This is a genomic window from Mesorhizobium sp. M0159 (assembly GCF_040322295.1).
Classification (GTDB): domain Bacteria; phylum Pseudomonadota; class Alphaproteobacteria; order Rhizobiales; family Rhizobiaceae; genus Mesorhizobium.
The window spans coordinates 1-111,628 of sequence record NZ_JAMYTF010000019.1 but is presented as its reverse complement, the minus strand read 5'-3'; the positions used below and the strand labels follow the sequence as shown (position 1 = coordinate 111,628).

107 protein-coding genes and 5 pseudogenes are annotated in these 111,628 nt (G+C 63.2%); 72 read left to right on the top strand and 40 right to left on the bottom strand.

Annotated elements, in window-relative coordinates; all coding sequences use genetic code 11:
• Both NKJ32_RS19375 and groES read right to left on the bottom strand, forming a co-directional pair.
• Window positions 1-365: TCP-1/cpn60 chaperonin family protein (locus NKJ32_RS19375; RefSeq protein ID WP_352828519.1), on the bottom strand; the 365-nt coding region annotated here is incomplete at its 3' end.
• Between the two features lie 62 nt (window positions 366-427).
• The gene (gene groES / locus NKJ32_RS19370) at window positions 428-724 is read right to left on the bottom strand and encodes a co-chaperone GroES (RefSeq protein WP_006203049.1); all 297 of its coding nucleotides are present in this window, start codon (window positions 722-724) and stop codon (window positions 428-430) included.
• A gap of 217 nt (window positions 725-941) precedes the next feature.
• Between groES and NKJ32_RS19365 the strand changes: the two genes are divergently transcribed.
• Entirely contained in the window at window positions 942-1,877 is a 936-nt protein-coding gene (locus tag NKJ32_RS19365) for a bifunctional helix-turn-helix transcriptional regulator/GNAT family N-acetyltransferase (RefSeq protein WP_352569757.1), read from the top strand.
• Between the two features lie 40 nt (window positions 1,878-1,917).
• Here NKJ32_RS19365 and NKJ32_RS19360 read toward each other — a convergent pair whose 3' ends face one another.
• Complete coding sequence (locus tag NKJ32_RS19360; protein ID WP_352643062.1) at window positions 1,918-3,333, bottom strand: FAD-binding oxidoreductase; 1,416 nt, start codon at window positions 3,331-3,333, stop codon at window positions 1,918-1,920.
• 113 nt (window positions 3,334-3,446) lie between these two features.
• Between NKJ32_RS19360 and NKJ32_RS19355 the strand changes: the two genes are divergently transcribed.
• The 5 genes from NKJ32_RS19355 (at window position 3,447) to NKJ32_RS19335 (ending at window position 10,867) form a co-directional block, all read left to right on the top strand.
• The gene (locus NKJ32_RS19355) at window positions 3,447-4,355 is read left to right on the top strand and encodes a LysR substrate-binding domain-containing protein (protein ID WP_352517858.1); all 909 of its coding nucleotides are present in this window, start codon (window positions 3,447-3,449) and stop codon (window positions 4,353-4,355) included.
• Window positions 4,356-4,511: 156 nt separating this feature from the next.
• Window positions 4,512-4,991 carry a MarR family winged helix-turn-helix transcriptional regulator gene (locus NKJ32_RS19350; RefSeq protein ID WP_352517870.1) on the top strand — a complete coding sequence of 160 codons (480 nt, stop codon included), beginning with the start codon at window positions 4,512-4,514 and terminating at the stop codon, window positions 4,989-4,991.
• The gene (locus NKJ32_RS19345; RefSeq protein WP_352517859.1) at window positions 4,988-6,166 is read left to right on the top strand and encodes an HlyD family secretion protein; all 1,179 of its coding nucleotides are present in this window, start codon (window positions 4,988-4,990) and stop codon (window positions 6,164-6,166) included. The genes NKJ32_RS19350 and NKJ32_RS19345 overlap by 4 nt, the downstream gene beginning before the upstream one ends.
• A 304-nt stretch (window positions 6,167-6,470) precedes the next feature.
• On the top strand, window positions 6,471-8,006 hold the full coding sequence (locus tag NKJ32_RS19340; protein WP_352636556.1) for a DHA2 family efflux MFS transporter permease subunit: 1,536 nt from the start codon (window positions 6,471-6,473) through the stop codon (window positions 8,004-8,006).
• 173 nt (window positions 8,007-8,179) lie between these two features.
• Window positions 8,180-10,867 carry an EAL domain-containing protein gene (locus NKJ32_RS19335; protein ID WP_352755941.1) on the top strand — a complete coding sequence of 896 codons (2,688 nt, stop codon included), beginning with the start codon at window positions 8,180-8,182 and terminating at the stop codon, window positions 10,865-10,867.
• A 43-nt stretch (window positions 10,868-10,910) separates the two neighbouring features.
• Here NKJ32_RS19335 and NKJ32_RS19330 read toward each other — a convergent pair whose 3' ends face one another.
• Both NKJ32_RS19330 and NKJ32_RS19325 read right to left on the bottom strand, forming a co-directional pair.
• Window positions 10,911-11,429 (bottom strand): CAP domain-containing protein, encoded by a 519-nt coding sequence (locus tag NKJ32_RS19330; protein ID WP_352636558.1) that lies wholly within the window; start codon window positions 11,427-11,429, stop codon window positions 10,911-10,913.
• 235 nt (window positions 11,430-11,664) lie between these two features.
• Complete coding sequence (locus NKJ32_RS19325; protein ID WP_352592996.1) at window positions 11,665-12,120, bottom strand: MarR family winged helix-turn-helix transcriptional regulator; 456 nt, start codon at window positions 12,118-12,120, stop codon at window positions 11,665-11,667.
• Between the two features lie 62 nt (window positions 12,121-12,182).
• Between NKJ32_RS19325 and NKJ32_RS19320 the strand changes: the two genes are divergently transcribed.
• On the top strand, window positions 12,183-12,632 hold the full coding sequence (locus NKJ32_RS19320) for an SgcJ/EcaC family oxidoreductase (protein ID WP_352636559.1): 450 nt from the start codon (window positions 12,183-12,185) through the stop codon (window positions 12,630-12,632).
• A 276-nt stretch (window positions 12,633-12,908) separates the two neighbouring features.
• Here NKJ32_RS19320 and NKJ32_RS19315 read toward each other — a convergent pair whose 3' ends face one another.
• Entirely contained in the window at window positions 12,909-13,274 is a 366-nt protein-coding gene (locus NKJ32_RS19315; RefSeq protein WP_023674333.1) for a winged helix-turn-helix transcriptional regulator, read from the bottom strand.
• A gap of 107 nt (window positions 13,275-13,381) precedes the next feature.
• Here NKJ32_RS19315 and NKJ32_RS19310 point away from each other — a divergent pair, with 107 nt between their 5' ends.
• Both NKJ32_RS19310 and NKJ32_RS19305 read left to right on the top strand, forming a co-directional pair.
• Window positions 13,382-14,086 (top strand): glutathione S-transferase family protein, encoded by a 705-nt coding sequence (locus tag NKJ32_RS19310; RefSeq protein ID WP_352755942.1) that lies wholly within the window; start codon window positions 13,382-13,384, stop codon window positions 14,084-14,086.
• Between the two features lie 143 nt (window positions 14,087-14,229).
• Window positions 14,230-15,054, top strand: a complete 825-nt coding sequence (locus NKJ32_RS19305; protein ID WP_023674335.1) for a DUF2189 domain-containing protein — start codon at window positions 14,230-14,232, stop codon at window positions 15,052-15,054.
• Between the two features lie 6 nt (window positions 15,055-15,060).
• Here NKJ32_RS19305 and NKJ32_RS19300 read toward each other — a convergent pair whose 3' ends face one another.
• On the bottom strand, window positions 15,061-15,693 hold the full coding sequence (locus NKJ32_RS19300) for a LysE family translocator (RefSeq protein ID WP_023674336.1): 633 nt from the start codon (window positions 15,691-15,693) through the stop codon (window positions 15,061-15,063).
• A gap of 119 nt (window positions 15,694-15,812) precedes the next feature.
• Window positions 15,813-17,768 carry a pilus assembly protein TadG-related protein gene (locus NKJ32_RS19295; protein ID WP_352828528.1) on the bottom strand — a complete coding sequence of 652 codons (1,956 nt, stop codon included), beginning with the start codon at window positions 17,766-17,768 and terminating at the stop codon, window positions 15,813-15,815.
• Window positions 17,769-18,099: 331 nt separating this feature from the next.
• Between NKJ32_RS19295 and NKJ32_RS19290 the strand changes: the two genes are divergently transcribed.
• Both NKJ32_RS19290 and NKJ32_RS19285 read left to right on the top strand, forming a co-directional pair.
• Complete coding sequence (locus tag NKJ32_RS19290; RefSeq protein ID WP_023674338.1) at window positions 18,100-18,960, top strand: TIGR01459 family HAD-type hydrolase; 861 nt, start codon at window positions 18,100-18,102, stop codon at window positions 18,958-18,960.
• A gap of 9 nt (window positions 18,961-18,969) precedes the next feature.
• Entirely contained in the window at window positions 18,970-19,953 is a 984-nt protein-coding gene (locus NKJ32_RS19285) for a bifunctional riboflavin kinase/FAD synthetase (protein ID WP_023674339.1), read from the top strand.
• Window positions 19,954-20,031: 78 nt separating this feature from the next.
• Here the strand turns inward: NKJ32_RS19285 and NKJ32_RS19280 are convergent, their stop codons facing one another.
• The gene (locus NKJ32_RS19280; RefSeq protein WP_023674340.1) at window positions 20,032-20,586 is read right to left on the bottom strand and encodes an HdeD family acid-resistance protein; all 555 of its coding nucleotides are present in this window, start codon (window positions 20,584-20,586) and stop codon (window positions 20,032-20,034) included.
• Between the two features lie 343 nt (window positions 20,587-20,929).
• Here NKJ32_RS19280 and NKJ32_RS19275 point away from each other — a divergent pair, with 343 nt between their 5' ends.
• Both NKJ32_RS19275 and NKJ32_RS19270 read left to right on the top strand, forming a co-directional pair.
• The gene (locus NKJ32_RS19275; RefSeq protein ID WP_352569771.1) at window positions 20,930-21,835 is read left to right on the top strand and encodes an alpha/beta hydrolase; all 906 of its coding nucleotides are present in this window, start codon (window positions 20,930-20,932) and stop codon (window positions 21,833-21,835) included.
• 74 nt (window positions 21,836-21,909) lie between these two features.
• Window positions 21,910-22,846 (top strand): annotated as a pseudogene (locus tag NKJ32_RS19270) (MipA/OmpV family protein).
• 35 nt (window positions 22,847-22,881) lie between these two features.
• Here NKJ32_RS19270 and NKJ32_RS19265 read toward each other — a convergent pair.
• Window positions 22,882-23,097, bottom strand: a complete 216-nt coding sequence (locus NKJ32_RS19265; protein ID WP_352569773.1) for an antitoxin Xre/MbcA/ParS toxin-binding domain-containing protein — start codon at window positions 23,095-23,097, stop codon at window positions 22,882-22,884.
• Window positions 23,098-23,395: 298 nt separating this feature from the next.
• On the opposite strand from NKJ32_RS19265, the gene ileS reads away from it, so the two are divergent.
• Together ileS and NKJ32_RS19255 are read left to right on the top strand one after the other, a co-directional pair.
• Window positions 23,396-26,386: an isoleucine--tRNA ligase gene (gene ileS / locus NKJ32_RS19260; RefSeq protein WP_352828514.1), complete on the top strand. Its 2,991-nt coding sequence runs from the start codon at window positions 23,396-23,398 to the stop codon at window positions 26,384-26,386.
• A 195-nt stretch (window positions 26,387-26,581) separates the two neighbouring features.
• Window positions 26,582-27,262 carry a hypothetical protein gene (locus tag NKJ32_RS19255; protein WP_352458053.1) on the top strand — a complete coding sequence of 227 codons (681 nt, stop codon included), beginning with the start codon at window positions 26,582-26,584 and terminating at the stop codon, window positions 27,260-27,262.
• A gap of 85 nt (window positions 27,263-27,347) precedes the next feature.
• Here the strand turns inward: NKJ32_RS19255 and NKJ32_RS19250 are convergent, their stop codons facing one another.
• On the bottom strand, window positions 27,348-27,800 hold the full coding sequence (locus NKJ32_RS19250; protein ID WP_352479909.1) for a nucleoside deaminase: 453 nt from the start codon (window positions 27,798-27,800) through the stop codon (window positions 27,348-27,350).
• A 76-nt stretch (window positions 27,801-27,876) separates the two neighbouring features.
• Between NKJ32_RS19250 and NKJ32_RS19245 the strand changes: the two genes are divergently transcribed.
• From NKJ32_RS19245 to NKJ32_RS19225, 5 genes are all read left to right on the top strand, one after another.
• Window positions 27,877-29,781: a pseudouridine synthase gene (locus NKJ32_RS19245; RefSeq protein ID WP_352569775.1), complete on the top strand. Its 1,905-nt coding sequence runs from the start codon at window positions 27,877-27,879 to the stop codon at window positions 29,779-29,781.
• The gene (gene rsmD, locus NKJ32_RS19240) at window positions 29,762-30,316 is read left to right on the top strand and encodes a 16S rRNA (guanine(966)-N(2))-methyltransferase RsmD (protein WP_352569776.1); all 555 of its coding nucleotides are present in this window, start codon (window positions 29,762-29,764) and stop codon (window positions 30,314-30,316) included. Before NKJ32_RS19245 ends, rsmD begins: the two co-directional genes overlap by 20 nt.
• A gap of 97 nt (window positions 30,317-30,413) precedes the next feature.
• Window positions 30,414-31,778, top strand: coding sequence for a M16 family metallopeptidase (locus tag NKJ32_RS19235; protein ID WP_352569777.1), 1,365 nt, complete (start codon window positions 30,414-30,416; stop codon window positions 31,776-31,778).
• Window positions 31,779-31,944: 166 nt separating this feature from the next.
• The gene (locus NKJ32_RS19230; protein WP_502896677.1) at window positions 31,945-33,195 is read left to right on the top strand and encodes a M16 family metallopeptidase; all 1,251 of its coding nucleotides are present in this window, start codon (window positions 31,945-31,947) and stop codon (window positions 33,193-33,195) included.
• On the top strand, window positions 33,192-34,061 hold the full coding sequence (locus tag NKJ32_RS19225) for a patatin-like phospholipase family protein (protein ID WP_352569779.1): 870 nt from the start codon (window positions 33,192-33,194) through the stop codon (window positions 34,059-34,061). Before NKJ32_RS19230 ends, NKJ32_RS19225 begins: the two co-directional genes overlap by 4 nt.
• An 89-nt stretch (window positions 34,062-34,150) precedes the next feature.
• On the opposite strand, the gene NKJ32_RS19220 is transcribed toward NKJ32_RS19225, so the two are convergent.
• Entirely contained in the window at window positions 34,151-35,047 is an 897-nt protein-coding gene (locus NKJ32_RS19220) for an MBL fold metallo-hydrolase (RefSeq protein WP_352828510.1), read from the bottom strand.
• Here NKJ32_RS19220 and NKJ32_RS19215 point away from each other — a divergent pair.
• Window positions 35,025-35,156 carry a hypothetical protein gene (locus NKJ32_RS19215; protein WP_023674354.1) on the top strand — a complete coding sequence of 44 codons (132 nt, stop codon included), beginning with the start codon at window positions 35,025-35,027 and terminating at the stop codon, window positions 35,154-35,156. The two genes, NKJ32_RS19220 and NKJ32_RS19215, sit on opposite strands and share 23 nt — an antisense overlap.
• 30 nt (window positions 35,157-35,186) lie before the next feature.
• Window positions 35,187-36,092, top strand: coding sequence for a LysR family transcriptional regulator (locus NKJ32_RS19210; protein WP_352828507.1), 906 nt, complete (start codon window positions 35,187-35,189; stop codon window positions 36,090-36,092).
• Between the two features lie 169 nt (window positions 36,093-36,261).
• Here NKJ32_RS19210 and NKJ32_RS19205 read toward each other — a convergent pair whose 3' ends face one another.
• Entirely contained in the window at window positions 36,262-36,798 is a 537-nt protein-coding gene (locus NKJ32_RS19205; protein WP_352828504.1) for a dihydrofolate reductase family protein, read from the bottom strand.
• Between the two features lie 37 nt (window positions 36,799-36,835).
• On the opposite strand from NKJ32_RS19205, the pseudogene NKJ32_RS19200 reads away from it, so the two are divergent.
• Window positions 36,836-37,081: pseudogene (locus tag NKJ32_RS19200) on the top strand (hypothetical protein); the annotation flags it as partial.
• A 1-nt stretch (window position 37,082) separates the two neighbouring features.
• On the opposite strand, the gene NKJ32_RS19195 reads toward NKJ32_RS19200, so the two are convergent.
• Both NKJ32_RS19195 and NKJ32_RS19190 read right to left on the bottom strand, forming a co-directional pair.
• On the bottom strand, window positions 37,083-38,825 hold the full coding sequence (locus NKJ32_RS19195; RefSeq protein WP_352828501.1) for an adenylate/guanylate cyclase domain-containing protein: 1,743 nt from the start codon (window positions 38,823-38,825) through the stop codon (window positions 37,083-37,085).
• A gap of 95 nt (window positions 38,826-38,920) precedes the next feature.
• On the bottom strand, window positions 38,921-39,241 hold the full coding sequence (locus tag NKJ32_RS19190) for a dihydrofolate reductase family protein (RefSeq protein ID WP_352828499.1): 321 nt from the start codon (window positions 39,239-39,241) through the stop codon (window positions 38,921-38,923).
• A gap of 405 nt (window positions 39,242-39,646) precedes the next feature.
• On the opposite strand from NKJ32_RS19190, the pseudogene NKJ32_RS19185 reads away from it, so the two are divergent.
• From NKJ32_RS19185 to NKJ32_RS19155, 7 genes and pseudogenes are all read left to right on the top strand, one after another.
• Window positions 39,647-39,872: pseudogene (locus tag NKJ32_RS19185) on the top strand (LacI family DNA-binding transcriptional regulator); the annotation flags it as partial.
• Between the two features lie 171 nt (window positions 39,873-40,043).
• Entirely contained in the window at window positions 40,044-41,486 is a 1,443-nt protein-coding gene (locus tag NKJ32_RS19180) for a DUF6600 domain-containing protein (protein WP_352828496.1), read from the top strand.
• 249 nt (window positions 41,487-41,735) lie between these two features.
• Complete coding sequence (locus NKJ32_RS19175; RefSeq protein WP_352828494.1) at window positions 41,736-42,791, top strand: LacI family DNA-binding transcriptional regulator; 1,056 nt, start codon at window positions 41,736-41,738, stop codon at window positions 42,789-42,791.
• Window positions 42,792-42,874: 83 nt separating this feature from the next.
• A complete protein-coding gene (locus tag NKJ32_RS19170) occupies window positions 42,875-44,128 on the top strand; it encodes an ABC transporter substrate-binding protein (protein WP_352685507.1) in 1,254 nt (417 codons plus the stop codon).
• 292 nt (window positions 44,129-44,420) lie between these two features.
• Window positions 44,421-45,350 (top strand): carbohydrate ABC transporter permease, encoded by a 930-nt coding sequence (locus NKJ32_RS19165; RefSeq protein WP_352828490.1) that lies wholly within the window; start codon window positions 44,421-44,423, stop codon window positions 45,348-45,350.
• Window positions 45,350-46,207: a carbohydrate ABC transporter permease gene (locus NKJ32_RS19160; RefSeq protein ID WP_352828488.1), complete on the top strand. Its 858-nt coding sequence runs from the start codon at window positions 45,350-45,352 to the stop codon at window positions 46,205-46,207. Before NKJ32_RS19165 ends, NKJ32_RS19160 begins: the two co-directional genes overlap by 1 nt.
• 27 nt (window positions 46,208-46,234) lie before the next feature.
• Window positions 46,235-48,220: a glycoside hydrolase family 127 protein gene (locus NKJ32_RS19155; protein ID WP_352828485.1), complete on the top strand. Its 1,986-nt coding sequence runs from the start codon at window positions 46,235-46,237 to the stop codon at window positions 48,218-48,220.
• An 18-nt stretch (window positions 48,221-48,238) separates the two neighbouring features.
• Here the strand turns inward: NKJ32_RS19155 and NKJ32_RS19150 are convergent, their stop codons facing one another.
• Entirely contained in the window at window positions 48,239-49,018 is a 780-nt protein-coding gene (locus NKJ32_RS19150; protein ID WP_352828482.1) for a response regulator, read from the bottom strand.
• Between the two features lie 233 nt (window positions 49,019-49,251).
• Between NKJ32_RS19150 and NKJ32_RS19145 the strand changes: the two genes are divergently transcribed.
• From NKJ32_RS19145 to NKJ32_RS19120, 6 genes and pseudogenes are all read left to right on the top strand, one after another.
• Window positions 49,252-50,166: a cytochrome-c peroxidase gene (locus tag NKJ32_RS19145; RefSeq protein WP_352828479.1), complete on the top strand. Its 915-nt coding sequence runs from the start codon at window positions 49,252-49,254 to the stop codon at window positions 50,164-50,166.
• Window positions 50,163-51,218: a DAHL domain-containing protein gene (locus NKJ32_RS19140; RefSeq protein WP_352828476.1), complete on the top strand. Its 1,056-nt coding sequence runs from the start codon at window positions 50,163-50,165 to the stop codon at window positions 51,216-51,218. The genes NKJ32_RS19145 and NKJ32_RS19140 overlap by 4 nt, the downstream gene beginning before the upstream one ends.
• Before the next feature lie 16 nt (window positions 51,219-51,234).
• Window positions 51,235-52,677 carry an ATP-binding protein gene (locus NKJ32_RS19135; protein WP_352828526.1) on the top strand — a complete coding sequence of 481 codons (1,443 nt, stop codon included), beginning with the start codon at window positions 51,235-51,237 and terminating at the stop codon, window positions 52,675-52,677.
• Window positions 52,678-52,830: 153 nt separating this feature from the next.
• Window positions 52,831-53,880 (top strand): annotated as a pseudogene (locus NKJ32_RS19130) (methyltransferase).
• A 14-nt stretch (window positions 53,881-53,894) separates the two neighbouring features.
• Window positions 53,895-54,401: a hypothetical protein gene (locus NKJ32_RS19125; RefSeq protein WP_352828473.1), complete on the top strand. Its 507-nt coding sequence runs from the start codon at window positions 53,895-53,897 to the stop codon at window positions 54,399-54,401.
• Window positions 54,402-54,589: 188 nt separating this feature from the next.
• Complete coding sequence (locus tag NKJ32_RS19120; protein ID WP_352828470.1) at window positions 54,590-55,474, top strand: class I SAM-dependent methyltransferase; 885 nt, start codon at window positions 54,590-54,592, stop codon at window positions 55,472-55,474.
• A 122-nt stretch (window positions 55,475-55,596) separates the two neighbouring features.
• Here the strand turns inward: NKJ32_RS19120 and NKJ32_RS19115 are convergent, their stop codons facing one another.
• Window positions 55,597-56,337: a gamma-glutamylcyclotransferase gene (locus tag NKJ32_RS19115; RefSeq protein ID WP_352828467.1), complete on the bottom strand. Its 741-nt coding sequence runs from the start codon at window positions 56,335-56,337 to the stop codon at window positions 55,597-55,599.
• Between the two features lie 308 nt (window positions 56,338-56,645).
• Between NKJ32_RS19115 and NKJ32_RS19110 the strand changes: the two genes are divergently transcribed.
• The gene (locus NKJ32_RS19110) at window positions 56,646-57,803 is read left to right on the top strand and encodes a putative hexosyltransferase (protein WP_352739180.1); all 1,158 of its coding nucleotides are present in this window, start codon (window positions 56,646-56,648) and stop codon (window positions 57,801-57,803) included.
• Complete coding sequence (locus tag NKJ32_RS19105) at window positions 57,790-58,422, top strand: hypothetical protein (protein WP_352786268.1); 633 nt, start codon at window positions 57,790-57,792, stop codon at window positions 58,420-58,422. The genes NKJ32_RS19110 and NKJ32_RS19105 overlap by 14 nt, the downstream gene beginning before the upstream one ends.
• Here the strand turns inward: NKJ32_RS19105 and NKJ32_RS19100 are convergent.
• From NKJ32_RS19100 to NKJ32_RS19085, 4 genes are all read right to left on the bottom strand, one after another.
• Window positions 58,419-58,874 (bottom strand): GtrA family protein, encoded by a 456-nt coding sequence (locus NKJ32_RS19100; RefSeq protein WP_352828465.1) that lies wholly within the window; start codon window positions 58,872-58,874, stop codon window positions 58,419-58,421. The genes NKJ32_RS19105 and NKJ32_RS19100 overlap by 4 nt on opposite strands.
• Window positions 58,852-59,544, bottom strand: coding sequence for a class I SAM-dependent methyltransferase (locus NKJ32_RS19095; RefSeq protein ID WP_352828462.1), 693 nt, complete (start codon window positions 59,542-59,544; stop codon window positions 58,852-58,854). Before NKJ32_RS19095 ends, NKJ32_RS19100 begins: the two co-directional genes overlap by 23 nt.
• A complete protein-coding gene (locus NKJ32_RS19090; RefSeq protein ID WP_352828523.1) occupies window positions 59,519-60,559 on the bottom strand; it encodes a glycosyltransferase family 2 protein in 1,041 nt (346 codons plus the stop codon). Before NKJ32_RS19090 ends, NKJ32_RS19095 begins: the two co-directional genes overlap by 26 nt.
• A gap of 464 nt (window positions 60,560-61,023) precedes the next feature.
• Complete coding sequence (locus NKJ32_RS19085) at window positions 61,024-62,406, bottom strand: FAD-binding oxidoreductase (protein ID WP_352828459.1); 1,383 nt, start codon at window positions 62,404-62,406, stop codon at window positions 61,024-61,026.
• 226 nt (window positions 62,407-62,632) lie between these two features.
• Between NKJ32_RS19085 and NKJ32_RS19080 the strand changes: the two genes are divergently transcribed.
• On the top strand, window positions 62,633-63,640 hold the full coding sequence (locus tag NKJ32_RS19080; RefSeq protein ID WP_023674373.1) for an AraC family transcriptional regulator: 1,008 nt from the start codon (window positions 62,633-62,635) through the stop codon (window positions 63,638-63,640).
• A gap of 131 nt (window positions 63,641-63,771) precedes the next feature.
• Here NKJ32_RS19080 and efp read toward each other — a convergent pair whose 3' ends face one another.
• Window positions 63,772-64,338: an elongation factor P gene (gene efp / locus NKJ32_RS19075; RefSeq protein WP_352786277.1), complete on the bottom strand. Its 567-nt coding sequence runs from the start codon at window positions 64,336-64,338 to the stop codon at window positions 63,772-63,774.
• Window positions 64,339-64,452: 114 nt separating this feature from the next.
• Here efp and epmA point away from each other — a divergent pair, with 114 nt between their 5' ends.
• The 7 genes from epmA to lpxK all read left to right on the top strand — a co-directional run bounded on the left by epmA (window position 64,453) and on the right by lpxK (window position 71,251).
• Window positions 64,453-65,499 carry an EF-P lysine aminoacylase EpmA gene (gene epmA / locus NKJ32_RS19070; protein ID WP_352786279.1) on the top strand — a complete coding sequence of 349 codons (1,047 nt, stop codon included), beginning with the start codon at window positions 64,453-64,455 and terminating at the stop codon, window positions 65,497-65,499.
• Between the two features lie 167 nt (window positions 65,500-65,666).
• Window positions 65,667-67,010, top strand: coding sequence for a TldD/PmbA family protein (locus tag NKJ32_RS19065; RefSeq protein ID WP_352828456.1), 1,344 nt, complete (start codon window positions 65,667-65,669; stop codon window positions 67,008-67,010).
• Window positions 66,997-67,803 carry a 3'(2'),5'-bisphosphate nucleotidase CysQ gene (locus tag NKJ32_RS19060; protein WP_352636583.1) on the top strand — a complete coding sequence of 269 codons (807 nt, stop codon included), beginning with the start codon at window positions 66,997-66,999 and terminating at the stop codon, window positions 67,801-67,803. The genes NKJ32_RS19065 and NKJ32_RS19060 overlap by 14 nt, the downstream gene beginning before the upstream one ends.
• Window positions 67,804-67,877: 74 nt before the next feature.
• The gene (locus NKJ32_RS19055; protein WP_023674378.1) at window positions 67,878-68,123 is read left to right on the top strand and encodes a DUF4170 domain-containing protein; all 246 of its coding nucleotides are present in this window, start codon (window positions 67,878-67,880) and stop codon (window positions 68,121-68,123) included.
• Between the two features lie 5 nt (window positions 68,124-68,128).
• A complete protein-coding gene (locus NKJ32_RS19050; RefSeq protein ID WP_023717166.1) occupies window positions 68,129-68,908 on the top strand; it encodes a lysophospholipid acyltransferase family protein in 780 nt (259 codons plus the stop codon).
• Window positions 68,905-70,221, top strand: coding sequence for a lipid IV(A) 3-deoxy-D-manno-octulosonic acid transferase (gene waaA, locus NKJ32_RS19045; RefSeq protein WP_352474386.1), 1,317 nt, complete (start codon window positions 68,905-68,907; stop codon window positions 70,219-70,221). Before NKJ32_RS19050 ends, waaA begins: the two co-directional genes overlap by 4 nt.
• Window position 70,222: 1 nt before the next feature.
• A complete protein-coding gene (gene lpxK / locus NKJ32_RS19040; protein ID WP_352474385.1) occupies window positions 70,223-71,251 on the top strand; it encodes a tetraacyldisaccharide 4'-kinase in 1,029 nt (342 codons plus the stop codon).
• 248 nt (window positions 71,252-71,499) lie between these two features.
• On the opposite strand, the gene NKJ32_RS19035 is transcribed toward lpxK, so the two are convergent.
• Together NKJ32_RS19035 and NKJ32_RS19030 are read right to left on the bottom strand one after the other, a co-directional pair.
• The gene (locus NKJ32_RS19035) at window positions 71,500-71,733 is read right to left on the bottom strand and encodes a DUF2093 domain-containing protein (RefSeq protein WP_031211156.1); all 234 of its coding nucleotides are present in this window, start codon (window positions 71,731-71,733) and stop codon (window positions 71,500-71,502) included.
• A gap of 223 nt (window positions 71,734-71,956) precedes the next feature.
• Window positions 71,957-72,883: a LysR substrate-binding domain-containing protein gene (locus NKJ32_RS19030; protein WP_352699095.1), complete on the bottom strand. Its 927-nt coding sequence runs from the start codon at window positions 72,881-72,883 to the stop codon at window positions 71,957-71,959.
• 90 nt (window positions 72,884-72,973) lie between these two features.
• Here NKJ32_RS19030 and NKJ32_RS19025 point away from each other — a divergent pair, with 90 nt between their 5' ends.
• Window positions 72,974-73,867 carry a DMT family transporter gene (locus NKJ32_RS19025; protein WP_352474383.1) on the top strand — a complete coding sequence of 298 codons (894 nt, stop codon included), beginning with the start codon at window positions 72,974-72,976 and terminating at the stop codon, window positions 73,865-73,867.
• Window positions 73,868-74,074: 207 nt separating this feature from the next.
• On the opposite strand, the gene mutL is transcribed toward NKJ32_RS19025, so the two are convergent.
• Both mutL and NKJ32_RS19015 read right to left on the bottom strand, forming a co-directional pair.
• Window positions 74,075-75,925, bottom strand: a complete 1,851-nt coding sequence (gene mutL / locus NKJ32_RS19020; protein ID WP_352569794.1) for a DNA mismatch repair endonuclease MutL — start codon at window positions 75,923-75,925, stop codon at window positions 74,075-74,077.
• Window positions 75,926-76,013: 88 nt separating this feature from the next.
• Window positions 76,014-76,916, bottom strand: coding sequence for a LysR family transcriptional regulator (locus NKJ32_RS19015; RefSeq protein WP_352569795.1), 903 nt, complete (start codon window positions 76,914-76,916; stop codon window positions 76,014-76,016).
• A gap of 103 nt (window positions 76,917-77,019) precedes the next feature.
• On the opposite strand from NKJ32_RS19015, the gene NKJ32_RS19010 reads away from it, so the two are divergent.
• Window positions 77,020-78,009, top strand: a complete 990-nt coding sequence (locus NKJ32_RS19010) for a zinc-dependent alcohol dehydrogenase family protein (protein ID WP_352569796.1) — start codon at window positions 77,020-77,022, stop codon at window positions 78,007-78,009.
• 17 nt (window positions 78,010-78,026) lie between these two features.
• Here NKJ32_RS19010 and NKJ32_RS19005 read toward each other — a convergent pair whose 3' ends face one another.
• The gene (locus NKJ32_RS19005; RefSeq protein WP_352569797.1) at window positions 78,027-78,929 is read right to left on the bottom strand and encodes a LysR substrate-binding domain-containing protein; all 903 of its coding nucleotides are present in this window, start codon (window positions 78,927-78,929) and stop codon (window positions 78,027-78,029) included.
• A gap of 92 nt (window positions 78,930-79,021) precedes the next feature.
• On the opposite strand from NKJ32_RS19005, the gene NKJ32_RS19000 reads away from it, so the two are divergent.
• The 6 genes from NKJ32_RS19000 to NKJ32_RS18975 all read left to right on the top strand — a co-directional run bounded on the left by NKJ32_RS19000 (window position 79,022) and on the right by NKJ32_RS18975 (window position 85,503).
• Window positions 79,022-80,572 (top strand): trimethylamine methyltransferase family protein, encoded by a 1,551-nt coding sequence (locus NKJ32_RS19000; RefSeq protein WP_352828450.1) that lies wholly within the window; start codon window positions 79,022-79,024, stop codon window positions 80,570-80,572.
• 42 nt (window positions 80,573-80,614) lie between these two features.
• Window positions 80,615-82,264, top strand: coding sequence for an ABC transporter substrate-binding protein (locus NKJ32_RS18995; RefSeq protein ID WP_352569800.1), 1,650 nt, complete (start codon window positions 80,615-80,617; stop codon window positions 82,262-82,264).
• A gap of 105 nt (window positions 82,265-82,369) precedes the next feature.
• A complete protein-coding gene (locus tag NKJ32_RS18990) occupies window positions 82,370-82,849 on the top strand; it encodes a DUF3828 domain-containing protein (protein WP_352569801.1) in 480 nt (159 codons plus the stop codon).
• 4 nt (window positions 82,850-82,853) lie between these two features.
• The gene (locus NKJ32_RS18985; RefSeq protein WP_051406072.1) at window positions 82,854-83,411 is read left to right on the top strand and encodes a hypothetical protein; all 558 of its coding nucleotides are present in this window, start codon (window positions 82,854-82,856) and stop codon (window positions 83,409-83,411) included.
• An 11-nt stretch (window positions 83,412-83,422) separates the two neighbouring features.
• Window positions 83,423-84,607 carry a mandelate racemase/muconate lactonizing enzyme family protein gene (locus tag NKJ32_RS18980; protein WP_023674392.1) on the top strand — a complete coding sequence of 395 codons (1,185 nt, stop codon included), beginning with the start codon at window positions 83,423-83,425 and terminating at the stop codon, window positions 84,605-84,607.
• Window positions 84,607-85,503 carry an alpha/beta hydrolase gene (locus NKJ32_RS18975; RefSeq protein ID WP_352645899.1) on the top strand — a complete coding sequence of 299 codons (897 nt, stop codon included), beginning with the start codon at window positions 84,607-84,609 and terminating at the stop codon, window positions 85,501-85,503. Before NKJ32_RS18980 ends, NKJ32_RS18975 begins: the two co-directional genes overlap by 1 nt.
• A gap of 14 nt (window positions 85,504-85,517) precedes the next feature.
• Here NKJ32_RS18975 and queF read toward each other — a convergent pair whose 3' ends face one another.
• The gene (gene queF / locus NKJ32_RS18970) at window positions 85,518-85,979 is read right to left on the bottom strand and encodes a preQ(1) synthase (protein ID WP_023674394.1); all 462 of its coding nucleotides are present in this window, start codon (window positions 85,977-85,979) and stop codon (window positions 85,518-85,520) included.
• A 113-nt stretch (window positions 85,980-86,092) separates the two neighbouring features.
• On the opposite strand from queF, the gene NKJ32_RS18965 reads away from it, so the two are divergent.
• Window positions 86,093-88,138, top strand: a complete 2,046-nt coding sequence (locus tag NKJ32_RS18965; RefSeq protein WP_352645897.1) for an oxidoreductase — start codon at window positions 86,093-86,095, stop codon at window positions 88,136-88,138.
• 132 nt (window positions 88,139-88,270) lie between these two features.
• Here NKJ32_RS18965 and NKJ32_RS18960 read toward each other — a convergent pair whose 3' ends face one another.
• Window positions 88,271-88,678, bottom strand: a complete 408-nt coding sequence (locus NKJ32_RS18960; protein ID WP_023674396.1) for a hypothetical protein — start codon at window positions 88,676-88,678, stop codon at window positions 88,271-88,273.
• Between the two features lie 117 nt (window positions 88,679-88,795).
• On the opposite strand from NKJ32_RS18960, the gene NKJ32_RS18955 reads away from it, so the two are divergent.
• On the top strand, window positions 88,796-89,224 hold the full coding sequence (locus NKJ32_RS18955) for a MarR family winged helix-turn-helix transcriptional regulator (protein WP_023674397.1): 429 nt from the start codon (window positions 88,796-88,798) through the stop codon (window positions 89,222-89,224).
• Between the two features lie 20 nt (window positions 89,225-89,244).
• Window positions 89,245-89,487: a type II toxin-antitoxin system Phd/YefM family antitoxin gene (locus NKJ32_RS18950; protein WP_352593119.1), complete on the top strand. Its 243-nt coding sequence runs from the start codon at window positions 89,245-89,247 to the stop codon at window positions 89,485-89,487.
• 5 nt (window positions 89,488-89,492) lie between these two features.
• Here the strand turns inward: NKJ32_RS18950 and NKJ32_RS18945 are convergent, their stop codons facing one another.
• Complete coding sequence (locus tag NKJ32_RS18945; RefSeq protein ID WP_352828445.1) at window positions 89,493-91,289, bottom strand: putative bifunctional diguanylate cyclase/phosphodiesterase; 1,797 nt, start codon at window positions 91,287-91,289, stop codon at window positions 89,493-89,495.
• A gap of 19 nt (window positions 91,290-91,308) precedes the next feature.
• Window positions 91,309-91,563 carry a hypothetical protein gene (locus NKJ32_RS18940; protein ID WP_352755973.1) on the bottom strand — a complete coding sequence of 85 codons (255 nt, stop codon included), beginning with the start codon at window positions 91,561-91,563 and terminating at the stop codon, window positions 91,309-91,311.
• A 265-nt stretch (window positions 91,564-91,828) separates the two neighbouring features.
• On the opposite strand from NKJ32_RS18940, the gene NKJ32_RS18935 reads away from it, so the two are divergent.
• The 3 genes from NKJ32_RS18935 to NKJ32_RS18925 all read left to right on the top strand — a co-directional run bounded on the left by NKJ32_RS18935 (window position 91,829) and on the right by NKJ32_RS18925 (window position 94,785).
• Window positions 91,829-93,016 carry a glycine C-acetyltransferase gene (locus tag NKJ32_RS18935; RefSeq protein ID WP_352569808.1) on the top strand — a complete coding sequence of 396 codons (1,188 nt, stop codon included), beginning with the start codon at window positions 91,829-91,831 and terminating at the stop codon, window positions 93,014-93,016.
• Window positions 93,017-93,094: 78 nt separating this feature from the next.
• Entirely contained in the window at window positions 93,095-94,129 is a 1,035-nt protein-coding gene (gene tdh, locus NKJ32_RS18930; protein WP_352593130.1) for an L-threonine 3-dehydrogenase, read from the top strand.
• A 32-nt stretch (window positions 94,130-94,161) separates the two neighbouring features.
• A complete protein-coding gene (locus NKJ32_RS18925; RefSeq protein WP_352755975.1) occupies window positions 94,162-94,785 on the top strand; it encodes a DUF4304 domain-containing protein in 624 nt (207 codons plus the stop codon).
• A gap of 30 nt (window positions 94,786-94,815) precedes the next feature.
• Here the strand turns inward: NKJ32_RS18925 and NKJ32_RS18920 are convergent, their stop codons facing one another.
• The gene (locus NKJ32_RS18920) at window positions 94,816-95,253 is read right to left on the bottom strand and encodes a MarR family winged helix-turn-helix transcriptional regulator (RefSeq protein WP_352755983.1); all 438 of its coding nucleotides are present in this window, start codon (window positions 95,251-95,253) and stop codon (window positions 94,816-94,818) included.
• Between the two features lie 154 nt (window positions 95,254-95,407).
• On the opposite strand from NKJ32_RS18920, the gene hmgA reads away from it, so the two are divergent.
• From hmgA to NKJ32_RS18885, 7 genes and pseudogenes are all read left to right on the top strand, one after another.
• Entirely contained in the window at window positions 95,408-96,721 is a 1,314-nt protein-coding gene (hmgA, locus tag NKJ32_RS18915; RefSeq protein ID WP_352755977.1) for a homogentisate 1,2-dioxygenase, read from the top strand.
• Between the two features lie 10 nt (window positions 96,722-96,731).
• Window positions 96,732-97,682: an MBL fold metallo-hydrolase gene (locus tag NKJ32_RS18910; RefSeq protein WP_352624205.1), complete on the top strand. Its 951-nt coding sequence runs from the start codon at window positions 96,732-96,734 to the stop codon at window positions 97,680-97,682.
• A complete protein-coding gene (locus tag NKJ32_RS18905) occupies window positions 97,679-98,692 on the top strand; it encodes a fumarylacetoacetate hydrolase family protein (RefSeq protein ID WP_352593142.1) in 1,014 nt (337 codons plus the stop codon). Before NKJ32_RS18910 ends, NKJ32_RS18905 begins: the two co-directional genes overlap by 4 nt.
• A 4-nt stretch (window positions 98,693-98,696) precedes the next feature.
• Window positions 98,697-98,990 carry a hypothetical protein gene (locus NKJ32_RS18900; protein WP_352593145.1) on the top strand — a complete coding sequence of 98 codons (294 nt, stop codon included), beginning with the start codon at window positions 98,697-98,699 and terminating at the stop codon, window positions 98,988-98,990.
• 4 nt (window positions 98,991-98,994) lie between these two features.
• Window positions 98,995-99,543, top strand: coding sequence for a DinB family protein (locus tag NKJ32_RS18895; RefSeq protein WP_352724504.1), 549 nt, complete (start codon window positions 98,995-98,997; stop codon window positions 99,541-99,543).
• 50 nt (window positions 99,544-99,593) lie between these two features.
• Window positions 99,594-99,852: pseudogene (locus NKJ32_RS18890) on the top strand (BrnT family toxin).
• Entirely contained in the window at window positions 99,839-100,150 is a 312-nt protein-coding gene (locus NKJ32_RS18885) for a BrnA antitoxin family protein (protein WP_352457131.1), read from the top strand. Before NKJ32_RS18890 ends, NKJ32_RS18885 begins: the two are co-directional and overlap by 14 nt.
• A 19-nt stretch (window positions 100,151-100,169) precedes the next feature.
• On the opposite strand, the gene NKJ32_RS18880 is transcribed toward NKJ32_RS18885, so the two are convergent.
• Complete coding sequence (locus NKJ32_RS18880) at window positions 100,170-100,394, bottom strand: type II toxin-antitoxin system Phd/YefM family antitoxin (protein WP_352724505.1); 225 nt, start codon at window positions 100,392-100,394, stop codon at window positions 100,170-100,172.
• A gap of 51 nt (window positions 100,395-100,445) precedes the next feature.
• A complete protein-coding gene (gene hppD / locus NKJ32_RS18875) occupies window positions 100,446-101,558 on the bottom strand; it encodes a 4-hydroxyphenylpyruvate dioxygenase (RefSeq protein WP_352569813.1) in 1,113 nt (370 codons plus the stop codon).
• Between the two features lie 139 nt (window positions 101,559-101,697).
• Between hppD and NKJ32_RS18870 the strand changes: the two genes are divergently transcribed.
• Complete coding sequence (locus tag NKJ32_RS18870; RefSeq protein WP_023674409.1) at window positions 101,698-102,165, top strand: Lrp/AsnC family transcriptional regulator; 468 nt, start codon at window positions 101,698-101,700, stop codon at window positions 102,163-102,165.
• A 9-nt stretch (window positions 102,166-102,174) separates the two neighbouring features.
• Complete coding sequence (locus NKJ32_RS18865) at window positions 102,175-102,501, top strand: hypothetical protein (protein ID WP_352724506.1); 327 nt, start codon at window positions 102,175-102,177, stop codon at window positions 102,499-102,501.
• A gap of 16 nt (window positions 102,502-102,517) precedes the next feature.
• On the opposite strand, the gene NKJ32_RS18860 is transcribed toward NKJ32_RS18865, so the two are convergent.
• The 4 genes from NKJ32_RS18860 to aztA form a co-directional block, all read right to left on the bottom strand.
• Window positions 102,518-102,856, bottom strand: coding sequence for a protein tyrosine phosphatase family protein (locus NKJ32_RS18860; RefSeq protein ID WP_023674411.1), 339 nt, complete (start codon window positions 102,854-102,856; stop codon window positions 102,518-102,520).
• Between the two features lie 122 nt (window positions 102,857-102,978).
• Window positions 102,979-103,920 (bottom strand): zinc ABC transporter substrate-binding protein AztC, encoded by a 942-nt coding sequence (gene aztC / locus NKJ32_RS18855; protein WP_352724507.1) that lies wholly within the window; start codon window positions 103,918-103,920, stop codon window positions 102,979-102,981.
• Between the two features lie 22 nt (window positions 103,921-103,942).
• Window positions 103,943-104,818: a zinc ABC transporter permease AztB gene (gene aztB, locus NKJ32_RS18850; RefSeq protein ID WP_023674413.1), complete on the bottom strand. Its 876-nt coding sequence runs from the start codon at window positions 104,816-104,818 to the stop codon at window positions 103,943-103,945.
• Entirely contained in the window at window positions 104,818-105,630 is an 813-nt protein-coding gene (gene aztA / locus NKJ32_RS18845) for a zinc ABC transporter ATP-binding protein AztA (protein WP_352724508.1), read from the bottom strand. The genes aztB and aztA overlap by 1 nt, the downstream gene beginning before the upstream one ends.
• Window positions 105,631-105,842: 212 nt before the next feature.
• On the opposite strand from aztA, the gene NKJ32_RS18840 reads away from it, so the two are divergent.
• Window positions 105,843-106,187 carry a RidA family protein gene (locus NKJ32_RS18840; RefSeq protein ID WP_352724509.1) on the top strand — a complete coding sequence of 115 codons (345 nt, stop codon included), beginning with the start codon at window positions 105,843-105,845 and terminating at the stop codon, window positions 106,185-106,187.
• A 377-nt stretch (window positions 106,188-106,564) separates the two neighbouring features.
• Here the strand turns inward: NKJ32_RS18840 and hutC are convergent, their stop codons facing one another.
• Entirely contained in the window at window positions 106,565-107,326 is a 762-nt protein-coding gene (hutC, locus tag NKJ32_RS18835; RefSeq protein ID WP_352724510.1) for a histidine utilization transcriptional repressor HutC, read from the bottom strand.
• Window positions 107,323-108,675, bottom strand: coding sequence for a formimidoylglutamate deiminase (locus NKJ32_RS18830; RefSeq protein WP_352724511.1), 1,353 nt, complete (start codon window positions 108,673-108,675; stop codon window positions 107,323-107,325). Before NKJ32_RS18830 ends, hutC begins: the two co-directional genes overlap by 4 nt.
• 98 nt (window positions 108,676-108,773) lie before the next feature.
• Here NKJ32_RS18830 and hutI point away from each other — a divergent pair, with 98 nt between their 5' ends.
• On the top strand, window positions 108,774-110,009 hold the full coding sequence (gene hutI / locus NKJ32_RS18825; RefSeq protein WP_352724512.1) for an imidazolonepropionase: 1,236 nt from the start codon (window positions 108,774-108,776) through the stop codon (window positions 110,007-110,009).
• A complete protein-coding gene (gene hutH / locus NKJ32_RS18820) occupies window positions 110,006-111,541 on the top strand; it encodes a histidine ammonia-lyase (RefSeq protein WP_352571517.1) in 1,536 nt (511 codons plus the stop codon). The genes hutI and hutH overlap by 4 nt, the downstream gene beginning before the upstream one ends.
• Window positions 111,542-111,628 lie beyond the last annotated feature (87 nt).

Here is a 111,628-nt window from a genome sequence, read left to right as displayed (position 1 = left end):
AGGTCGATGCCGCGCTTGAGGTCCATCGGGTTCATGCCGGCGGCAACCGACTTGTGGCCTTCCTGGACGATCGACTGTGCCAGAACGGTCGCGGTGGTGGTGCCGTCGCCGGCGATGTCGTTGGTCTTCGAAGCAACTTCGCGGACCATCTGCGCGCCCATGTTTTCGAACTTGTCCTCAAGCTCGATTTCCTTGGCGACGGTGACGCCGTCCTTGGTGATGCGCGGTGCGCCGAACGACTTGTCGATGACGACGTTGCGGCCCTTGGGGCCGAGCGTGACCTTCACCGCGTCGGCGAGGATGTTGACGCCGCGCAGCATGCGCTCACGAGCGTCGCGGGAGAATTTTACGTCTTTGGCAGCCATTTTTAGCTCCTGGCAGGGGCTTGGATTGAGCCCGAAGATTTAAACGAGGGTGAGGCCGATATTCAGCCGATGATGCCCATAATGTCGGATTCCTTCATGATCAGAAGGTCTTCGCCATTGAGCTTGACTTCGGTGCCCGACCACTTGCCGAACAGGATGCGGTCACCGGCCTTGACGTCCAGCGGGACGAGCTTGCCGGCTTCGTCGCGGGCGCCGGAACCGACGGCGATGATCTCGCCTTCCTGCGGCTTTTCCTTAGCCGTATCGGGGATGATGATCCCGCCCGCGGTCTTGGATTCGGATTCGACCCGACGAACGACCACGCGGTCATGAAGCGGGCGGAACTTCGACTTTGCCATTTTTTATTCCTCGATGAGAATGGTGAGAACAGTTCCTCCGTCCGGCGGCGCCGGACATGTGGTTAGCACTCATCTTGGGGGAGTGCTAACGTGGCGCTGAAATAGGCTGGCAGCTCGTGCGAGTCAAGGCGCCCGCTGGGCATAATCAGGACAATTGCTTCAAACGGATACTTGACCAAGTCAACTAAATCGCTGATCTTGCCGGGAGGAGGATGCCATGACCATTCATCATCACCCAGGCAAGGAGCGGATCGACGCGGTGCGGGCCTTCAACCGCTTCTACACCCGCCAGATCGGGCTGCTCGACGAAGGGCTGCTGAAAAGCACCTTCTCGCTGACCGAGGCGCGGGTGCTCTATGAGCTGGCGCATCGCGATGGCCTGACCGCCACCGACCTTGCGCGCGATCTCGGCCTCGATGCCGGTTATCTCAGCCGGCTGCTGAAGAAGTTCGAGGAGCGTGATCTGGTCGAGCGCGCCACGATCGAGGCGGATGCGCGGCGCTCATCGATCGCGCTGACCAAGGCCGGGCGGCAGGCCTTCGCGCCGCTGAACCAGGGTTCGCACGACCAGGTCGCGGCTTTGCTCGAACGGCTTCCAGTTCCCGAACAGGACAGGCTGGTCAAGGCCATGCAGACGGTGCAGCGTTTGCTGGGCGGAAGCGCCGAACCCAAAATTCCCTATATGCTGCGGCCCCTGCAGGTCGGCGACATCGGCTGGATCATTCATCGCCAGGGCCTGCTCTACGCGCAGGAATATGGCTGGGACGAAACCTATGAAGCGCTGGTCGCCGAAATCCTCGGTGCCTTCGTCAAATCCTTCGATCCGAAATGGGAACGCAGCTGGATCGCCGAGCGGGAAGGGGAGGTCGTCGGCTCGGTCTTCGTCGTGCGCCAGTCGGACGCGGTGGCGAAGTTGCGCCTGCTCTATGTCGAGCCGTCGGCGCGCGGCCTCGGCATCGGCAAGCGGCTGGTCGAGGAATGTGTCGGCTTTTGCCGCGCCAGGGGCTACAGGACACTGACGCTGTGGACCAACGACGTGCTCGCCGCCGCTCGCCACATCTATGAGGCTGCGGGCTTTAAATTGACCAACGAGGAGCGCCACCATTCCTTCGGCAAGGATCTGGTCGGCCAGAACTGGAATTTGGAGCTGTAGCAGCGCCGCAGAATTTCGAGCATCGGCCTGGGGCGGTCGCTCAGGTCGCAGGCTTAATGTTTTGGTTCAAGCGAAAGAAATTGGTGGGATCATACTTGTTCTTTAGTGCGGCCAACCTCGGATAATTCTCGCCGTAAGCCGCCAGAACCCGATCAGTGCCCTCTTCGCCGAGATTATTGGCGTAGACGCCGCCGGTCGAGAACGGTCTCATTGCATCCCACAGGTCGCGCGCCCATCGGATGTGCGTTTCGTCGTCAGACGGATTGTCCCAGATCGATATCGGGAAGCAATCGTAAAGTGCATCTCTGTTGGCGTAGGGCGTTCCGTCCATCGGTACTCGCGAGATGGCGCCGCCAACCTGCTGCAGGACTAGAAGCGATTCGCTGGGTGCAGTCATGTAAGCCGCAAGCATGGTATCGATCGCCTGATCTGTGATTTCGCGCATGAACTGCGCCTTCCAGTAGTAGCGCCGCCCGCGCGGAAAGAGGCTGTCCCCGGCCGATTGGATTTGAAGATAGGGGACAGGAGCAATCCGGCGCTCAACTGGCGTGCCATACTCTCTCAGAGGTTGAATGATTTGCTGGCCTTCGTCGAGTGGGCCGATGTAGCACGCCGATATGCTGAAGAAGCGTTCGCCCGAGGGCGCCGTCACAAGTGCTGCATCCAGGCTCAGCTCATCCGGGGCGCCGCTCGAGAACGCACGATAGAACCGCATCGCTTCGCGTGCCTCTTCGTAGCGGTATAGCATCGATCCCGCGATGAGGAGCGGACCCACGGGATGGAGCTTGTATTCGAAGGTGGTGACTATTCCGAAATTGCCGCCGCCGCCCCGAATGCCCCAGAACAAATCTGCATTTTCGGCCGCGTTTGCCGTGACCAACCGGCCGTCCGCCGTCACGATTTCGACAGCGACAAGGTTGTCGCAGCTCAGTCCATGTTTGCGGCCAAGCTTGCCGAACCCGCCGCCGAGTGTCAGTCCGGCTATGCCGGTATCCGCATTGACACCCATGGTCGTCGCAAGACCATGGGCCTGTGTGGCTGCGTCGAACTCGCCCAGGTTTAGGCCGGCTTCTGCGCGCGCAACACGGCGGATCGGGTCGACTTCGATCCGCTTCATGCGTGACACATCGATCACCAAGCCGCCGTCGCATACCGAACTGCCGGCGACGTTATGACCACCGCCGCGGACGGCGACGAGGAAGCCTTGCGATCGGGCGAAGTTGACGGCCGTGACGACATCGCTGGATTCGGCGCAATAGAAGACAGCCGCCGGCCTCTTATCGACCATGCCATTCCAAACTCTGCGCGCCTGGTCATAGCCAGGGTCGTCCGGAAGGATCAGATCGCCGCGAATCGCCTGCCTGAGCCGGGCGATATCTGGCGCCTGCAACGTCGGCTCGGAACCGTCTATAAGCTTGAACATGCTCATCGAGGGATACCCTTCGTGATCCAGCACGGTTGGACAGGACGCTGTCGTTCACCGGATCATAATGATCTCATGCGGCGCCATTCGCTGCAAAATCGAATATCTCAGTCGCTGGATGAGCTAAATTCATCTAAACTGCCTGGATGAGAAAACTTCCGCCGCTCGGGTCGCTTCGCGCCTTCGAAGCCGCTGCCAGGCTGATGAGCTTCAGGAAGGCCGCGACGGAACTCGGAGTGACGCCAACGGCCATCAGCCACCAGATTCGATTGCTGGAGGAGGTCTGTGGGCAACTGCTGTTCCGGCGGCGCCCACGACCGCTCGTGCTCACAGGCGTGGGCGAACGGCTATTCCCGGTAATTTGCAGCGGCTTCGACGCTTTCGCTGCGGCAATAGCATCAGCCTCGGCCGGAGTTGGCCAACGCCCGTTGCGCGTGACGAGCCCAAATGCATTTGCCAGCCGATGGCTGGTTCCGCGCCTGTCGAAGTGGCGCGAACAGCATCCGAACATTCCACTGGAGATCATCGGGACAGACGCCGTTCTGGACCTGCGAGCCGGTGACGCCGACGTCGCGATCCGCTATGCGCGCAGGATGCCGCGGGATGTTCCCGCGCAGGAAATTTTTCGGGACGCATTCTTTCCGGTATGCAGCCCGGAGCTGTTCGCAGGAGGCGACCGACAGATCGAGCGCGCCGCCGATCTGCTGCAATACCCACTCATCCATTTCAATTGGACGAACCGCGACCCGGAAGCGCCGACTTGGCAACGATGGCTGGCGATCGCACGCTCGATCGATCCCAGCATCCCCAATGCCAACCAGGCATGGGACCTAAGCTTCCGTGAAGAGCTGCACGCGATTGACGCGGTAGCGGCAGGCCAAGGTATCGCTATCTGCAGCGATGTGGTCGTCAGTGGCGAACTCGAGGCTGGCAGGCTAGTCAAGGCACATGATCTCTGTCTGCCAGGCTATGGCTTTTACCTTGCCTGCGTAGCCAATCACCCCCGACAAGCGCATATCGAAGCGTTTTCCGCCTGGATGAGATCGATAGTCTGAGCATCTGAACGCCGATCTTCTGCATGCTCGTCACAAGCGCCCGGCGTAATAAATTGCTAACCACGATCGCCCTGCACCGACTGCCATGCACACATGCCGGCTTCTGGCACAATCCGGCTCCTTGAATTATGAGCACGCTTATTATATATGTCGCTCATGGTTTCCGACGGCATCGACAGATTGGGCTTTTTGATCCACGACGTGCAGCGCCTGATGCGCAAGCGCTTCGAGGCGCGCGCCAGTGGTTTCGGCCTTTCTTCGGCGCAATGGCGGCTTCTGGTACGTGTCGCCAAGGAGGCGGGTGTCGCGCAGGCGCGGCTTGCCGAGCTTCTCGAAATCGAGCCGATCAGCGTCTCGCGTCTTGTCGATCGCATGGAGGAGGGCGGCTGGATCGAGCGCCGTCCCGACGCAACCGACAGGCGAGTGCGCATGATTTTCCCGACCGCCAAGGCCAACGCGGCCTACACCCACGTCAAGAGCCTTGCCGGCGAGGTTTATGAGGAATCGCTCGTTGGCGTTTCGCCGGAAGATCGCCACGTCCTGGTCAGGGCGCTGGAGACAATGGTGCAGAATCTTGCAGATGGTGAGACGCCGCCCTCGGAAAAAGTGAAGAATACGGAAGGCGCAGCAGCATGAACGCGGTAGCCAAACTAGATGAGAATGCGGCCAAGCTGGAGATGGAAGCTCCCGCGAAGCCGGCGGCAGCTCCGGTAACGGTCGCTCCGCAGATAGCTCCGGCGCCGGTGGCGCCGAAGAAGAAGCGCCGTGCCGGCCGCTTCCTTTTGATGTTTGTGCTGCCCGCTGCGTTGATCGCCGGCGGCAGCTATGTCTGGGTGACCGGCGGCCGCTATCAGGAGACCGAGAACGCCAATCTGCAGCAGGCCAAGGTGTCGATAGCCGCCGATACGGCGGGCCGCATCGTTCAGGTCGACATTTTCGACAACCAGTCTGTCAAGCAGGGCGACGTGTTGTTCGCTATCGATCCCGAGCCCTACCGGATCGCATTGGCCCAGGCCGACGCGGCGGTGGCTGGCGCACGGCTCAATGTCGAGCAGCTGCGTGCGGCCTACAGCCAGGCGCTGGCGCAGGAGAAGTCCGACGAAAGCCAGGTCCAGTACGCGCAGTCGCAATATGACCGCGCCGCCGACCTTGCCCGCAAGGGCATCAACGCCAAGTCGTCTCTGGACGAAGCCAAGAACGACCTCGACAAGGCGAAGCAGCAGCTGGCCGTGGCCCAGCAAGGGATCGCCAGCGCCAAGGCGGCACTTGGCGGCAATCCCGACATCGAGACCGACAAGCATCCAACGGTAATGGCGGCGCTCGCCGCACGCGACAAGGCGGCCTACGATCTGGTCCAGACCACGGTCAAGGCACCTGCCGACGGCATCATCAGCCAGGCCGCTTCGTTCAAGGTCGGCCAGTATGTCGGTTCGGGCACGCCGCTGTTTTCGCTGGTCGAGACCGGCGACACCTGGGTCGACGCCAATTTCAAGGAAACCCAGCTCACCAACATGAAGCCGGGCCAGAAGGCCGAAATCGTGGTCGATACCTATCCGGGCAAGACGTTCGAAGCCACCGTCAAGGCGATCGGCGCCGGCACCGGGGCCGAGTTCTCGCTGCTGCCCGCGCAGAACGCCACCGGCAACTGGGTCAAGGTCACGCAGCGCATTCCGGTCCGCCTGGAATTGGCCGATGCCGACGCCAAGACGGCGCTGCGCACCGGCATGAGCGCGACGGTCACGGTGGACACCGGCGTTTCCCGCGGGCTGCCGAGCATTTTCGGCCGCGCCACGGCAGGCGAGGCCAGGTAAAGAGGCCTGGTAGCGGCCGCATAGCAAACAGCGAGATGGATGCAGGATTGGTCCGAGGGAGGCGCAGGAAAAGTTGAATGCGTGGACGGGCTGCGCTGTAGCCTGCCTGAGCAGACAACGCCGCGCAGGATCTTCGGTCCTCAGGTTTCCGGGCGGCAGGCGCCCGCTTGTCGAGACGCTCAGTCGATGTAACCCCCACATCGATGCTCGCGTCCCACCGCGATGAGGGTCTCTCTACAGCGAGGGCCTCGCCGTCCGGAAACCTAATGTACACGTTTTTGTTACCTGCTGGAAGTTTTAGCTCATGAGCAGCCCAGAACCCTTTCGCGAAGTACCGCACCGCGGCCTGATCACAGTTGCGCTCATGCTTGCGACGATCATGCAGGCGCTCGACACGACGATCGCCAACGTTGCGCTGCCGACCATGACCGGCGATCTCGGCGCCTCGCCCGACAACATCAACTGGGTGCTGACCTCCTACATCGTTGCCGCGGCGATCATGACGCCGGTGACCGGCTGGCTTGCCGACCGCTTCGGCCGCAAGGAGCTGTTCCTGACGGCCGTGGTCGGTTTCACCGTCTTCTCAATGCTGTGCGGCATCGCCTGGAGCCTTGAGACCATCGTTTTGTTCCGGCTCATGCAAGGCGTGTTCGGCGCGGCCATCGTGCCGCTGTCGCAGACCTTCCTGCTCGACATCAACCCCAGGGAACGCCACGGCCAGGCCATGGCCATCTGGGGCGCCGGCATCATGCTGGGACCAATCCTTGGCCCGACGCTGGGTGGCTGGCTGACCGAGAATTTCAACTGGCGCTGGGTGTTCTTCATCAACCTGCCGGTCGGCATCATCGCCTTCCTTGGCATGGCCGCATATCTTCCCAGCGTCGCCCGTCGCGTGCGCAGCTTCGATTTCTTCGGCTTCACCATGCTCTCGCTCGGTGTCGGCGCGCTGCAGCTGATGCTCGATCGCGGCGGCGAGGTCGACTGGTTTTCCTCGATCGAGATATGGATCGAGCTTGGTCTTTCCATCACCGGTTTCTGGGTATTCACCATCCACACGTTGACGGCGGAGCACCCCTTTATCGACCCGAAGATCTTCCTCGATCGCAATTTCGTCACCGGGCTCGCGTTCATCTTTGTCATGGGCGTGCTCATCCTGGCGAGCATGTCGCTGCTGCCGCCAATGCTGTCGACCATCTTCGGTTATCCGACCCTCACCATAGGCATCGTCTTGGGCCCGCGCGGTGTCGGCACGATGATCGCGATGCTGTTCGTCGGGCGGATCATGCACAGGATCGATGCCAGGATCCTCGTCGTCATCGGCTTCCTGCTGACCGCGCAATCGCTCTACACGATGTCGAGCTTTTCGCCGCAGATGGACAACTGGCTTATCCTCAGCTCCGGCGTCATCCAGGGCCTTGGAATGGGAATGGTGTTCGTGCCGCTGTCCACCGTGGCTTTCGCCACGCTCGACGCACGCTTCCGCACCGATGCAACGGCGCTGTTCAGCCTGGTGCGCAATCTTGGCTCGTCGATCGGCGTATCGGTGGTGACGGTTCTGCTGGTACGCAACACGCAGATCAATCACGCCGAGCTCTCGGCCTATATCAATCCGTTCAATCCCAACCTCTGGGCGGCATCGCCGGCAGCGGCGGGCGGCGATCCGACGGCGCTGTCGCTGATGGATAGCATGGTCAATATCCAGGCGATGATGATCTCCTACGTCAATGACTTCAAGCTGCTGATGATGATGACACTGCTTGCTGTCCCCTTTGTTTTCCTGCTGCGCAAGCCAAAGGCTGCGCCGCCCGCCGGTGGGGCGCCTGCCGCGCATATGGACTAAGTCTCACGGCTCCGGCACCGCGACCGGCTCACGGCTTCCGTTGCCTGTGCCGGTAGCGTCGGCGTTGAGCCAGGTTCACCTGCCATTAGTATATCCGGACCAATATGCAGTCGCTTTTGGGTTGAAGGCGAGCCTCCTTAGCTTGCCTCAAGCATCAGCGGGAGGAATTGTGTTTGGCCACGAAGTCATCCAGGCAAACCGCCGACGCGCCCGAATCCGCAAATTTGACGACGCTGGCACAACTGGCGACTGCCTCATATGAGGCCCTCGAGCGCGAGCTGCGCGCCACGATTGCGGCACTTCAGGACCAGGCACTGCGGTTCCAGACCGCGATAGAGAACATCTCGCAAGGCATCTGTTTCTTTGATGCCGATGAACGGCTGATCCTGTGCAATCGACGCTATGCGGAAATCTATCGCCTTGCACCGGAGCAATTGCAGCCGGGTGCGGCGCTGCGCGAAATCGTCGAGCGGCGCGTCGCTGTCGGAACCTCGGCAATGAATGCGGACGCTTATCTGGCGTTGGCCCGGGCAGTCAATTCGGGCACGGCTTCGGGGAACTGGACAGCCGAGCTCGCCGATGGCCGGACAATTCAGGTCTGCCATCAGCCGATGCCTGACGGCGGCTGGGTGGCCACGCATGAGGACATCAGCGAGCTCAGCGCCAACCGCTTGGTCGTCGACGAGCGTATCTCCTTGCAGACGCTGATCGACCTGGTGCCTGACTACATGTGGGTGAAGGACACCGAAAGCCGCTTCGTCGTCGCCAACCGAGCCATCGCGTCCGACAGCGGTCGAGACAGCACGAGCGACATGATCGGTCTGAGTGACTTCGATCTTCACGCGCCGGATCTTGCGCAGAAATTTCGCCTCATCGAGCAGCAACTGATGCGCGACGGAAAACCGATGATCGACCAGGAGGAGTTCGTCGTCGATGCGTCAGGCACCGGCAAATGGTTCCTGTCTACGAAACTGCCGTTGCGCAACGTTCAGAACAACATTTTCGGCCTCGTCGGCATTGCCCGCGACATCACTGCGCGCAAGCAGGCCGAAATCCTTCGCGACGGGCAGGCGCATATCCTCGAGATGATCGCAAAGAGCGCTCCCCTCGAAGACGTGCTCGAGCGGCTCATGCGTCTGGTCGAGTCCCAACTGGCGGGGATATTCGGTTCGGTCTTGCTGCTCGACAAGGATGGCAGCCACTTGCGCCACGCCGCCGCGCCGAGCCTGGCGAGAGACTACACCGACGCCGTCGACGGCGCCGCGGTAGGCCCAAGGGCAGGGTCTTGCGGTACCGCAGTCTATCGGCGCGAGCCGGTGATTGTCGCTGACATCATGCAGGATCCGCTTTGGCAGGACTATCGCGAACTCGCGCGGCCACACGGTTTGCGTTCATGCTGGTCGACGCCGATCCTGTCGCATCAGGGCGCCGTGCTCGGCGTTTTTGCGATGTATTCTATGACGGTGCGCGAACCGACCGAGGCCGAGACTCGCCTCATCGATTTCACCACGCGCATCGCCGGAATCGCCATCGAACGCAAACAGGCCGAAGACCGGATCCACTTCATGGCCAATCATGACGTGCTGACCGGGCTTCCCAATCGCGCCTTGTTGGAGGACCGGCTTTCACAGGCGGTCTTGTACGCCCAGCGATACGATCGCTGGGTGACAGTGGTGTTCATCGATCTGGACAATTTCAAATTCGTCAACGACACGCTCGGCCACAATGCCGGCGACGAGCTCCTGAAGATCGTCGCAAGTCGCATGGTCGACTGCGTCCGGGCGACCGATACCGTCGTGCGACTTGGCGGCGACGAATTCGTCGTCGTGCTTTTCGACCAGCCGGCGAACGTCGATCTCGTTTCCGAGACCTTGCAAAAGCTCAGGGCTGCACTCGCCGAGCCGGTTCAGCTCGGAGCGCATCTTGTGCGGGCGACGGCCAGTATCGGCATTGCCAACTATCCCAAGGATGGAACGGATCCCGATACGCTGCTGGCAAATGCCGATGCGGCCATGTATCGCGCCAAGGAGTTCGGCCGCGATAATTTCCAGTTTTACGCTCCGGAGTTCAACACCAGGGCGCATGAAAAATTCGTGCTTCAGGAAGAGTTGCGAAACGCCTTGGCGCGTTCGGAATTCACGCTGCTCTACCAACCGCAGGTGGACCTTCGGTCAGGTCGGGTTTTTGCGGTCGAGGCGCTGATACGCTGGAACCACCCAACGCTTGGCACGGTAATGCCGACGATGTTCATCCCGACCGCCGAGGAGACAGGTCTGATCGTACCGATCGGCGACTGGGTTCTGCATGAGGCGTGCCGGCAGAACAAAGCCTGGCAAGACGCAGGACTGCCGCCCTTGACCGTTTGCGTGAATGTGTCGGCGCGGCAATTCAGGGAGCGCAACCTGATCGATCGCATCGTCAGCGCGCTGAAGGACAGCGGCCTGGAGGCCAGGTATCTCGAGCTGGAGGTGACCGAGAGCCTTATCATGCAGGATATCGAGCTGGCGGTCGCCACCATGAACGCCCTGCAAAGCCTGGGTGTCCAGATCTCGATCGATGATTTCGGCACCGGCTATTCCAGCCTCAGCGCACTCAAGACCTTTCCCGTGGCGCGGCTGAAGATCGACAAGTCCTTCATCAAGGATCTCGCCGCCGACGAGAACGATCAGGCTGTGGCCAGCGCGGTGATTTCATTGGGGCAAAATCTCAACCTGAGGGTCATCGCCGAGGGCGTTGAGACAGATGATCAGGTGGCTTTCCTGCGCAGGAACAATTGCGACGAAATGCAGGGCTATCATTTCAGCAGGCCGCTTTGTGCGCAGGACATCGAGGAATTGCTCGGCGGCGGCCGCAAAAACTGACGGATCGGTCGCCAGCAGGCTTCCGCCGACCAAATGGCGGAAATTATCTGCCGAGCACAAGGCACCAATAGCGAAGCGTGCTGTCGCGGCCGTCGCGCACATAGGCGAGGCCGAAGCGGGTGAAGCGCGGGTCGAGCATGTTGCGGCGGTGGCCTGGCGAATGCACCCAGATATCAAACAGCTTCTGCTGGTCGAAGCGGCCTTCGGCGATGTTTTCGGCGGCAGCGCCGGCAATGCCATTGTCTTTGACGCGCGAGGCAAAGTCCTTGCCCCAGCCGGTGGTGTGGTTCATTCGGCCGCCGCGCGCCATATAGCCGGCCTGCTGCAGCGCCGCCTGCTCGAGCGGCGCATCGGGGACAAGCGGCCCGAGACCCGCCGAAGCACGGATGCCGGCCAGCGTGCCGGCGGCGGAAGCAGAGACACCGGCGCTTTCGCCGGTAGGCAGCACGGCGGTTGCGCATCCGGTGAGCCCGGCAAGGGCGCCAAGGCCGGCAGCTCTGAGCAGCACGCGCCTGCTTAGGCTTGGTTGGGCCTCATAATTTTCGATTTTCGTAACGGTCATGCCGGCCTGACATAACCGCGATCATGGCTTTTGCCGGGCAGGGCGGTGAAAATGCGTGATGAATGGTTTCGACGCGATGGCACTGTGTCAGATTGATTTCACCGCTCAATCGAAACAGGCTTGCTCGGATGGCAGCATTCGCCCAGGCGGCTGTTCGGGCTCGACACTCCCAGGGACTCGATACCCAGTCAGGCATTCACGGACAGAGAGCTTCTTTTGCCCTACCTTTGCGGCTTCACGAGCGCTGGCGAGGTATCCTCGGTTGCAAATTTTCGCTGGGGGATATCGCTTGCAATGACGACCGGAGCGATTCGTACGCCTGAGCACCAAGCAGCCTTCGGTATTGGTCTTCGAGACGCTGATTGAAATCGTGGACGGTCCGGATCACCGCAAGCGCCTCGTCAGTTGCAACGATTAATTTGGCCCGTCGGTCGTTCGGATCATGTGAACGCCGAACATAACCGAGGCGCTCCAGTTCATCGATCAACTCACCCATCGATGCTTTGCCAATGCCCGCACGCTCTGCGAGGACGCTGGGTCGGGTTCCTTCCGCGTCGATGTTGGCGAATACAGCGCCGTGTTTGGGCTTGATTGCCGAATGGCCGCTCTCCCGGAGCACCTGGACCAAAGCGCTCGCCGACGATTGATAAGCATAGAGAAGCAGAGACTGCGTGTATGGCTGATTATCCATCTTTCCAAACTTATATGGTGCCCATATAGTATGGCAACCGAACTATATGACAGGAGATCAGCATGGCTACCGGCAACATCCGAACTGAAGGGGTGGAAAGTGTCGCGCACAGGCTGATCGAAGCTTGGAATCGTCACGATGCTCGCGCCTTTGCCGCCGTATTCGCGGCAGATGCCGAGTTTACAAACGTCTTCGGTATGCAGGCGACTGGACGTGACAAGATCGAGCAGTTCCATGCCCCAATTTTTGAGAAGATGTTCAAGCACAGCCATCTATCCGCCGAAAGCGTGCGGAACAGGCTTGTTCGCCCTGACGTTGCCACGCTCGACCTGCGGTGGTCCATGACTGGCGCGCTCGATCCGATGGGAAACGAATGGCCGCGTCGGCGCGGATTAATCAGCGTAGTGGCGACGCGGGATCATGATGAATGGTTGATTACAACGATGCACAATATGGAACTTGGGGACGATCAAATGGCAAAGTCTCAGGAGAAACTTCAAGAGGATAAGTAGGCTCTTCATTCACGTCAGAATCGAAAGCGACAGCCATCCAGCATAGTCAAGCCGATCTGATCGGGCAATGAGATCGAACGGCGGGTCAGGTGATCGGGATTGGCGAGCTATGCTACAGGAGTTGGTGCTGGATGGCCCGTGCCTTGTCCGGTTTGGCCGACCACAATGGCGCGCCTCATAGCCGGTCGCCTTGGTCTTGCGGGATCTAATGTATGAACGGCTTGGAGCGCTGGGCTCTCGCCGGCAGTTCTTGGCGGCGCGGTGATCGCCGGTCGGCTATTCCGCCGCCACGAGTTTGGTTTCCGGCGTCGATGTAGCCCGGCTGGCCCGATCGTCCTCGGTATCTTCCCACCAATCGCCCAGGGCGTCGATGAGCGGCACAAGCTTGAGACCGGGCTCCGTCAGGTCGTAATCCACGTGTAGCGGATAGCCGGCATGCGCTGTTCGCCGCACAATCCCGGCTTCCTCCAGCTTGCGTAGTTCGAGCGCCAGGATGCGGTGCGACACTGTCGGATTGTCACGCCTCAGGTCGCTGAAGCGCTTGGTACCGTCCTTGAGATAATAGAGCAGCAAGGTGGGCCAGCGACCGCTGAGCACACGCATGGTCTCCTCGATCGGGCAGCGTGAGACGACATCTTTCATGGCGGGACCTGGTTACAGAATAGTGCGTAATTTACATGGGGCGACCAGCGTTTAGGGTCAAGTTTCGCTGCGCAGCGTGACCCCTAAATCATGGAAGAGACAAAGAAATGGAACCTATTCTCCTTTACGGCTTCCCGCTGGGAAGTTCGATGGGGCTTGTCGCTGCTTTTGAACGCCTCGAACAACGCTACCGCCTGTGTCGTGTCGACATGCTCGCTGAGATGAAGAACGACGCCTATGCCAGTATCAACGGCCGCCAGGAAACGCCGGTGTTGATCACCGACGAAGGCAGGGTGCTCACCGAGACCATGGCGATTGCCGCCTGGCTCGAAGCTCGCGATACGCAACGTCGTATCAGCTTTGAGTCTCGCTCGCCGGAAGCCGACCGGATGCACCAGCTGATGGCTTTCGTGAACACCGGTTTCACCGCCGCTTTCACCCCGCTCTGGGCTGCTTATGAAATGGAGCCGGCCGAACCGGTGCTGCTGGCGACCTTGCGTGACTTTGGCCGCAAGGTCGTTACCAACCGCCATGACCAGCTCGAGGCGATGATCCTCGACACGGATTTCCTGGTCGGCGACCGGCTGACGCTTGCCGCTACCACGCTGATCGGCGTGGCGCGCTGGGCGGAGTTCCACCAGGCGGTCGACGGCGCCGCTTATCCCAGGGTGGCGGCGCTACGTCGCCGCATCGAAGCCGATCCGGCCGTGCGATACGCGCTCGCTGTCGAGGCTGGCGAAAAGCCCGCCGGGTCAGGCGCTTGCCTCGGTCACGTGCCGCTGGCCGAGGTGATCGATCGCTTCGCGGCCTAATCCGTTCGTTCAGCCGCCCGGCGCCCCGGCGCCGGGCGGTGGCGACAAGCACGCCGAGATCCGCTATCTTACGGGCGTTCTTGAAGTGGCAGCTGCGGGCGGCCATCCTGGCGGTGACCGCCCCGACACACGGGAGAAAGGTTATGGCCGGCTTTCATGTCATGGCGGACGCACGTGGAATGCATGTACAGCCCACGGTGCGCCGCATCAGCACCGAGGATCTGATAGATGCGCTCCGTCTCGGCGTAGAGGATTTCTGGGCCAAGCCGTCGCATTATGTGTTCCTGTGCCTGATCTATCCGGTGGTCGGCCTGATCCTGACGCAGTGGACCTCGGGCTCGAACGCCATCCAACTCATCTATCCGCTGATGTCCGGCTTCGCATTGGTCGGTCCGTTCGCCGCTATCGGCCTTTACGAAATCAGCCGCCGGCGCGAGTTCGGCATGGATACATCCTGGTGGCATGCGCTCGACGTGCGCCACTCCCCGGCGCTGCCCGCGATTGCAGTCATCGGTATCACGCTGGTGGTACTGTTCCTGCTCTGGCTGTTCACCGCGCAATCGATCTACACCAGCCTGTACGGCAATCAGCCTCCGGCCTCTATCGTCGGCTTTATTCGCGAAGTGCTGACGACCAGCAAGGGCTGGACGCTGATCCTGCTCGGCAACCTGGCCGGGTTCGCCTTCGCCGCGATCGTGCTGGCGACGACTGTCGTCGCCTTTCCGCTGCTGCTCGACCGCGACGTCGGCGCGGTCTCGGCAGTCGAGACGTCGGCGCGCGCAGTTATGACAAACCCGCTGCAGATGGCGCTGTGGGGCCTGATGGTCGCCGTGCTCCTGGTCATCGGCTCGATCCCGCTATTTGCCGGGCTTGCCGTCGTCATGCCCATCCTTGGCCACGCGACCTGGCATCTCTACCGCAGGGTGGTCGAACCGGAGCGGGCAGAGCAGGTCAGGCGGCCGATGTAGGACCGATCAGCGTTGCGCGTCGGTTGCCATCTTGACGGCCAGCGCGGTCAGCACCGTGCCCATCATCCAGCGCTGGATCACCAGCCATAGCGGCCGCCCGGCGAGGAAGATGGCGATCGAGCCGGCCGTCACCGCGATGATGGCGTTGACGGTCAGGCTGATCGCGACCTGCGTGGCACCGAGCACCAGAAGCTGCGACAGCACGTGGCCCTTGCCGGGGCTGATGAATTGCGGCAGCAGCGACAGATAGAGCACTGCCACCTTCGGGTTGAGCAGGTTGGTCATCAGGCCCATGGCGAACAGCTTGCGCGGCCTGTCTTTCGGCAGTTCGCGGATCTGGAAGGGCGAGCGCCCGCCGGGCTTCACCGCTTGCCAGGCGAGCCACAGCAAATAAAGCGCGCCGGCAAGGCGCAGCACATCATAGGCAAAGGGCACGGCGAGCAGCAGCGCGGTGATGCCGAACGCCGCCGACAGCACATAGAACAAAAAACCGAGCGCCACACCGCCCAGCGAGATCAGCCCGGCCTTCGGCCCTTGCGACAGCGAGCGCGAGATCAGATAGATCATGTTCGGGCCGGGCGTCAGCACCATGCCGAGGCAGACCAGCGCGAAGGCAAGGTGGTTGGCGGGTTCAGGCAAGAGCGCATCTCCGGGTGGGGACACTCACCACATGCTTCCATCACCCGCAAGGGCATGACGGCAGGAGCCTTTGCGCCAGCGCGCCGGGCCCCCTGCCTTAGTTGCCAATCCCATCGCCTTCAGCCGACGATGCGCAGGTTCGACAATTCGTTGGCGATTTCCTTGAAATTGTCGGACAGCGTCGCGCCGGTTGCATTCCAGAACAGCTTGGCAGGCTTGCTCGGGTCGGCCGAATCCTTGCGGAAGCGCGAATCCGACGAACACGCCTTCAGCGCATCGATTGCCTTCTTGTCGCTGGCATCTGTGGGCGACAGGTCGAGCGCCACCGTCATCACCAGAACGTTCGAATTCTTTGCATTGGCGCAGAGCGTTTTCATCTGCTCGTCGAGTGCTGCCGTGTAGTTGGCACCGGTATAGGTGGTCTTGCCGATATCGGTGCTGGTATTCATGAACAGGCGGGTTACGCTTCCAGATCCCGGATAGGTCAGCCCAGTGTAGCCGTAGGCGGCGTAGGTCGACCTGTTGTTGGCGTAGCTGCCGTCGCTGACGGCACTATAAGTATTGGCTCCGTCGGTCAGCACCACGACCACCTTGTCGTTGCCCCTCTCGCTGTTCGGCCGACCATCGGTGAACGGTGGGTTGCTCGATACAGTTCGCCAGCCCCAGGCAAGGCCCTCCGGCACGTTGGTGTTGCCGGCCGGCGCCATGGCGTCGATGGCGTCCTTGATCTCCTGCTTCTCTGCGTCCTGGCTGACGTCCTTCAACGGCGTGATCGGGTTGGTGGTGCAGGAGGAATTCGGCCCATCGCCCGCGGCTGCGGATTGCGAACCGTATGGTTTTACCAGGAAATATTTGCGCATGTCAGACTGGCGCTGGGAAGCGGTAGGACCGGCGACATAGGGCCAATCGGCCCACCAGTTGTTGCCGTAATTGTAGGACGTGCTGATGACGTCGTTGATGCCGTCACGGTTGAAATCGAGCCACAGAGTGCCAGCCTCATCCGGGGCGAACATCGGCACGAAGAGCGTGGCCGGCGCGGCTGTATCGGGCGTGGTGTCGTCGACATTGTAGGGATATGGCCGTGCTTCGACGCAACCTTGCCAGCTCGCATAGCGGCTTGTGGTGTAGATATATTCCGGTGCGCTCCAGTGGCCGTACTGGCAGGTGCCGTTCTTCTTGTATGTGTCGCAGACATATTGCTTCGAATTGGGTACCTCTTCGCGGCCCGATTCGACCGTCATGTCGGCGTAGAGGCTGAAACGCGTCAGCGGCTGGTCCTTGGTCTCGCCCCAGCCGGTGCCGCGCTTGTACCAGACGCCGTTGAGCTTCTCGGCATATTTGTCCGGATTGTTGGCGGCACTCATCGTCGTCCAGTCGAAATCCTCGTGCTGGATCGGGGAGATGCCGTCCTGATCCATCCAGCTGTCCTGGTCGTGGGTAGGGCCGACATTGACCGAGGCCGCAAACGGCACGAGAGAAAACTGCACCGGTTTGGTGATCTGCTTCATCTGCTGCGCCTGAAGCGCCAGCGTATCGACAAGCTGCTTGGCGGCCGACTTCAGCAGGTCTATTCGCTTCTCGCCGGTGCCGGAGCCGAGATCGCTCATCGAGCCGGAATTATCCAGCACAAGCGCGACTTCGAGGGTGTTCTTGAGGCGGAGTTCCGAACATTCGGTGAAGGTCGTGTCGCTTGCCGTGCCGCCGATCAGCAGGCTGGCGGCCGGTAGAAAATAGGGGTGGAAGGTGAGGCCGGCGCAGAGCTTCAAGGTGCCGCCGCCGGCATTGTTGTTGGGCAGCGTGACGGTCAGCGCTGTGTTCGCCGGGTCGATACGTGCGAGATTGGTTTCGAAAAATGTCTTGGCGTAGGCCTTGACGTCGTCGTCGCTGGCGCCGGCAACGATCTGCTGGGCGGCGGCGAGGCCGGCCGCATCAAGTGCGTTCAGCGTTTCGTGCTTTTGGCGCAGCAACTCCCCGTAATCGACACTGAGCGCCAACCCGCCCATCAGCGGTACAATGGTGATTGCGGTCATTAAGGAGTAGTTGCCACGTCTGTCGCGTCGGAAATTTCCGATCATTGCCTTCAGCATTCCCGCCCGCCCTGTTTTTTTCCGGACGATGCCACGCATTTTTAAATTTCCGATTGCTAAAATACGTTCAAGGTCGGCACGGTTTTTCAATGCCCGTTAACCACACGTCCGCAATCGGCAATGCTGCTCCGCGGCAAAGCCCCATAAGGCTCTGAAAAAGAAGGCTTTCGCCATCACGTCCTCGCCGGCGTCCCCGGGCGGCAATCTTGCGGGCACAACGAAAGCTGGTGACAGAGCGAAGCGCTTCGGTTAATCCGGGCCGGCCGCTACGGACCGTCGGTCGCGGCGCTTGCAAGCATCATGGTACAGGGACAACGGCATGGCGGATTCGCCCGACATCATCGGTTCGCTCGCAGACCTGTCGGGAGCCTATTCAGCCATCCTGTGCGACGTCTGGGGCGTGGTGCACAATGGCGAATGGCATTTCCCGGCGGCGGCTGCCGCGCTGATCGCTGCTCGCGCGGCGAAAATACCTGTCGTGCTGATCACCAATTCGCCGCGTCGCAGCGCCGACGTGGTGGCACAGATGAACGCCATCGGCGTTCCGCCCGCCGCCTACGACCGTGTCGTGACGTCCGGCGACGTTACCCGCGACCTGATCGCCGAAGGGCCGCGAAAGATCTTCCACATAGGCGCCGATCGGGATTTCACGCTCTATGAGGGCCTCGACGTCGAACTCGTCGAGGAGTTCGAAGCATCCGGCGTGGTCTGCACCGGCCTGTTCGACGACGAGGTGGAGAAGCCGGAAGATTATGCCGATCTTCTGCAGAGGCTGCGTGCCAGGAACCTGCCCTTCATTTGCGCCAATCCCGACATCGTCGTCGAGCGCGGCGAACGCATGATCTGGTGCGCAGGCGCTTTGGCCCGCGAATACGCACAGCTTGGCGGACGCACGCTGATCGCCGGCAAACCCTACGCGCCGGTCTATGACGTCGCCATGAAGGAGATCGCCGTCATTCTCGGCCGCCGGGTCGAGCGTTCGCAAGTTCTGGCCATCGGCGACGGCATGATGACCGACATCAAGGGCGCGGCCGACAATGGCTTCGACGTGCTCTACGTATCGGGCGGCATCCATGCCCGCGATTACGGTGAGACGCTGCAGCCGGATCCGGCCAGGCTCGCGGCCTTCCTGGAAAAATATGGCTACAGGCCGGTCGCGGTGATTCCCAGGCTGCAATAGGTTCAAGCCATGACGGCCATGTTCGAACGCATTTCCGCAACCGCACCGCTGCCGGCCCATCTGCGCGGCGGCGTGGTGGCTATCGGCAATTTCGACGGCGTCCACCGCGGCCACCAGGCGGTGCTCGAACGCGCGCGCGCCGAAGCGGAGCGTCGCGGCGTACCCGCCCTGGTGCTGACCTTCGTACCGCATCCGCGAAAGGTGTTTAGGCCGGACATGCCGTTGTTCGTGCTGACGCCGCCGCCGATGAAGGCGCGGCTGTTGTCGCATCTGGGCTTTGCGGCGCTGGTCGAACAGCCGTTCACACGCGAGTTCGCCTCCTTGTCGGCGGAGGCCTTCGTCACCGGCGTGCTCGAGCGCAACCTCGGCATAAGCCACGCCGTTACCGGCTTCGATTTCCATTTCGGCAAGGACCGCCAGGGCGGTCCGGCCTATCTGATGGCTGCCGGCGAGCGCCACGGCTTCGGCGTCACGCTGGTGGATGCGTTTCGCGACGAAAGCGCCGAGGTGGTGTCGTCGAGCCGCATACGCACGCTGCTGTGCGAGGGCAATGTGGCCGAGGCCGCCGGCTTGCTCGGCTACCGTTTCACCGTCCAGGCGGAGGTGATCGGCGGCCAGCAGCTCGGCCGGACACTCGGCTTTCCGACCGCAAACATGAGGCTTTCGCCGGAAGCCACCCTCAAGGAAGGGATTTATGCCGTCCGCTTCCGCCGCGCCGACGGTTCGCTACATGATGGCGTCGCCAGCTTCGGCCGCCGGCCGACGGTCGACGACAGTGGCGCGCCGCTGCTGGAGACCTTCGTCTTTGACTTTTCCGGCGACCTCTATGGAGAGATTTGTGCCGTGTCCTTCTTCGGCTACCTGCGCTCGGAGGTGAAGTTCGATGGGCTTGACGCGCTGGTCGCCCAGATGAAGCGTGACGAGGCCGAGGCGAAGGCACTGCTCGCCGGCGTCAGGCCGCTTTCCGGGCTGGACGCGGCCATAGCTTTTTAGAGCATGGTCCCGAACTGAAGGTCAGCGAAGCAAAAACTGGGAACCGGTTTTCCGATTAAGATCATGCTCAACCAGAATTTATCTCTTCAGTGCCAAGCCAAGGGCGATGAAGGTCCAGCCCTGGAAGATCAGGTCGACGGCCAGGAACAGGCCGAGCACCCACACGCTGTTGACCGGCCAGCCCATGGCGATGACCAGTCCCGCCAGTGCGCTGATGATGCCGGCCGCGACCACCCAGCCCCAGCCCGGCTGCGGCCGGTGGCTGTAGCCTACCCAGGCCCTGAGCACGCCTGAAGCAAGCAGCGCGACCGCCAGGAGGAAGGTCAGCACCGTCGAGGCGAGGACCGGATTGTCGAAGGCGAAGAAGCCGGCGACGGCGTAGAGGAGGCCGCTGAGCAGCCAATAGAAGAAGCGGCCCCATGTCTTCACGCCGAAGGCATGGATAATCTCAACAATGCCGGCCATCAGCATCAGCCAGCCCACGACAAAGACGGAGGCGACGGTTGCGATGAACAGATTGCCGAAGGCGATGCCGCCGAAGACAAGCAGCAGCACCCCGAGCGCCACGAACCACCCCCATTTCGCCCGCGTCTGGCCAATGGCGTCTTTCATGGCATCGCTGTGCACGGTCATTGCCCTTCTCCCTCAAGGTTGCCTAGCTTCTTTGTTCCGGAAGGTAGCGCCGATCGCCTTGCCCGTCCAGCGAGCAGGCTGTGAGCGCCACACTCCCGAGCGATCCGCTAGACCTCCGTTTTTGACCCGAAGCGGCCAAATACCAGATGGAATAATTCGATCATGTGGGGGGTGAGCCAGTGCTAAAAGATAACAAGCGGGTTTACGGGCGACCCGTCGTCCCGTGTATTCGCCGCGGCGCAAGTGTAACGAAAATTCCCAGTGCTGGCATTGGCCCTTTATACGATGACGTGTGCTGCTGCTATATGCCGTTTTCTACGCTTGATGAGGCTAGGGAAGCAAAATGAGCGATGCGGACGAACACCTCGATCTGACGGAGATCAACGCCGTCCGCAGGTTGTTGACCTCAAAGCCTCGAACGGTCCGCTGGGACGAACGCCGGGCACGGCTCGACGAAGTCGGTTCGGTGTGGCCAGTCGCGGAGGACATCCGATGCGAGCATGTGGTTTTCGATGGCCTCGCGGGCGAGTGGTCCCTGGCGCCTGGGAGTGACAGGGATAAGGTTCTGCTCTTTTTCCACGGTGGTGGCTACTGCTCCGGCTCCCTTAAAAGTCATCGTCGAATGGTTACCGAGGCAGGTCGGGCAATGGGAATACGCACCCTCGCGATCGACTATCGCCGCGCACCGGAACATCCTTTCCCTGCGCAACATGAAGACGCACTCACCGCATGGCGCTTTCTGAGGCGGCAAGGCATCGCGCCGGACCGCATCGTGATTGGCGGAGACAGTGCGGGCGGCAACCTTACCCTGTGCCTGGTCAGTATATTGCGTGCGGCAGGCGAGCCGTTGCCGCGATGTCTTTGGCTGGTTTCGCCCTGGACGGACCTTTCGATGTCCGGCGCGACACTATCAACCAACGACGCAATCGACCCTATCATCCACCGGGCGTATTTGGAGGAACTGGCAACGGCCTATGTTCCCAATGGCGTTGGTCGGCGCGATCCGCTGATCTCGCCTTTGTTCGCCGATCTGAGCGGATTTCCCCCAATGCTGATACAAGCCGGTTCGGCCGAGACGCTGATGTCTGACGCAACTCGGCTCGCCGAAGCCGCCGGCGCGGCGGACGTCAAAGTACGTCTCGAAATTTGGCCGCATATGATTCACGCTTGGCCGGTTTGGAATGCGGGGTTGAGCGCCGGTCGCCGCGCTCTTCACGGCGCAGGCATGTTTGTCCGCGAATGTTTGTAACCCCTGCCGAGGCAACTGCTATCGTATTCCAAACACTTGATCTGGAATCTTGGTGCGCCAAACAGTCGACTGCAATGCGGAACAGGCCGGCCAACGCCGCCGATGTCATGGATATTAAGTCAAATTTTACCGAACTGGCGCCATGGCTTCAGTCAAGGCTGGTTGTATCGGCCAATGTGTTCGACGTATGGAGTAACGATGCGGTCTGTCCCGACGATCCCGGCGGTCCTGGCCGCATTCATGCTCGCCACCTGCGGCGTTGCCAAGGCCGGCGAGGGCACCTTCGGCTGGCTGTCCGGAGACTGGTAGCTGACGGTCGGCGCCACCGGCATGATTGCCCCGAATTTCGAGGGCGGCAAGAAGTACCTGCTCAGCGCCTCGCCGATCATCTCGCTCGGCAAGGCTGGTCCCGCGGCGCGCTTCACCTCGCGCAACGACAATATCTCATTGGCATTGATCGACGATGGCGGCGTCCGCGCCGGCCTGACGGGCAAGTTCCTGTTTTCCCGCGACGGTGGTGACGCCGACGAATTGAAAGGCCTCGACCCGGTGCGCTGGGGCGGCGAGGCCGGCGGCTTCTTCGAATTCTATCCTTTGGATTGGCTGCGTGCCCGCGCCGAATTGCGGCACGGCATTCGTGCCCATAACGGCTTTGTCGCCGACATCGCCGCCGACGCCTTTTACGATGTGACGCCCGACGTCAGGATTTCGGCCGGACCGCGCGTTTCGTTCGCCTCATCGGACTATTTCGACGCCAATTACGGCGTTGATGCCGAGGAGTCCCTGGCCTCGGGGCTCAGCGAATATCATCCCGGTGGCGGGGTGAAGTCGGCGGGCCTGGGCGGCGCGGTGACCTGGAAGGTGACCGAGCCGATGACGGCCAGTCTGTTCGGCGAATATTCCCGCCTGATGGGCCCGGCCGCCGATTCCAGCCTGGTCAAGGAGCGCGGCTCCAGGGATCAGTTCATGATCGGCATGTCGACGACCTATCGCTTCGATTTCTCGATGTGATGTCGCAGGTTATATACTGCGCGCAGCCGCATGGCTCAGGCGACTATGCCGTAGGCGATGCGGTTGAGTTCCTCTTCCACAAGCATCGCACTTGTTTCGGATTGTAGGAGATTGATGGGCGCCTCGTTGAGCACCCGACTTCGCTTGCGCAGCCAGCGCTGCGCCCTTTCATGGTTGCCGAAAACACGATCCGCCATCGTTGAAATACGAAGTCGCAGGGCGCGTTCGGACTCGGTAATCGTCAGAGTCACATTTCGTTCCTTCCGGCGCGCTAACTGTGAAATGTAAACCGCAGTTGGTACATGCTCCTAGGAGGAAGCATCAGAGTTCGGGCTTTTCAATAGGGCCGGCCTCGTTTAAAAGCCCGGTCATGACGCACTTTATCAGCGCATTCGCGACTGCGATACGAATTACAGGCCCGGTGTTCCGGGCGGCCTGACCGCCGCCGGAGCCGCCGGGAATCTTGCGCGCGCCTCTCGCGCTTTTTCCAGATCATGATAGTTCAACGCCCGGGCTCTTTTGCCGCCGGGCAACGCATATGGCAGACGAATGACTGATACCGAGACCGCCGAGACGATCGACTATTCCAAAACGCTCTACCTGCCGCAGACGGATTTCCCGATGCGCGCCGGTTTGCCGGAAAAGGAACCGCTGCTGGTCAAACGCTGGCAGGACATGGACCTTTACCGCAAGTTGCGCGAAGACGCAGCCGGCCGCGAAAAATACGTGCTGCACGACGGGCCGCCGTATGCGAATGGCAACATCCATATCGGCCATGCGCTGAACAAGATCCTCAAGGACGTCATCACCCGCTCGTTCCAGATGCGCGGCTATGACTCGAACTATGTACCCGGTTGGGATTGCCACGGCCTGCCGATCGAATGGAAAATCGAGGAGCAGTACCGCGCTAAGGGCAAGAACAAGGACGAGGTGCCGGTCAACGAGTTCCGGCAGGAATGCCGCGAGTTTGCGGCGCACTGGATCAAGGTGCAGGGTTCCGAATTCCAGCGGCTCGGCGTCGTCGGCGACTTCGACAATCCCTATACGACAATGGCTTTCCATGCCGAGGCGCGCATCGCCGGCGAGCTGCTGAAATTCGCCATGTCCGGCCAGCTCTATCGCGGCTCCAAACCGGTTATGTGGAGTGTGGTCGAGCGCACCGCGCTGGCCGAGGCGGAGGTCGAATACCAGGACTATGAGTCGGACACGATCTGGGCGAAGTTTCCGGTCGTCAGCCTCGCTCGCCAGGTCATCAACATCGAGGATGGGCAGCCAGCCCTGGACCCCAAGCTGACGCAGACGTCGCTCGATCTGCTTGATGCCAACGTCGTCATCTGGACGACGACGCCGTGGACAATCCCCGGCAACCGCGCCGTCAATTACTCGCCGCGCATCAACTATGGTCTCTACGAGGTTACGGCGGCCGAGAACGCCTTTGGTCCTCAGCCCGGCGAAAAGCTGATCTTTGCCGAGAAGCTTGCGGACGACGCTGCCGCGAAGGCCAAGGTCACTCTGAATCGGCTTCGCAGCGTTGGCGCCGAAGAGCTTGAAAACCTTACGCTTGCCCATCCCCTCAAGGCTCTGGGTGGCGGCTACGATTTCCCCGTGCCGATGCTCGCCGGCGATCACGTCACCGACGATGCCGGCACCGGTTTCGTCCACACCGCGCCGGGGCATGGCCGCGAAGACTTCGACGCCTGGATGGATGCTGCCTCTGATCTTCGCCAGCGTGGCATCGACACCGCGATCCCCTTCACCGTCGACGATGCCGGCTTCTTCACCAAGGACGCGCCGGGCTTCGGCCCGGACCGCGAGGGTGGAGCGGCGCGCGTCATCGACGACAATGGCAAGAAGGGCAACGCCAACCAGGCTGTCATCGACGAGCTGATCAAGCGCAACGCGCTGTTCGCGCGCGGCCGCCTGAAGCACTCCTATCCGCATTCCTGGCGCTCGAAGAAGCCGATCATCTTCCGCAACACGCCGCAATGGTTCGTCTATATGGACAAGGAGCTTGGCGACGGCACGACGCTGCGCAGCCGCGCCCTGAAAGCCATCGACGATACCCGCTTCGTGCCCGCCGCCGGCCAGAACCGCATCCGCGCCATGATCGAGGAGCGCCCCGACTGGGTGCTGTCGCGCCAGCGCGCCTGGGGCGTGCCGATCGCCGTCTTTGCCGATGCCGACGGCAATGTGCTGCGCGACGAGGCAGTCAACCAGCGCATCATGGACGCCTTCGAGAAAGAAGGCGCCGACGCCTGGTTCGCCGCCGGCGCCAAGGAGCGGTTCCTCGGCAATCACGATGCCTCGAAATGGCAGCAGGTCATGGACATCCTCGATGTCTGGTTCGATTCAGGCTCGACGCATGCCTTCACGCTTGAGGACCGGCCCGACCTGAAATGGCCGGCCGACGTCTATCTCGAAGGCTCCGATCAGCATCGCGGCTGGTTCCACTCCTCGCTGCTCGAAAGCTGCGGCACCAGGGGCAGGGCGCCCTACGACACCGTCGTCACCCATGGCTTCACCATGGATGAGGAGGGGCGGAAAATGTCGAAGTCGCTCGGCAACACCGTCGTGCCGCAGGACGTCATCAGGCAGTCCGGCGCCGACATCTTGCGGCTGTGGGTGGTGACGACCGATTATTGGGAAGACCAGCGGCTCGGCAAGAACGTGCTGCAGACCAATATCGACGCCTACCGCAAGCTGCGCAACACCATCCGCTGGATGCTGGGCACGCTCGCCCACGACGATGGCGAGGAGGTGCCGCTGGATAAGATGCCTGAACTGGAGCGGCTGATGCTGCACCGGCTCGCTGAGCTCGATGAGGTCGTACGCTCGGGCTACGACGCGTTCGAATTCAAGCGCATCACCCGCGCGCTGCTCGACTTCATGGTGGTAGAGCTGTCGGCCTTCTATTTCGACATCCGCAAGGATGCGCTTTACTGCGAAGCGCCTTCCAGCGTGAAGCGCAAGGCTTCCGTGCAGGTGGTGCGCCATCTCTTCGACTGCCTGGTGAAATGGCTGGCGCCGATGCTGCCCTTCACCATGGAAGAGGCTTGGCTCGACCGTCATCCGGATGCGGTCTCTCTGCATCTCGACCAGTTCCCGGAGATCCCGGCGGACTGGAAGAACGAGGCGCTGGCGGAGAAGTGGCGCAAGGTGCGGCAGGTCCGCCGTGTCGTCACCGGGGCGTTGGAAATCGCCCGTGCGCAGAAGGTCATCGGCTCTTCGCTGGAAGCGGTGCCGGTCGTCACCCTCGACGATGCCGTGCTCGAAGCGGCGATCGCCGATGTCGACATGGCCGAGATGGCGATCACCAGCGATCTGGTTATCATGCACGGCAAAGCGCCGGCGGGCAGCTTTACCCTCGACGACGTCAAGGGCGTCGCCGTGGTCGTCGAGAAGGCGGAGGACCGTGGCCTGGTGAAGTGCGCGCGCTCCTGGCGCTACACCGCCGATGTCGGCTCAGATCCGGAATTCCCGGATGTTTCGGCCCGTGACGCCGCTGTTCTGCATGAGCTGAAGGCTTTGAGCCGTCTTTAAGGCGGTGCACAAATGCCACGGCGGGCGGCCGATCGGCCCCCGCGCGTTGCCCTTAACGAGTGGTTGAGGTAAACACGCGAAACTCCGGACGACAAATTGTCGCCGGAATTCCGTCGGAAGAGCATAGGCGATGGGGACCGGACCTTTCTTTGGCCGGCGGCAATCGAGAGGCTGTCTACAGTGGGACTTTTTGGCATGACCGAGAGAACTTACGCGCGCGTTGCGCTGCTGGCGCCGCTTGTCGTATCGGGCCTCGCTTTGTCCGGCTGCATGGGCTCGCCCACTTACGGGACCGACAAGACCGCGGGCGCGCAGCTTGCCGGCGACCTCACCGGGGCTTTTTCCTTCGCACCCAAGCGCAAGGATAGTATCGACTACAAGCCGCGTCCCACGCTGGTGAAGCCAGGTCCGGGGCAGAAGGAAGTCTTGCCGCCGCCGCAGGAAAGCATCGAGACGGCAAGCGCCGAATGGCCCGAATCGCCGGAGCAGCGCCGTGCCCGCCTGCGCGCCGATGCCACCCTGCATCAGGACGACCCGGCCTACCAGGCGCAGGTCATCGATGACGTGCAGACGGATCCGGCGTCGGTCAAGGCCGCGCTGAAGCAGTCGGGCTCGAGCCATCCGCCAGCCTGGACTCCGGCCGATTCGGACAAGAGCCGCGCCGCGGAAATCATGCGCCGCCGGGCTGAAGGCAAACAGGGCGACCCGACCACCCGCAGATATCTGAGCGAGCCGCCGGTGCAATACCGCGCTGCCGCCGCCACCGCGCCGCAGGGTGACCTCGGCGAGGACGAGTACAAGAAGGAACGCCGCCTCAAGAGGGAGGCGGCCGCCAAGAGTAAGAGCGGCGGCATGTTCGACTGGCTGCCCTGGTAGGCTGACGGCGCCAGAGACGTCCTTGCCCTGAATTGGCTGGCTGGATTGGCTGACTTGGATTTGGACCGTCTGCCGGACCAGAAAATCAGGGTCCGCGTCGCTCGCGAAAAAAGTCCTTCAGCAATGCTGCTGCAGCGTTCTCGGCCATGCCCGGATAGATGTCGGGCACATGGTGGCAGGTCGGTGAAGTGAAGAAGCGAACGCCGTTGACCACTGCGCCGCCCTTCTCGTCGGCAGCGCCGAAATAAAGCCGGCGCAGCCTGGCGAAGGAGATGGCGCCGGCACACATGGCGCACGGCTCCAGCGTCACATAGAGATCGTGGCCGCTGAGCCGCTCGCTGGAAAGCTTGCGGCAGGCCTCGCGGATCGCCAGCATCTCGGCATGGGCGGTCGGATCGGCGAACTCGCGGGTGCGGTTGCCGGCACTCGCAACGACCGTATCGCCGCCGACGACGACCGCGCCAACCGGCACTTCGCCACGCTGGGCGGCGGCTTCGGCTTCTTTCAGCGCCAGGGCCATGAAATCCTGCCGCTTCACGCGGTTTCCATTCCGATTATCTCCTCGCCACTAGAGCGCGATCCTGTTACTACCCGCGCAAACGAGCAAAGGCCACATGGACGACAAAAACAAGAAATTCCCGCGCAAGGCCGGCCCGAAGCCGGGGGGGCCGCGTGGTCGCGATGGCGCTCCCGGCAAGGGCGGCAAGCCGCCCTTCGGCGCCAAAAAACCTTACGCTCCGCGCGGCGACCGGCCGGCGGCGGCCGAAGGCGAACGGCCGAAGCGCGACTTCAAAGGCGGCGACAGGCCGTTCAGCAAAGGGCCGCGTCCGGAAGGCAAGCCTTATGAACAGCGCGAGGGTCCACGCAAGCCTTATGCGCCGCGCGGCGACCGGCCGGCAGCTGCCGAAGGCGAGCGGCCGAAGCGCGACTTCAAAGGCGGCGACAGGCCGTTCAGCAAAGGGCCGCGTCCGGAGGGCACGCCTTATGAAAAGCGCGAAGGTCCGCGCAAGCCTTACGCACCGCGCGGCGACCGGCCAGCAGCTGCCGAAAGCGAGCGCGGCGAGAGGCGCTTCGACCGTCCCAAGCGTGATTTTGGCGGCGATCGACCGCAAGGGGCACAAAGGGCACAGGTGGCATCGGAAGGCGGCTTCAAGCCGCGCCCGCGTCGCGTCGAGGCAACGGAAGAAGCCGGCGAACGCATTGCCAAGCGGCTGGCGCGTGCCGGCCTGGCCTCGCGCCGCGACGCCGAGGAACTGATTGCGGCCGGCCGCGTCAAGGTCAATGGCAAGGTGTTGTCCTCGCCGGCCTTCAACGTCATGCCCGGCGACATCATCCATCTCGACGGCATGGAGATCCCGCCGATCGAGCGCACCAGGCTGTTCCTGTTCCACAAGCCGGCCGGCGTGGTCACGACAAACCGCGATCCCGAAGGCCGCAAGACCGTCTTCGACGTGCTGCCGCCCGGGCTGCCGCGGCTGATGACCATCGGCCGGCTCGACATCAACACCGAAGGCCTGCTGCTGCTCACCAATGATGGCGGCCTGTCGCGCGTGCTCGAACTGCCGGCGACCGGCTGGTTGCGACGCTACCGCGTGCGCGTCCACGGCAAGGTCGAGGAAAGCGCGCTTGCCGGCCTGCGCGAAGGCATTGCCGTCGACGGCGTCTTTTACGGCGCCATCGAAGCGACGCTCGACCGCGAGCAGGGCTCGAACGCCTGGCTGACACTCGGCCTGCGCGAAGGCAAGAACCGCGAGGTCAGGAACATCCTGGGCGCGCTCGGTCTCGACGTGACGCGGCTGATCCGTATTTCCTACGGGCCGTTCCAGCTCGACGATTTACCGGAAGGCCATGTGCTGGAGATCAAGGGCCGCGTGCTGCGCGACCAGCTCGGCGAGCGCCTGGTCGAAGAGTCCGGCGCCAATTTCGATGCCGATATCGCCAAGCCGTTTTCCAACAAGCCGGTCAGGCGTGAGCGCGAGGAGGAGCCCGAGCGGCCGAAATTCACCCGCGACGGCGAACGCCGGCCGATCGGCGAGGGCGGCCTGATCAAGAACCGCAAGCGGCGCGAGGGCAGCCGCGACGAAGCGCTCGGCAAGCTGTCGACAAGCCCTGACAGGAGCTTTGGGCCAAAAAAGAGCTTTGGCGAGCGTGGCCCCAGACCTGAACGCAGCGACTTCGGGGACAAACCCCGTGGCGACAAGCCTCGTGGCGGCTTCGGTGGGAAAAAATCCGAACGCGAGCAGCGGCCGATCGAGCCGCCGGGCCAGCGCAAGGCCAATGTCTGGATGGCGCCGGGCGCACGGCCGATCGGCAAGGGCAGGGCGGAGGCAGACGCCGCCAAGGCGGCAGAAAACAAGGCGCGCAAGGCATCGTTCAAGCCGTCTTACGGCAAGCCCGGCGGCAAGCCGCAAGGCGGCGGTGCAAAGCCGTTCGGCAAACCGCGCGGCGAGCGACCGGATGGCGGTGGCGACCGGCCGCGCGGCGGCCCGAAAGGAAGCAATGCGGATCGTCGGCGGTGAGTTTCGCGGGCGTCCGCTGGCGACGCCCCGCACCTTTGCCATCCGCCCGACCACCGACCGCACGCGTGAGGCGGTCTTCAACGTGCTGGCGCATCGCTTTCCCGAAAGACTGGACGGCGCGCGCGTGCTCGACCTGTTCGCCGGCACCGGCGCGTTCGGCCTCGAAGCGCTGTCGCGCGGCGCCTCCTACGCTGTCTTCATCGAGGAATCCGCCGAAGGGCGCGGCCTGATCCGCACCAATGTCGAGGCCTTCGGCCTCACCGGCCGCACCAAGATTTTCCGCCGCGACGCGACGGGCTTGGGCGAGGCGGGCACCATCGCCGCATTCGGCATGGTCTTTGCCGATCCGCCCTATGGCAAAGGCCTTGGCGAACGCGCCTTGCGCTCGGCCAAAGCAGGCGGCTGGCTCGCCCCCGGCGCGCTCTGCGTCGTCGAGGAAGCGGCGGCGGCGCCGTTCGAGGCAGGGTCGGGCTTTTCGGTTGTCGACGAGCGCAACTATGGCGAGACGGTCATCCGGTTCATCGAGGCCGCCTGAGTTCGGCTTCCACGATGGCGCCTTCAAAATGACGAACAATTCGTTTTGCCTCGACCAGCAACCCCGCCTATCGTCCCACTACAAACCGGAGCCATCTATGACATTTCAGGCTGAATGGCTGCGCGGAACGCTCTTGGGACTGGCTCTGGTGATGGCCGCGCCGGCTCTGGCGGATAACAATCCTGACGATGGCGTCGTCACCGATTTCCTGCTCGACAATGGCATGGAGGTCGTCGTCATCCCCGATCACCGCGCCCCCATCGTCACCCATATGGTCTGGTACAAGATCGGCAGCGCCGACGAGCCGCCGGGCAAGTCCGGCATTGCCCATTTCTTCGAGCATCTGATGTTCAAGGCGACCAGCAACCATGCGGCGGGCGAGCTCGACCGTGCCGTCGCCGCCATCGGCGGTTCGGACAACGCCTTCACCTCCTACGACTACACCGCCTTTCACGAGACGGTGGTGCCTCAGGCGCTCGGTGAGATGATGGGCTTCGAGGCCGACCGCATGCGCAATCTCATCCTCAACGACGACGTCATCAAAACCGAGCGCGACGTCATCCTCGAGGAGCGCCGCTCGCGCATCGATAGCAATCCGCAGGCGGTGCTCGACGAGGAGATCGACGCCACGCTGTGGCAGAACCAGCCGTACCGCATTCCGGTCATCGGCTGGATGCAGGAGATGGAGAAGCTGAACCGCACCGACGCGATGGCCTTCTACAACAAATATTATACACCCAATAACGCCGTGCTGGTGGTGGCCGGCGATGTCGAGCCGAAAACGGTCAAGGCGCTGGCCGAAAAGACCTATGGCAAGATCGCGCGCGGCCCGGACTTGCCGCCGCGCATCCGCCCCGTCGAGCCCGAGCAGAACACCAGGCGCACGGTGACGCTGACCGACGGGCGCGTCAGCGTGCCGAGCTTTACCACGCAATGGGTGGTTCCGTCCTATCACACGGCAAAGCCCGGCGAAGCCGAAGCGCTCGACGTGCTGTCCGAAATCCTCGGCGGCGGCAACCGCAGCCGGCTCTACCAGGAGCTTGTCGTCAGGCAAGGCATCGCCGCCGAGGCCGGCGCCTTCTTCCAGGGCACCATGCTCGACGACACCAATTTCACCGTCTACGGCGCGCCGCGCGGCGATGCCAAGCTTGCCGACATCGAGGCCGCGGTCGACGCCGAGATCGCCCGCATCGCGAAAGACGGCGTCACCAGCGACGAGCTGGAAAAATCCAAGGACCGTTTCGTACGCTCGATGATCTTTGCCCGCGACAAGCAGGAGGACATGGCCAACATCTACGGCTCGACGCTCGCCACAGGCGGTAACGTCCAGAACGTCCAGCAATGGCCGGACCGCATCCGCAAGGTCACCGCCGACCAGGTCAAGGCGGTCGCTGCCCGCTATCTCAATCTCGACCACGCAACGACCGGCTATCTTCTGCCGCAAACCCAAGCTGGGAATTGATTTGATGATGAGCCAGCATGGTCCCGCTCTGCCTTCTCCCCTCGTGGGCTCCTCCCCTTCTCCCACAAGGGGAGAAGGGAAGCGCCCGCACGCCGGCCCTCTTCTAGCAACCCTGTTCCTCTCCCTTCTCTTTGTCATCCTGCCGGCGCTTTCCGCTCGCGCCGCCGTGAACATCCAGGAGGTGACCTCGTCGAAGGGCATCACCGCCTGGCTGGTGGAGGATTATTCGGTGCCGATCGTCGCTATCCGCTTCGTTTTCGATGGCGGCGCGACGCAGGATCCGCCCGGCAAGGAAGGGCTTGCCAATCTGATGAGCGGCCTGTTCGACGAAGGTGCCGGCAACCTCGACAGCGAGGCCTTCCAGATCAAGCTTGACGATGTCGGCGCCGAGATGAGCTTCGATGCGCAGCGCGACGGCATCTACGGCTCGATGCGCATGCTGGCCGAGCAGCGCGACGGCGCCTTCGACCTGTTGCGGGTGGCGGTCAACCAGCCGCGCTTCGACCAGGTGCCGATCGACCGCATCCGCGCGCAGATCCTGTCCGGCATCATCGCCAACGAGCGCGATCCCGATACGCTCGCCCAACGCAAATGGCTGGACGCGATCTACGGCACGCATCCCTATGCGCGGCCCGACCAGGGCACCAGGCAAAGCATCGCGACGATTACGCCGGCCGATCTCAGCGCCTTCCACAAGGCAAGTTTCGCCCGTGACGGCCTGCATGTCGCGGTGGTCGGCGCCATCGACGCCGAGACGCTGAAGCAGAAGCTCGACCTGGTGTTCGGCAGCCTGCCGGAAAAGCAGGCGCTTACGCCCGTTCCCGACATCGACCTGAAGCTCGGCCAGCAGCTCGAGGTCGTTTACGACCAGCCGCAGGCCTCGCTGCAACTCGCCTATCCCGGCGTGAAGCGGAATGCACCGGATTTCTTCGCCGCGGTGCTGATGAACGAGATCCTCGGCGGCGGCACCTTCACCTCGCGGCTGTTCGACGAGGTGCGCGAGAAGCGCGGCTTGGCCTACAGCGTCAGCTCCGACCTCGTCGACCACCAGCATTCCGAGGCGCTGTCCATCACCACCTCGACCCGCGCCGATAGGGCGGCCGAGACGCTGGCCGTGGTGCGCGACGTGGTCAAGCGCATGGCCGAGGAGGGGCCGACCGAAGCCGAGCTGGCGGCGACCAAGAAATACATGATCGGCGCCTATGCCATCAACAATCTGAATTCCTCCGGCGCGATCGCCTCAACGCTGCTCGAGATTCAGCTCGGCAAGCTCGGCATCGACTACATGCAGCGCCGCGCCGCCCTGATAAACGCGGTGACGTTGGACCAGGTGAAAGCGGTGGCGAAAAAGCTGCTCTCCGCCGAGCCGGCCGTCATGGTGGTCGGGCCGAAGCTCGGCGCGGCCAACAAGGGATGAGCCCTAGCTTCGGCATCGCCTTTGGCGGCGGCGGGGCGCGTGGGCTGGCGCATATCCATGTCATCGAGGCGCTGGACGAGCTGGGCATAAGGCCGGCAGCAATCGCCGGCTCGTCGATCGGCGCCATCATGGGCGCCGGCATGGCTTCGGGCATGACCGGCAAGGACATCCACGACTATACGCGCTCGATCCTCGGCCGCCGCGCCGAAGTGGCGACGCGCATGTGGCGGGCGCGGCCCGGCACTTTTGCCGAAGCGTTGCAGGGCGGCTTGCGGGTCAGCCAGTTCAATGTCGAGCGCATCCTCAAGGCGTTCCTGCCCGACGCCATTCCCGAAACCTTCGCCGAATTGAAGATACCGCTGAAGGTGACGGCAACGGACTTTTATGGCCACCAGCTCGCCGTGTTCGACGAAGGCGAGCTGCATTCGGCGCTGGCCGCTTCGGCGGCGATCCCGGCGGTGTTCCGTCCGGTGATGCGTGACGGCAGGCTGCTGATCGACGGCGGCATCTACAATCCCGTGCCGTTCGACCTGATCGAGCTCGACGCCGACATCATCATCGCCGTCGACGTGGTCGGCGCGCCAACCGAGGCCGGCCGCAAATTTCCGACCTCCGTCGACCTGATGTTCGGCGCCACGCAGCTGATGATGCAGTCGATCATCGCCAGCAAGCTGAACCAGAGCCGGCCCGACATATTGATCAGGCCGGCGGTGTCGAAATACCGGGTGCTCGATTTCATGAAGGTCGAGGCGCTGATGGCCGAGACGGTGGCGATCAAGGACGAGCTGAAGCGCGAGATCGAGAAGGCGGTCGAGGCCCGCGCCAAGGCCGAAGCCAGCAAGCGCACGAACCGTCTCGGCGGATAACCGTAATCAAGCGTCCGGCGTCAGCGCCCGCTGGACCATGAGCGTATCCTTCGTAAGTGGCGCGGATCAGCTCGCGATTGGCGCCCGTCTCAGCCCCACTTCATCTCGCCGGTGGCAACCTTGGAGCCGATGTCGAGCGCGACGCCCATGCCGAGGCCGGGGAAGCGGGCTTCCATGGCGCTCTTCAGTGCGGCCGCGTCCTTGGCCTTGGCCAGTTCTTCCTCGAAGGCGATGAGATAGGTCTTGGTGTGCTCGACGCCTGAAAGGTCCGTAGCGGCCTCAGGCGTCATGTGCCCGGGCACGACGATTGCCGGCTTGCGCGCCGCGATCTTTTCGAGATTGGCGAGCCAGGCGGCGCGCAGTTCTCTGGTCGGCGTGTCGGCGGTCCAGACATGCACGCCGGCAAAGATCATCACCCCGCCGAACACCGCATTCAGCGACGGCACGAAGAGATAGCGCCGGTTGGCGAGGCCTTCCGCGCCGACGATCTCGATGCTCTCGCCATCGACGCTGAGCGTCTGGCCGTCGAACGCTTCGGGGATGACGATGTCGGCCAGCGCCTGCGGGCCATTCTCCTTGAGCTGCGGCCCCCAGACGGCGAGCTTCTTTTCGACATTGCCGTTGATGGCGGCCACCGTCTCGGCTGCGGCGATCACCCGTGCCTGCGGGAACGCCTGCTTGATCGGCTTGAGGCCGAAATAATAGTCCGGGTCGGACTGGCTGACATAGATGGTGGTGAGCGTCTTGCCGGTCGCCTTGATCGCCTCGGCCACGGCCCGGCCGTCGGGGTAGGTGAAACCGCCGTCGATCAGCACGGCTTCGGTGGCGCCGGAGACCAGCACCGGGGCGCGGAAGAAGCCGTTTTGCCCGGCGGGGAAATGTTTCCAGGAAAGCCCGCCGGCCGCATGGCCAAGCCCGGCGGGAGCAAAGACCGCGGCAGCGCCGGCGGCGAGGGTGGTTTTCATGATGCTTCTCCGTGTGAACATGGATGTCTCCTGGGATCCGGAATTCGGCGGCCTCGATGCCCGCAAGATGGCAAAAGCGGAATGCGTATTGAAGGCCGACAAAATAGACGTAATGTATGCCATTGCCTGACAATGAGACTGCCTCTGCCATGAGCGAAGCATGAACCTGAACCGGCTGGCCTATTTCGTGGCGGTGGTCGATGCCGGCTCGTTCACGCGGGCCGCCGAGCGGCTGGGCATCACCAAGGCGGTGGTCAGCCAGCAGGTGGCGCGGCTGGAGCGCGATGTCGGAACGACGCTGCTGATCCGCACGACGCGGCGCGTCCATCCGACCGAGGCCGGCCGAACGTTCCATGCCCGCTGCCTGCAGGTCCTGCAGCAGGCCGAGGATGCATTCGACGAGCTCGCGCAGGCCACCGCCGAGCCGACTGGCACGCTGCGCATCGCCGCGTCCAACGACTACGGCACATCGGCGGTGGTGCCGGTGGTCGCCGCCTTCAGCGCGCGCTATCCCGCCTGCCGGGTGGAGTTGACGCTGGGCGACGAGACGATCGACCTGGTTTCCGGCCACATCGACGTGGCCATCCGCGTCGGCTGGCTGGCCGACTCCAGCCTGCAGGCCCGGCGCATCGGCACCTTCCAACAATTCATGGTATGCGGCGCCGGCTTTGCAGGCCGGTTCACCGCCGGCGAACCGCAAGACCTCGCCGGGCTGCCCTTCGTCGCCAACATGGCGCTGCGCGAACCGCTGCTATGGCAATTTTCGCGCGGCGATGACGAGCAGCAGGCCGTGCGCATGCAGGCAACGATCGCCATCGACGCAACGCCGGCAGTGCTGGCAGCGGTCCGCGCCGGCGCCGGCCTGTCGGTGCTGCCGGACTTTTTGGTGCGGGACGAACTGGCCGCCGGGCGGCTGGTGCAGATCCTGCCCGAGTGGCGGCTGCCCTCCGGCGGCATCTACACAGTCTACCCCGCCGCCCGCTTCCGCCCGCCCAAGGTGACGAGGTTTGTCGAGATGCTGATCGCGGCCGAGCAGAAGCTGGAGGCAGGCGGGCGGGGGCGCTGATGGGCGAAGCTGCGATCTCCCCCCTTGAGGGGGAGATGGCCGGCAGGCCAGAGGGGGGCGGTTCGACCGGGCGCGGCCTGCCTCTTGCGTTGGTGGGGTTTGCGCATTACGCGAGACGCCCCCCTCTGCCCTGCCGGGCATCTCCCCCTCAAGGGGGGAGATTGGCTCATCACCCCATTCCAGCCGCATACTCCAGCGCCACCACGCCGTTGCTGAATTGCCTGGCCGAGATCAGCTCGAGCGGCAATTGCGCGCCGGGCGGGAACAGCAGCTTGCCCTGGCCGACGGCACCGGGGTAGCTGAGCAGCCTGATGCGGTCGACCAGGCCGTGGCGCAGCAATTCCTGCGCGACGCTGAGGCTGCCATGCACATAGATGTTGCCGCCGCTGCCTTGCTTCAGCCCTCTGACCGCTTCCGGCAACGCGCCCTGCAGCAGCTCGGCCGGCTGCCAGTCGAGCGCCTGCAAGCTGGTCGAGGCGACATATTTCGGCAGCGCGTTGAACCGGTCGGCGAAGTCTCCGGTCTCCTTGGGCCACGAGCCGGCAAAAATCTCATAGGTCGTGCGCCCCAACAGCATGGCGCCGCTGTCGGCAAGCTCGTCGTCCTTGAACTTTTGCATCTCATCGTTCCAGGCCACGCTCGGCAGCTTCTCGACTTCGGCAATGCCATCGACGCTGATGAATTCGGTGATGATGAGTTTTCTCATGGCGGGTTCCTTCTGTCGGGACGGCCGTGTGGGTCTTGTGCGAACTGCACCGTCAACTAGCGCGGCGCCTTTTCAGGGGGAGGACTTTCCCTGTTCAGATTCGATCTACAATGACCGCCCCGCTGAGCAATACCAGTTTCCTGACCAGTATCTGCGCCACGTCGAAGCATACGTCGGCGACTGGATCATCTACTATGAGCCCAGCAAGGTAGAAGAGAGCCGTAGCTATTTCGCTGTGACCAAGGTCCAACAGGTTATCGCCGATCGTGCGAGTCACGGGCTGGCTACAGGTTGGCAATACCGGCTTTCAGCAGTCCTTCGCGGACGTGCTGCACATCAGGCTCCTGGGCAAAGTGCAGGGTGGCGATGAATGAGTCGAGGTCGAATTGGGGATCGAGCGTTCTGATCTTGCCTAGATGCGCGGCGGCCGCGATTTCGTCGCCGAGCCAGCCGTAGCAGGCAGCGGCGAAAGCGTGCTGAGCCGAGTCCATGGTTGACAGATGCATGAAAGCTTCGATCGCCTCGCCATACTGGCGCGCGGCGAAATGCGCCTTTCCCAGATGGCTCCAGAACCTCTCAGGGTGGTGCGGGTTCAACTGCATTGCTTTGCGGATCCATTCAATTCCCTCTTCCGGCCTCCCGAGCCACGTCAATAACTCGCCTTGCTGCACCACCACGAGATCGTAATTGGGATTGAGGGCCAGCGCCCGCTCTTGATGGTAGCGCGCAGTGGTCAGCTCATTGTTGTTCACGTTCACTGCCGCGAGAATGCGGTGGACATCGGCATCGTTGTTGTCCAGCGCCAGCGCCCTGTCCAGCGCCGCCATAATGTTGTTCCAGACGGCATCCCTGTCTTCGCACCAGTTATGGACCCAGGCCTGGCCAAGAATGCAGGCCCGCCAGGCATGGGCATGGGCATAATCGGGGTCGAGCGCGACGGCCCTTTCTATCAAGGTTTGCGCGCGTTCATTATCCGCAATCGTGCTTCGGTGATGCAGCACCTTGGCAGCAAGCACACATTCATACGCGGCCATGTTTGCAGGTTTCGCCCGCGCGAGCTGGTCCCGCTGAGCCGCCTCGACACGACCGGGCAGCGTGGCTGCGATCGCCGCGGTCACCTCATCCTGAATCGCGAATATGTCGTCCAGCTTCCGGTCATATTTGTCTGCCCAAATATGAGCGTCATTCGCCGTGTCGATGAGCTGAACCGTCACGCGCACCCTGTCGCCAATCTTGCGGACGCTTCCCTCCACCAGGTATTGGACGGTGAGTTTCTCGGCCACCTCGCGCACATTCACGGCGCGGTTCTTGTAGACGAAGCTGGAATTGCGCGAGATGACGAACAGCTCATGGTGGCGGGACAGTTCGGTGATGATGTCCTCGGTCAGTCCGTCCGCGAAAAATTCCTGCTCGGGGTCGCCGCTCATGTTGGTGAATGGCAGCACCACTATCGAAGGTTTCGAGATGGATCGCTTTGCCTCGACTTCCGGCAGGACAGAACTATCAAACCCAACGCGATAGAGGCGAACCGGGCGGCTGATGTTCTTCAACGTCTTCTCGCCCAGGTCCTCCATGGCAATTTCGAGACGGTCGGCAATTTGGGTCGCCACCGCTGCGGTCACGCAGATACCGCCGACGTCGGCGAGTTGCTCGATGCGCGAGGCAATATTGACGCCGTCGCCGAAGATATCCTCATCGTCGAAAATAATGTCGCCGAGATTTATGCCGATCCTGAATTCGATACGCCGTTCTTGCGGCACATCCGAATTGCGCCGTTTCATGCGCTGTTGGATTTCCACGGCGCATTTCACGGCATCGGTCACGCTCTGGAACTCAACGAGCATGCCGTCTCCGGTGGTCTTGATGATCCGGCCCTTATTCTTCGCGATGGCGGGATCGACCAGTTCTATGCGATGGGTCCGAAGACGTGCGAGCGTGCCGGATTCGTCGGCCTCCATTAGCCGACTGTAGCCCGCCATATCGGCAGCCAGAATTGCGGCTAGTCTCTGTTCCGTCGCTTGAACCAAAAACCAAGCCTATACTTCCTGGGCTGCCAAATCCAGCAATTTGGGCTTTTGGCTGAATCAAGACGTCTTCTACCGCAGCAGCAAGAAAGGGCGGATCAGAACCTTCCGCCTTCCGCCTGGTGCTGCCAACTCGATCGCATCAGTCGCGGAAGACGCCCCGATGCGCGCGGCGTCAAGCTCGTCGAGGCGATATATTTCGGCAGCGCGTTGAAGCGGTCGGCGAAGTCTCCGGTCTCCTTGGGCCACGAGCCGGCGAAAATCTCATAGGTCGTGCGCCCCAGATGCGTGGCGCCGCTGTCGGCAAGTTCGTCCTCCTTGAATTTTTGCATCTCATCGTTCCAGGTCACGCCCGGCAGCTTCTCGACCTCGGCGATGCCATCGACGCTGATGAATTCGGTGACGATGAGTTTTCGCATGGCGGGCTCCCTTTGGCGGAGGACGGATGGCGCGGGCGTTGTGCGACACGCTGCGTGAAAAATGGCGCGGCGCTTTGCTAGGGCTTTCCCTATCGGTACAACGTGCGTTTCCAAATGACCCATACCTGGAGTGCGCCCCTCGGACCGGACAGGATGAACAAGCAGAATTGACTTGGAAGCCGGGCTTTCGAAGGATGGAAGCCCATGGTGACTTATCGCACGCACAGCATCGAGTAACTCAGTCGTTAAGGCCATCAGCCCTCTTGCCTTCCCCCTACCTTCCCCTAACCTCCCCTTGAGAAAACCTTTTCTCAATCATCCAGCCATCGCTGACCTTTCCCGTTGGCGCCCGGCAGGCCCATAAGAGAAAAGCTTTTCCCAACTCGAAGGGACCCGCCGCGCCAAATGGCTTCCGACACCCCGCCAGCCCCAGCCTTCACTAAGCCCATCACCCTGCGCGAGGTGGCCGCCGCCGCCGGCGTCAGTGTCGCCACGGCCTCGAAAGCGCTGAACGGGCAGGGGCGGATGACGGCCGAGACGCGGACCCGTATTCGCGAGACGGCGTAGCGGCTTGGCTTTCGCCCGAACAGCCTGGCGCAGAGCCTGTTGCGGCGGCTCCTTTACCGTCGGGCCCGCTGACCAACCACTTATCGCCGCGCCTTCGGCGCGCATTTGTGACGGTCACCGCCCTCATTAAGCAACTCTGATCCCAAATATCATCGTGCGATGCCAAGCCGTTGCGGGAGGGGATGCGCGTGACGTCAGCAAAGCGGAACAATCCGGCAGCCGGCGGGTTTGTAGGATGAAGGGCGATCTGTTTCGGAGGAAGATTACGATGAAACGCGTCCTTGCCCAACATGCGATGCGACTGATGCTCGGCGGTGTAACCGCCTGCCTGCTCACGGTCGTCGAGATTCCCAACCCAATTGCGCCATTGTCGCTTGTGTCCGTGGCAAGGGCTGCCACCACCGTTTCGATCAGCACGTTCTACGAAGACCTGTCTTCCTATGGTGATTGGGTCTCGTATCACGGAGCGACCGTTTTCGTGCCGGTTGATGTACCTGACGGTTGGCGTCCGTATACCGTTGGACACTGGGCCTATACCGAGCAGTATGGCTGGCTGTGGATATCCGACGAGCCATTCGGCTGGGCGACGTACCATTACGGCCGGTGGGGCTATGCCGACGATATCGGCTGGTACTGGGTTCCGGGCACTCGTTGGGCGCCGGCATGGGTGAGTTGGCGTCGTGACAGGGAGCACATGATTTGGGCTCCGCTGCCGCCGCGCCGCGATCCGGATTTGATTTCGATCGAGGTGACCTTCGACACGACGCCGGATTATTACTGGGTTGTGGTCCCCACCCGCGAATTCCTTGCTGCGGACATTTCCACCGTCGTTATCCGTGATGAGCCGGAGTTTGTGCGCATCGTCGAGGCGGCCGAGCCGGCCGGCGACGTGACGATCCAGAACGATGTGGTGATCAACAAAGTCATTGATGTTGATGTGATCGAGAAGGAGACGAAGCAGGAGGTGACTGCCGTCAAGGTCAGCAAGACCGACGCGCCCGAGCAGTCCGGCAAATTGGAAAACGATACGGTCACGGTGTTTGAAGGTGAGGTGAAAGCCGATGCCGATGCCAAACCAGCTAAGCTCAAAGACATCGAGGAGGTGAAGCAGGTTCAGGCGGGCCGCAAATCGAAGCCGACCGAAGGCGCAGCAACGACCGAGCAGGCCAAGCCCGAAGAAACCGCCAAGCCTGAGAAGCCGAAGGTCGGCGAGCAGCCCGTCGCCGAGCCGCAGCAGGCCGAGCCCGAAAAGGCGGCCAAGCCTGAGAAGCCGAAGGCCAAGGAGCAGCCGGCCACCGAGCAGCAGCAGGCCGAGCCCGGCAAGGCGGCCAAGCCTGAGAAGCCGAAGGCCAAGGAGCAGCCCGCCGCCAAGCAGCAGCAGGCCGAGCCGGAACAGGCGGCCAAGCCTGAGAAGCCGAAGGCCAAGAAGCAGCCCGCCGCCGAGCAGCAGCAGGCCGAGCCCGAACAGACGGCCAAGCCTGAGAAGCGGAAGGCCAAGAAGCAGCCCGCTGCCGAGCAGCAGCAGGCTGAGCCGGAGCAGGCTTCCAAGCCTGAGAAGCGGAAGGCCAAGGAGCAGCCAGCGGCCGAGCAGCAGCAGGCCGAGCCCGAGCAGGCGGTCAAGCCCAAGCCACAGAAACAGAAAAACAAGGCGTGCGATCCACAGACTGAGAACTGCTAGCTCAGCGGGTAGACTGCGGCACCGCGATTATTCGATCGCGGTGCCCGTCGTGGACCTAGGGTAGACATTCGCAGTTGCCTGCCCGAACAACCAGGCCATTCCCCCTTGCCATCCCCACGTCCTTCGTCCTAATCTCCCCCTGAGAAAACCTTTTCCCAAATCGCCCCGCAGCCGCTGACCCCACCATTCAGCGCCCGCAGGGGCCATAAGAGAAAAGCTTTTCTCAATGGGAGGATCGAAATCCAAATCATGGCGTCCGATGCGCAGCCAACGCCCGTCAAGCAGCCCGTCACCCTTCGTGAGGTGGCAGCGCTTGCCGGCGTCAGCGTGGCCACGGCCTCAAAGGCGCTGAACGGGCAGGGGCGGATGACGGCTGAGACGCGGACGCGCATTCGCGAGACGGCGCAGCGGCTTGGCTTTCGCCCGAACAGCCTGGCGCAGAGCCTGTTGCGGCGGCGCTCCTTTACCGTCGGCCTTTTGACCAACGACACCTATGGCCGGTTTTCGCTGCCGCTGATGGCCGGCGTTTCCGATGCGCTGGTCGATGCCGGCGTCTCGGTGTTCCTGTGCAATGTCGAGGACGACCCGCGCCTTGCCCAGCTGCATGTCGATGCCATGCTCGACAAGCGCGTCGACGGCATCATCGCCACCGGCAAGCGCATCGACCGCCATCTGCCGGTCGACCTCGCCAATCTCGGCATTCCGGCGATCTACGCTTTTACCCAGCCCGATCCCGGCGCCATCGCTTTTGTGTCTGATGATGCCGGCGGCGCGCGGCTGGCGGTCGAGCATTTCTGCCGGCTCGGGCGGCGGCGCATCGCCCATGTCAGCGGTCCCGCGAGCTTTGCCGTGGTGCATGCCCGCGCCGAGGCCTATCGCGAGGTGCTGGCCGAGAACGGCCTGCCGGTCATGGAGCCGCTGCTCGGCCCGTGGTCGGAGGCCTGGGGCCACGAGGCGGTGAGGAAGCTGTTCGACGGCGAGGGGTTCGACGGCACGCGGGAGCGGCCCGATGCCGTCTTCTGCGGCAACGACCAGATCGCGCGCGGCGTCATCGACGCCTTGCGCGAGCGCGGTATCGGCGTGCCGGACGAGGTCGGCGTCATCGGTTTCGACAACTGGCAGATCGTCGCCGAGGCGACCCGCCCGCCGCTGACCTCCGTCGACATGAACCTGGCCGCGCTCGGGCGCGAGGCCGGCCTTGCCCTGCTTTCGCTCGTCGGCGGTAAACCCGCTTTGCCGGGCATCAGAAAACTGCCGTGCCGGCTGGTGGTGCGTCAGTCATGCGGCCGTCCGCCGGACGGCTGAACGAAACGGGCCGTGTCGATAGTCACCCGCTTGGGAGCGCGGCTAAATTAAAACGCTAAATTAAAACCATGTGGAGGAGAAGCATGAGAACCACCATTACCGGGCTCGCCATCGCCGCGAGCATTTTGGGCACGCTGGCAACGGCCGGCTCGGCCGCCGCCGACACCGCCAACATCTGGGTTCGCGCCGACGGCTCGAACTTCATGCCGCGCATCGTCGATGCCTTCAACAAGGGGCATCAGAACCAGATCAAGCTGGACATCATCCCCAATGCCGAAATCATCCCGAAATACGGCGCCGCGGCCGCCGGAGGCACGGCGCCCGATGCGCTGTCGCTCGACCTGATCTACACGCCGTCCTTCGCCGCTGCCGGCCAGCTGGAAGACATCACCGACTGGGCGAAATCGCTGCCTTATTTCGCCAGCCTGTCGCCGGCGCATGTCAAGACCGGCACCTATAAGGGCCGCATCTACGGGCTGCCATTCTCGGCGGATTCCTCGGTGCTGATCTGGAACAAGAAGCTGTTCAAGCAGGCCGGCCTCGACCCGGAAAAGGGCCCGACGAACTGGGCCGAGATCGAAGCCGACGCCGAAAAGGTCAATGCGCTCGGCGGCGATATCAAGGGCTTCTACTTCTCCGGCAATTGCGGCGGCTGCAACATCTTCACCTTCACGCCGCTGATCTGGGCCTCGGGCGGCGACATCCTGACGGAGGACGGCTCCAAGGCGACGCTGGACACGCCGCAGATGCGCGGCGCCATCGACCTCTACCGGTCGATGGTCAAGAAGGACCTGGTGCCTTCAGGCGCGCAGACCGACACCGGCTCCAACTTCTTTGCCGCCTTCGCCACCGGCAATATCGGCATCTCGCCGTCCGGCGCCTTCGCCATCGGCGCGTTGAACACGCAATATCCCGATATCGACTATGGCATCACCTTCCTGCCCGGCAAGGATGGCGGCTGGTCGTCGTTTGCCGGCGGCGACAATTTCGTCGTCACCAAGGGCACCACCAAGGTCGCGGTGGTGAAGGAGTTCCTCGACTTCGCCTATTCGCTCGAGGGCCAGACCATCCTGGCGAAATACGGCAGCCTGCCGGTGCGCGGCGACATCGCCAATGAGGCGCTGAAAGACCTCGACCCGCGCTACAAGGTCGCCGCCGAAGCCATGGCCAAGGGCCGCACGCCCTATTCGGTGGTGTTCAACGACCTGATCAACTCGGCCAACGGTCCGTGGAACCAGATGATGAACGAGGTCTTCTTCGGCGAAGACGTCGACGGCGCCATCGCCAATGCGCAGGAGACCATGCAGTCGATCATCGATTCGGCGCCGCAGAAGTAAAGCGCCGGCGCCCACCTCCCCCTCGAGGGGAGGTCGGACCGAAGGTCCGGGTGGGGTCGTTGCGGCAGTGCTCGACGTTCCTGTCGGCGCACTTCGCAGAAGACCCCACCCCCGCAGCCCCTTAACCTCCCCCTCGAGGGGAGGTCGGACCGAAGGTCCGGGTGGGGTCGTTGCGGCAGTGCTCGACGCTCTTTTGATGTCGGCGCACTTCGCAGAGGACCCCACCCCCGGCCTTCGGCCGGACCCTCCCCTCAAGGGGGAGGGGGACGTAGCGCTAACGGAAGACCACGGCATGACCACCATCACAGCAACCACCGCCGCGCCAGCGCGCGCATACAAACTGGTCGGCGCCGGCCGCCGGCAGTGGATCGGCCTGCTCTATGTCGCGCCGGCCGTCGCGCTGGTCGTCGTCTTCTTCATCGTGCCGCTTTGCATGACCGCCTGGATGTCGCTGCACAACTGGCCGCTGATGGGCGCGCACAGCTTTATCGGGCTCGACAATTACTGGGCGATCCTGCGCGACACCCGCTTCTGGAACGCGCTGAAGTTCACCGGCTACTATACGGTGGTGGTGACGATCGCGATCTTCGCCGTCGCCTTTCCGCTGGCGCTGTTCATCGAAAGGCCGCGGCAGCTGACCGGCTTCTACCGCACGTCCTTCTTCATGCCGGCGGTCATCGGCTTCGCCTCGGCCAGCCTTTTGTGGTCATGGCTGCTCAATGTCGATTCCGGCCTGTTCAGCCCGGCCGCCTTCGAGCTTGGCCTGACCGAGAAGAAATTCAACCTGCTGGCGACCTTCCAGCCGGCCTTCTGGTCGATCATCGCCATGGTGGTGTGGAAAGTGGCGGGCTTCACCATGATCATCCTGATGACCGGCCTGCAATCGATCCCGCCGGATCTGCAGGAAGCGGCGATGATCGACGGGGCAGGGCCATTCGCGCGGTTCCGGGCGATTACCTTGCCCTTGATGCGCCGCACGCTGGCGCTGGCGCTGATCCTGTCGGTGGCCGGCTCGATCCTCGCCTTCGACCAGTTCTACATCATCCTGCGCGGCGGGCCGCGCAACCAGACGCTGACCGCCGTCTACTGGATCTTCAACCAGTCCTTCGTGTCGTTCAAGCTCGGCTATGGCGCGGCACTGTCGATGGTCCTGCTGGTCATCCTGGTGGCGCTCAGCCTGATCCAGCTGCGGTTGCTGCGCAATCCGGAAGGGATCGACTGATGGCGCAGGCAAGGAGCCGCAAACGCCGCATCGGCATGCAGATCGCCGAGCACTCGACCGGCATCGTCGCGTCCATACTGTTCCTGGCGCCGATCGCCTGGACGGTGCTTTCGGGCTTCAAGCCGGCGCAGGAGGCGCGCCAGCCGCCGCTGCCGCCCTGGCCGACGACCGGCTTTTCGCTCGAGAACTACGCCACGCTCAACACCTTCGGCGACGGCCTGTGGCTGCCGGCGCAAAACAGCATCTACGTCTCGGTGATGACGGTGGTGTTGTCGGTGATCGTCAGCGTGCTCGCCGGCTACGGCTTCTCGCGCTTCCGCTTTCCGCTGAAGAACCTGCTGTTCGTCGTCATCCTGTCGACGATCATGATCCCGTTCCAGTCGATCCTGACGCCGATCTTCCTGGTGCTGACCAAGATCGGCCTGCACAACACGCTGACCGGGCTGGTCTGCGTCTACGTCACGCTGCAGCTGCCGTTCTCGATCTTCATGATGCGCAACGCCTTCGACGCGGTGCCGCGCGAGATCGAGGAGGCCGCGCGCATGGACGGCGCCAACAACGTCACCATGCTGTTGAGAGTGATGCTGCCGCTGGTCTGGCCGGGCATCGTCACCATCGCGCTGTTCGCCTTCCTTGGCGCCTGGAACGAGTTTTTGGCGGCGCTGGTGCTGATGACAGACCAGTCGAAATTCACGCTGCCGATCATGATGACGGCGCTGCAGTCCGGCCGCTTCGGCGCCATCGACTGGGGCGCCGTGCAGGCCGGCGTCACCGTGATGATGGTGCCGTGCCTGGTGCTCTTCCTGCTGCTGCAGCGCTTCTACATCCGCGGCCTGATGGCAGGGGCCGTGAAGTGACCAATCGAACCGAACCGGAGTAAATTGATGACCGCATCGCAATCCGCCAGTCAGGGCGCCAAGCCGAAACTCGCCTTCCGCCCGCTGCCGGTGCCGCAGGTCGACGTGCGCGGCTTCTGGGGCGACCGCGTCGATGCCGTCGCCTCAAAAACCGCCGGCATCCTCTACGAACGCTGCGTCGAGGCGCGCATGCTCGAGCAGATCGACCCGGACCGGCCGTCGCCCGGCGTCGTCATTCCGTTCCACTCACCCTCGCCGGACGAGGCAGCCACCGCCGGCAACGAATTCACCGGATCGACGGTGACGACGCAGATGTTCTGGGACTCCGATTGGGGCAAGACCATCGAGACCGCCGCCTATTCGCTCTACCGCCGCCGCAACGACGAGCTGGAGAAGAAGATCGATGCCGTCATCGACATGTACGGCAAGCTGCAGCAGCCCGACGGCTATCTGTCGAGCTGGTACCAGCGCATCCAGCCCGGCCTGCGCTGGACCAATCTGCGCGATTGCCACGAGCTCTATTGCGCCGGCCACCTGATCGAAGGCGCGGTCGCCTATTACCAGGCCACGGGCAAGAGGAAGCTGCTCGACATCATGTGCCGTTATGTCGACCACATCGCCGAGACGTTCGGTCCCGAGCCCGGCAAGAAGAAGGGCTATTGCGGCCACGAGGAGATCGAGCTGGCGCTGGTCAAGCTGGCGCGGGTGACCGGCGAGCAACGGTATATGGACCTCGCAAAGTACTTCATCGACCAGCGCGGGGTTGAGCCGCATTATTTCGACGAGGAGGCGCGGGCCCGCGGCGCCGACCCCAGGGCCTACCATTTCAAGACTTACGAATACAACCAGTCGCACAGACCGGTGCGCGAGCAGGACAAGGTCGTCGGCCACGCGGTGCGGGCGATGTATCTCTTTTCGGGCATGGCCGACATCGCCACCGAATATGGTGACGACACGCTGCGGGTGGCGCTCGACCGGCTGTGGGACGACCTCATGACCAAGAACCTCTACGTCACCGGCGGCCTCGGGCCGTCCTCGCACAATGAGGGTTTCACCGCCGACTACGACCTGCCCAACGACACCGCCTATGCCGAAACCTGTGCTTCGGTCGGCCTGGTGTTCTGGGCAAGCCGCATGCTCGGCATGGGTCCCAATGCGCGCTACGCCGACATCATGGAGCGGGCGCTCTACAACGGCTCGATCTCGGGCCTGTCGCTCGACGGCTCGCTGTTCTTCTACGAAAATCCGCTGGAGAGCCGCGGCGCCCACCACCGCTGGAAATGGCACCGCTGCCCGTGCTGCCCGCCCAATGTCGGGCGCATGGTCGCCTCGATCGGCAGCTATTTCTACGGCCTGTCGGACGACGCACTTGCCGTCCACCTCTATGGAAACGGCACGGCTCGTTTCGATATCGCGGGCCGGCAAATAGAGCTCACCCAGACCAGTAACTATCCATGGGACGGCGCGGTCTCGATCTCTGTCGAACCGGAAGCTCCGACCGACTTCACTTTGCACCTGCGCTTGCCGGCCTGGTGCCGCAAGGCAGCGCTCAAGGTCAACGGCGCCGATGTCGATCTGGCTGCCATCAGCAGCGACGGCTATGCCGCGATCCGCCGCGAATGGAGCAAAGGCGACCGCGTCGAGCTCGACCTCGAAATGGCCGTCGACCGCCTCTACGCCAATCCGCAGGTGCGGCAGGATATCGGCCGTGTCGCACTGGCGCGCGGCCCGCTGATCTATTGCGTCGAGGAGACCGACAATTCCAGCCAGCTGCACCGCATCGCTCTGCCGCGAACGGCCGACATCGAGGCGCATCAGCAGCCGAACCTTCTGGGCGGCGTCGTGACACTTTCGGCGATCGCCAAAAAGGAGGCTTTCGAAAACTGGCAAGAGGGGCTCTACCGCACCGAACCGCCGGCGGTCGAGGACGCGAAAATCACCGCCGTGCCGTATTTCGCCTGGGACAACCGCGACCCCGGCGAGATGCTGGTCTGGCTCAGAAGCGCGGGGTAGGCTGGGCGCGGCAGGGGCTCAAAGTACCTCGACCGCAGTCGCGAATATGTAGCCGGCGCCACGCTCCGTAACAATGAGCTTCGGCTCGCTCGGATTGACCTCGAGCTTGCGGCGCAGCCGCAATATCTGCACGTCGATGCTGCGGTCGAACACCTCTTCGTCGTGCACGCGGCTGGCAGCGAGAAGCTGCTCGCGGCTCAGGATCTGCTGCGGCGATTTCAGGAACGCCGTCAGCAGGTTGAACTCGCCGGCGGTCAGCGGCATCGTCTCGCCCGCCGCCGACCTTAGGCGCCGCATCCGCATGTCGAGCTCCCAGCCGGCAAAACGATAGCGTATGGGCTTCTTGCCGCGCGGCTGCGGCTGCGCCGACCGCGATCGCCGCAGCACGGCGCGAATGCGCGCCAGCAGCTCCCTGAGGCCGAAGGGCTTGGTGATGTAGTCGTCGGCGCCGAGTTCCAGGCCGACGACGCGATCCACCTCGTCGCACCTGTGGCCGGTGATGATGATGATGGGCGCTTCCGGCGGACTGCCGAGTTGCCGCATGATGTCGAACCCGTCCTCATCGGCAAGCCGCATGTCGAGGATCATCAGGTCTACGGGCTTTTCATTGAGGACGCGCGACATGGCCTGGCTGTCGGCGACCGCGCTGACCCTGAAGTTTTGGCTCTCCAGGTAATTGGTGAGCATATCGCGAATTTCGGGGTCGTCGTCGACGACAAGGATATGCTTCGGCGCCGCCGGCTGCTCGATACTGCCTTTCGACTGCTGTTCGTGGCGAATGTTTTGTTCGGCTGACATCTCGCACCGTCCGCAAGCATGGAACTCATGACCGAGCCGTTGCTTTATTAAACGTCGATTTTCGGCGATTTATTGGTGAACGCCGATGATCTACGTGATCGCACACCCTGCCACAGGCTCGCTCGATGGCACATCAGCAGATTGGTAAGGTTCGGGCGGGGCTTTTTGTTCCGCTTTGCCTGGCAATGGCGGCACCTTTTGCGTTGGCCCAGAGCAATCAACCGGCCCCGCCGATGGGCGAGCCGATTGCACCGATCACGGCCAGCGGCCCCTCCGACCAGGCGAAGATCGCGCTTGGCGAGAGCCTGTTCAACGATGCCCGCCTGTCGCATGGCGATGTCGTCGCCTGCAGTTCCTGTCACAGGCTCGATCTCAGCGGCGACGACGGTCTGGCCCGTTCCGTGGCGGCGGACGGCAAGCCGCTCGATTTCAACACGCCGACCGTCTTCAACGCGGCGCTCGATTTTCGGCTGAACTGGCGCGGCAATTTCCGCACTTTCGAGGAGCAGAACGAGACAGCCCTGCTCGATGACAGGCTGATGAGTACGAGCTGGGAGGAATTGCTGACCAAGCTGCGCTCCAATGCTGAGTATTGGCAGCGGTTCGCGAGGGTCTACGGCTCCATTCCCGACCGGACAAACGTGCTCGACGCGCTTGTTGTCTTTCAAAGGTCGCTGATCACGCCCGATGCCCGTTTCGACCGCTATCTCAAGGGCGAACGCGACGCCATCACGACCGACGAAGAGCACGGCTATCAACTGTTCAAAGCCTATGGCTGCGTCGCCTGCCACCAGGGCGCCAACGTAGGCGGCAATCTGTTTCAGAAATTCGGCATCTTCCAGGATCCCTTCGCTCGCCAGAAGACCCTGACCAAGGCGGATCTCGGCCGCTTCGCCGTTACCGGCGCCGAGAGCGACCGCCATGTGTTCCGCGTTCCCAGCCTGCGCAACGTCGCGGTGACGGCGCCGTATTTTCACGATGGCCGCACCGCATCGCTCGCAGACGCGGTGAAGATCATGGCGCGCAACCAACTCGGCCGGGAGCTCGACCAGCGCGATGCCGATCTCATCGTCGAATTCCTCGGGACACTCACGGGCGAGTATCGCGGCCGGCCGTTGACCAGCGCAGCCGATCGTCTGCAGCAATGAAGTCGCTACGCATCCTGGCGCCGATCGTTGCCTGCATGCTCATCGCCCTGACCTACCTCCTGGTGCAGGGCACGGCTCCCGATGCGGCGCGTCACGAACGCACGCTCGATGCGCTCAGGACCGTCATCCTCTATAACGCCGCACTCCAACGCGATGTTTTAAGGGCACGCGCGGGACTGCTGCGCAGCTACGATCCGCTTGTGCGGTCGATCGAGAACCTGGATGAGGCGACGCAGACGCTGCCGGCTGCCCGCGACGCAGCAAGCGGCGAAACACGGGCGGACATCGACAAGCGGATCGCCGAAGTCATCGCCGCGATCCGCGACGAGGAAGCGCTCGTCGAGAGGTTCAAGTCCGATAACGCGCTGCTGCAGAACTCGCTGAACTTTTTCAACTATATGAGCGGTCGTCTCACGAGCGAGGGTGACGGCCTTCGAGCGGTCGAAATAGGGGCCCTGATGGTCGCAATGTCGCGGTTTATCAGCGATCCCCAGCCGGATGCGGCAAAAGCAGTAACCGCCGCACTCGACCGGCTGGCAAGGCCCTCCCTCGATGCCGTGCCTGCAAGCGATGTACTCTCGCTCGTCTCCCACGGCCGGCTTATGTCACCAGGCTTCCGGCGGTCGACGATCTCGTCGCCCGCCTGCAGACCGCGCCGACGAGCGAGCGGGCTCGCGCGCTGCAGGACGTCTATCTCGGTGCGCATGGGCGGGCCGCGGCGCGGGCCGAACTGTTCCAGACGCTGCTTTATGTCGCCGCGTTGGGCCTCGTCGGCTATGTCGCCTACCTGTTCGCCCGCCTGCGCCGCAACGCGCGGATCCTGCGCGAGCGGCTGGAATTCGACGGCCTGGTCGCCTCGATCTCCACGCAGTTCATCAATCTGCCGCGTGACCGCATCCGCGCCGGCATCAGCAAGGGCCTCGCGCGCCTGGTCGAACATGCCGGGCTCGACGGCGCCCAGATTTTCGTCAGCCACATCGCCGGTCCTTCCGGCGGCTACTTCTATCGCCGTCCGGGCGGGAGCAGGCCGGCCCGCCTGTCGAAGGACATGATCGAGCTGGCTTCACACTGGACGCTGGCCGACCACGAGCGGCAGGGCTGCATCGACGTGCCCCGCGTCGGCGAGCTTCCCGAGGGGCGGGAGAAGGCATCCCTGCATGCGCACCAGTTCGATCGTGGCTGTGCATACCGATGTGGCATGCCGGCGAGCGGTTGGGTTTTCTGGCTCTCGATACCGTCACGCACGAAAAGCATTGGGCCGACGACGACATTGCACTGCTGCGCACCGCGGCCGAGATTTTCGCCAATGCCATCGTGCGCGAGCACAACGAACGCGAGCGTGAGGCACTGCAGGCGCGGCTCAATCAGTCGCAACGGCTGGAAGCGATCGGGACGCTCGCCGGCGGCATAGCGCACGAGTTCAACAACATCCTCGGTGCCGTCCTCGGCTACAGCGAGATGGCGCTGGCGGTGCTGCTGAAGGAGTCGCGCGCGCGGCGCTACGTCCAGCAGATCATGCAGGCCGGCAGGCGGGCGCAGGACGTCACCGAGCAGATCCTCGCCTTCGGCCGTCGTCACGAGCGGCAGCATCACGCGCTGCGGGCGGAAGCCGTGGTTGCCGAAGCGGTCGACCTGCTGCGCGCCTCGTTCCCCGCCACGCTTTCGGTGCAGACGCGTCTTGCAGCCGCGGATGCGGCGATGATGGGCGATCCGACCGAGCTTCAGCAGGTGGTGATGAACCTCGGCACCAACGCAGCGCAGGCGATGAACAACCGCGGCGCATTGGAAATCGGTCTCGACACGACGGAATTCGTCGAGGCGCGGATGCTGTCGCACGGCAACCTGCCTGCCGGGCTCTATCTCCGCCTTGCCGTCAGGGACACCGGCAGCGGCATGGATCAGGCGACGCTCGAGCGTATCTTCGAGCCGTTCTTCACGACCAAGCCGGCGGGGCAAGGCACCGGGCTCGGCCTGTCGACGGTGCACGGCATCGTCATAGCGCACAGAGGCGCGGTCGACGTGAACAGCAAGCCCGGCGAAGGCACGACCTTCGAGATCTATTTTCCGCAGATCGAGGCCGCCGAAGCAACCCAGAACGAGGACGAGAGCGACGCCGCCGAGGTGCCGGTCAAGCATGGCAACGGCGAGACGATCCTCGTCGTCGACGACGACACGCCGCTGATGCAACTTGCGGAGGAAATGCTCGCCGCGCTCGGCTACGAGCCGGTTGGGTTCGACCGCAGCCCCGCGGCTCTCAGCGCATTCCGCACCGATCCGGAACGCTTCGACCTGGTGCTGACGGACGAGGTCATGCCCGACATGACAGGGATCGAATTCTCCGGCCGGTTGCACAAGATCCGGCCCGACCTTCCGGTCGTGCTGATGACCGGTTACGGCCGTCAGCTGCGGTCGCGCCAACTGACGGCGGCCGGCATAAGCGAAGTCATCAAGAAGCCGCTGCTGTCGGCCGCCGTCGCACAATGCCTTGCCCGCCATCTGCATTCAGGCTGATCACGGCCGGCCGGATTTCTTCGTTACAGCCGTAACTGAAATCGACCCGTAGCCGGGCCAGTCGATGGTCCTCCCGCGCCCAGACCATGATCCCGAAAAACCGGGAACCGGCTTTTTGGAAAGGTCATGGTCTCTTGAGGAAGGAGAAATCTTATGGACGCAAACATCACCGAGGTAAGGAAACAGGCGAATGACGTCGCAGAACTGTCGCCCGAAAGCCTTATGCAACTCGGCCTCGGCTTCTGGGCATCGAAGACGTTGCTGAGCGCCGTCGAACTTGACCTTTTCACGGAGTTGGCGGCCGGATCCCTCGAAGGGGAAACACTGAGAAACCGGCTCGGACTGCATGAGCGGGGAGCGCAGGATTTCTTCGACGCGCTGGTTGCGCTGCGCATGCTTGAGCGCGAGGGCAACGTCTACTGCAACACGCCCGTGACTGACCGCTACCTTGACCGCAACAAGTCGACCTATGTTGGCGGGATGCTCGCCAGGGCCGGTCAGCTGCTTTACGCGAACTGGGGCTCGCTCACCGACGCGCTCAGGACGGGCAAACCGCAAAACGGCACCCAGGACGGCGAAGATCTGTTCGACATGCTGTTTTCGGACCCGGACAAGGTGGAGATGTTCGCGCAGGCGATGACCGGCGGCAGCCTCCAGGTGGCGGAGGCGCTCGCCCGGCATTTTCCCTGGGCGGATTATTGTACCTTCATCGATATCGGCACAGCCGAAGGCAGGCTTCCGGTCGAGGTCGGCCGCGCCCATCCGCATCTCACCGGCGGCGGTTTCGACCTGCCGCCGATGCGGCCGGTGTTCGAGGCCTATGTGGAGCGGCACGCACTTGCAGACCGGCTTCGGTTTTAACCCGGCGACTTCCTTGCCGAGCCGCTGCCTTCCGCCGACGTGCTGGTGATGGGTCATATCCTGCACGACTGGAACCTGGAGGTGAAGCGCGCGCTGCTGGCAAAGGCCCATTCCGCGCTGCCGAAGCAAGGCGTGCTCATCGTCTACGACCAGATCATCGATGACGAGCGACGGGAGAACGCTGCGGGTCTGCTGATGAGTCTCAACATGCTGGTCAACACCAATGGCGGGTTCGACTACACGCGCGCCGACGGCATGGGCTGGATGCGGGAGGCGGGCTTTGCGGAGGTCCGCTGCGAGCATCTCGCCGGGCCTCACTCGATGATCGTCGGCGTCAAATAGCAGCGGAGAAGCTGATGACACGAAGAGCTCTCATCGCAATTGCCGCCCTTGGCCTGGCCGCAGCATTCACCGCCGCAACGCTCAACCAGGGTAAGGTCGGCGCGGCGTCCGCGACCGCTTCGATCGAGCACGGTCGATACCTGGTGAAAATCGGCGGCTGCAACGACTGCCACACGCCAGGGTACCTGGAGAAGGCCGGCAACGTTCCGCAGGATCGATGGCTGATCGGTGACTCGCTCGGCTTCAACGGGCCGTGGGGTACGACTTACCCAACCAATCTTCGCCAATTTTTGCGGACCATGGACGAGGACGACTGGGTACAGTTCGCGCGCACGATCGAGACGCGCCCGCCCATGCCATGGTTCAACCTGCGTGCCATGAGCGAGCCCGACCTGCGCGCCATCCACCGATATGTGCTTTCGCTCCCGGCAGACGATACGCCGGTTCCGGACTATGTGCCGCCCGGTCGTCCGCCGAAGACGCCGCATATCGTGTTCGTTCCGCGGGCGCCGAAATCATAGTGGCGTCCGAACGCCGGGCGCAGGGTGTTCTCCGCTTGCGTGGTACGCCAGGCACGGGCGCCTGTTTCAGTCGTAACGCAATTCCCGATTCCGGAAATCACGTTGTAGCACCGATCTCCGATCGTGACGGTCGGGCCCTGGGCGGTCATCAGGCTGCCCAGCGGTCACAAATCCCGGATAAATCGATCATGGAGTCAAACATGTACAATCTGCTTGCCGAACATGCGCCGAAGACCGACCGTGATCAGAGCATGGATCCGCGTCCCTATGCGTTGGGTTACACGCAAAGCGAATTCAAGCGCCTGGAGCTGCAGGGAGCGCTCATTCACGACCTTACCGAGCATGTCCTCCGCAGTGCGGGCATAGGACCCGGCATGCGCGTGCTCGACATTGGCTGCGGCGTAGGCGATGTCTCCTTGCTGGCCGGAAGGCTGGTCGGACCGGCGGGAAGGGTGCTTGGTGTCGATCGCTCGGCAGAGGCTGTGGACATTGCCGAGCGGCGCGCCACTGAATCCGGCCAGTGTTACTGGACACGTTTCACGACGGCCGAGCTTGATACATTCTCGCCCGACGGGAGCTTCGATGCGGTGATCGGCAGGCTTGTGCTGATGTATCTGCCCGACCCGGCCGCAACCCTGCGCAGGCTTGCCGGTTTCCTGCGGCCTGGCGGCATCGTCGCCGTCCAGGAAATGGCGATGCCGCTCACCCGCAGTTTTCCAGAGGCGCGGCTGTTCGGCAAATGCCGCGGCTGGATCATCGACACGATCGAGCGCGCGGGTTTCGAAGTCGACATGGGTGGCAGGCTGCCCATGGTGTTCGCCGGCGCAGGGCTGCCGGCGCCGCGGATGAACTCCGCCGGCCTCGCCGGCAGCGGACCCGACTCGCCGATCTACGACTACATTGCCGGCACGTTGCGCAGCCTGTTGCCGATGGCCGAGGCAGTCGGTACCGCAACCGCCGCCGAGGTGGAAGTCGATACCCTCGCCGAGCGGCTGCGCAACGAGGCTGTCGAGCAGCAGACGTGCATCATGCTGCCGCCCTTTGTCGGCGCATGGGCGAACACACTGGCATAGAACCGAAGGAAGGACACACGATGCTCGATACTGCCATCGGCGAGCGCGCGGGACATCTCGTCGACCTGCACAACATCGATTTCGCCTGGGACACCGCGATTCCGGCGAGATGCTGGTCTGGCTCAGGGACGAATGAGGCCCGACGGCGGCGCGCGACCGATCTCCTCGGCCACAAGTTCCTGCAGCTGCCAGAGATTGCGGTCGCGGATGCCGCAGGCGTCGAGATGGCGAATGGTCTCGAACAGATATTCGGCGCCCGAACCCCAATGGCCGACGGCCGTGGCCAGGGTCGCCGCTATCGCTCGCTTTTCGAGCTTGCCGGCATAGCGCGGATTGGCGGGATCGACAACGAAACCAAGCGCTTGGCCCGTGCCGTCCCCCGTCCTGACCTGCAGCCAGCGCGGCACGTTGACGGCCGGCAGGATGGTCATCTCACGTCGCAGCAGCGTTTCGAGATTGGCCCCCACTGGCTCGGCGACCTCGAACACCATGCCCTGACATTGGCCGCCGCGGTCGAGCGCCATCATCAGGCCGGGCTGCTCGACGGTGACCCTGAAGCGCTGCACCGTAAAACAGAACGAACGGTGCCAGCCCGTCGCCCCGGCCCGTTCGCCACCCCTGACCTCGCCGGCCGGCTTCCACAGAAGCGAGCCATAGGCGAACAGCTTCACCGGCCCGCCCGGCGCGCCGGCCAGCACCTCTTCGCGAATGCGCGCGTAATCGGCATCGGTCATGTAGACCATGCCCGGCGTCGGCCCGGCATCCTCGACCGCACGCAAGGTGCGGGCGACCAGCGCCTCGGTCAGCGCCATCGGTGTCTTGCGCGGCGAACGCCGTGATGCGGCGGAAATGACCTTGCTCATCCTCATGCTCTCAGCCTTGCCGCCATGTTGCCGAAGGCTGAAGGATTCTCAAGGGCCGAGTACACCAGCGCGGTATCGGGATTCGAACTATCGTGTCCAACAGCTTGACTGCACAAATACCTACGCGACGGGTTAAACGCGTCGACTGACCCCATTTCAACGTGATGCGCGAGATGCTGGTCTGGCTCAGGGACGCCGGATAGGCGGTATCGCCAATTTTTGAGCCGCGTTGCATGCCTTGAATTCGCCCGGGCGCGCGTCATCTAGCTTTGAGTGGCGCCAGTCACTTGAACGGGTGGAGGCAGATTGTGGCGCTCGAAGCTGTCGCGCGTCCCGGCGGTCGCTATATTGCGGTCGCCGTCGTGGCGGTGCCATTGCTGTTCGTCGTCGGTGGACTGGCCATTCGCTATGCGGCATTTGCCTCGATCTCGGCGGAACCAGGCTTCGCAGCCTATGCCCAGGCGCTCTGCCGGTGGGATTGCGCGTGGTATGTCGACATTTCCGAACACGGTTATGAGCGCTTTCCCATTCCAGGCCAGAGCAATGTCGGACGCTGGGGCTTCTTTCCGCTCTATCCGATGCTGGTGGCGGCAATCCGGTCTGTTTTCCCTTTGCCGACGATACTGCTCGCGTCGATCGCATCGATTGCGTGCAGCTACGCGGCCTGTCTGGTGGCGTGGCCGCTGCTCGAGAAGAACATGCGCGCTTATGTGCTGTATTGCGCCTTTCTGCTCAGCGGCCCGTTCTCCTTTCACTTCACGACTTTCCTGACCGAACCTCTTTTCGTGCTCCTGACGTCGTGCGTTTTTCTGGCACTCAAACGCTCCAGCTATCTGACCGCGGGGCTGTCATCGGCTCTGCTGTCGGCAACCAGGCTCGTCGGAGTGCTTGTTGTATTTGCGACTGTCATTCAGATGTTCAGGGATTACCGCGCAAAGGGCGGATCGGCGCTTTCGTTCCCACGTTGGGTGCTTGGCCGACCGGATCTGCTCGTTGCAATTCTCATCTCGCCTGCCGGCTTGTTCGCCTACATCCTGTTCCTCTATCTGACGGTCGGGGACGGCTTTGCCTTCCTGCACGTCCAGCGCGCGTTTGGACGGGTGGCGGGCAATCCGCTCGCCTTCATATGGGATGGACTCTCGGCCGTTCCGACGACTGGATGGCTGCCTACGGCGCCGCAATGGAGCGCGCTCGCCGCACTCATAGGACTGGCGCTATCGGCGGTTCTGGCGGTTCGCAGGCAATATGGTGCCGCGCTGTTCTGCGCCTGCTGCATCATCCTGCCGCTGATCACGAACCTGGCCTCGATGGTCAGATACGTCATTGGGCTTTCGCCTCTGACAATGTTGCTGACCACGTTGTTGTCGGCGTCGAAGCTGACTTTTCTTTCGGCTCTGGGTCTCTTCCTGGGCGCCTGCTATTTCATGACGGTGGCATGGATCGGGGGCTATCTTGCCCTGGTCTAGCACTCCGGGCCCGCATCGGCGCGCGGCCTCGCTTGGCGGCTACACGCTGGCGGCGGTTCTGGCCGGGGCGGAAGTCATCATCCTTGCGCTTGCTCTCAATCCAGACGTCAATGCCGACTATCGCGCCTATTACATCGACCGGACGACAACCTGCCTCAATCGCGATGCGGTCGGCAGCTACACCCTTGGCCAGACGGTGTCGTTCCGGTCCGACGGAGCCAAAAAGGCAGCCGGCATGAGGGTCTGCGGCTGGTCGGGACCGGTAGCCGACGGCACCCATTCGCTGGGCGAGACCTCGCGGCTTCGCCTGGAGATACCGCCGCTTCGCGACGGCCTGACTGCCACGCTGCAAATGGCCGCCGTCATTCGTCCGCCACAGATCACGCAAAGGGTTGTGATCTCGGTGAACGGCGTTCGGGTGCATGCGGTGACGCTGTCCGGCAAAGAGCCACGCACCGTCTCGTTCGTCATCCCACCGGCGGCTCTCGCCGAGGCCAAGACACTCGACATCGCCTTCGACTACCTCGACGGCATTCCGCAAACTCCTGCCGCCAGCAACATCTATAAACGCTCCATCAAATTGTTGTCGCTCCGGCTCGATCCCACTGACGCGGATTAGGGCGGGCGATCGCGCTGCTGGCCGCGTCTTCGCTGCGCAAAAACCCAGCGGTCCAGCATGAGGAGATTGACCGCTGGAACAAGCAAGCATGTAACCAGGATGGCAATGATCGGCGGCAGACTGAGTTTCGCCGTCAAAAGCGCCGGCGCCGCGTAAGCCACAGCGAAGCCGGTTGCCGTCAGCAAGAGAAAACGCGGAGCCTCCGATCGATGCGATCCGCTCGACGCGAAGGTCACGAACTTATGCGCGAGATAAGAAAACAGGGCGGCAGCGGTATAAGCTGCAAGCGAGGCACCGACCGGCGAGAGGCCGAACCGTTGCCATTCGACCAAAGCGGTGGCCATCACTGCATATAGGATCGTTGCAGCGATGCCGACCGACCCGAAGCGCGCCAGCAGCCTCAGCCCGGCGTCGCCGGTCGAACGGCGCTCAGACATGCGCACTGCACGCATACTGCGCTCCAAGCGGCAAAGGCGCGAATACGCGCTCGACTCTTCTGGCCAAGGGCCTTGCCGAGGGTAGCAGCAGAAAATGCTCGGAGCGGATGTGGCTGAAGCCTGTTTCCTGAAAGAGGGACCTTGCTCTGGCGGCTTTGAGCAGGACTGCGTCCTGATCGAACGGACACCGGAACACCGCAAGGCGCGTCATCGGATTATAGGGATTGTGCTCGATGATGCAGGCGATGCCGCCTGGCCGCACGACGCGCCGCATTTCCAGGAAGAAATCGAGCCAGGAGGAGGGCGTAACGTGATGGACGACACAACTGGCGAAAGCCAGATCGAACGTGCCGTCCTCATAAGGCAGCCCCTGCCTGCTGCAGGTCCTGTAGGCCACACGCGGATTGTGTTGGCTGGCGCGCAAAATCGAGTCTTGCGAGACGTCGCAACCATCGAGGCTGTCGAAAGCGCCGTCGAGATAGGGGTGGAGCGAACCGACGCCGCAGCCGACATCCAGCGCCCTTACAGCCGACCCACCCTGCCGAAGCTTTCGCTCGACCACCAAACGCCGCAGCAGGTCCGCCTTGGCGATAAGGAAGAAGTCGTGCCTGAGTCCGGAAAACCGGATGGACCCTTCGACCGCCTCGCCATAGTTGGAATTATAGCTGTCGAAGAGTTCGCCCATTGGCGGGGACTCCACTCCTGGGCTTGTGAAACGATTGGCGGCGCTTACCAGAGACGGCACGCATCGCCTCGTCGAAGCCGGTGAGCCGATCGATCACGTACAGCGGGCGGCGTTTCACCTCGGCGTGGATGCTGCCGACATAGAGCCCGACCACGCCGGTCATGAAAAGATTAATGCCGCACAGGAGCGACACGATCACCACCGTGGATGTCCACCCGGCAATGACGCCGGCTTCAAAAAACCAGGCAAACATGGCGTAGGCACCAAAGACCACCGCCAGCGCGGAAATGGCCAATCCGCCCCAGAGCGCCAGGCGCAACGGCTTCTCGGAGAAACTGACGATGCCGTGAACCGCAAGGTGCATCATCTTCCAGAATGGGTATTTGGTCTGGCCCAGGGTTCGCGCGTGGCGCTCAAATGGCACTGCCGTCTGCTTGAAGCCCATCCAGCCGAACATGCCCCTGACGAAGCGGTCATGTTCGGGCATATGCTTGAAGGTTTCCAGCGCCTTGCGGCCGACCAGGCGAAAGTCGCCGACGTCGCGCGGAATATCGACCGACGTCATTTTCTCCAGCAGGCGATAGAAAAGACTTGCCGTAAAGCGCTTGAACCAGGATTCGCCGTCGCGCTTGACTCGGCGGGCATAGACGATCTCGAAGCCTTCCTTCCACTTTGCCACCAGATCGAGAACGACCTCCGGCGGGTCCTGCAAGTCGGCATCCATGACGATGACGGCATCGCCCGCAGCGGCATCCATACCGGCGGTAATCGCCATCTGGTGGCCGAAATTGCGGGAAAATTCGATCAGCCGAAAGCGCGGCTCGGCGGCAACCACCTTTCGCAGGTATTCGACACTTCCATCGAGGCTTCCGTCATCGACGAAGATGGCCTCCGTTTCTCCGTCCAACCGGCCGATCAGGCAACTGATCCGCTCGATCAGCCGAGGCAGCACCTGTTCTTCATTGTATATGGGCAGGACCAGCGAGTAGCGAGGCGGTGACCTGTTCACCGTCATTCCAGGGTCGTGGACCACAGACTCTCGCATGCGGTTGAAAATGGAACGCAAGCTACAAAGTTCCAAAGGCACTTAAGAAACTGCTAATTTATCTAATTCTGGAGGGAATACCGGTTCTCGATGAGCACTGGAGGGCGTCGTCGTGAGGTCGGACGTCCACATCGAGGCGTAAACTATCGGTGGCTGCTGGCGCGATCGGCCTGGCGAGAAACAGTCGTTGAGGCATAACGCGTTGACCGCGAGGCCTACTCCCGGACTTGCCGGCTGAAGCGGGCTGCGGGTCACCCTAAGGGTGCGGGCCGATCGCTTTTGACGCATGCCGGACATCGCTCATGGAACACGGTCGGCGAGCGCGGCCGAGTATCCCGCTTGCCGGCCAGCGACGTCCTGACCGGCAAGCTATCGTACCGGCCGAGCCTTAGCTGGGCCGGCCGGTACGCTTGCCGGCCTGACGAGGGCCGCCGTCAAGCAGCCGGTCGAATGTTTTGGTTCACCCGGAAGAGGTTGTTTGGGTCGTATTTCTTCTTCAGCGTAGCCAGGCGCTCATAGTTGTCGCCATAAGCCGCCTTGAGCCTTGCATCGCCCTCGTCATCCATCATGAAGTTCAGGTAGGCGCCACCCAGATCGAACGGATGCACGGCCTCCCAATAGGCCTTGGTCCAGCGTGTCACCGGCCCCGCTTTCTGTGGGTCCGGATCGATCCCCTCGATGACCATCGACCAGGTCGCATCACGGTAATTCCAGGGTGTCTCGTCTTTGCCGACGCGATGGACCGCACCATCGATCGGATAGAGATGCATGAGCGATAGCTCGCTCGGCGTCTTCGCCGCCTGCTCGAGATGAGCGTCGATCGCCTCGTCGGACAGCGTCTTGACGAAATCGCCCCGCCAGTACCACTGCATTCCCTTCGGGTAGAGCCCATCGAACATGCTCTGCACCGCGGGATAGGGCATCGTTCCCATCCAGTTGAACCAGGGCGCGGGCAGCGCATCGAGCAGCGGGGCCAGCGCCTCTCTGCCCTTTTCCTCCGGGCCGTTGTAGCAGCACATCAGCAGACACATCCGCTTTCCCCAAAACTCTTCCGGGAAGGGTGCGCTCGAGAGGACGGTCTTGAGCCCGAGAAAGATCCCGAGTTCTTCGGGCGCGTTCGGCAGGAACTCGCGATAATGCTGCATGATGGTGCGGGCATGGCGCTGATCCCATGCGATCGGCCCCGCAAAGACCATGCTGACCTGGTGGAGCTTGAACACAAAGCTGGTGACGATGCCGAAATTGCCGCCGCCGCCGCGAAGCGCCCAGAACAGGTTGGGGTTCCGCTCCTTGCTGGCGGTGACGAAGCTTCCATCGGCAAGCACGACATCGGCCTCGACCAGATTATCGATGGTCAGGCCATATTTGCGCGTCAGATAGCCATGGCCGCCGCTCAGCGTCAGTCCGGCGACCCCGGTGGTTGAGATGATGCCCGCCGGTACGGCCAGGCCAAAGGCATGGGTGGCATGGTCGAGGTCGCCCTGAGTGCAGCCCGGGCCTACCCGCGCCGTGCGGGCATCCGGATCGACGCGCACGCCGTTCATCGCCGACAGATCGATCACCAGACCGTCGTCGCAGCTCCCCAATCCTGGTCCGTTATGGCCGCCGCCACGTACCGCAACCAGCAAATTGTTGTCGCGGCCGAAATTCACCGCTGTGATTACGTCGGCGACGTCGACACAGCGGGCGATGATCAGCGGCCGCTTGTCGATCATGCCGTTGTAGAGCTTGCGGGCCTCGTCATAGCGGGCGTCGCCGGCGCGGATGACTTCGCCTCGCAGGCTTGCTGCGAATTTGCTGATGTCTTCATCGTTCATGACATTCCTCCCTGTTATTGGACCTGTCGGCCGGCCGATGAAACGCTAATCCCGTCCGCTGTTCCCGCAAATGTCACATCGTCCATTTCTGTTGCCCGATCGTTCAGAGTAGGATTAGACCGGATGGATAGTTGCTCGGGCGGCCATATTGCCGGATAGTTCGAGATGCCTGGCGGAAAAACTCGTTGTCAAAGGGAGTAGCCGATCGTTTCCGGAGGTGTAGTGCGTGGATGTCCTTTCCGATGTGCTCCGAGCCGTTCGCCTCACCGGTGCGATCTATTTCGACGTTGACGCTAGCTCTCCCTGGGTCGGCGAGTCGCCGGGCACGGCCGACATTGCCGCCGCCGTCATGCCGGAGGCAGAGCACATCATTTCTTTTCATGCCGTGATGTCGGGCTCGTGCTGGGCCGCGCTGGGAGACGATTCGGTGCCGCCGGTGCTCGTGAACGCCGGTGATGTCGTTGTCTTCCCCGGTGGTGTTCCGAACGTGTTGAGCTCCTCGCCGGGGGCGCGGGGCGAACCCAATATGGCGATGTATTATCGGCCGATAGACGAGAGCCTGCCGTTCGCGGTGATCCATGGTGGCGGCGGAGACGAGCGGACCCGATTCATTTGCGGGTATCTTGGCTGCGATGCACGTCCCTTCAATCCTCTCCTGGCCGCATTGCCGGCCATCCTGTGTGCCCGCAAGCCCGCCGATGGAAGCAGTTGGGTTATCGACCTTTTTCGGCTGGCGCTGGCCGAAGGCGGCAGTGGGCGGGCGGGCTGTGAAACGATACTCGCCAAGCTGAGCGAGCTGATGTTTGTCGAGATCATCCGCCGCCATCTCGAGACCCTCCCCGACGATTCGCGCGGCTGGCTGTCAGGCCTACGGGATCCACATGTCGGCGAGGCGCTCCGGCTCATCCACGCTCGCCCCAGGGAGGAATGGACATTGGACCGGCTCGCCCGCGAAGTAGGGCTCTCGCGCACGGCGTTTGCGAGCCGCTTTACCCACTATGTCGAGGTCTCCCCCATGCACTATCTTGCTCGCTGGCGTCTGCAACTGGCAGGACGCTTGCTCGAACGCCCCGAAATGAGCATCGCGCAAGCGGGTGCCGAGGTCGGCTACGAGTCGGAAGCCGCCTTCAATCGCGCCTTCAAAAAGTTCGTCGGCATTCCACCTGGCACCTGGCGAAAGGGACGGTCGGCGTTGCTCGAGGCTCAGAGATTGCCCGCTGGCGTCGTGCAATAGGAAAGAACTGGCAGGGCGTTGACGCTTCGGTCTGCGTGCAGCGTCCCAATGCTCGAAAGCCCCTGGCACAAAGCGGTAGACGATGACCGGCCGCCGCGACGCTCTCGGCGAGGCGTGTCAGACTTCGCGCCTCAATCCTTCGCGCGCTCGACATAGGCGCCATCGGCTGTCATCACCACCACGCGGGTGCCGGCGCTGATGTGTGGCGGCACTAGGGTACGCACGCCGTTGGACAGCGTTGCCGGCTTGTAGGACGAGGACGCCGTCTGGCCCTTGGTCACCGGCTCGGTCTCGACCACCTCGAAAGTGGCGCGCTGCGGCAGTACCAGCGAGATGGCGATGTTGTTGTATTGCGAGATCTGCACCGGCATGCCTTCCACCAGATAAGGCGCCATGTCGCCGACCACGCTTTCCGGCACCGCGACCTGGTCGTAAGTCTCCGGATTCATGAAGTGAAAGCCTTCGCCGTCATGGTAGAGGAACGTGTGCTCGCGCTCCTCGACATAGGCGCGCTCGACCTGCTCGGTGGTGCGGTAACGCTCGGAAACCTTTACCCCGTCGGAGATACGCCGCATGTCGAGCTGGGTGACCGGCGTACCCTTGCCAGGATGAATGTTTTCGGCAAAGAGGATCACATAAAGCTTGCCGTCCTTTTCGACGACGTTGCCTTTGCGTAAGGAGCTGGCGATGACCTTCACGGGTTTCCATCCTGATAAAATTTGTTGGCGCAAATCGGCTGGAGAGGCCGTTGCGTGCGGCCTAGCGCATCTTGGCCGCAATCGCCAGCCCTCTGTGCAATTCCCCTGAAACCGATGACCGCCGCCTCGCCGTGGTGGACGCCGCATGTCCACGCCGACCGCCGGCCGCGGCTGATCCTGCGCAATGCCATTGCCGCCGGGATGCGCGACTGGTTCGCCCGCCGCGACTTCGTCGAGGTGGAGACATCGGCCCTGCAGGTCTCGCCCGGCAATGAAGCGCACCTGTCGGCCTTTGCCACCGAGGCGATCGGGCCGGACGGACAGCGCCAGCCGCTCTACCTCCACACGTCGCCGGAATTCGCCTGCAAGAAGCTGCTTGCCGCCGGCGAGGAGCGCATCTTCAGCTTCGGGGCTGTCTGGCGCAACCGCGAGCGCGGCCCCTTGCACCATCCTGAGTTCACCATGCTCGAATGGTACCGCGTCGGCGAGACCTATGAGAGCCTGATGCGCGACTGCGCCGAGCTCGTAGCGCTGGCGGCCGAACGGGCCGGAGCGAAGCGTTTTAGCTTCCGCGGCCGTGAAGCCGATCCGTTCGCCGAGCCGGAACGGTTGAGCGTCGCCGAAGCTTTCATGCGCCATGCCGGCATCGATCTGCTGGCGACGGTTGCAGCCGATGGCAGCACCGACCGCGCGGTGTTGCATGCCGCCCTGGTCCAGGCCGGATTGCGGACCGCGCCCGACGACAATTGGGCCGACCTGTTCAGCCGGGTGATGGTCGAAAAAATCGAGCCGGCGCTGGGGCAGGGACGCCCCACCATCCTTTTCGGATATCCGATCTCGGAGGCGGCATTGGCCCGGCCGAGCGCCGACGATCCGCGCACCGCCGAGCGTTTCGAGCTTTATTGCTGCGGCGTCGAGCTCGCCAACGCCTTCGGCGAATTGACCGACCCGGCCGAGCAGCGCCTGCGCTTTGCCGCCGAAATGGATGAGAAGCAGCGCGTCTATGGCGAACGCTACCCGATCGACGAGGACTTCCTCGCCGCGCTCGCCATCATGCCGCAGGCGAGCGGCGCCGCGCTCGGCTTCGACCGGCTGGTGATGCTCGCCACCGGCGCGCTCAGGATCGAGGACGTGATCTGGACGCCGGTGGCCGCTTCCTGAGGGATTGTCGATCTCGCTCGCCGTTCATCCGCCTGCGGCCTGCGGTCCTGTTTCGGCGCTTGATGCACCCGGTTTGCCCGCTTCGCCATTGCAGAAGCGGCATCGGGACAATAGATGGTGCAGCAGCGGCTGCCCTTCAGCCGGCCGGAAATAACAGGATCATGCGCATGACCGATACGCTCGACGCAGCGAAACTGACCGATCGCGTCGCGGCCCTGGTCGAGGCTGCCAAACGGGCCGGCGCCGATGCCGCCGATGCCGTTGCGGTACGCGGCCGCTCGACCGGCGTGTCGGTGCGGCTTGGCAAGGTCGAAGGCACAGAGGCGTCCGAGAGCGAGGACGTCTCGCTGCGCGTCTTCGTCGGCAAACGGGTAGCGAGCGTTTCGGCAACGGCGGCATCCGACCCCAATATGCTGGCCGAGCGCGCCGTCGCCATGGCCAAGGTGTCCCCCGAGGATCCCTATCAGGGCCTCGCCGACCCGGCCTTGCTGGTCAAGAAACCGCGCGACCTCGATCTGTTCGACGCCACCGAGGTGTCGGCGGACCAGTTGAAGGAAGCAGCGCTTGCCGCCGAAGCGGCGGCGCTTGCCGTCAAGGGCGTCACCAATTCGGCCGGCAGTGGCGCCAGTGCCGGGCTCGGCGGCCTGGTGCTCGCCACCTCGCACGGCTTCGTCGGCCATTACGTCGCCTCGCGTTTTTCGCGCTCGACCAGCGTGATCGCCGGCGAGGGCACCGGCATGGAGCGCGACTACGAATTCTCCTCGCGCCAGCATTTTTCCGATCTCGACGCGCCGGAAGACATCGGCCGCAAGGCCGGTGAGCGCGCTGTACGCCGCATTGGCGCGCGCAAGGCGGCGACCGGGCCTGTCGACGTGGTGTTCGATCCGCGTGTGGCGCGCGGCATTGCCGGCCACCTTGCCGGTGCCATCAATGGCGCCGCGGTCGCGCGCAAGACCAGCTTTCTCCGCGACATGATGGGCAAGAAGGTGGCTTCGGCCGCAATCACCGTCACCGACGAGCCGCTCCGGCGCCGTGGACAGGCCTCGCGCCCGTTCGACGGCGAAGGCGTCGAGGGCGAAAAACTGTTCATGGTCGACAAGGGCGTGCTCAACCACTGGTTTCTGTCGACTTCGGCGGCTCGGGAACTCGGCCTCGTCACCAATGGGCGCGGCTCGCGCAGCGGCTCGTCGGTCTCGCCGTCGTCGACCAATCTCGCCATCGAGCCCGGGGAAAATACGCCGGAAGAGCTGATCAAGTCGCTCAAGACCGGCTTCTACGTCAGCGAAGTGTTCGGCCAGGGCGTCGACATGGTGACGGGCGAATATAGCCGCGGCGCTTCCGGCTTCTGGATCGAAAATGGCGAGCTGGCCTATCCCGTCGCCGAGGTGACCATCGCCTCCAATCTGAAGACGATGTTCCTCAACATGGTTCCGGCGAGCGATCTCGACCGCAATTTCGGCACTGCCGCGCCCACGCTTTTGATCGAAGGAATGACCCTTGCCGGAGCTTGACCCGGCCGTCTCGGCCGGCGCTACTGAAGACCTGCAGCTGTTGCGCGATGCCGCCCGCGAGGCGGGGCTCATCGCCATGCAGTACTTCAACAACAATCCGCAGGTGTGGATGAAGGGCGGCACCTCGCCGGTCAGCGAAGCCGATCACGCCGCCGACAAATATCTGCGCGAGACCTTGCTGGCGGCCCGGCCGGATTATGGCTGGCTGTCGGAGGAAACCGTCGACGACCCGGTAAGGCTCGTCGCGCGCCGCACCTTTGTCGTCGATCCGATCGACGGCACGCGCGGCTTCCTCGAAGGGCTGCCCACATGGTGCGTCAGCGTCGCTGTGGTCGAGAACGGCCGAACGCTTGCCGGCGTGCTCGACTGCCCGGCGAAGGGCGAAATCTATTGGGCGCTGCCGGGCGAGGGCGCGTTCCTGAATGGCAGGCGCATCAGCGTGCGTCCGCCGTCGGAAACGGCCGAAATCGCCGGACCGCAGGCGATGATCGACCTGATGCCGGCGAAATGGCACAAACGGCTGAAGCGCGTGCTCTATATTCCTTCGCTCGCCTACCGGCTGGCGATGATCGCCGGCGGCCAGCTCGATGCCACCTTCGTCAAGGCCAACGCGCATGACTGGGACATCGCCGCGGCCGATCTCATCCTGCGCGAGGCAGGCGGCGCCTTGCTCGATCGGCATGGCCGCGCGCCGCTCTATGCCGGCGAAGTGATCCGTCACGGACCGCTCGCCGCCGGCAGCGGCGAACTCCTCGCCGTGCTCGCCGGCGTCATCGCCGGGCTGGACAATTGACCACTATCAATAGTTCCAAAGTCGGCGGCTTTGGTCTAGACCTGTCCCAAACTCACGATATGTGAAGGATCGACATGGCCGCTGAAGACGGAAAGAAACAGCTTTTGCACCTGGTGTTCGGCGGCGAACTCAAGAAGCTGGGCGGCACCGAATTCCGCGATCTCGACGCGCTCGATATTGTCGGCATCTATCCGGACTATCAATCGGCGCACGCCGTCTGGAAGGCCAAGGCGCAAGCTAGCGTCGACAATGCCCATATGCGCTATTTCGTCGTTCACCTGCACCGCCTGCTCGACCCCGAAAACAAGGCCGTCGGTTGACATCGATGAACCATGAAGCGGTCAAGCGATCAGCCCCGCGGTCGGCGGTCAGACGTCGCAAGCCGAAGACGTTCTGGCGCAAGATCCGCGAACCGCTGGCGCAGTCGCGATTCGTCAAGAATGCGCTTGCCGCGCTGTTTGCGTATTTCGTTCGCCTTGTCCGCTTGACCAACCGCATGGTCGACGGATCGGCCAAGTTTTCCGGCGGCGCCTATGCGCAGCTCGAGCCTGGCATCATCGCGCTCTGGCACGGCCAGCACCTGCTGACCCCGGCCTACTATCCCAAGGGACGGCCGCTGGTTGCCATGGTATCGCGCAGCGCCGATGCCGAGCTCAACGCGCTGATGGTCGAGAAATTCGGCATCGAGGCGGTGCGCGGCTCTGGCGGGCGCGAAAGCGCAAGGCATCTCGACAAGGGCGGGGCCAAGGCGCTCATCGCCCTCAAAAAGTCGCTCGCCACCGGCAAGAATGTCGCCATGATTGCTGATATTCCCCACGGCACGCCGCGCGATGCGGGGCTCGGCGTCGTCCTTCTGGCGCGGCTGTCCGGCCGGCCGATCCTGCCTGCCGCGATAGCCACCAGCCGCCGCAAGGTGATCGAGGGCAGCTGGGACAAGACGACGATCAACTTGCCCTTCGGCCGCTCCTCGATTGTCGTCGGCACGCCTGTCTTCGTGCCGGCCAACGCCGACGCCGCCGAAATGGAACGCAAGCGCCAGGAGGTCACGGCCTCGCTTAATGCCGCGACCGCCGAGGCCTATCGCCTTGTGGACGGTTCGAAATGAGTGTGCGCTGGGCGCGCGCCTTCCTGACCGCATACCGTTTCGCGGGGGCGGCCGCCTACCCGTTGGCCGGGCCTTATGTCGCCTGGCGCACTTCCAGAGGCAAGGAGGATCGCATTCGCCGGCGCGAACGCTACGGCGTCGCCGGACGCGAGCGCCCCGAAGGCCCGGTGATCTGGATCCATGCAGCCAGCGTCGGCGAGACCATCGCCGTCGTGCCGCTGGTCGAGAGCATTCTCGATTACGGCGTCAACATCGTGCTGACGACGGGCACGGTCACCTCGGCGCAGGTCGCCGAAGAACGGCTGGGCGACCGCATCATCCACCAATATGTGCCGCTCGACCTCAAGCCGGCGGTCAGCCGCTTCCTCGACCATTGGCAGCCGGACCTGGCGATCATCGCCGAATCGGAGATCTGGCCGATGACCATCCTGGAACTCGGCGCCCGCCGCGTGCCGCAGGTTCTGGTGAACGGCAGGCTGTCCGACCGCTCTTTCAAGTCCTGGAAGAAGCGCGCCAACATTGCCGAAGCATTGTTCGAAAATCTCGCCCATGTCGTCGCCCAGTCGGATCTCGATGGCGAGCGCTTCCTTTCGCTCGGCGCCCGGCCGGTCACTGTATCCGGCAATCTCAAGGTCGACACCGCGCCGCCGCCGGCCGACGAGCGGGCACTGGCGGCGCTGAAACGCCAGATCGGCGGCCGCCCGACCTGGGCGGCGATCTCGACCCATGACGGCGAAGAGGCGGTCGCCGCCGAAGTTCACGCCATGCTGCACAAGCGCCACCACGGGCTTTTAACGATCATCGTGCCGCGCCATCCCGATCGCGCCGGGCAGCTGGCCGCCCAGATTTCCGGCATGGGCCTGAAGCTGGCGCAGCGCAGCAAGGGCGACAGGATCACCGCCGACACCGATATTCTGCTCGGCGACACGATCGGCGAGATGGGGCTTTATCTGAGGCTGACGGAAATTGCCTTTGTCGGCCGTTCGCTGACTTCCGAGGGCGGCCAGAACCCGCTGGAACCAGCCATGCTGGAGACCGCGGTGCTTGCCGGCCGCAACGTCCAGAATTTTCGCGAGGCCTATCAGCGCCTGCTCGATAGCGGCGGCGCCAAGCTGGTGCGCGACCGCGATATGCTGGCCGGCGCCGTTAATTTCCTTTTGACCAACGAGGCGGCCCGCCATGAGATGATGGCGGCGGGTGCGGCGACGGTCGACGAGATGCGCGGTGCGCTGGCGCATACGCTCAGGTCGCTCGAGCCCTATATCCAGCCGCTGGTCGTCAAGTCGCGCCTGAAGGGCGCGAACGGGCGCTGACGTGACCTCGGAAGCGCCACCCTTCTGGTGGGAAGAGCCGGACTGGCGGGTCACGGCGCTGTCGCCGCTCTCCGCCGTCTATGCGCTTGTCGCCGGTCGCCGCATGCGGCACGCGCCGCGTGAAAAGGTCGAGGCGCCGGTGCTCTGCGTCGGCAACTTCACCGTCGGCGGCACCGGCAAGACGCCGGTGGCGATCGCGCTGGCCGAGCAGGCCAGGCGCATGCAGCTTAATCCGGGTTTCCTGTCGCGCGGCCATGGCGGCTCCTTCGCGCAGCCGCATATCGTCGATCCGCACCACGATGCCGCCAAGCATGTCGGCGACGAGCCGCTGCTTCTGGCCGAACACGCCCCGGTCGCGGTGACGCCGAACCGGGCCGCCGGCGCCAGGCTTCTGCTGGAGAAGCTCGGCTGCGATTTCCTGATCATGGATGACGGTTTTCAGAGCGCGCGTATCCACATCGACTATGCGCTGGTCGTTGTCGATGCGCGCCATGGCATCGGCAATGGCCGCGTCATCCCCGGCGGGCCGCTGCGGGCAAAGATCGTCGACCAACTGGTCTTCACCAGCGCCTTGCTGAAGATGGGCGAGGGCACCGCGGCCGATACGGTCGTGCGCCAGGCAGCGCGTGCCGGCAGGCCGATCTTCGAGGCGCACACTGCCCCGAGCAGCAAGGTGACGCTGGCCGGCAGGCGGTTCCTGGCGTTCGCCGGCATTGGCCATCCCGACAGGTTTTTCGACACCGTAGCCGAGGCCGGCGGCGAGCTTGCGCTGACCCGACCGTTTCCTGACCATCATTTCTACAGTGCGGACGAGCTTGCCGAATTGGCGGCGACAGCACGTAAAGCCGGGCTTGGTCTCATTACCACCGCCAAGGACGCTGCCCGCCTGCGTCACGGCGCGGCACCGCCGGAATTCCTCGACGGGCTCGATGTGCTGGAGATCGACACCGTCTTCGAGCTCGACCATGTGCCGCAACGCATCATCGACGAGACGCTGGATGCCTGGCGGCAGCGCCGGCTTAAAGGCTGACCAGAAGCGTGAGCACCGAGGCAATGCGGGACTGGAATTTGCGGCTTTCCGCCGGTCGAACGTATTTTGTTCTTGCTTTGTGCCGGCAGCTATGCTAGTAATTTGGGTATAGTGATGATTCGCCGGTGGCCCGCCCTCGAACTTGAGGCGGGTTTTTTATTTCATGGCCTCTAAGGTTTCGGTGTTGCCGGCCTGACACCGCGGCAGAGGGCGCAGGATCGCAACGGGGCGGCTTTCATTGCGCTGGACTAGCGTCGGCGGCGCAGTTCCGGATGCGCTTCGATCTCGCGGCGCAGCGAGGCGGCGGCATTCACATAGGGTTCCTGCCTGGCGACACTCCAGTATTTGAGCTCGTCGAGCGGGATGCTCTCGCCGGTCACCGCGCAGCGCACGAAGGCGCCGGGGCTGGTCACCTGGAAGTCGCCGTCGAGATAGCGGATGCGGGCTTCCTTGCCGCCGGGTCCTTCGAAACGGTTCATCATGGGGTGGTGCCGAAATTCATGACGATGTCATCGCCACAAATTGCGGCGAGGTCAAGCTCGGTTGGCCTCGCGTGGTTCTGTTTCTGGTGACACTTGCTCGAACAAGCCGGCAAAGCGGATGCCAATGCATGTCGCGCAAAAGTGTGCAGCGGTTTTGCGCGACATGCATAAACACAAGAACCTGAAGCGCGTCGCATGAGGCCGGTCGAACGCGACGCGCTTCTCATTCCTCGGCGGTGATAAACTGCTCGATCTTCTTCGCTGGCAGCCCGGCCTGGACGGCGATGCGCCGGGCGAGTTCGGCGGCGGCGGCGCGCGGGCGCCCCAGCGGCCGGTCGAGCCAGTAGGATATCGGGCTCAGCGCACTGCGTTCGTCGACGGCGACGATGCGGCCCGATTTCAATTGGTCCACCGTCAACGGCGGACGTGCCAGCGCAATACCGAGCCCGTGCGCGGCGGCGTCGAGCACCAGATTGTAGTCCTCGAAACGGCGGTCGTGCGGCCGCGGCCGATAGTCCATCTCCTGCGCCGCAAACCAGGCGCGCCAGGCCGAAGCGTCGGAATCGTTGATCAGCGGAAATTCGAGCAGCCGGGCAGGATCTCCGCGGCCGATCTCCCTGGCCAATTCCGGCGAGGCGACCGGGAACACATATTCTTCGAAAAGCTGCACCGAGATCCGGCCCGGAATGCGACCGCGCCCGCAGCGGATCGACAGGTCGATGCCCTCGTCGGCAAGATCGCCTTGGCGGATGTCGACGTCGAGCACTATACGCAGCTTCGACGGGTGGTTCTCCAGCGCCGCCATACGCGGCATCAGCCACAGCCCGCTGACCGAAGGGATCGAGGTCAGCCGCACCACCGCCGTGCCGCGCGGCTCGACCCAGCGATCCGAATTGCTGGCGATCAGGGCAAAGGCTTCGGTGGTGCGCAGATGCAGCCGGTTGCCCTCGATGGTCAGCGAGACGCCGCGCGCGCCGCGATCGAAGACTTTCAGCCCGAGCCAACCCTCGAGCTTGGCGATCTGCCGGCTGACGGCGCCGTGAGTGATGTTGAGCTTCTCGGCCGCCGCCGAAAAGCTGCCGGTCCGAGCCGCGGCGTCGAAGGCGCGCAGCGTTTCGAGCGGCAGCATCGGGTCTAAGCTGTGATCCATAGTCACAGGTGATGCTCGATTTGTTCGTTTGTCAACCGACCCGCAATAGCGTTTCTCTACTTCATGGCATTGGATCGCGAGGACACCCAGATGAGCGCTTACACCGGCACGTTGAATACGACACAGCGCATGGATGCCACGGCTGCCATCGCGGTGGCGCTGACGGTGGTCGGCTGGGCCTCCGCCTTTCCGGCGATCCGCGCCGGCCTTGCCGCTTTCGGGCCGCTGGAACTTGGCGCGCTGCGCTTTGCCATCGCCGCGGTTCCGGCGGCGATCTTCCTCGCGGTCAAGCGGCCGGCGCTGCCCAGGCTCGATGAACTCTGGCGCTTTGTCTTCGGTGGTGCCGTCTTCGTCGCGCTCTACACGGTGATGCTCAATTTCGGCGAGCTGACCGTTTCGGCCGGTGCGGCCGGCTTCATCATCAATGTCAGCCCGATCTTCACCGCCATCATGGCCATGGCGCTGCTCGGCGAACGCTTCTCGGGCCTCGCCTGGGCCGGCACATTCCTGTCCTTCGCCGGTATCGGGATCATCGCCATGGGCGAGGGGCAAGGGCTGCATTTCAACAATGGTGCGCTGCTTGTCCTCGGCTCGGCGCTGTGCTCGGCCGTCAACACCATCGTCCAGAAGCCGCTGTTTGCCCACCATCACCCGCTGACGATCTCGGCCTCGAACATGGTGCTTGGCGCGCTCTGCCTGTCGCCGTTCCTGCCGAGCGGTCTGGCGCAGGCGGCGGTCGCCGACACCGCCGGGCTCGGCGCCGTCATCTTTCTCGGCATCGTACCCAGCCTGATCGCCTACGCTGCCTGGGCAACAGCGCTTTCCCGCCTGCCCGCGGCGCGTGCCTCGAACTTCCTCTATCTGGTGTCGCCGATGGCGACGCTGATCGGCTTCTTCTGGCTGGGCGAGGTGCCGACGCTGCTTGGCATCTTCGGCGGCGCGCTGGCGCTGGGCGGCGTCATCGTGGTGAATTTGAAGAGGTGAGCAAAGGGTTTGGGGCTGTGCCTGACTCGAAAAGAGCCGCTGTACAGCGGCTCTTTTCGTACCCCCCACCCCGCTGCTTCGCAGCGACTCTCCCCACAAGGGGGAGGGTAAGCTCCTCGCGAGGCGTCGGCGGGTAGGGCTCCCTACCTCCCGCTTGTGGGGAGGTCGGACCGAAGGTCCGGGTGGGGGCTGCGCCCTGCGAGTTCCTTATCGCCGCCCGAACAGTCGCTCGATATCCGCCAGCTTGAGCTCGATATAGGTCGGGCGGCCGTGGTTGCAGGTGCCGGAGCCGGGCGTCGCCTCCATCTGGCGCAGCAGCGCGTTCATCTCTTCCGGTTTGAGCAGGCGGCCGGAACGCACCGAGCCGTGGCAGGCCATGGTCGCGGCTATTCTGTCCAGCCGCTCCTTCAGCGTGTCGACCGTGTCGTTGTCGGCGATCTCGTCGGCGAGGTCGCGCACCAGTTGCTGGACGTTGGTCTCGCCGAGCATCGACGGCGTCTCGCGCACCGCGACGGCACCGGGGCCGAAGCGCTCGATGCCGAGGCCGAAGCGGGCCAGCGTCTCGGAATGCCTGGCAAGCCGCTCGGCATCCTCTTCCGACAGATCGACAATCTCGGGCAACAGCAGCATCTGCGACGGCACCGCGCGTGAGTGGAGGGCGTTCTTCAAGGCCTCGTAGACCAGCCGCTCATGCGCCGCATGCTGGTCGACGATGACAAGCGAATCCCTGGTCTGGGCGACGATATAATTCTCGTGCACTTGCGCGCGCGCCGCGCCCAGCGCCGTGCCGAGCAGCGTTTCCGCCGCTTCGTTTTGCCCGGCGCGCGCATCGGCGCTGTGCAGCGGCCCGGCGTCGAAGGCCGCCTGCTCGTCCTCGCCGAACCCGTCGCCCATATTGAGCGGCCGCTGCGGCGAACGGGCAGGATCGAACCCGGAAAAGCCCGATGCCCGATAGGCGGCCTCGTAGCTGCGGTGACCGTTGGCCGGGCCGCCATGCGCATAGGATGCGGCGCCTGGCCGGAACGCGGTCATCATGCCGGCGGCCCCGGTGGTGGCGGCGCGGATGCCGGCATTGGCCAGCGCTTCGCGGATGGCGCCGACGATCAGCCCGCGCACCAGCCCCGGGTCGCGGAAGCGCACGTCTGCCTTGGCCGGATGGACGTTGACGTCGACGATCGCCGGATCGAGCCTCAGGAACAGCACGGTGACGGCATGGCGGTCGCGCGGCAGCACGTCGGCGAAGGCGCCACGAATGGCGCCGGCGATCAGTTTGTCACGCACCGGACGGCCGTTGACATAGGCGTATTGCTGCAGCGCGTTGGCGCGGGTGAAGGAGGGGACCGAGACATGGCCGGCGAGATGCACGCCGTCCCGCATCGCGTCGATGGCGATCGCATTGTCCGGAAAGTCGGCGCCCATCACCTGCGCCACCCGGCGCAGCCGGCCTTCCGGGCTGTCGTCGGTCGCCGGCAGTTCCAGCGTCGAGCGGTCCGGGCCGGCCAGGGTGAAGCGCACGGCGGGAAAGGCGATGGCGATGCGCTTGACCACGTCGCCGATGGCCGTGCTTTCGGCGCGCTCGCCCTTCATGAATTTGAGCCTTGCGGGCGTGGCGAAGAACAGGTCGCGCACCTCGACCGTGGTTCCGCGATTGGCCGCCGCCGGCCTGACCGCGGAGACGCGGCCGCCGTCGATACCGATCTCGGCGGCGTTTTCACTGGACGCGGTGCGCGAGCGGATCGACAGCCGCGCCACCGAGCCGATTGACGGCAAGGCCTCGCCGCGAAAGCCGAGCGAACGGATGTCGTGAATGTTGTCGGCGAGCTTGGAGGTGCAATGGCGCGCGATCGCCAGCGCCAGTTCTTTTTCCGGAATGCCCGAGCCGTCGTCGCTGACGCGGATCAGGTTCAGCCCGCCGCCGGCGGTGACGATCTCGACTCTGGTAGCGCCTGCATCCAGCGCGTTCTCGACCAGTTCCTTGACCACGCTTGCCGGACGCTCGATGACTTCACCGGCGGCGATCTGGTTGATCATCGTTTCGGAAAGCTGGCGGATCGGCATGGGGCACTATAGGCGGATTCGTGGTCGATGCGGGAGGGCGGAATTGAGGAAATCCACGCAGCTGATCGCGACTGGCCGCTCGTGCACTTCAAGTCATGAGCTTGGGCAGCGCTGCCGCCAGTGCATCGACGGCAAGACGGACTTTCATCGGCAGGTGAGGCGTCTGCAACCACAGCGCATGGGCGTCATAGAGAAACCGTGGCTGTTCCGGCAGCAGCGGGACAAGTACGCCCGCCTGAATGCGCTCGCGAACCATCCAGTATGGCAGCCAGGCGAGCCCCATGCCGGCGGCCGCGGCATCGGCGATGGCATCGAGATCGTCGAGCCCCAATCTGCTGACGGGCCTGACCTCAATCGCGGGGTGGCCGTTGCGCGGAAACAGCCACGGCTGAACGGCACGCCCGGAACGGCGGTAGATGATCGCGTGATGGCTGCCGAGGTCATCTATTTGCTGCGGCCGGCCGTGCCGGTCGAGATAGGACGGCGATGCGCAGACGAGCATGTGCTGGCGCGCGATGCGACGTGCCATTACCCCGGCCTGGTCCTCCAGGTCGCCCGTTCTAATGGCAAGATCGCAGCCGTCCTCGGCGAGGTCGGCGAGGGCGTCGCTGAACGACAGGTCAAGTTCCAGCGCCGGATATTGCTGCGCAAGCCCGAACAGGATCGGGGCAACGCAGCGCCGGCCGAAATGCACCGGCATGAGGACACGCAGTTTTCCGCGCGGTTCGGCAAGCTGGTCGGCGGCGAGTGCATCCGCGGCCTCCGCTTCGGCAAGCACCAGCCGGCAGCGTTCATAATAGGCGCGCCCGAAATCGGTCAGGCTTTGGCGACGCGTGGTCCGATTGATGAGGCGCACGCTCAGGCGCTCCTCGAGAAACCGGACATGCTTGCCGACCATCGGCCCGGACAGATCGAGAGCCGCCGCCGCGGCTGCGAACGAGCCCAGGTCGACGGCTTTGACGAACACGGCCATGCTCGTAAGGCGATCCATATTCAAAACCTATAGTTTCTGCTGATCTACTCAAGCGACTATTTATCCGCCTGATGAGCGCTGGCATAGCTGATTCAGTTCAAATATTTTGGAGTTGTGACCGATGGCACGTGTCGTTCGCTTTCATGAGCTCGGTGGTCCCGAGGTCCTGCGCATCGAGAATGTTGACACGCCTGCGCCCGCGAGCGGTGAGATTCAGATACGCGTCAAGGCGTTGGGCATAAACCGCGCCGAGGCGCTGCTGCGTTCGGGGACCTACATCCAGACCGCGCCGTTGCCTTCCGGTCTTGGGCTCGAGGCGGCGGGTATCGTCGAGATGGTCGGCGAAGGCGTGGACGGGTTTGCGCCGGGCGATGCCGTCAGCATCGTGCCGCCATTGTCGATGGTCCGCTGGCCTGCCTATGGTGAGATTGCCACATATCCCGCCGAGCTCGTCGTCAAGCACCCGCCATCGCTGAGCTGGGAAGAGGCCGCCGCCGCGTGGATGCAATATCTCACGGCCTACGGTGCGCTGATCGACATTGCCAACCTCCAAAGCGAGGACTTTGTTGTCATTACCGCGGCCTCGAGCAGCGTCGGACTTGCCGCGATCCAGATCGCCAACATGATTGGCGCGACCCCGATCGCGGTCACACGGACATCTGCCAAGAAGCGGGCTTTGCTTGAGTTCGGCGCGGCCCACGTCATCGCCTCGGCAGAGGAGGACCTGGAAGCCAGGCTGAAGCGAATCGCCGGCCCGGACGGCGTGCGCGTGGTGTTCGACGCGGTCGGCGGGCCGATCTTCGAGCCTCTGACGGCAGCGATGGCACGGGATGGCATTCTCATCGAATATGGCGGCTTGAGCCCCGACCCGACCCCCTTTCCGCTACCTGCAGTGCTGGCCAAGACGCTGACGCTGCGCGGCTATCTCGTCCATGAGATCGTGCGCGATCGGGTCCGGCTGCAGGCCGCCAAGGCGTTCATCCTTGACGGACTGAGCTCGGGTTCGCTGAAGCCGGCAATCGCCCGAACCTTTCCGTTCGACCAGATCGTCGAGGCGCACCGTTATCTCGAATCGAACGAACAGTTCGGCAAGATCGTCGTGACCGTTTGACCGGGCATTTATCGGCCTCACGCCTGCGCCGCCAGCCAGTCCCGCACCTTGCGGGCGTTGTCGCTGAGTTCGCGGTTCTTCGACCAGATGACATGAAAGCCCTTGCCGGTCGTCATCGTGTGGCCGGTGACGCGCACCAGCAGCCCTGATGCCAGCAGCCGCTCGGCGAGGTGACCCCAGCCGAGCGCGATGCCTTGCCCTTCCATGACTGCCTGGATCACCAGCGCATAGTCGTTGATGCGCAAGCCGCGTCCGGCATCGGCGATGTCGACACCGGCCGAGGCGAACCATTCGTCCCAGCTCGCGGCCTCGCGAAACGGCTCTTCAAGATGGATGAGGCGGTGCGATTGAAGGTCCGCGACACGCTCCGGCAGCCCGAACCGTGCCACGTAACTAACGCCGGCAACGGGGAATATCACCTCATCGGCCAGCGGCAGCGAATGATAATCCGGCCATTCCCTGGGCTCGCCGCCGCGGACGCCGAGCGGGATGTCTTCGGCGATGATGTCGAGATCGCGGTCGGCGGTCTGGATGCGCAGGTCGATGCCCGGCAATTCGTCGCGAAACTGCTGCAGGCGCGGCATCATCCAGAACGAGGCGAAGGCGGTCGAGGCCGCGAGCGTCACATGCGCGCCGACGGCGATCTGGCGCAGATCCTCCGCCGACTTGCGAATGTGCGACAGGCCGAGCGAGACGTCGGCATGGAAGCGGTCGCCGGCCTCGGTCAGGCTGACTTGCCGGTGGCGGCGCTGGAAGAGTTTCGCGCCGAGCTGCTCTTCGAGCCCACGGATCGCATAGGAGACGGCAGCCTGCGTCATGCCGAGCTCGCGCCCGGCGGCGGTAAAGCTCGACAGCCGCCCGGCGGCCTCGAAAACGATCAGGCTGCCGGCCGACGGCAGCAGGTGGCGCAAGCTTCGCATAAGCTGAGCTTATACAAGAGATCAGGATTTTCCAGCGTCACAGCTGCATTTTGTCTGGCTAGATTGGTCACCAACAGGAATATGGAGCCTTCATGAACGCACCGGCCGTTGAAGTGAGCGAACACACCAACCGCCGCAGCGGTGGCCGCCTGGGGCGCAAGGCGCTGCGGGGCGCACCCATAGCGTCGTTTCCAACCCTGGTCCGCCAGATTCCCGTCTATCAGATGGTTCCGGACGAGGCGGTTGAGCTGATCCACCAGGAGTCGCTCTCCATCCTCGAAGAAGTCGGATGCGAGTTCCGCGACGACGAAGCGATCGCAATGTGGAAGGCGGCGGGCGCCGATGTCTCGGAGACAAGGGTCCGGATCGACCGCGCCCTGCTGGTGGAGCTCATCTCGAAGGTCCCGTCGGAGTTCACGCTCAATGCGAGGAATCCTCAGCGTTCCGTACGTGTGGGTGGAAACAACTCCATCTTCGTGCCGATGTACGGGGCGCCTTACGTACGCGACCTCGACAACAACAGGCGCTACGGCACACTCGCCGACCTCAACAATTTCCACAAGCTCGCCTACATGGCGCCGGCGCTGCATTCGTCGAGCTCGATCATCTGCGAGCCGATGGAAATCGCGGTGCCGAAACGTCACCTCCACATCATCCATTCGGCGCTGAAGCACTCCGACAAGCCGTTCATGGGCATCGTGACCTCCAGGGATCGAGCCGAAGACACGATGGCGATGGCAGGCATCGTGTTCGGCGAGGATTTTGTCCGCGACAACCCGGTCCTGGTGTCCATCACCAACTGCAATTCGCCGCTGGTGTGGGACGCCACCATGCTGGACGCGATGAAAGTCTATGCGCGCCACAACCAGCCGCTGATCCTCGCCCCCTTCGCCCTTTGCGGCGCCTCGACTTCGGCCTCTGCCGTCGGTGCGGTCGCGCAGGTCAATGCCGAAGCGCTGGCGGGCGTCGCGTTCACACAGCTCCTGCGTCCGGGTTCGCCGCAGATCTACGGACAGTTCATGGTGACGGTCGACATGAAGACCGGCGCTCCCATGGGCGGCACGCCGGAGGCGGCCCAGATGATGTATCTCATGGGCGCGCTGGCGCGGAAGTATCGTCTGCCGTGGCGCACGTCCGGTTTCCACGTCGGCTCGAAGCTGAACGACGCCCAGGCGGGCTACGAGGCGAACATGCTGATGCATGCCGCCATCCTTGCCGGCGCCAACTACATCTGGCACTCCGCCGGTTGGCTCGAGGCCGGCCTGACCTGCGGCTATTCGAAATTTGCCACCGACTGCGAGCAGCTTGTCGGCTGGTACAAATATGCTGGCGGGCTGCCATTCGACGATTTCAAGGAGGCTATGGCGGCTATCCGCGAGGTCGGACCGCAGGGCCATTTCCTCGGCACCCAGCACACGCTTGAACATTTCGAGTCCGCCTTCTTCATACCGAGCATCATGGACTTCAATTCGTTCGAACAGTGGAAGGCGGAAGGAGCAAAGGACCACGACACCCGCGGCCGCGAGAAAGCGCGCAACATGCTCGCCGATTATGAGGAGCCGAAGCTCGATGAGGGCATCGCCGATGGTCTCAAAGATTTGATTGCGCGGCGCGAGGAGAAACTGCCGGACAGCGTTAGTTGATCACGGGCGAAGACCCGATGCGAACCATAAGGGAGGAAAAAAATGACACTCTTCAGAAGCAACGGCGATCGCGTACCGAGCGCCATCGAAGCAATGGCCAGCGAGGCGCGCGCCGGTCGCGTCGACCGGCGGGAGTTTCTGGCCCTGGCAAGCGCTTTCGGCGCATCGGCGGCCCTTGCCTACGGCATGATTGGACTTGCCGTGCCGGAGCGGGCTTTGGCTGAAGAGCCGAAGAAAGGCGGAACGCTGCACGTTTCGATGTCGGTGAAGGCGCAAAAGGACACGCGCACCTACGACTGGGTGGAACTTGCGAACATTTCACGCTGCTGGCTCGAGCCGCTTGTCCGCTACACCCGCCAGTTCACATTCGAGCCGGTTCTGCTCGAAAGCTGGGAGGTCAACGACGACGCCACCGAATACGTGCTGCATGTGCGCAAGGGCATCGCCTGGAACAACGGCGATGCTTTCAACGCCGATGACGTGGCCTACAATCTGACGCGCTGGTGCGAGAAGGCTGCCGCCGGCAATTCGATGGCCGCGCGCGTCGGTGCGCTGATCGATGCAAAGACCGGCAAGGCCAGGGAAGGGGCGATCACCAAGGTCGACGACAACACGGTGAAGCTGAAGCTGAACGAGCCGGACATCTCGCTGATCCCGAACTTCACCGACTATCCGGCGCTGGTGGTCCATCGCAACTTCGACGCCGACGGCGCCAATCCGATCGAGAAGCCGATTGGCACCGGGCCGTTCGAACTGGTGTCTTATGCGGTCGGCCAGAAAGCGGTCGTCAAGCGTCGTGAAAATGGCAAATGGTGGGGCGGTGAAGCGCTTCTCGACGGCGTCGAATTCATCGACTACGGAACCGATTTCAACGCCTCGATAAATGCATTCGACTCCGGCGAAATCGACCTCAACTTCGAGACGCCGGCCGACTTCATAGACATTCTCGACAAGATGGGGCTGGTCAAATCGGAGGTCGCGACAGCGACCACGCTCGTCGCCCGGACCAACATCACGAACAAGCCCTATGACGACAAGCGGGTTCGCAACGCCCTCCAGATGGCCGTCGACAACAAAGCGGTGCTCGAACTTGGCTACGCCGGGCGAGGCACTGTTGGTGAAAACCACCACGTCAGCCCGATTCATCCGGAATACTACGCGCTGCCCAAGAAGACACGCGACGCCGCGGGCGCCAAGAAGCTTATGGCCGATGCCGGGCAGGACGACTTCGAGCATGAACTGATCACCGTCGAGGACGATTGGCAAAAGAACACCGGCGACGCTATTGCCGGCCAGTTGCGCGATGCCGGGATCAAAGTGAAGCGCACCGTGCTGCCGGGGTCGACCTTCTGGAACGACTGGACGAAATACCCCTATTCGATGACCATCTGGTACATGCGCCCGCTTGGCGTACAGGTGTTGGCGCTCGGCTATCGCACCGGCGAGGCCTGGAACGAAACCGGCTACTCGAACCCTGATTTCGACGCCAAGCTCAAGCAGGCTCTTTCGCTCATCGACGTGGAAAAGCGCCGCGAGGTCATGAAGGACATCGAGCAGATCCTGCAGGATTCGGGCGTCATCATTCAGCCGTTTTGGCAGAAGCTGTTCAGCCACATGAACGAGAAGGTGAAGAACTACGGTGTCCACCAAACCTTCGAGATGGATCTCCAGAATGTCTGGCTGAACGCCTGAGTTGCCAGCAGAGGACGCGTTGCAGGATTTCATGGACCGCAAGAAAGCCGACGGGCAAGATGCGTGGTACTGATAGCTTCCGTCAGTGAACAATCGGGGACACCCATGAAACTGCCACTTTTTGTTGCCGCGCTTTCGATGGCTGTGCCGGCGGCCGCGTTTGCCGGCCCTGCTGCCAACGCCGTGAAGTTCTTTTATGTCCCGTCGGTCAAATTCGAGGCCGATGCGCAATATCGCGACCGCTTCACCGCACCGGTGACGAAACTGTTCGAACTGAACGACAATGCGGCAAAGAGCCATCCGGATGAAGTTCCCTGCATCGACTTCGCCCCTGGTCTCGATGCGCAGGACTATGACGAGAAGACCGTGGCCAAGACGCTGACGCTGGCCGAAACGCTGGATGGCGACAGCGCCGAGGTGACGGCGACGTTCAACCTTTTTCCGGAAGGCGATGATTCCAAACGCGAAATGGTCTGGTCATTGAAGAAGATCGACGGCAAGTGGAAGGTCGCCGACATTACCTCGAAGACCAGCGGCTGGACGCTGAGTGCGCTCGAATGCCTGGCCGGGCAGCCTCCGGAGTGACGCCGTGCTTCGCTGCCATCCCTGGATTTTGGCGACTGCGTGCCTGCTGGCCGGATTGAGCAGCGCCGCCGCTCAGGGCCTGTTCGGCGCGCCGCCCGCAAACGCGCCGGCCGACAGTGCGGCACCTCCGCCGGCAGTGTTGCCGCCGGCAGAAAACGCGCCGGCCGCACCCGTGCAGCCGGGCTCGCCGACTGCGGTGGTGAAGCCGTTCTACGAGCATGCCGGGCTCGAGGTCGATCCGGCTCAGCGGGGCCATTTCACCGACCCGGCAAAGTCGGTGCTCGACAAGAGCGACGCGCTGCGGAAGTCGGGGCAGGGCGAGTGCCTCGATCCCAACATGGCGCTCGACAATTCCGAATACGACAAGGCGGAGATCGACAAGAGCCTGAAGACCATCGAAGCGGTCAAGGGCGACGAGGCCAAGGTCGTCGTCGCCTTCGTCGCCGCCGGCAACCCGCATCGGCTGGAATGGAAGTTCAAAAAAATCGACGGCGACTGGAAGATATCGGACCTGCTCTCGGTGACCGGCGAATGGGCGCTAAGCCAATACCAGTGCGAGTGAGAACGGAATCGATGAAGATCACCAACATCCGCGTCACCCACGTCAACGTCCCGCTCGATGCTCCGTTCTGGTGGACGGCTGGTCTCTACGGCGGCGCGTCGAAATCGATCATCGAGGTCGAGACGGACGAAGGCGTGGTCGGACTGGGCGAGGCGCCATGGTGGCATTTCGGCGAGGTGATCAAGGCCGAGATCGCGCCGGCGCTGATTGGCGCCGATCCGCTCGACATCGCCGACTGCGAGGCGCGCTGCGTGCCGCCCTGGCAGATTACCGCCAACACCGGCGAGAATGCAGCCACGGTGGCGTTCGGCGCCGTCGAACTGGCGCTGTGGGATATAAGAGGCAAGGTCTTCGGCATGCCGCTCTACAAGCTGCTCGGCGGCGCGGTGCGCAAGGACATTCCGTTTTCGGAATATTTCGCCTTTCGCCCCGCTCAAGGCGGAGCCGGCGGCGAGATGACCGCCGAAGCGATCGTCGACTACTGTCTCGGCATGCGAGAACAGCACGGCTCGACGATCTTCGAGGGCAAGCTGATCATGGGCGATCCCGAGCTCGAGATCAGGACAGTGCGCATGCTGCGCGAGGCGCTTGGCGATAAAGCGCAGATCAAACTCGATTCCAACATGCAGTGGTCGCTGACCACAGCGCGCTGGGTGCTGCGCGAGATCGAGCCGTTCAACATCCGCAACTACGAGGATCCGGTCGCGACCTTCGAGGAGATGGCTGCGCTGCGCCAGCATTCGCGCATTCCGTTCTCGACGCACATCCCGGATCTCAGACGGGCAGTCGCGCTCGGTGCGCCGGATTACTTCGTCTGCAATTTCGCAGCACTCGGCGGATTGTCGAAAACTCTGAAATTCATTGCCGCCTGTGAGGCGATGGGCAAGGGGTTCTGGTGCTATTCGAACGATCTCGGCATCATGACATCGGCTTATCTGCACGTCGTGGCGGCAACGCCATGGATCACCGAGGCGTCGCAATCCCTGTTTCGCTGGCAGATCGGCGACGTGATCAAGGACGGCCCGTTCAAACAGATCGCCAACACGGTGCGCGTGCCGGAAGGTGACGGGCTGGGTGTCGAGCTCGCCCCGGCGGCAATGAAACGCTGGTCAGCACACTTCGCCGAACACGGGCCGATGCACCATTTCAGCGATCCGAACAGTCCCGGCCGTTACCGGCGGCTGCCGCTCAACTGATGCGAAGTGCACGTGACCGATCGATGAGAAGAGGTCCTGTCGTGGTTGCTTTATTCGCGGCGGTTTGCGTCCTGGCCTGCGCTGTCACCTGGGAGGCAGGAAGCCGCGCGGTGGCCCGCGTGCCTCAGCAAAGCTTCACGCTGCCTGTGGGGTTAGAGGTGGAGCGCATCGTTCTGAAGCAAGAGGGCGCGCCCGATCTTGCCGGTTGGGTGGCGGATCGGCAGGACAGTTGCGGAACAATCGTGCTGTTACACGGACGCGGTTCAAACAAGCTGGCCATGGTTCCAAGAGCGAAGCTGCTTTTCGAAAGCGGCTACTCGATCGTGCTGTTCGATCTGTCGGGACATGGCGAAAGCGGCGGCGATATCAGAGGCTTTGGTTACATCGAACGGCAGGACGCCAGCCGCATCCTCGCCTTTGCGCGGCAACGCTTCGCCGGTCGCAAGGTGGCGGCCATCGGCTCGTCGCTCGGTGCGGCTGCTTTTGTATTTGGCGCTCAGCAGGAGCATGCCGATGCCTATGTCCTGGAGCAGCTCTACGCGACTTTGCTGGAAACCACGGCGTTGCGAGCGCCCTTGCCTATGTTGCGCGACGTACAGGCGACCATCCTCTTGGCGCAGATGCAGCTCCGCCTTGACTTCGGGGTAGATGATGTCAGGCCGGTCGATCGCATCGGCGCGATTGATCGGCCGATATTGCTGCTAGGTGGCAATTCGGATCCGTTTGTCGCTCGCAGCCAGACACTGGCGTTGAAAGATGCGGCAGGCGCTGACGCAAAGCTGGTCTGGTTCGACGGCGCGCGGCATGTTGATCTCTATCGCTATGACCAACAGCGGTACCGCGACGCGGTGATGCCTTTCCTGGAGACTAACCTGTGCCGGACCGGGATCAGGTGAGCCGCTTCGTCCGATTAGCCGCGTCCGCGATAGGGTGCAACCCCTGTGTCGGGCAGCCACACACCTTCCGGCGGTGCGCCGGTCTGCCAGAACACGTCGATCGGAATGCCGCCGCGCGGATACCAGTAGCCGCCGATGCGCAACCACAATGGCTTGGTCGCGGCGATGATGCGGCGGCCGATCATCACCGTGCATTCTTCGTGGAAGGCGCCATGGTTGCGAAACGAGGTCATGAACAGCTTGAGCGACTTCGATTCCACCAGCAGCGCATCGGGTGCGTAGTCGATGACGATATGGGCGAAGTCCGGCTGGCCGGTGACCGGGCAGAGCGAAGTGAATTCCGGGCAGGTGAAGCGAACGATGGCCGGCGGGCCGTCGCCGCGCGAAAACGGCACGGTTTCCAGGACTGCCGCTTCAGGGCTCTGTGGCGCCTCGACGTTGGTGCCGAGCTGGGTGAGGTTTTTCGTATCGGTCATGAGCAGGTTCCTTGCTGCATGTCGCCCAAAACTGTGCAGCGGATTTGGGACGGCGACATGCGTAAAAACAAAATTTGCCGCTCATTAGCACAATTTGAAACAGCAGGAAGACGATGACCAGCAACGATCCGCTTCTCCAGCCCTATCAGCTCAAGCATCTGACGCTGAAGAACCGGGTGATGTCGACCAGCCATGAGCCGGCCTATTCCGAGGACGGCATGCCGAAAGAGCGCTACCGGCTCTATCATGCCGAAAAGGCCAAGGGCGGCATGGCGCTGACCATGACCGCCGGTTCGGCGATCGTCTCGCGCGACAGCCCGGCCGCTTTTGGCAATCTGCATGTCTATGACGACCGCATCGTGCCATGGCTCGCCGAGCTTACCGATGCCTGCCACGAGCACGATTGCAAGGTGATGATACAGATCACCCATCTCGGCCGCCGCACCGGTTGGAACAAGGCCGACTGGCTGCCCGTCCTGTCGGCTTCGCCGGTGCGCGAACCGGCCCATCGTGCCTTTCCCAAGACTATCGAGGACTGGGATATCGAGCGCATCGTCGCCGACTATGCGGCGGCGGCGCAGCGCTGCCAGGCTGCCGGCCTCGACGGCATCGAGTTCGAAGCCTACGGCCATCTGATGGACGGTTTCTGGTCGCCGGCCACCAACCAGCGCGACGACGATTTCGGCGGCTCGCTCGACAACCGGCTGCGCTTCACCGGAATGGTGCTCGACGCAGTGCGTGCCGCGGTCGGCGAAAAGTTCGTCGTCGGCATCCGCATGGTCGCCGACGAGGATTTCGAGAAAGGTCTGTCGAAACAGGAGGGCGTCGAAATCGCCAGGCGGCTGGCCGGCTCCGGCAAGGTCGATTTCCTGAACATCATCCGTGGCTCGATCGAGACCGATGCGGCGCTGACAAAAGTCATCCCGGTGACCGGCATGCGCTCGTCGCCGCATCTCGACTTTGCCGGCGAGATCAGGGCGGCGACGAAATTCCCGACCTTCCATGCGGCGCGGATTTCCGACGTCGCCACCGCGCGTCACGCCATCGCCACCGGCAAGCTCGACATGGTCGGCATGACGCGCGCCCACATCGCCGACCCACACATCGTCAGGAAGGTCATGGAAGGCCGCGAGCACGAGATCCGGCCTTGCGTCGGCGCCACCTATTGCCTCGACCGCATCTATGAGGGCGGCGAGGCGCTGTGCATCCACAATGCGGCGACGGGCCGCGAGGCTGATATCCCGCATATTATTCCGAAAACCGAGGGACCGAAGCGGAAGGTGGTCGTCGTCGGCGCCGGCGCCGGCGGGCTGGAGGCGGCGCGCGTCGCCGCCGAGCGCGGGCACCAGGTGACGGTGCTGGAAGCATCGAGCCAGGCCGGCGGCCAGGTGCGGCTGGCAACGCAGAACCCGCGCCGCAAGGAATTGATCGGCATCATCGATTGGCGTCTGGCCGAGCTCGACCGGCTCGGCGTCGAGATCCGTTACGACAAATGGGCGGAAAAGGACGATGTGCTGGCGCTGTCGCCCGACGTGGTGGTGATCGCCACCGGCGGGCTGCCGCAGAACCCGCCTCTGACGGCGGGCGACGATCTCGTCACCTCGAGCTGGGATATCATGGCCGGCAGCATCAAGCCGGCCGAGAATGTACTGCTCTATGACGACAATGGCGGCCATCAGGGCATGGGTGCCGCCGAACTGATCGCCAATAGCGGCGCCAGGCTGGAGCTGGTCTCACCAGAGCGCTTCTTCGCCCCGGAAATGGGCGGCATGAACCATGTGCCCTACATGCGCGCCTTCCAGGAAAAGGGGGTCACGGTGACCATCAACACACGGCTGCGCTCGGTGCGGCGCGAAGGCAACCAGCTGATCGCCGAGCTCGCCTCCGACTTCGCCGATGGCTGGCGCGGCGAGCGGCGGGTCGACCAGGTGGTGGTCGAGCACGGCACGCTGCCGCTCGACGATCTCTACCTGGCGCTGAAGCCGCTGTCGAAGAACGCCGGCGCGATCGATTACGAAAAACTGGTCAATGGCGGCGACATCTTTCCGGTGCGCAATCCGCAGAGTGGTTTCGTGCTCTTCCGCATCGGCGATGCAGTAGCCTCGCGCAACATCCACGCCGCCATCTATGACGGCATCAGGTTCGGCTTGCGGATCTGAGGAATATTGATTGGTGGCGCGCAGCCGAACCTCCGTACGGAGAGCCACCAGGCACGTCGGTCCGATCTGCGCGCCGCGCACGCCGCCGGCTATCGCCGGGCACCGTACGATCTTGCGATTGCGGCAGGACGCTCAAAACATCCTGGCGGTGGCCATGCAGAACACGGTGATGACCAGCAGGCCGCCAGCGATGCGTTCGCCTTTTGTCATCTTGGCGCGCAATTGGGTTTGCTTCGCCGCATCAGCGCCGGCCAACTGCCTGCTGGCGGAACCCACCAGCGCGCCCTGAACCCCGGCGGCGATTAACGCCGTCAAGATGCCCAGCGCCAAGACCTTCTCCATCGAGCCGAAAGAGCCGTTGTGGAAGAAATACCACAGCAGCAAGCCCGTGAGGAAAACCACGCCGGCTGCGCCCATTTGCGGCCGGAAGAAACGTTCCGCTCTGATCTCCGGTTCGCGGGCGACCGCGATGGTGGTGCCGGCCCAGAACACGCCCGCCATGACGTGAAGGCCGAGGACGATGATGTAGACATATTGCATGACCGCATTTCCTCTCTTGCCCACCGCTAGTCATATTGATAGATATCAAATGATTAGATGTCAACGCATAAGCTCGAGCCGGTTCCATAGGCTTTGCCCTTGTTCTAGTGTCGGATCATGACGCCCTTTGACCGCCCGCCGATCGGGATGAATCTCGCGCGCACCGCCAAGCTGGTTGCGCAGGCTTTCGACGCTGCCTTGGTCGAGGCAGGCGGCACGCTGCCGGTCTGGGTCACGTTGCTGTCGGTCAAGTCGCGGGAGCTGGCCAACCAACGCGAGCTCGCCGGCATGATCGGCATCCGGGGCGCAACGCTGACCCACCACCTCAACGCCATGGAGACGCAAGGCCTGCTGATGCGCCGCCGCGATCCCGAGAACCGCCGGGTTCACCAGGTGGAGCTGACCCAAGCCGGAGAAGCGCTGTTCCTGAAATTGCGCACCGCCGCGTTAGCCTTCGACAAGCGGCTGCGGAAAGGACTGTCCGACGACAGGCTGGCAGAGTTTGCACAGGTGCTGGCCGCGCTACGGGCCAATGTCGAGGGTTAGAAATTAGGATAGGAAACGCCATGCGCGAAATTTCGCTGAAGGATGCCGGGGCTACACTCTCGGCGCTGCTCGATCCGGTCGTCGCGGGAGAACCGGCCATCATCACCCGGCACGGCCGCAAGCAGGCGGTCATTTTGTCGTTTCAGGACTACGAAAGACTGGCGCGTGTGCCCAGCTTTGGACAATTGCTGGCAGGATTTCCCGGTGATGAGGATGACCTTCCGCCTCGGCAGATCAGGTCGGTTCGCAAGGCCGAACCATGACGGATCTACGCCCGGCAGCCCTGCAGCACCGTCAGCCTGGCCTTCTTGGGCGTTCGCGCCACCAGCCATTCGCGCACGCTGTCCGGCGGCATCGGGAAAGCGATGGAATAGCCCTGCACCTGGTCGCAGCCGATCGCCATCAGCGAGTCGAGCTCGGCTTCGGTTTCAGCGCCCTCGGCAACGATCGAGATGCCGAGACCGCGGGCGAGTTCTGTGAGGGCACGCACGATCTTGGTGTTGCCGCTGTTCTCGTTGATGTTCTGGACGAAACGGCGGTCGATCTTCAGCCGATCGATCTCGTTTGGATTGACATGGCTGAGCGATGCGTAGCCGGTGCCGAAATCATCGAGCTCAAGATGGATGCCGGCGGCGCGAATGTGCCGCAGCTTTGCCGCGATACCGGTCTTCTCGTCGTCGAGGATGACGGATTCGACGATCTCCAGCGACAGTTTGTGCGCTGGCAGGCCAGCCCTCTCCAGCATGTCGAACAGGAAGACTTCGAAATCTGTCTCGCGCAGCTCCGAGCCGGATACATTGACGGCGATCCGTCCGAAGGCGATGCCTGCGCGGTTCCATTCGGCTGCTTCGTCGATCGCCTTGGCGATGACGATGCGGCCGATCTCGGGCATGAGACCGCATTTTTCCGCGATCGGAATGAACTCGCCCGGCGCGATCATGCCGCGCTCGGCATGTCTCCAGCGAACCAGAGCCTCGATGCCGCTGATGCCGCCGTCCGACAGCGACACCTGCGGCTGGAAATAGACTTCGAACGCCTTCTCCGAGATGGCGGTCCTGATGTCGAGCTCGAGCTGCTTGCGATAATCGAGTTCGTGCCTCAGCTCCTCGGAGAAGAACGACAAGCTGCCGCCGCCCTGCTTCTTGGCCGAATACAGCGCCAGATCGGCATGGACGAGCAGATCCTGCGCATTGTCGGCGTCGACAGGGTAGACCGCAATCCCGGCACTTACGCCTGGATGGATTGTCGTGCCTCGAAAGACGATCGGCTTGTTGAGCTTGGTCAGGATGCGCCGGGCGACGGTATCGATGTCCTCGGTGCTGCCGGCGCCATTGAGAATCATGACGAATTCATCGCCGCCGAGCCGCACGTTGAGATCCGACGTACGGCACGAATCACGCATGCGCTGCGCAGCCGCCACCAGCACATAATCGCCGGCGGCGTGGCCGAACGTGTCGTTGATCTGCTTGAACCGGTCGAGATCGAACTGCACCACGGCAACCCGTTCACGCCGTCGCAGCGCCGCATTGATCAGCGTATCGAAATGCTCGGTCAGGAAGGTGCGGTTGTGCAGGCCGGTCAGCCCGTCATGCACGGCAATAAAGGCCATGGAATTGCGCGCATCGACCAGCTCGCGCGTCCGGCGCAGGATGGCATTCGACATCGGCCTGAAAATGAAAAACGCCACCAGCACGATGACGCCGATGGTCGAGTAGAACAATGTGCGGTTAAGATCGAGAAGTGTTTCGGATCGCTGGTCTGCAAAGGCGCTGATGCGCTGGCCAAGTGCGGCATAGCCCGACAATGTTGCATTGGCAACGGAAGCGTTCAGGTTGACGCGCTCCTCTCCGCCTTTGTAGCCACCATTGCCGGCCATGTTGAGCCGCGATTCGAATGACGAGATCAGGCGTTCGCCGTTGGCGATAAGCCCGACCGAGAAATAGTCGAGATGGTACGGCTTGGCGAAAAGCACGCTCTCGATCGATTTCGGATCGAACCTTGCCGGCGACGCCGGATCGGCGGCGGTCCGTTCGAGCAGCAGATCGTAGTTCTTCTCGAACTCCACCGTCGCTTGCTTGAGCGCGCTAACCAGGGCCGGCTGCTGGTCGTGAGGCGCTGCCTGTCGCGCCGGCGAGGAAGACGATGCGCTGTGACAGGGCCTTTTGTGTGCTGACGATATCGAGCAGCGCCTGATTGTGCCGTTGGGTAGACATCACCTGTTGCAGCAGGATGAAGGAGGCCACGACCATGGCGGCGATGATCAGCAGAGCCAGCCAGTAGCCGGATTTGATCAGGAGTATGAGCCTGCCTGAAACGGCGTGCACCGGCTGCTGCGACATTTTCTGAGGCGGCCCTCTCGCCAACGAATTCTTGTGCGACAACCTTTGGCTTCAAAGTGTTAACAGGTTTGGGACGGCAGCAGGCCGGCGGCGGCGACCGTGGCGGGAAACCCGCAAAGTGGTTATTGCAATCTTTCGCGGCGCCTCCGCATTTGAACATCGTGGCCTCTGCCGTGCCATTGCCGCCACCGAAGCGGTCGCTTTTGCGATGGATTTTTCGTCCGCGCGGCGCGACAGTCCTCGTCGATCTCAACAGGGCCTGATCATGACCGAAGCGTTCCTTTCCCACATCGACAGCGAGCTTGAAGGACTGAAATCGGCCGGCCTTTACAAATCTGAGCGGGTGATAACCTCGACCCAATCGGCCGAAATCGAGGTCGGTGGCGAGAAGGTGCTGAATTTCTGCGCCAATAATTATCTCGGTCTCGCCGACAGCGCCGAACTGGGGGAAGCGGCCAAGCAGGCGCTTGACCGTTACGGCTATGGCATGGCGTCGGTGCGCTTCATCTGCGGCACGCAGGAAGAACACAAGCAGCTCGAGGCGACGATTTCTGGCTTCCTCGGCATGGAGGATACGATCCTCTACGGCTCCTGCTTCGACGCCAATGGCGGCCTGTTCGAGACGCTGCTCGGCGAGGAGGATGCGGTCATCTCCGATGCGCTGAACCACGCTTCGATCATCGACGGCGTGCGGTTGTCGAAGGCAAAGCGCTTCCGCTACGCCAACAACGACATGGCCGATCTGGAGGCGCGGTTGAAAGAGGCGAGCGACTGCCGGTTCCGGCTGATCGCCACCGATGGCGTGTTCTCGATGGATGGCATCATCGCCAATCTGAAGGGCGTCTGCGACCTCGCCGACAAATACGATGCGATGGTGATGGTCGACGACAGCCATGCAGTTGGTTTCGTCGGCAGGAATGGCCGCGGCTCGGCCGAACATTGCGGCGTCGAGGGCAGGGTGGACATCATCACCGGCACGCTTGGCAAGGCGTTGGGCGGCGCGTCGGGCGGCTACACTTCGGGCAGGAAGCAGGTAGTCGACTGGCTGCGCCAGCGCTCGCGCCCCTATCTGTTCTCCAACACGCTGATGCCGGCGATCGCCGGCGCCTCGATTCGGGTGTTCGAACTGGTCCGCAATGGCGATGCGTTGCGTCAGCGCCTATATGCCAACGCAGCGCGGTTTCGCTCCGAGATGGGCAGGCTCGGCTTTACACTGGCCGGCGCCGATCATCCGATCATCCCGGTGATGCTGGGCGACGCGACGCTGGCGCAGGAGATGGCGGCGCGGATGCTGAAGCGCGGCATCTACGTCATCGGCTTCTCCTTCCCGGTGGTGCCGAAGGGCCAGGCGCGCATTCGCACGCAGATGTCGGCCGCCCATTCCGGCGCCGACATCGACCGCGCGGTTGAGGCGTTCGCCGCAGTCGGTCGCGAACTCGGCGTGATTTCCTGAGCGGCCGGATCAAGAGATTCAAGCGACTGAGATTCAAGCGACTGAGGTTCAGGCGACTAAGGTTCAGGGGACAAGAGAATGTCAAACATGATGAAGGCGCTGGTCAAGGCCAAGGCCGAGCCGGGCATCTGGATGGAAGAAGTGCCGGTGCCCGAGATCGGCCCCAACGACGTGCTGATCAAGATCAGGAAGACCGCGATCTGCGGCACCGACGTCCACATCTACAATTGGGACCAGTGGGCGCAAAAGACCGTGCCGGTGCCGATGGTTACCGGCCACGAATTTGTCGGAACCGTCGCCGATTTCGGCACGGCGGTGACCGAATACAAGGTTGGCCAGCGTGTCTCCGGCGAAGGCCATATCGTCTGCGGCCATTGCCGCAACTGCCGGGCGGGCAGGGGGCATCTGTGCCGCAACACGCTCGGCGTCGGCGTCAACCGGCCGGGCGCCTTTGGCGAATACCTGGCGATTCCACAGCACAATGTCGTGCCGATCCCCGACGACGTGCCGGACGAGATCGCGGCGATCTTCGATCCCTTAGGCAATGCGGTTCACACCGCATTGTCCTTCGATCTCGTCGGCGAGGACGTGCTGGTCACCGGCGCCGGGCCGATCGGCATCATGGGCGCGCTGGTGGCGCAGTGCGTCGGCGCGCGAAAAGTGGTCATCACCGACATCAACCCGGTGCGCCTGGCACTGGCAAAAAAGCTCGGCGTCCAGCATGTCGTTGACGCATCGAAGGAGAAGCTGCGCGACGTGATGCCGGCGCTCGGCATGACCGAGGGTTTTGACGTCGGCCTTGAAATGTCGGGCGCTGCGCCTGCCTTCCGCGACATGATCGACACTATGAACAATGGCGGCAAGATCGCCATTCTCGGCATTGCGCCGACCGGCTTCGAGATCGACTGGAATAAGGTCATCTTCAAGATGCTGCATCTGAAGGGCATCTACGGCCGCGAGATGTTCGAGACCTGGTATAAGATGATCGCCCTGGTGCAGGGCCCGCTCGATGTGTCGGGGCTAATCACGCACCGGATCGGCATCGACGATTACATTTCCGGTTTCGAAGCGATGAAGAGCGGCAATTCCGGCAAGGTGGTGATGGATTGGTAGGCCAGCTCACTGCCTGCACTTTGGGGGACAAAATGGCGGAGAACGAGCACGGACGTATCATTGCTTCGGAAGCAAAGACCGTACTGCAGCCGGCCGGATTTCGGCGAAAGGGGCAGTCACGTGTCTGGATCGCTGATCGTGGCTTCTGGCTGAGTGTAGTCGAATTTCAGCCCAGCTCTTGGTCCAAAGGCACTTACCTGAACGTGGCTGTCCACTGGCTTTGGGATTCGCTTCCGCAAACACTGACCTTCGATCGTTCTGAACGCGTCGGCGGGTTCGTTGAGTTCCAGAACTCCGCACAGTTTGTGCCACTGGTCGGTCAAATGGCGAGGAAGGTACTCGAAATTGATCAGATTCATCGATCGATGTTCCCTTCCGTGCAGGCGACAGCCGCGACCCTCGTGAATGAATTGCAGCTTGGTGCGTACGGCGAATGGGCAGCTTTCCACGCCGGGGTGGCGGCCGGCTTGGCTGGTGACTTTGAAACGGCAAGGCGGCTGTTTGAAAGCGTTCGAAGACACGCGGCTTCGCAGGCACAGGCGCTCCTGGCCTACATCGATGATCCGGTAGAATTTCGAAGCCATGTCAAAGGCATCATTGAAGCCGAACGCGCCTATTACGGTTTAGGAGCGTTGCCTGCCGCGGTAGCCATCTGATTTCTGCGACGGTCGAACCTATAGAGGATTTCAACCCAGGGTAAGTTTTGCCTCCAGCGCCGCTACCCCACTGACAATCGCCGCCCGCTCTTCCGCACCAAGCCTCTCCAGCAGCTCCCGCTCGAACGCCTTCGCCAGCGGCACCATTTCGCGATAGGCGGCAAGCCCCGCTTTGGTCAGCGTCAGATGCTCGACGCGACGGTCTTTCTCGTCTGGCGTGCGGGTCAGCCAGCGCCGCCGCTCGAGTTCGGCGACCGCGCGCGAAACCTTGGTCTTGTGCATGGCCGATTGCTCGCCGAGCGCCGTCGCCGTCATCGTGCCGTGCTGTCCAAGTCCCGCAAGCGTGCGCCATTCGGGCCGTGTCAGGCCGTGGCGGTCCTTGTATATTCTTGAGAACTCGCGGCTGACGGCATCGGCAAGCCGGTAAAGCCGGTAAGGTAGGAAGGATTCCAGTTCGAGGATTTCCATAGTTGGCCCTGACTGAGCATGCTGGCGGCTCATGCCGAAATCACCGTTGATGGTTACATTTTCAATGGTTACAAATGAAACCGATATGGTCAACTTGGAGCATCTTTGCGGATGCGCAAACGATGCTCCGAGACCATGAATTCGGGAGGATTCCATGGCCTATTCCTACATGCCGGGTTTCGGCAATGACTTCGAGACCGAGACTTTGCCGGGCTCGCTGCCGCAAGGCCGAAACTCGCCGCAGCGGCCGGCCTACGGCCTCTATGCCGAGCAGCTTTCGGGCTCTCCATTCACCGCGCCGCGCGGCACCAATGAGCGCTCCTGGCTTTATCGGATAAGGCCGAGCGTGAGGCACACCGGTCGCTTCAAAGCGGCGAATTATCCGCTTTGGAAAAGCGCGCCGAACGTCGGCGACCATCAGCTCGCACTCGGCCAGTATCGCTGGAGCCCGGTGCCGATGCCGAAGGAGCCGACCGATTTCATTGCCGGCATGCGCTCGATCACCACCGCCGGCGACGTGCTCGGCCAGACCGGCATGGCGGCACACGTCTATGTCGCCAACCGTTCGATGGTCGACGATCATTTCTTCAACGCCGACGGCGAGTTGCTGGTCGTGCCCCAGGTTGGAGCCTTGCGCTTCGTCACCGAGATGGGGGTCATCGAACTCAGGCCGGGCGAGATCGCCGTGCTGCCGCGCGGTCTGGTGTTCAAGGTCGAACTGGTGGATCCGCAAGTGCGCGGCTATGTCTGCGAGAATTACGGCGCCAAGCTGACGCTGCCGGATCGCGGCCCGATCGGCGCCAACTGCCTGGCCAATCCGCGCGATTTCAAGACGCCCTGTGCCGGGTTCGAGGACAAGGAGACACCGTGCCGGCTGATCGCGAAATGGTGTGGCCAGTTCCATGTCACCGAGATCGACCATTCGCCGCTGGATGTGGTGGCGTGGCACGGCAATTATTCGCCCTACAAATATGATCTTGCGACCTTTTCGCCGGTCGGCGCGATCCTGTTCGACCACCCCGATCCATCGATCTTCACCGTGCTGACCGCGCCGAGCGGCGAGGAAGGCACCGCCAATATCGATTTCGTCATCTTCCCGCCGCGCTGGCTTGTGGCGGAAAACACTTTCCGGCCGCCCTGGTATCACCGCAACATCATGAGTGAGTTCATGGGCCTGATTCATGGTCAGTACGATGCCAAGGAAGAGGGCTTCGTGCCCGGCGGCATCAGCCTGCACAACATGATGCTGGCTCACGGACCCGATGCGTCTGGCTTCGAAAAAGCCTCGCGAGCGGAGCTGAAACCGGTCAAGCTCGACAACACCATGGCCTTCATGTTCGAAACACGCTTTCCGCAGATGGTGACCCGCTATGGCGCCGAGCTCGAAACCCGGCAGGACAACTACATCGACTGCTGGGCCGGCCTGAAGAAGCGCTTCAACGGCACGCCAGAGGGCGACTGGTCTTGAGCGCCGTCGCATGACGGATCGTCTGGTGCTTCTGGGTTCGAAGGGTGGCCCGGCGCTCCGGCCGGGCGGCCCGTGGCCGAGTTCGTCGCTGCTGGAGATTGGCGGCCGCACCATCGTCGTCGATTGCGGGCTCGGCGTAACGCGCGGGCTGACCGATGCCGGCATCAGCCTGAAGGCGCTCGACCTGATCTTCATCACGCATTTGCACTCCGACCATGTTCTGGAACTCGGACCTCTCATCCACACCGCCTGGACCGCCGGCCTGGCGGCGCCCGTCACTTTATTCGGCCCGCCCGGCATCGGCCATTATTGGCAGCGCTTTTGCCAGGCAATGGAATTCGACATCGAGATCCGCATCGCCGATGAAGGCGGGCCGGATATCCGCGACCTGGTCTCGATCGTCGAGTTTGGTGAAGGCCACGTGGTCGGGGAGCGCGGTCTCAAAATATCGGCGCTGCGTGTCGACCACCCGCCGGTGACGGATTGCTTTGCGCTGCGCTTCGATCATGCGGGGCAAGGCATCGTCTTTTCGTCGGATACGGCGTTCTTTCCGCCATTGGCGGATTTCGCCGAGGGCGCCGACGTCCTGGTCCACGAGGCCATGCTGGAAGAGGGTATCGAGCGGCTGGTCGCGAAGACCGGCAACGGCGCAAGGCTGAGGGAACACCTGCTTGCCAGCCACAGCTTTGCCGAGGAAGCGGGTCGCATCGCCACCGATGCAGGCGTCAACAGACTGGTCCTCAACCATCTCATTCCCGCCGACGATCCCGAGATCGGCGAGGCCGACTGGATTGCCGCCGTGAGGAAAACATGGGCCGGCGACTTGACGATCGCCCGCGACGGCCTTGTTGTGGGGCTGGAGCATGATCCCGAAAAGTGGAACCGGTTTTCGGAAGAGATCATGCGTAGAACAAAAAATCAAAGCAGCGCCAAAGCTGCGCCAGGAGAGGAAACCGCATGAAGCTTGCCACATTGAAGGACGGGACGCGCGACGGAAAGCTCGTCGTCGTCTCGCGCGACCTGACGCGGTTTACCGATGCTTCGTTCCTGGTGCGGACGCTGCAGGCCGCGCTCGACGACTGGCATCGGATCGCGCCGCATCTCGCTGCGATGGCCGAATCGCTCGAGAATAATGCGGTGCCGTCTGCCCGCTTTCACGAGCATGACGCCCATTCGCCGCTGCCGCGCGCCTATCAATGGGCCGACGGCTCGGCCTATGTGAACCACGTCGAGCTGGTGCGGAAGGCGCGCGGCGCCGAGATGCCGGCAAGCTTCTGGACCGATCCGCTGATCTACCAGGGCGGCTCGGACGCTTTCCTCGCACCGCGCGACCCAATCCGCATGACCGACGAGACCCTTGGCATCGACATGGAAGGAGAGGTCGCCGTCATCGTCGACGACGTGCCGATGGGTGCAGGCCTCGACCAGGCGCGGGCGGCGATCCGGCTGGTCATGCTGGTCAACGATGTAACGCTGCGCGGCCTGACCGGACCCGAGCTCGCCAAGGGGTTCGGCTTCTACCAGTCGAAACCGTCATCGGCCTTTTCGCCGGTTGCGGTGACGCCGGACGAGCTGGGCGATGCCTGGGACGGCGGCAAGGTCAGCCTGCCGCTGCTGGTCGATCTCAACGGCAAACCGTTCGGCCGGGCGAACGCCGGCATCGACATGACCTTCGATTTTCCGGCGCTGATTGTCCATGCCGCAAAAACGCGGCCGCTGGCCGCCGGCACCATTATCGGTTCGGGCACCGTCTCCAACAAGCTCGACGGCGGGCCGGGCAAGCCTGTCTCGGCGGGCGGCGCCGGCTATTCCTGCATCGCCGAGCTGCGTATGATCGAGACCATCGAAACCGGCGAACCGAAAACGCCGTTCCTGCGCTTTGGCGATAGCGTGCGTATCGAGATGAAGGACCGGGGTGGGCATTCGATCTTCGGCGCCATCGAGCAGAAGGTCGAGAAGTACGAGGGGTAAGAGAATGACAGGCGAGACGTTCTATCTGCTGTGCGGTGCCTGGGCTCTTGCCATGCTGGCGATCTTCATCCAGGCAATCAGGCTGAGCTACCGCATCGAGGCGCGCTCGCCCGGCCTGACCAACCGCAGCGGCTTTCCGCGCAAGGCGATGATGTTTCACACCGTCACCAACACGAATGTCGCGCTGGACGAGGAAACGCAAGGCATGCGGCGGCGCATGATCGGGCTGCTGCTGATTGTTTTGGCTGGGTTTGCGCTTCTATGGGCGGGTGTGTCGCTATTCCGGGTCGCGCCGTGAAGTCATGGACCTGCTGAACCATTTCCGCCGCATGGCGCGCAACAATCTGTGGTCCAACGACCGGCTCTATCGTGCCGTGCTGCAGCTTGAGCCCGGCGAATTCGAGGCTGAAAGGATAAGCTTCTTCCCATCGATCAAGGCAACGCTCAACCACATCCTGGCGGTCGATCATCTCTATCTCGGTTTTCTCGAAGAGGGCCGTGTCGGCGCTGCCGCCTATGATGGCTTCGTGCCCTTCAATGATCCCGAGGCACTGTTTGTTGCCCAGGTCGCGGCCGACCGGCGGCTGATCGCCTTTTGCGACCGCCTGTCGGCCGACGATCTCGAGCGCCGCGTTCTCACCGACCGGCGCGAGGACGGCATGATACCGGAACGGATCGGCGATCTGCTCGCCCATCTCTTCATCCACGACATCCATCATCGCGGCCAGGTGCACGCGATGCTGTCCGGCACCTCGGTGAAGCCGCCGCAACTCGACGAGTTCTTCCTCGATTATGATCTGAAACTCAGGAAAGCCGAGGTCGAGAGGTTGGTGCTCGAAGGTCGCAATTAGTTGTAGTTACGAAAATTATTGACTTAATTATTGTAGGTACATAAATTCTGATGAAGATCGTTTGGGACGAACCGAAACGGTTGGCCAACATTGACAAGCACGGCTTGGATTTTGCGGCGCTTGATGACGAGTTTTTTCTTGCCTCGACAATCCGCACTGCCAAGGCCGGTCGTCTCCATGGCAATTGGCCGGATCATCGATGGCATCGTTGCGGTCGTGTTTGCCCGGCTCGGTTCCGAGGGCATCTCGAAAATTTCGATGCGCCCGGCAAGTCCCGCGGAAAGGAGATTGTTCAATGGCAAAGCGTAAGGTGCGCACCGAGTTCGAAGCTGGTCGCGGCTACAGCAAAGAAGACTGGGAAGCCGTTTCGGAGAATCCGGAATGGACAGAGGAGGATTTTCGAAACGCTCGTCCTTTCGCCGAAGCGTTCCCTGAGCTTGCCGAAAGCATTCGCCGTTCGCGCGGCCGGCCGGCTCTCGATAATCCGAAGAAGCAGGTAACACTCCGTCTCGACAGTGACGTAGTCGCCCGCTTTCGTGCCGGCGGCCCCGGCTGGCAGAGCCGCATCAACGAGATTCTGCGCAAAGCCGCCGGCCTCGCCAAATAGACGTTTGCCTGTGACAGCGTCATTTGGCATACCCGTCCCATTCGGGACCGAGTTCGTCAAAATCGTCGGCAATCCTGATTTTGCCCTTCATGGCGCCGACACGAGGCAGGGACTCGGGCACGGCTAGCGGCACGAGGCGCGCCGCAACCTTGCCGCGACGGGTAATCACAATCTCTTCGCCAGCTTCCGCGCGGCTGACGAGTTCCGACAGTCTTGCCTTGGCCTCTGCGATAGGAATGTTCATGGCCAAAGTCTGAGCTACTACTGACCGAATCGCAAGAAGTCCGGTGCAGCCTTACTCCGCCGCCTGCACCTTCAGCACGCCGCGCTTGATCTGGTCCTGCTCGATCGATTCGAACAAAGCGCGGAAATTGCCCTCGCCAAAACCTTCGTCGCCCTTCCTCTGGATGAATTCGAAGAAGATCGGGCCGATCACCGTCTTGGAAAAGATCTGCAGCAGGATCTTGGTCGTGCCGCCGTCGACCACGCCTTCGCCGTCGATCAGGATACCGTGCTTCTTCATGCGCTCGATCGGCTCTTCGTGGCCGTTCACGCGGGCATAAGACATGTCGTAATAGGTCTCGGGCGGGCCCGGCATGAACTTCAGGCCGTTGGCGGCCAGCCTGTCGGTGGCACCGTAGATGTCGTCGGTGCCGACGGCGATGTGCTGGATGCCCTCGCCATTATACTTCTTCAGATATTCGGCGATCTGGCTGGTCTCGTCCTTGGACTCGTTCAGCGGAATGCGGATCTTGCCGCAGGGCGAGGTGATGGCGCGGCTGACCAGGCCGGTGATCTTGCCGTCGATGTCGAAGAAATGGATCTGCTTGAAGCCGAACAGGTCTCGGTAGAAATCCCACCATTTGTCCATCTGGCCGCGATAGACATTGTGGGTCAGGTGGTCGAGATAATAGAAGCCGACGCCTTCCGGCCTGGGGTCGCGCTCGCCCAGCCAGTCGAACTCGGCGTCGTAAGCCGAGCCCTTCTCGCCGTAAGTTTCGATGAAATAGAGCAGCGATCCGCCGATACCGACGATCGCCGGCACATCGAGCGTCTTGTCGTTGCCTTCATAGGGCGTCGCGCCCTTGGCCACCGCGTGATCGAAGGCATGCCTTGCATCGACCACCCGCCACGCCATCGAGGCGGCGCAAGGGCCGTGCTTGTCGACGAATTTCATGGCATGCGAGCCGGGTTCGGCATTGACGACATAGTTGATGTCGCCCTGCCGCCAGACGGTGATGTCCTTGCTGCGGTGCTTGGCCACCGGCACATAGCCCATGCGGGTGAACAGTTCGGCGAGCTTTTCCGGCTCGGCATGCGCGAATTCGACGAACTCGAAGCCGTCGGTGCCGGCGGGATTGGTTTTGCTGATCTTGGCGGGCGGTGCGTCGTGCGGGAAGGGACCCATGGCATTGCTCCGAAATCTGGAACTGGCCGCGTCGGCCATCTGAACCCAATTATAGCGCGGAGCGAGTGCAAATTGCTTGCATTAAAACGCTTGAAATGGTCTGATCATGCGCGAGTTGTGCACTGCGGACCCGAAATTCATGGATGAGGCGCGCATCGACCAGTTTGACCGCAAGATAATGGCTCTGTTGCAGGGCGATGCACGGCTGACCAACAACGATCTGTCGGAACGGGTGAACCTGTCCGCGTCGCAGTGCTCGCGTCGTCGCCAGCGGCTGGAGGAGGACGGCTATATCAAGGGCTACCGGGCGGTGCTCGACCGCGACAAGCTCGGTTTTTCCCTGGTCAATGTCATCTCGGTGACGCTCGCCACCCACAACCGCGACAATGCGCGGCGCTTCGGCGAATTGGTGGCGCGGCTGCCGCAAGTGCAGGAAGCGCACGCGCTGACCGGCGAGATGGATTATATATTGAAAGTGGTGACGCCGGACCTGAAGTCGCTGTCGGAATTCGTCAACGGCGTGTTGCTGCCGCACGAATCCGTGCAGCATGTGAAGACGGCGATCGTGCTGGAGACGTTGAAGGAGACCGGCGCGCTGCCGATTTGAGTGTAAATCATGTCGAACTTTCAGATCGCCGGCATCGTGCTGTTTCTAGTGGGGATTGTGCCGTTCACGATTGGTAGTCTGATCCACGCCGCGCATGAACCGAAGGCTTGGGAGTTGCGCATCATCAATCCCTGGCCTTCGTGGCTCTATGGCTGGGTCGAACTCACTCATCCGAAGGCGCGCTGGTGGTGCGGTGTCGGCTTTCCGATATGTCTTGCGGGCTTCATCGTACTTTTGGTCGCTACGGTTCCGCTCGTCGATCTTGCGCTATATGTCGCTTTGCTTGTCGCTTTCTTCTGGCTGCGGCGGGTCATAGCCAGACGGCGGCATCACTAAATCATCGGAACGCCTCTCACCCCTTCGACTGCTGGATCAGCCCATAAAGATTAGTGCAGCGGGCGCCGGACCGGCAGTAAGCGAAGACCGGGCCTTCGAGTTCGTCAAGCGCCTCGGCCTGGTCCTCGACATTCTCGGCCGTGATCTGGCCGCTGATGACCGGGATGTAGCGGAAGGCGAGCCCGGCGCCCTCGACCGCCGCTTTGACGGTGTCGGCCGATGGCTGGCCGGGCTGCTCATCGTCCGGCCGGTTGCAGATCACGCTTTTGAAGCCGGCGGCCTTGATGGTCGCGACATCCTCGGGCTGGATCTGGCCCGAGACCGAATAGTCCTCGCTGATCTGACGGTATTCCATGGCGGTGTCCTCGCAATCTGGTTAGCGGCAGTCTTGCCACTCCCTGACCCGGTCGGCAACCGCCATTAGACAGAAATCCGGCCGGGCAATTTCAGCCCGACCGGATGGAGTGACTAGACAGCTCAGCTGCCGAGGATCGCGCCTTTGATCTGGGCGATGTTGTTGTGCATCAGATCGATATAGGTCGCGGCCGGGCCGTCGGGCTGCGACAACGCATCGGAATAGAGCGTGCCGCCCACCTTGATGCCGGTCTCGCTGGCGATCTGCTCGATCAGCCGCGGGTTGGTGATGTTCTCGACGAAGATCGCCGCCGCCTTGTCCTGTTTCACCTGGCTGACCAGCTTGGCGACGTCGGCAGCGGAGGGCTCCGACTCGGTCGACACGCCTTCCGGGGCCAGGAACGTCAAGCCGTAGGCCTGCTCGAAATAGCCGAAGGCGTCATGCGAGGTGATGACGACGCGCTTCTCCTGCGGGATCGACTGGATCGCCGCCTGCACTTCGCCCTCAACCGCCTCGAGCTTTTGCGTATAGGCGGCTGCATTGGCCTTGTAGCTGTCGCAACCCGCAGCGTCGGCCGTGCAAAAGGCGTCGGCGATGTTCTTCACATAGATCTTGGCATTGGCGATCGACTGGAAGGCATGCGGATCGGTGACCGTCTTGCCGCCATCGGTTTCCGCGCCTTCGGCGACATCGGCCTCGGCGAATTCGGGTTTGAAATTGATCGGCGTGACCCCCTTGGTCAGCACGGCGACAGTCGCCTTGGTGGCGCTGGCGTCGACCAGGCGCTGCAGAAAACCTTCGAAATGCAGGCCGTTGACCAGCACGATGTCGGCCTTGGCCATCGCCACCGCATCGGCGGGGCTCGGCTCGTAGACGTGGGCGTCGCCGTCCGGCCCGACGATGGTGGTCAGATCGATGCGGTCGCCGCCGACATTCTTGGCGAAATCGGCGATGATCGTGAAGCTGGCGACCACTTTCAACGGCTCTGCGAAGGCCGAAGATGCGCCAAAGGCGGTTAATGTTATAACGCTCACGGCCAAAGCGGCGCGGATCGATTTCAGCATGGACAGGTTCTCCTTGTTGGGATCAGGCAGTTCTGTGGCGGTGATGAACGATGCGGGCACGCAGGATGCCGCGCGTGCCGAACAGGATCGAGGCGAAATAGACGACGCCGGCGGACAGGATGATGGCCGGGCCGGAGGGCAGCGACGCATGGTAGGACAACAGCAGCCCGGCAATGCAGGAGGCAAAGCCGATCACTGTGGCCAACACGCACATCGGCTCGACGCGCGAGGTCCAGAAGCGGGCCGCCGCCGCCGGCAGCATCATCAGCCCGACCGACAGCAAGGTGCCGAGCGCCTGGAAGCCGCCGACGAGATTGAGCACGACGAGGCCGAGAAAGATGAAATGCACCGGGCTGCCCATCCGGCTGACCGAGCGCAGGAACAAAGGGTCGAGGCATTCGGCGACCAGCGCCCGCCAGAAGATGGCGAGGCTGACCAGCGTCACCACGACGATGCCGCCGATCAGCGTCAGCGCCTCGTTGTTGAGCGCCAGCACGGTGCCGAAGAGCACATGCATGAGATCGACGCTGGAACCGCGGATCGATACCATGAGCACGCCGATGGCCAGCGAAATCAGATAGAAGGCCGCCATCGAGGCGTCCTCGCGCTGAATGGTGAAGCGCGAGACGGCGCCGGCGCCGAGCGCCACGATGATGCCGGCGATCAGTCCGCCGATAGTCATCGGCAGGATCTCCAGGCCATAGAACAGGAAGCCGGCGGCAGCACCGGGCAGGATGGCATGCGCCATGGCGTCGCCGGACAGGCTCATGCGCCGCAGCATCAGGAACACGCCGACCGGGCAGGCGCCGAGCGACAGCATCATCGAACCGGCGAGCGCCCGCTGCATGAAGGCGTAGTCGGCGAAAGGAGCGACGAAAAGACCGTAAAGCACGTCCATCATGCCGTCCTCGGCCCGGAGCCGTGATAATGGTCGTGGTCATGGCCGTGCTCGTGGCCACCGTGCTGGTGATCATGCTCGCCGGGCTCACACCATGGCGCGTTGTCCTCCCAGGCTTCGTGGAAGCGGCGCGCGCGCAACAAATTCTCCGGCCGCAGCGTCTCCCTGGTCTCTCCCCAGGCGATCGGCTGGCGCGCCAGCAGCAGTGTTTCGGGGAAATTCTGCCGCACCAGATCGAGATCGTGGACCACAACCATGATCGTGCGTTCCTCGCCGTGCCAGCGCTTGATCAGCGCGATCAGGTCACCGACCGTCTTGGCATCGACGGCGTTGAACGGCTCGTCGAGCAGGATGAGCTCGGCATCCTGCAACAGCACGCGGGCAAACAGCGTGCGCTGCAGCTGGCCGCCCGACAACGTGTCGATCGGGCGCTTTTCGAAGCCGCCGAGGCCGACGGCCATCAGCGCCTCGCTGACCGAGACGCGATCTTCCCTCGTATAACGGCCGAGCATGCCGCGCCGCGGCCACAGACCAAGCGAAACCAGGTCGACGACCCGGGCCGGAAAGGAGCGGTCGAGTTCCGATTGCTGCGGCAGATAGGCGGCGCGTACGCCGGGCGCCCGGATCACCGCGCCGGCCATCGGCTTCAGGACGCCGACAATGCCCTTCATCAGCGTCGACTTGCCGGAGCCGTTGGCGCCGACCACCGCCGTCAGCGATCCCTTGCGGATCGTACCATTGAGGTGGTGGACCGCAGGATGGCTATTGTAGCCCAGCGTGAGGTCGCGGAAGGTCAGGCAGGTTTGGCTCATGTGACGATCCAAGGGGGCGATGATCGGCGCTGCAGGGGCGGATTCGATATGTGATGTTATTACATTAGTCAACAAGCCAATCGGGCGGAATTGCGGCCGGGCCGTCATCTTGTCTGCTTTGGCTTGGCTCAAGAAGTTCCGCTCGAGCGGCCTTGCCCCCGGCGAACCCGGCCCCTAAACAGGCGCACCGACAAGAAGAGAAGGAATATCCAATGAGCATTCGTCGTATCGATGTAGGCCCGCGCATGAGCCAGATCGTCATCCACGGCAACACCGTCTATCTGGCCGGTCAGGTCGGGAAGCCGGGCGGAAACGTCGGTGCCCAGACCAGGGACATTCTGGCGGCGATCGACGAATTGCTGGCCAAGGCCGGCACCGACAAAACCAAGATCCTGCAGGCGATCATCTGGCTGGCCGACATGAGCACCTTTGCCGAGATGAACGCGGAGTGGGACAAATGGGTACCGCAGGGCAACACGCCGGCCCGCGCCACCGGCGAAGCCAAGCTTGCCGGACCAGAATATCTGGTCGAGATTATTGTTACCGCGGCGGTTTGAGAATGCGGCTCTTTACCCTCCCCCTCGAGGGGAGGGTCGGCGAGTAGTCGAAGCGAAGCGGAGACTGCGAGACGGGGTGGGGTCGGCGAGGTCGCACCGGCCCCCCCCCCCCACCCAAAAAAAACCCCAAGGGGAAAATTTAAACCCACCCCCCCCACCACGCGGGAGGGTTGAACCCCACCCCGCCGGCACCCCCCCCCACCACCCCCCCCCCCCCACCCCCCCCCCCCGGGCGGGGGGGGCCCCCCCCCCCCCCCCCCCCCCCCCCCCCCCCCCCCCGGGCCCCCCCGCGGCGAGGTCGCACCGACCCCACCCCGCGTCACAAAATGCCGCCATGCGGCAATTTGCTCCGCGACCCTCCCCTCAAGGGGGAGGGTTTACCCCTGCGACGGCGTGAACCGCGCCACTAGCGTGTGGCTCTCGGCCGCATAGGTGAAGCGGACATGGGTGACGGGGTGCTCGGCGCTCCATGTCCGCCGCTCGATCACCAGGGACGGCGCGCCCGTCGCGATGTCGAGTGCCGCCGCTACGTGCTTTTCGGCGGCAACCGCGCGGATGCGATGCTCGGCCGCACTCCACGGCACACGGCCGATCAGCCACGGACCGGGCGCGGTGTCGAAAAACGCCTCTTCGGCGGCCTCCGGCACGGCAGCCAGGTTGATCAGCCGCTGCTCGTGGGCGAACGGCCGCTTGCCGGCGAAATGCCGGCATTCCAGCACCAGCACCGGCCCGGCGACGTCGAGTTCCAGCAGGGCGCGGTCGTCGGCGCTGCTGCGCCTTCTGTTTCGCGCTATGCGCTCATAGCGGTAGGGCAGGCCAAGTGCCTCGACCTCGATCCGGATGTCGTGGATTTCGAGAACGGCTGCCTGTGACTGCGGCCGGCGGACAAAACTGCCGGAGCGACGCCGGCGCTCGATCAGCCCGGCCTTGGCCAGTTGCGACAGCGCCTTGTTCACTGTCATGCGCGAACAATTGTATTCGGCCGTCAGTTCATGCTCGAACGGAATGCGGTGGCCGGGCGCCCAGGCACCCGACAGGATCCGTTCGCTGATGTCCGACAGGATGCGCTGGTGCAGCGAAAGAACCTCGCCGCCGTCCGCGCTTCCAGAATCCGCGCTTATTGTCCCGAGCATGCTCATGCCGAAAGCGCTGTCATCACCTTGCGGAACCGCTCGGCGATGGCATCGCGCCTGGCATGCATGCCGCCGCTGACCAGTTTCTTGCCATGCACCCAGACGCAATCGACCTTGGTGCCGTTGGCAAAAATCCAGGCATCAAGGATTGCATCGCCCGTCTTGCCGGCCAGCGATGGATGCTTGCCGTCGAGCGAGACGAAATCGGCCGAGGCACCTGCTGCGATCTGCGAGTGGCCGGCGCCCAACGCGGCACTGCCACCATCGAGCGCTGCATCGAACAAAGCACGGCCGGTCGAGCCACCGGCCACCGCCAGCACGTTGCGGGCGCGGTGGGCGAGGCGCTGCGAATATTCGAGCTGCCGCAACTCGTCCGGCACGCCGATCAGTACGTTCGAATCCGAGCCGATGCCGAAGCGGCCGCCATGCTGCATGAACAAGGACGCGGCAAAGGTGCCGTCGCCGAGATTGGCCTCGGTGATCGGGCAGAGGCCGGCAACGGCGCCGCTTTTCGCCAAATCGGTCGTCTCGGTCTCGGTCATGTGGGTGGCGTGGATGAGACACCAGCGCCGGTCGACCTTGGCGTTGGCAAGCAGCCATTCGACCGGCCGCGCCTCGGACCAGGCAAGACAATCCTCGACCTCCTTCATCTGCTCGGCGATGTGGATGTGGATAGGCCCCTCCGGCGCCATCACCGTGATGTTTTCCAGTTCCTCCGGTGTCACGGCACGCAGGCTGTGCGGGGCGACGCCCACGACGCCTTGATTCAGCGCGCGAATGGATTCGCGGCATTTCTCAACAAGCCGCGAGAACTGGTTCACATCGTTGATGAACCGGCGCTGGCCGTCATTTGGCGCAGCGCCGCCGAAAGAGGAATGCGCGTAGAACACCGGCAGCAAAGTCAGCCCGATGCCTGTCTCGGACGCTGCAGCAACAATGCGCTCCGCCATCTCGGCGATGTTGGCATAGGGCCGGCCGTCGCGGTCGTGGTGGAGATAGTGAAACTCGCCGACGCGCGAGAACCCGGCCTCCAGCATCTCGACATAGAGCTGGGCCGCGACCGCCTCGACCTGGTCCGGCGTCATCGACAGCGCGAAACGGTACATCACCTCGCGCCAGCTCCAGAAACTGTCGGCGGAAGGGCCGCGCAATTCGGCAAGGCCGGCCATGCCGCGCTGGAAGGCATGGCTGTGCAGGTTCGGCATCCCTGATAGCAGGATGGCACGGCGCTCGTCGCCAGGCAGGAGCGAGGTATTCGCCTTGACCGTGGCGATCCTGCCGTCGGAGATGACGATCCGCACATTGCTGTGCCAGCCGTCGGGCAGAAGCGCCTGTTCCGCAAAGATTGCTGTCACGTTTTTCTCCAAATCCCGGTCTGCCGTGCGATGATAGCGCTTGCAGTGCCTTTTCATATGTATATACATAATCGTCACCTATTGAAACGGAAAAGATGATGGCTGCAGAGAGCAAAAGCCGGGCAGGAGAGCTTCGCCTCTGGCGCAATGCGCGCCTCGCGACCATGGCCGAAAGCAGCGCCGGGTCAGGCGTCGTCGAGCACGGTGCGGTCGCCGTGCGCAACGGCCGGATCGTCTATGCCGGGCCGGAAGTCGACATGCCGGCGGCTCTCCGCGAGGGCGCCGAGGCGACCGACTGCGAAGGCCGCTGGATTACGCCCGGCCTGATCGACTGCCACACCCATCTGGTCCACGCCGGCAACCGTGCCAATGAATTCGAGATGCGGCTGGCCGGCGCCAGCTATGAGGAGGTTGCCAAGGCCGGCGGCGGCATCGTCTCGTCGGTCAAGGCGTTGCGCGCGGCGAGCGAGGACGAACTGGTCGGCCAGTCGCTGCCGCGCCTCGATGCGCTGATTGCCGAAGGCGTCACCACCGTCGAGATTAAATCCGGCTACGGTCTCGACCTCGAAAACGAGAAGAAGTCGCTGCGCGCCGCACGACGGCTGGGCGGTGAGCGGCCGGTGACAGTCAGGACCACTTTCCTCGGCGCTCATGCGCTGCCGCCCGAAGCAAAAGGTGACAAGGACGCCTTTATCGATCTTGTTGCAAAGCAGATTTTGCCGGCCGTCGCTGCCGAGGGCCTGGCCGATGCTGTCGACGGTTTTTGCGAAGGCATTGCCTTTTGGCCGGAGCAGATCGCCCGCGTGTTCGATGCCGCGAAGGCGGCGGGCCTGCCGGTCAAGCTCCATGCGGACCAGCTGTCCAATCTGCACGGCGCCGAACTTGCGGCGCGCTATGGTGCGCTATCGGCCGACCACCTCGAATACACCGACGAGGCGGGTGCGGCGGCGATGGCGAAGGCCGGAACCGTGGCGACCATCCTGCCCGGCGCCTACTACTTCATCCGCGAGACCAAGAAGCCGCCGATCGCCTTGTTTCGCCAGTATGGCGTCAGGATGGCCGTTGCCACCGACAACAATCCCGGCACGTCGCCGCTGACCTCGCTGCTGCTGACCATGAACATGGCCGCGACGTTGTTCGGCCTGACCGTCGATGAATGCCTTGCCGGCGTTACCCGCGAGGCTGCCCGCGCGCTCGGGCTGCTTGGACAGACCGGTACGCTGGAGGCCGGAAAATCCGCCGATCTGGCGATCTGGAACGTCGAGCGCCCGGCCGAACTCGTCTACCGCATGGGCTTCAACCCGCTGCATGCCCGCATCTGGAGGGGACAATGACCGAACTCAAGCTAAGGCCGGGCAATGCCACGCTGGCCGATTGGCGCGCCATCTATCGCGGCGCCGCACTGAGGCTCGACGATGCCTGCCGGCCGAAGATCAAGGCCAGCGCCGAGGCCGTCGCCAGGATCGTTGCCAAGGGCGAGCCGGTCTATGGCATCAATACCGGCTTCGGCAAGCTGGCCAGCGTCCGCATCCCCGCCGCCGATCTGGAAACGTTGCAGCGAAACATCGTGCTGTCTCATGCCGCCGGCGTCGGCGAGCCGATGCCCGTCGCAATCTGCCGGCTGATGATGGCGCTGAAGCTGGCCAGCCTGGCACAGGGCGCCTCCGGCGTGCGGCCGCGGACGATCGAACTGATCGAGGCGATGCTGGCCAACGACGTTATCCCCGTGGTGCCGGCGCAAGGCTCGGTCGGCGCTTCCGGCGACCTTGCGCCGCTGTCGCACATGACCGCCGTGATGATCGGCGTCGGCGAGTGCTTTACCCCGCATGGCCGCTTTCCCGCCAAGGTCGCCTTCGTTTCGCATGGCCTGGAGCCGGTGACACTGGGCGCCAAGGAAGGCCTGGCGCTGCTCAACGGTACCCAGTTTTCGACCGCCTATGCGCTTGCCGCTTTGTTCGAGGCGGAAGTGCTCTACCAGTCGGCACTGGTCGCCGGCGCGCTGTCGACCGATGCCGCCAAGGGCTCCGACGCTCCGTTCGATCCACGCATCCATCTGCTCAGGAAACATCGCGGCCAGATCGAGACGGCCGAGGCGTTGCGCAATTTGATGGCCGGCAGCGCCATCCGTGAATCGCACCGCGTCGGCGACGAGCGCGTGCAGGATCCGTATTGCCTGCGCTGCCAGCCGCAGGTGATGGGCGCTGCACTCGACGTGCTCCGCAAGGCCGCCGAGACGCTCGGCACCGAGGCCAACGGCGTCACCGACAATCCGCTGATCTTTGCCGAGGACGACTCCGCACTTTCGGGCGGCAATTTCCATGCCGAGCCGGTCGCCTTCGCCGCTGACATGATCGCACTCGCCGTCTGCGAGATCGGCTCGCTGTCGGAGCGGCGCATCGCCATGCTGGTCGATCCGGCGCTGTCGGGCATGCCGGCCTTTCTCACGCCCAAGCCGGGTCTGAATTCCGGTTTCATGATCCCTCAGGTCACGGCGGCAGCACTGGTTTCTGAAAACAAGCAAAAGGCCTATCCGGCCAGCGTCGATTCGATCCCGACCTCGGCCAACCAGGAAGACCACGTCTCGATGGCGGCGCATGGCGCGCGCCGCCTCATCGGCATGGTCGAGAATGCGACGGCCGTCATCGGCATCGAATTGCTGGCCGCGGCGCAAGGCTGCGATTTCCACGCACCGCTGGCCTCGAGCGCGGCACTGGAGGCGGTGCGCCGGCTGGTCAGGGCAGAGGTGCCGCATCTCGACAACGACCGGCACTTCCACCCCGACATGGAGAAGGCCATCGCCATGATACGCAGCGGCGCGGCGGTGAAGGCCGCGGGTGCGGTGAAACTGCCGGGCGTTGCGTCATGAGGCGGTGTGCCGTGACAGGTCGCGTTCTGTCGCGCCCCCCTCATTCGTGGCGGCCTGTGCCGCAGGCCAGCGGGGGGGGGGTGGCCG

Coding starts and splice junctions, on each gene's coding strand:
- NKJ32_RS19320 (WP_352636559.1), top strand. CDS start 12,183: ATGGCTACCGGCAACATCCGAACTGAAGGGGTGGAAAGTGTCGCGCAC.
- NKJ32_RS18955 (WP_023674397.1), top strand. CDS start 88,796: ATGACGCCCTTTGACCGCCCGCCGATCGGGATGAATCTCGCGCGCACC.
- NKJ32_RS19355 (WP_352517858.1), top strand. CDS start 3,447: ATGAGAAAACTTCCGCCGCTCGGGTCGCTTCGCGCCTTCGAAGCCGCT.
- NKJ32_RS19140 (WP_352828476.1), top strand. CDS start 50,163: ATGAAGTCGCTACGCATCCTGGCGCCGATCGTTGCCTGCATGCTCATC.
- NKJ32_RS19090 (WP_352828523.1), bottom strand. CDS start 60,559: ATGACGGTGAACAGGTCACCGCCTCGCTACTCGCTGGTCCTGCCCATA.
- queF (WP_023674394.1), bottom strand. CDS start 85,979: ATGACCGATACGAAAAACCTCACCCAGCTCGGCACCAACGTCGAGGCG.
- NKJ32_RS19245 (WP_352569775.1), top strand. CDS start 27,877: ATGGACGACAAAAACAAGAAATTCCCGCGCAAGGCCGGCCCGAAGCCG.
- NKJ32_RS18950 (WP_352593119.1), top strand. CDS start 89,245: ATGCGCGAAATTTCGCTGAAGGATGCCGGGGCTACACTCTCGGCGCTG.
- mutL (WP_352569794.1), bottom strand. CDS start 75,925: ATGCCGATCCGCCAGCTTTCCGAAACGATGATCAACCAGATCGCCGCC.
- NKJ32_RS19255 (WP_352458053.1), top strand. CDS start 26,582: ATGACCGAGAGAACTTACGCGCGCGTTGCGCTGCTGGCGCCGCTTGTC.
- NKJ32_RS18940 (WP_352755973.1), bottom strand. CDS start 91,563: ATGTCGCAGCAGCCGGTGCACGCCGTTTCAGGCAGGCTCATACTCCTG.
- NKJ32_RS18960 (WP_023674396.1), bottom strand. CDS start 88,678: ATGCAATATGTCTACATCATCGTCCTCGGCCTTCACGTCATGGCGGGC.
- NKJ32_RS19050 (WP_023717166.1), top strand. CDS start 68,129: ATGAACCATGAAGCGGTCAAGCGATCAGCCCCGCGGTCGGCGGTCAGA.
- NKJ32_RS19100 (WP_352828465.1), bottom strand. CDS start 58,874: ATGCGTGCAGTGCGCATGTCTGAGCGCCGTTCGACCGGCGACGCCGGG.
- NKJ32_RS18840 (WP_352724509.1), top strand. CDS start 105,843: ATGAGCATTCGTCGTATCGATGTAGGCCCGCGCATGAGCCAGATCGTC.
- waaA (WP_352474386.1), top strand. CDS start 68,905: ATGAGTGTGCGCTGGGCGCGCGCCTTCCTGACCGCATACCGTTTCGCG.
- NKJ32_RS19095 (WP_352828462.1), bottom strand. CDS start 59,544: ATGGGCGAACTCTTCGACAGCTATAATTCCAACTATGGCGAGGCGGTC.
- NKJ32_RS18860 (WP_023674411.1), bottom strand. CDS start 102,856: ATGGAATACCGTCAGATCAGCGAGGACTATTCGGTCTCGGGCCAGATC.
- NKJ32_RS18975 (WP_352645899.1), top strand. CDS start 84,607: ATGCGAAGTGCACGTGACCGATCGATGAGAAGAGGTCCTGTCGTGGTT.
- NKJ32_RS19225 (WP_352569779.1), top strand. CDS start 33,192: ATGAGCCCTAGCTTCGGCATCGCCTTTGGCGGCGGCGGGGCGCGTGGG.
- hmgA (WP_352755977.1), top strand. CDS start 95,408: ATGGCCTATTCCTACATGCCGGGTTTCGGCAATGACTTCGAGACCGAG.
- groES (WP_006203049.1), bottom strand. CDS start 724: ATGGCAAAGTCGAAGTTCCGCCCGCTTCATGACCGCGTGGTCGTTCGT.
- NKJ32_RS18910 (WP_352624205.1), top strand. CDS start 96,732: ATGACGGATCGTCTGGTGCTTCTGGGTTCGAAGGGTGGCCCGGCGCTC.
- NKJ32_RS19280 (WP_023674340.1), bottom strand. CDS start 20,586: ATGACCGTGCACAGCGATGCCATGAAAGACGCCATTGGCCAGACGCGG.
- NKJ32_RS19365 (WP_352569757.1), top strand. CDS start 942: ATGACCATTCATCATCACCCAGGCAAGGAGCGGATCGACGCGGTGCGG.
- NKJ32_RS18920 (WP_352755983.1), bottom strand. CDS start 95,253: ATGGAAATCCTCGAACTGGAATCCTTCCTACCTTACCGGCTTTACCGG.
- NKJ32_RS19235 (WP_352569777.1), top strand. CDS start 30,414: ATGACATTTCAGGCTGAATGGCTGCGCGGAACGCTCTTGGGACTGGCT.
- NKJ32_RS19030 (WP_352699095.1), bottom strand. CDS start 72,883: ATGGATCACAGCTTAGACCCGATGCTGCCGCTCGAAACGCTGCGCGCC.
- hutC (WP_352724510.1), bottom strand. CDS start 107,326: ATGAGCATGCTCGGGACAATAAGCGCGGATTCTGGAAGCGCGGACGGC.
- NKJ32_RS19290 (WP_023674338.1), top strand. CDS start 18,100: ATGGCGGATTCGCCCGACATCATCGGTTCGCTCGCAGACCTGTCGGGA.
- NKJ32_RS19205 (WP_352828504.1), bottom strand. CDS start 36,798: ATGAGAAAACTCATCATCACCGAATTCATCAGCGTCGATGGCATTGCC.
- NKJ32_RS19000 (WP_352828450.1), top strand. CDS start 79,022: ATGAACGCACCGGCCGTTGAAGTGAGCGAACACACCAACCGCCGCAGC.
- NKJ32_RS18905 (WP_352593142.1), top strand. CDS start 97,679: ATGAAGCTTGCCACATTGAAGGACGGGACGCGCGACGGAAAGCTCGTC.
- NKJ32_RS19065 (WP_352828456.1), top strand. CDS start 65,667: ATGACCGATACGCTCGACGCAGCGAAACTGACCGATCGCGTCGCGGCC.
- NKJ32_RS19035 (WP_031211156.1), bottom strand. CDS start 71,733: ATGATGAACCGTTTCGAAGGACCCGGCGGCAAGGAAGCCCGCATCCGC.
- NKJ32_RS18980 (WP_023674392.1), top strand. CDS start 83,423: ATGAAGATCACCAACATCCGCGTCACCCACGTCAACGTCCCGCTCGAT.
- NKJ32_RS19310 (WP_352755942.1), top strand. CDS start 13,382: ATGGAACCTATTCTCCTTTACGGCTTCCCGCTGGGAAGTTCGATGGGG.
- NKJ32_RS19275 (WP_352569771.1), top strand. CDS start 20,930: ATGAGCGATGCGGACGAACACCTCGATCTGACGGAGATCAACGCCGTC.
- NKJ32_RS18965 (WP_352645897.1), top strand. CDS start 86,093: ATGACCAGCAACGATCCGCTTCTCCAGCCCTATCAGCTCAAGCATCTG.
- NKJ32_RS19115 (WP_352828467.1), bottom strand. CDS start 56,337: ATGAGCAAGGTCATTTCCGCCGCATCACGGCGTTCGCCGCGCAAGACA.
- NKJ32_RS19125 (WP_352828473.1), top strand. CDS start 53,895: ATGACACGAAGAGCTCTCATCGCAATTGCCGCCCTTGGCCTGGCCGCA.
- NKJ32_RS19165 (WP_352828490.1), top strand. CDS start 44,421: ATGACCACCATCACAGCAACCACCGCCGCGCCAGCGCGCGCATACAAA.
- NKJ32_RS19055 (WP_023674378.1), top strand. CDS start 67,878: ATGGCCGCTGAAGACGGAAAGAAACAGCTTTTGCACCTGGTGTTCGGC.
- NKJ32_RS19215 (WP_023674354.1), top strand. CDS start 35,025: ATGATGCTTCTCCGTGTGAACATGGATGTCTCCTGGGATCCGGAATTC.
- NKJ32_RS19145 (WP_352828479.1), top strand. CDS start 49,252: ATGGGCGAGCCGATTGCACCGATCACGGCCAGCGGCCCCTCCGACCAG.
- NKJ32_RS18900 (WP_352593145.1), top strand. CDS start 98,697: ATGACAGGCGAGACGTTCTATCTGCTGTGCGGTGCCTGGGCTCTTGCC.
- NKJ32_RS19010 (WP_352569796.1), top strand. CDS start 77,020: ATGGCACGTGTCGTTCGCTTTCATGAGCTCGGTGGTCCCGAGGTCCTG.
- NKJ32_RS19120 (WP_352828470.1), top strand. CDS start 54,590: ATGGAGTCAAACATGTACAATCTGCTTGCCGAACATGCGCCGAAGACC.
- NKJ32_RS19350 (WP_352517870.1), top strand. CDS start 4,512: ATGGTTTCCGACGGCATCGACAGATTGGGCTTTTTGATCCACGACGTG.
- NKJ32_RS19015 (WP_352569795.1), bottom strand. CDS start 76,916: ATGGATCGCCTTACGAGCATGGCCGTGTTCGTCAAAGCCGTCGACCTG.
- NKJ32_RS19085 (WP_352828459.1), bottom strand. CDS start 62,406: ATGAACGATGAAGACATCAGCAAATTCGCAGCAAGCCTGCGAGGCGAA.
- NKJ32_RS19155 (WP_352828485.1), top strand. CDS start 46,235: ATGACCGCATCGCAATCCGCCAGTCAGGGCGCCAAGCCGAAACTCGCC.
- NKJ32_RS19190 (WP_352828499.1), bottom strand. CDS start 39,241: ATGCGAAAACTCATCGTCACCGAATTCATCAGCGTCGATGGCATCGCC.
- NKJ32_RS19285 (WP_023674339.1), top strand. CDS start 18,970: ATGACGGCCATGTTCGAACGCATTTCCGCAACCGCACCGCTGCCGGCC.
- hutI (WP_352724512.1), top strand. CDS start 108,774: ATGGCTGCAGAGAGCAAAAGCCGGGCAGGAGAGCTTCGCCTCTGGCGC.
- NKJ32_RS19330 (WP_352636558.1), bottom strand. CDS start 11,429: ATGACCGTTACGAAAATCGAAAATTATGAGGCCCAACCAAGCCTAAGC.
- NKJ32_RS19005 (WP_352569797.1), bottom strand. CDS start 78,929: ATGCGAAGCTTGCGCCACCTGCTGCCGTCGGCCGGCAGCCTGATCGTT.
- rsmD (WP_352569776.1), top strand. CDS start 29,762: ATGCGGATCGTCGGCGGTGAGTTTCGCGGGCGTCCGCTGGCGACGCCC.
- ileS (WP_352828514.1), top strand. CDS start 23,396: ATGACTGATACCGAGACCGCCGAGACGATCGACTATTCCAAAACGCTC.
- NKJ32_RS19175 (WP_352828494.1), top strand. CDS start 41,736: ATGGCGTCCGATGCGCAGCCAACGCCCGTCAAGCAGCCCGTCACCCTT.
- NKJ32_RS18885 (WP_352457131.1), top strand. CDS start 99,839: ATGGCAAAGCGTAAGGTGCGCACCGAGTTCGAAGCTGGTCGCGGCTAC.
- hutH (WP_352571517.1), top strand. CDS start 110,006: ATGACCGAACTCAAGCTAAGGCCGGGCAATGCCACGCTGGCCGATTGG.
- NKJ32_RS19160 (WP_352828488.1), top strand. CDS start 45,350: ATGGCGCAGGCAAGGAGCCGCAAACGCCGCATCGGCATGCAGATCGCC.
- NKJ32_RS19305 (WP_023674335.1), top strand. CDS start 14,230: ATGGCCGGCTTTCATGTCATGGCGGACGCACGTGGAATGCATGTACAG.
- NKJ32_RS18865 (WP_352724506.1), top strand. CDS start 102,175: ATGTCGAACTTTCAGATCGCCGGCATCGTGCTGTTTCTAGTGGGGATT.
- epmA (WP_352786279.1), top strand. CDS start 64,453: ATGACCGCCGCCTCGCCGTGGTGGACGCCGCATGTCCACGCCGACCGC.
- NKJ32_RS18995 (WP_352569800.1), top strand. CDS start 80,615: ATGACACTCTTCAGAAGCAACGGCGATCGCGTACCGAGCGCCATCGAA.
- aztB (WP_023674413.1), bottom strand. CDS start 104,818: ATGGACGTGCTTTACGGTCTTTTCGTCGCTCCTTTCGCCGACTACGCC.
- NKJ32_RS19170 (WP_352685507.1), top strand. CDS start 42,875: ATGAGAACCACCATTACCGGGCTCGCCATCGCCGCGAGCATTTTGGGC.
- NKJ32_RS18990 (WP_352569801.1), top strand. CDS start 82,370: ATGAAACTGCCACTTTTTGTTGCCGCGCTTTCGATGGCTGTGCCGGCG.
- NKJ32_RS19345 (WP_352517859.1), top strand. CDS start 4,988: ATGAACGCGGTAGCCAAACTAGATGAGAATGCGGCCAAGCTGGAGATG.
- NKJ32_RS18895 (WP_352724504.1), top strand. CDS start 98,995: ATGGACCTGCTGAACCATTTCCGCCGCATGGCGCGCAACAATCTGTGG.
- NKJ32_RS19210 (WP_352828507.1), top strand. CDS start 35,187: ATGAACCTGAACCGGCTGGCCTATTTCGTGGCGGTGGTCGATGCCGGC.
- tdh (WP_352593130.1), top strand. CDS start 93,095: ATGTCAAACATGATGAAGGCGCTGGTCAAGGCCAAGGCCGAGCCGGGC.
- NKJ32_RS19180 (WP_352828496.1), top strand. CDS start 40,044: ATGAAGGGCGATCTGTTTCGGAGGAAGATTACGATGAAACGCGTCCTT.
- NKJ32_RS19025 (WP_352474383.1), top strand. CDS start 72,974: ATGAGCGCTTACACCGGCACGTTGAATACGACACAGCGCATGGATGCC.
- NKJ32_RS18935 (WP_352569808.1), top strand. CDS start 91,829: ATGACCGAAGCGTTCCTTTCCCACATCGACAGCGAGCTTGAAGGACTG.
- NKJ32_RS18880 (WP_352724505.1), bottom strand. CDS start 100,394: ATGAACATTCCTATCGCAGAGGCCAAGGCAAGACTGTCGGAACTCGTC.
- aztC (WP_352724507.1), bottom strand. CDS start 103,920: ATGCTGAAATCGATCCGCGCCGCTTTGGCCGTGAGCGTTATAACATTA.
- NKJ32_RS18925 (WP_352755975.1), top strand. CDS start 94,162: ATGGCGGAGAACGAGCACGGACGTATCATTGCTTCGGAAGCAAAGACC.
- NKJ32_RS19295 (WP_352828528.1), bottom strand. CDS start 17,768: ATGATCGGAAATTTCCGACGCGACAGACGTGGCAACTACTCCTTAATG.
- NKJ32_RS18870 (WP_023674409.1), top strand. CDS start 101,698: ATGGATGAGGCGCGCATCGACCAGTTTGACCGCAAGATAATGGCTCTG.
- NKJ32_RS19315 (WP_023674333.1), bottom strand. CDS start 13,274: ATGAAAGATGTCGTCTCACGCTGCCCGATCGAGGAGACCATGCGTGTG.
- NKJ32_RS19150 (WP_352828482.1), bottom strand. CDS start 49,018: ATGTCAGCCGAACAAAACATTCGCCACGAACAGCAGTCGAAAGGCAGT.
- NKJ32_RS19220 (WP_352828510.1), bottom strand. CDS start 35,047: ATGTTCACACGGAGAAGCATCATGAAAACCACCCTCGCCGCCGGCGCT.
- NKJ32_RS19325 (WP_352592996.1), bottom strand. CDS start 12,120: ATGGATAATCAGCCATACACGCAGTCTCTGCTTCTCTATGCTTATCAA.
- aztA (WP_352724508.1), bottom strand. CDS start 105,630: ATGAGCCAAACCTGCCTGACCTTCCGCGACCTCACGCTGGGCTACAAT.
- hppD (WP_352569813.1), bottom strand. CDS start 101,558: ATGGGTCCCTTCCCGCACGACGCACCGCCCGCCAAGATCAGCAAAACC.
- NKJ32_RS19340 (WP_352636556.1), top strand. CDS start 6,471: ATGAGCAGCCCAGAACCCTTTCGCGAAGTACCGCACCGCGGCCTGATC.